The sequence below is a fragment of the Rhizobium sp. BK376 genome, from assembly GCF_004341625.1.
GTDB lineage: Bacteria > Pseudomonadota > Alphaproteobacteria > Rhizobiales > Rhizobiaceae > Rhizobium.
In genome coordinates, this window is sequence record NZ_SLZG01000009.1 from 1 (window position 1) to 115,343 (window position 115,343).

The 115,343-nt window shown below is 60.7% G+C and carries 105 protein-coding genes, 2 other RNA genes and 1 pseudogene (1 of these 108 running past the window's edge); 63 read left to right on the plus strand and 45 right to left on the minus strand.

The annotated features are described in order from the left end of the window. Positions 1–159: 159 nt before the first annotated feature. The 5 genes from EV561_RS20675 to EV561_RS20695 all read right to left on the minus strand — a co-directional run bounded on the left by EV561_RS20675 (position 160) and on the right by EV561_RS20695 (position 5,138). Positions 160–816: a hypothetical protein gene (locus tag EV561_RS20675; RefSeq protein WP_132524206.1), complete on the minus strand. Its 657-nt coding sequence runs from the start codon at positions 814–816 to the stop codon at positions 160–162. A 146-nt stretch (positions 817–962) separates the two neighbouring features. After that, positions 963–2,207, minus strand: a complete 1,245-nt coding sequence (locus EV561_RS20680; RefSeq protein ID WP_132524207.1) for a lytic murein transglycosylase — start codon at positions 2,205–2,207, stop codon at positions 963–965. 79 nt (positions 2,208–2,286) lie between these two features. Further along, on the minus strand, positions 2,287–3,081 hold the full coding sequence (locus EV561_RS20685; protein ID WP_132524382.1) for a GH25 family lysozyme: 795 nt from the start codon (positions 3,079–3,081) through the stop codon (positions 2,287–2,289). Positions 3,082–3,219: 138 nt separating this feature from the next. Further along, positions 3,220–3,867, minus strand: a complete 648-nt coding sequence (locus EV561_RS20690; protein ID WP_132524383.1) for a class I SAM-dependent methyltransferase — start codon at positions 3,865–3,867, stop codon at positions 3,220–3,222. A 23-nt stretch (positions 3,868–3,890) separates the two neighbouring features. Continuing rightward, entirely contained in the window at positions 3,891–5,138 is a 1,248-nt protein-coding gene (locus EV561_RS20695) for a DUF3419 family protein (protein ID WP_132524208.1), read from the minus strand. Positions 5,139–5,325: 187 nt separating this feature from the next. On the opposite strand from EV561_RS20695, the gene EV561_RS20700 reads away from it, so the two are divergent. Next, positions 5,326–6,705: a serine hydrolase gene (locus EV561_RS20700; protein WP_132524209.1), complete on the plus strand. Its 1,380-nt coding sequence runs from the start codon at positions 5,326–5,328 to the stop codon at positions 6,703–6,705. Positions 6,706–6,737: 32 nt separating this feature from the next. Here EV561_RS20700 and EV561_RS20705 read toward each other — a convergent pair whose 3' ends face one another. The 3 genes from EV561_RS20705 to EV561_RS20715 form a co-directional block, all read right to left on the minus strand. Continuing rightward, on the minus strand, positions 6,738–7,667 hold the full coding sequence (locus EV561_RS20705) for a lytic transglycosylase domain-containing protein (RefSeq protein ID WP_245512802.1): 930 nt from the start codon (positions 7,665–7,667) through the stop codon (positions 6,738–6,740). 458 nt (positions 7,668–8,125) lie between these two features. Next, positions 8,126–8,761, minus strand: coding sequence for a LysE family translocator (locus EV561_RS20710; RefSeq protein ID WP_132524211.1), 636 nt, complete (start codon positions 8,759–8,761; stop codon positions 8,126–8,128). A 58-nt stretch (positions 8,762–8,819) separates the two neighbouring features. Continuing rightward, positions 8,820–10,031: a pyrophosphate--fructose-6-phosphate 1-phosphotransferase gene (locus tag EV561_RS20715; RefSeq protein WP_132524212.1), complete on the minus strand. Its 1,212-nt coding sequence runs from the start codon at positions 10,029–10,031 to the stop codon at positions 8,820–8,822. A 311-nt stretch (positions 10,032–10,342) separates the two neighbouring features. Here EV561_RS20715 and EV561_RS20720 point away from each other — a divergent pair, with 311 nt between their 5' ends. The 17 genes from EV561_RS20720 (at position 10,343) to murB (ending at position 28,729) form a co-directional block, all read left to right on the plus strand. After that, positions 10,343–11,050, plus strand: coding sequence for a DnaJ family molecular chaperone (locus tag EV561_RS20720; RefSeq protein ID WP_132524213.1), 708 nt, complete (start codon positions 10,343–10,345; stop codon positions 11,048–11,050). Beyond that, positions 11,047–11,808: an N-acetylmuramoyl-L-alanine amidase gene (locus EV561_RS20725; protein WP_132524214.1), complete on the plus strand. Its 762-nt coding sequence runs from the start codon at positions 11,047–11,049 to the stop codon at positions 11,806–11,808. The genes EV561_RS20720 and EV561_RS20725 overlap by 4 nt, the downstream gene beginning before the upstream one ends. Before the next feature lie 277 nt (positions 11,809–12,085). Next, positions 12,086–12,643, plus strand: coding sequence for a transglycosylase SLT domain-containing protein (locus tag EV561_RS20730; RefSeq protein ID WP_132524215.1), 558 nt, complete (start codon positions 12,086–12,088; stop codon positions 12,641–12,643). Positions 12,644–12,736: 93 nt separating this feature from the next. Next, positions 12,737–13,930 carry an FAD-dependent oxidoreductase gene (locus EV561_RS20735; protein WP_132524216.1) on the plus strand — a complete coding sequence of 398 codons (1,194 nt, stop codon included), beginning with the start codon at positions 12,737–12,739 and terminating at the stop codon, positions 13,928–13,930. Positions 13,931–13,997: 67 nt separating this feature from the next. After that, positions 13,998–14,398: RNase P RNA component class A (rnpB, locus tag EV561_RS20740), an RNA gene on the plus strand. A gap of 417 nt (positions 14,399–14,815) precedes the next feature. Next, positions 14,816–15,256: a division/cell wall cluster transcriptional repressor MraZ gene (gene mraZ, locus EV561_RS20745; RefSeq protein ID WP_245512804.1), complete on the plus strand. Its 441-nt coding sequence runs from the start codon at positions 14,816–14,818 to the stop codon at positions 15,254–15,256. A gap of 14 nt (positions 15,257–15,270) precedes the next feature. Beyond that, positions 15,271–16,296, plus strand: a complete 1,026-nt coding sequence (gene rsmH, locus EV561_RS20750) for a 16S rRNA (cytosine(1402)-N(4))-methyltransferase RsmH (protein WP_132524218.1) — start codon at positions 15,271–15,273, stop codon at positions 16,294–16,296. A 1-nt stretch (position 16,297) separates the two neighbouring features. Then, the gene (locus EV561_RS20755; RefSeq protein ID WP_132524219.1) at positions 16,298–16,816 is read left to right on the plus strand and encodes a hypothetical protein; all 519 of its coding nucleotides are present in this window, start codon (positions 16,298–16,300) and stop codon (positions 16,814–16,816) included. Beyond that, positions 16,816–18,561, plus strand: coding sequence for a penicillin-binding protein 2 (locus EV561_RS20760; RefSeq protein ID WP_132524220.1), 1,746 nt, complete (start codon positions 16,816–16,818; stop codon positions 18,559–18,561). The genes EV561_RS20755 and EV561_RS20760 overlap by 1 nt, the downstream gene beginning before the upstream one ends. Positions 18,562–18,625: 64 nt before the next feature. After that, positions 18,626–20,089, plus strand: coding sequence for a UDP-N-acetylmuramoyl-L-alanyl-D-glutamate--2,6-diaminopimelate ligase (locus tag EV561_RS20765; RefSeq protein ID WP_132524221.1), 1,464 nt, complete (start codon positions 18,626–18,628; stop codon positions 20,087–20,089). Further along, positions 20,086–21,516: a UDP-N-acetylmuramoylalanyl-D-glutamyl-2,6-diaminopimelate--D-alanyl-D-alanine ligase gene (locus tag EV561_RS20770; RefSeq protein WP_132524222.1), complete on the plus strand. Its 1,431-nt coding sequence runs from the start codon at positions 20,086–20,088 to the stop codon at positions 21,514–21,516. Before EV561_RS20765 ends, EV561_RS20770 begins: the two co-directional genes overlap by 4 nt. A gap of 24 nt (positions 21,517–21,540) precedes the next feature. Further along, entirely contained in the window at positions 21,541–22,641 is a 1,101-nt protein-coding gene (gene mraY / locus EV561_RS20775) for a phospho-N-acetylmuramoyl-pentapeptide-transferase (protein WP_132524223.1), read from the plus strand. Between the two features lie 7 nt (positions 22,642–22,648). Beyond that, positions 22,649–24,061, plus strand: a complete 1,413-nt coding sequence (gene murD, locus EV561_RS20780; RefSeq protein WP_132524224.1) for a UDP-N-acetylmuramoyl-L-alanine--D-glutamate ligase — start codon at positions 22,649–22,651, stop codon at positions 24,059–24,061. A 1-nt stretch (position 24,062) separates the two neighbouring features. Next, positions 24,063–25,217, plus strand: coding sequence for a putative lipid II flippase FtsW (ftsW, locus tag EV561_RS20785; protein ID WP_132524225.1), 1,155 nt, complete (start codon positions 24,063–24,065; stop codon positions 25,215–25,217). 4 nt (positions 25,218–25,221) lie between these two features. Continuing rightward, positions 25,222–26,346, plus strand: coding sequence for an undecaprenyldiphospho-muramoylpentapeptide beta-N-acetylglucosaminyltransferase (gene murG, locus EV561_RS20790; RefSeq protein ID WP_132524226.1), 1,125 nt, complete (start codon positions 25,222–25,224; stop codon positions 26,344–26,346). Further along, a complete protein-coding gene (murC, locus tag EV561_RS20795; RefSeq protein WP_132524227.1) occupies positions 26,343–27,758 on the plus strand; it encodes a UDP-N-acetylmuramate--L-alanine ligase in 1,416 nt (471 codons plus the stop codon). The genes murG and murC overlap by 4 nt, the downstream gene beginning before the upstream one ends. Next, positions 27,755–28,729: a UDP-N-acetylmuramate dehydrogenase gene (gene murB / locus EV561_RS20800; protein WP_132524228.1), complete on the plus strand. Its 975-nt coding sequence runs from the start codon at positions 27,755–27,757 to the stop codon at positions 28,727–28,729. The genes murC and murB overlap by 4 nt, the downstream gene beginning before the upstream one ends. A gap of 93 nt (positions 28,730–28,822) precedes the next feature. On the opposite strand, the gene EV561_RS20805 is transcribed toward murB, so the two are convergent. Further along, on the minus strand, positions 28,823–30,133 hold the full coding sequence (locus EV561_RS20805) for an MFS transporter (protein WP_132524229.1): 1,311 nt from the start codon (positions 30,131–30,133) through the stop codon (positions 28,823–28,825). Positions 30,134–30,389: 256 nt separating this feature from the next. Here EV561_RS20805 and aqpZ point away from each other — a divergent pair. From aqpZ to recN, 8 genes and pseudogenes are all read left to right on the plus strand, one after another. After that, positions 30,390–31,067: pseudogene (aqpZ, locus tag EV561_RS20810) on the plus strand (aquaporin Z); the annotation flags it as partial. A 314-nt stretch (positions 31,068–31,381) separates the two neighbouring features. After that, positions 31,382–32,308, plus strand: coding sequence for a D-alanine--D-alanine ligase (locus EV561_RS20815; RefSeq protein ID WP_132524230.1), 927 nt, complete (start codon positions 31,382–31,384; stop codon positions 32,306–32,308). After that, positions 32,296–33,228, plus strand: coding sequence for a cell division protein FtsQ/DivIB (locus EV561_RS20820; RefSeq protein WP_132524231.1), 933 nt, complete (start codon positions 32,296–32,298; stop codon positions 33,226–33,228). Before EV561_RS20815 ends, EV561_RS20820 begins: the two co-directional genes overlap by 13 nt. Then, on the plus strand, positions 33,225–34,556 hold the full coding sequence (ftsA, locus tag EV561_RS20825; RefSeq protein ID WP_132524232.1) for a cell division protein FtsA: 1,332 nt from the start codon (positions 33,225–33,227) through the stop codon (positions 34,554–34,556). The genes EV561_RS20820 and ftsA overlap by 4 nt, the downstream gene beginning before the upstream one ends. A gap of 104 nt (positions 34,557–34,660) precedes the next feature. Further along, entirely contained in the window at positions 34,661–36,403 is a 1,743-nt protein-coding gene (gene ftsZ / locus EV561_RS20830) for a cell division protein FtsZ (RefSeq protein ID WP_132524233.1), read from the plus strand. 288 nt (positions 36,404–36,691) lie between these two features. Beyond that, the gene (lpxC, locus tag EV561_RS20835; RefSeq protein WP_132524234.1) at positions 36,692–37,645 is read left to right on the plus strand and encodes a UDP-3-O-acyl-N-acetylglucosamine deacetylase; all 954 of its coding nucleotides are present in this window, start codon (positions 36,692–36,694) and stop codon (positions 37,643–37,645) included. 274 nt (positions 37,646–37,919) lie between these two features. Beyond that, positions 37,920–38,789 (plus strand): outer membrane protein assembly factor BamD, encoded by an 870-nt coding sequence (locus tag EV561_RS20840; RefSeq protein ID WP_207910568.1) that lies wholly within the window; start codon positions 37,920–37,922, stop codon positions 38,787–38,789. A gap of 13 nt (positions 38,790–38,802) precedes the next feature. Then, positions 38,803–40,476: a DNA repair protein RecN gene (gene recN / locus EV561_RS20845; protein WP_132524236.1), complete on the plus strand. Its 1,674-nt coding sequence runs from the start codon at positions 38,803–38,805 to the stop codon at positions 40,474–40,476. 2 nt (positions 40,477–40,478) lie between these two features. Here the strand turns inward: recN and EV561_RS20850 are convergent, their stop codons facing one another. Further along, on the minus strand, positions 40,479–40,994 hold the full coding sequence (locus tag EV561_RS20850) for a GNAT family N-acetyltransferase (RefSeq protein WP_132524237.1): 516 nt from the start codon (positions 40,992–40,994) through the stop codon (positions 40,479–40,481). A 113-nt stretch (positions 40,995–41,107) separates the two neighbouring features. On the opposite strand from EV561_RS20850, the gene ligA reads away from it, so the two are divergent. From ligA to EV561_RS20865, 3 genes are all read left to right on the plus strand, one after another. Next, the gene (ligA, locus tag EV561_RS20855) at positions 41,108–43,258 is read left to right on the plus strand and encodes an NAD-dependent DNA ligase LigA (RefSeq protein WP_132524238.1); all 2,151 of its coding nucleotides are present in this window, start codon (positions 41,108–41,110) and stop codon (positions 43,256–43,258) included. A 9-nt stretch (positions 43,259–43,267) separates the two neighbouring features. Continuing rightward, positions 43,268–44,212: an ADP-ribosylglycohydrolase family protein gene (locus tag EV561_RS20860; protein ID WP_132524239.1), complete on the plus strand. Its 945-nt coding sequence runs from the start codon at positions 43,268–43,270 to the stop codon at positions 44,210–44,212. Positions 44,213–44,281: 69 nt separating this feature from the next. After that, on the plus strand, positions 44,282–44,770 hold the full coding sequence (locus EV561_RS20865; protein WP_132524240.1) for a CreA family protein: 489 nt from the start codon (positions 44,282–44,284) through the stop codon (positions 44,768–44,770). A gap of 288 nt (positions 44,771–45,058) precedes the next feature. Here EV561_RS20865 and EV561_RS20870 read toward each other — a convergent pair whose 3' ends face one another. Both EV561_RS20870 and EV561_RS20875 read right to left on the minus strand, forming a co-directional pair. Beyond that, a complete protein-coding gene (locus tag EV561_RS20870; protein WP_132524241.1) occupies positions 45,059–45,523 on the minus strand; it encodes a chemotaxis protein CheW in 465 nt (154 codons plus the stop codon). Positions 45,524–45,525: 2 nt separating this feature from the next. Next, positions 45,526–47,487, minus strand: coding sequence for a methyl-accepting chemotaxis protein (locus EV561_RS20875; RefSeq protein ID WP_132524242.1), 1,962 nt, complete (start codon positions 47,485–47,487; stop codon positions 45,526–45,528). Between the two features lie 315 nt (positions 47,488–47,802). Here EV561_RS20875 and EV561_RS20880 point away from each other — a divergent pair, with 315 nt between their 5' ends. Both EV561_RS20880 and EV561_RS20885 read left to right on the plus strand, forming a co-directional pair. After that, positions 47,803–48,408, plus strand: coding sequence for an SCO family protein (locus tag EV561_RS20880; RefSeq protein ID WP_132524243.1), 606 nt, complete (start codon positions 47,803–47,805; stop codon positions 48,406–48,408). A 75-nt stretch (positions 48,409–48,483) separates the two neighbouring features. After that, complete coding sequence (locus EV561_RS20885) at positions 48,484–49,362, plus strand: 50S ribosomal protein L11 methyltransferase (RefSeq protein ID WP_132524244.1); 879 nt, start codon at positions 48,484–48,486, stop codon at positions 49,360–49,362. A gap of 186 nt (positions 49,363–49,548) precedes the next feature. On the opposite strand, the gene EV561_RS37250 is transcribed toward EV561_RS20885, so the two are convergent. After that, positions 49,549–49,716, minus strand: coding sequence for a hypothetical protein (locus tag EV561_RS37250; RefSeq protein WP_165927869.1), 168 nt, complete (start codon positions 49,714–49,716; stop codon positions 49,549–49,551). Positions 49,717–49,993: 277 nt separating this feature from the next. Between EV561_RS37250 and EV561_RS20890 the strand changes: the two genes are divergently transcribed. Continuing rightward, positions 49,994–51,832 carry an aminopeptidase P family protein gene (locus tag EV561_RS20890; RefSeq protein ID WP_132524245.1) on the plus strand — a complete coding sequence of 613 codons (1,839 nt, stop codon included), beginning with the start codon at positions 49,994–49,996 and terminating at the stop codon, positions 51,830–51,832. A 10-nt stretch (positions 51,833–51,842) separates the two neighbouring features. Here the strand turns inward: EV561_RS20890 and EV561_RS20895 are convergent, their stop codons facing one another. Together EV561_RS20895 and EV561_RS20900 are read right to left on the minus strand one after the other, a co-directional pair. After that, positions 51,843–52,151 carry an AzlD family protein gene (locus EV561_RS20895; RefSeq protein ID WP_132524246.1) on the minus strand — a complete coding sequence of 103 codons (309 nt, stop codon included), beginning with the start codon at positions 52,149–52,151 and terminating at the stop codon, positions 51,843–51,845. 2 nt (positions 52,152–52,153) lie between these two features. Continuing rightward, the gene (locus EV561_RS20900; protein WP_132524247.1) at positions 52,154–52,876 is read right to left on the minus strand and encodes an AzlC family ABC transporter permease; all 723 of its coding nucleotides are present in this window, start codon (positions 52,874–52,876) and stop codon (positions 52,154–52,156) included. Positions 52,877–53,013: 137 nt separating this feature from the next. Between EV561_RS20900 and EV561_RS20905 the strand changes: the two genes are divergently transcribed. Then, on the plus strand, positions 53,014–53,268 hold the full coding sequence (locus EV561_RS20905; protein WP_132524248.1) for a DUF2164 domain-containing protein: 255 nt from the start codon (positions 53,014–53,016) through the stop codon (positions 53,266–53,268). 105 nt (positions 53,269–53,373) lie between these two features. Beyond that, positions 53,374–54,771 (plus strand): hypothetical protein, encoded by a 1,398-nt coding sequence (locus EV561_RS20910; RefSeq protein WP_132524249.1) that lies wholly within the window; start codon positions 53,374–53,376, stop codon positions 54,769–54,771. Between the two features lie 29 nt (positions 54,772–54,800). Here the strand turns inward: EV561_RS20910 and EV561_RS20915 are convergent, their stop codons facing one another. From EV561_RS20915 to fucP, 3 genes are all read right to left on the minus strand, one after another. After that, entirely contained in the window at positions 54,801–55,886 is a 1,086-nt protein-coding gene (locus tag EV561_RS20915) for a glycosyltransferase family 1 protein (RefSeq protein WP_132524250.1), read from the minus strand. A gap of 66 nt (positions 55,887–55,952) precedes the next feature. Further along, the gene (gene pncA, locus EV561_RS20920) at positions 55,953–56,582 is read right to left on the minus strand and encodes a bifunctional nicotinamidase/pyrazinamidase (RefSeq protein ID WP_132524251.1); all 630 of its coding nucleotides are present in this window, start codon (positions 56,580–56,582) and stop codon (positions 55,953–55,955) included. A 150-nt stretch (positions 56,583–56,732) separates the two neighbouring features. After that, entirely contained in the window at positions 56,733–58,013 is a 1,281-nt protein-coding gene (gene fucP / locus EV561_RS20925) for an L-fucose:H+ symporter permease (RefSeq protein WP_245512806.1), read from the minus strand. 1,078 nt (positions 58,014–59,091) lie between these two features. Here fucP and EV561_RS20930 point away from each other — a divergent pair. Further along, entirely contained in the window at positions 59,092–61,509 is a 2,418-nt protein-coding gene (locus EV561_RS20930; protein ID WP_132524384.1) for an arylsulfatase, read from the plus strand. A gap of 228 nt (positions 61,510–61,737) precedes the next feature. Here EV561_RS20930 and EV561_RS20935 read toward each other — a convergent pair whose 3' ends face one another. Beyond that, complete coding sequence (locus EV561_RS20935; protein WP_132524253.1) at positions 61,738–62,619, minus strand: aldo/keto reductase family oxidoreductase; 882 nt, start codon at positions 62,617–62,619, stop codon at positions 61,738–61,740. Positions 62,620–62,741: 122 nt separating this feature from the next. Further along, positions 62,742–63,707, minus strand: a complete 966-nt coding sequence (locus EV561_RS20940) for a helix-turn-helix domain-containing protein (RefSeq protein WP_132524254.1) — start codon at positions 63,705–63,707, stop codon at positions 62,742–62,744. A gap of 116 nt (positions 63,708–63,823) precedes the next feature. On the opposite strand from EV561_RS20940, the gene EV561_RS20945 reads away from it, so the two are divergent. From EV561_RS20945 to EV561_RS20955, 3 genes are all read left to right on the plus strand, one after another. Then, positions 63,824–64,117 (plus strand): hypothetical protein, encoded by a 294-nt coding sequence (locus EV561_RS20945; protein ID WP_132524255.1) that lies wholly within the window; start codon positions 63,824–63,826, stop codon positions 64,115–64,117. An 18-nt stretch (positions 64,118–64,135) separates the two neighbouring features. After that, the gene (locus tag EV561_RS20950; RefSeq protein WP_132524256.1) at positions 64,136–65,002 is read left to right on the plus strand and encodes an NmrA family NAD(P)-binding protein; all 867 of its coding nucleotides are present in this window, start codon (positions 64,136–64,138) and stop codon (positions 65,000–65,002) included. A 61-nt stretch (positions 65,003–65,063) separates the two neighbouring features. Next, on the plus strand, positions 65,064–65,804 hold the full coding sequence (locus EV561_RS20955) for a hypothetical protein (RefSeq protein ID WP_245512789.1): 741 nt from the start codon (positions 65,064–65,066) through the stop codon (positions 65,802–65,804). Between the two features lie 14 nt (positions 65,805–65,818). On the opposite strand, the gene EV561_RS20960 is transcribed toward EV561_RS20955, so the two are convergent. Next, the gene (locus EV561_RS20960; RefSeq protein WP_132524257.1) at positions 65,819–68,299 is read right to left on the minus strand and encodes a UvrD-helicase domain-containing protein; all 2,481 of its coding nucleotides are present in this window, start codon (positions 68,297–68,299) and stop codon (positions 65,819–65,821) included. Between the two features lie 343 nt (positions 68,300–68,642). Between EV561_RS20960 and EV561_RS20965 the strand changes: the two genes are divergently transcribed. Next, complete coding sequence (locus EV561_RS20965; protein WP_132524258.1) at positions 68,643–69,311, plus strand: OmpA family protein; 669 nt, start codon at positions 68,643–68,645, stop codon at positions 69,309–69,311. A 323-nt stretch (positions 69,312–69,634) separates the two neighbouring features. On the opposite strand, the gene EV561_RS20970 is transcribed toward EV561_RS20965, so the two are convergent. Then, positions 69,635–70,042, minus strand: a complete 408-nt coding sequence (locus EV561_RS20970) for a DUF2000 family protein (protein WP_132524259.1) — start codon at positions 70,040–70,042, stop codon at positions 69,635–69,637. A gap of 54 nt (positions 70,043–70,096) precedes the next feature. On the opposite strand from EV561_RS20970, the gene EV561_RS20975 reads away from it, so the two are divergent. Continuing rightward, on the plus strand, positions 70,097–70,966 hold the full coding sequence (locus EV561_RS20975) for an AraC family transcriptional regulator (RefSeq protein WP_245512808.1): 870 nt from the start codon (positions 70,097–70,099) through the stop codon (positions 70,964–70,966). A gap of 11 nt (positions 70,967–70,977) precedes the next feature. Here EV561_RS20975 and EV561_RS20980 read toward each other — a convergent pair whose 3' ends face one another. Further along, a complete protein-coding gene (locus tag EV561_RS20980) occupies positions 70,978–71,880 on the minus strand; it encodes a LysR family transcriptional regulator (protein WP_132524260.1) in 903 nt (300 codons plus the stop codon). Between the two features lie 94 nt (positions 71,881–71,974). On the opposite strand from EV561_RS20980, the gene EV561_RS20985 reads away from it, so the two are divergent. From EV561_RS20985 to EV561_RS20995, 3 genes are all read left to right on the plus strand, one after another. Next, on the plus strand, positions 71,975–73,009 hold the full coding sequence (locus EV561_RS20985) for an aldo/keto reductase (protein WP_132524261.1): 1,035 nt from the start codon (positions 71,975–71,977) through the stop codon (positions 73,007–73,009). Positions 73,010–73,179: 170 nt separating this feature from the next. Continuing rightward, a complete protein-coding gene (locus EV561_RS20990) occupies positions 73,180–74,592 on the plus strand; it encodes an FAD-linked oxidase C-terminal domain-containing protein (protein ID WP_132524262.1) in 1,413 nt (470 codons plus the stop codon). Between the two features lie 153 nt (positions 74,593–74,745). Beyond that, positions 74,746–78,471, plus strand: a complete 3,726-nt coding sequence (locus EV561_RS20995; RefSeq protein ID WP_132524263.1) for an AsmA family protein — start codon at positions 74,746–74,748, stop codon at positions 78,469–78,471. A gap of 66 nt (positions 78,472–78,537) precedes the next feature. On the opposite strand, the gene EV561_RS21000 is transcribed toward EV561_RS20995, so the two are convergent. The 4 genes from EV561_RS21000 to ssrA all read right to left on the minus strand — a co-directional run bounded on the left by EV561_RS21000 (position 78,538) and on the right by ssrA (position 80,096). Continuing rightward, complete coding sequence (locus tag EV561_RS21000) at positions 78,538–78,753, minus strand: ribbon-helix-helix domain-containing protein (protein WP_132524264.1); 216 nt, start codon at positions 78,751–78,753, stop codon at positions 78,538–78,540. A 104-nt stretch (positions 78,754–78,857) separates the two neighbouring features. Continuing rightward, positions 78,858–79,052, minus strand: a complete 195-nt coding sequence (locus EV561_RS21005) for a DUF4169 family protein (protein ID WP_132524265.1) — start codon at positions 79,050–79,052, stop codon at positions 78,858–78,860. Positions 79,053–79,104: 52 nt separating this feature from the next. Continuing rightward, on the minus strand, positions 79,105–79,611 hold the full coding sequence (locus EV561_RS21010; RefSeq protein ID WP_132524387.1) for an SspB family protein: 507 nt from the start codon (positions 79,609–79,611) through the stop codon (positions 79,105–79,107). Positions 79,612–79,735: 124 nt separating this feature from the next. Beyond that, positions 79,736–80,096, minus strand: a transfer-messenger RNA (tmRNA) gene (gene ssrA, locus EV561_RS21015). 136 nt (positions 80,097–80,232) lie between these two features. On the opposite strand from ssrA, the gene EV561_RS21020 reads away from it, so the two are divergent. The 6 genes from EV561_RS21020 to EV561_RS21045 all read left to right on the plus strand — a co-directional run bounded on the left by EV561_RS21020 (position 80,233) and on the right by EV561_RS21045 (position 86,362). Beyond that, on the plus strand, positions 80,233–81,027 hold the full coding sequence (locus tag EV561_RS21020) for a thymidylate synthase (protein ID WP_132524266.1): 795 nt from the start codon (positions 80,233–80,235) through the stop codon (positions 81,025–81,027). A 65-nt stretch (positions 81,028–81,092) separates the two neighbouring features. Next, positions 81,093–81,413, plus strand: coding sequence for a hypothetical protein (locus EV561_RS21025; protein ID WP_132524267.1), 321 nt, complete (start codon positions 81,093–81,095; stop codon positions 81,411–81,413). A 25-nt stretch (positions 81,414–81,438) separates the two neighbouring features. Beyond that, entirely contained in the window at positions 81,439–81,957 is a 519-nt protein-coding gene (locus EV561_RS21030; protein WP_132524268.1) for a dihydrofolate reductase, read from the plus strand. 151 nt (positions 81,958–82,108) lie between these two features. After that, a complete protein-coding gene (gene hflK, locus EV561_RS21035) occupies positions 82,109–83,215 on the plus strand; it encodes an FtsH protease activity modulator HflK (protein ID WP_132524269.1) in 1,107 nt (368 codons plus the stop codon). Further along, on the plus strand, positions 83,215–84,195 hold the full coding sequence (locus EV561_RS21040; RefSeq protein ID WP_132524270.1) for a protease modulator HflC: 981 nt from the start codon (positions 83,215–83,217) through the stop codon (positions 84,193–84,195). The genes hflK and EV561_RS21040 overlap by 1 nt, the downstream gene beginning before the upstream one ends. Before the next feature lie 262 nt (positions 84,196–84,457). Then, entirely contained in the window at positions 84,458–86,362 is a 1,905-nt protein-coding gene (locus tag EV561_RS21045; protein WP_245512792.1) for a Do family serine endopeptidase, read from the plus strand. Positions 86,363–86,371: 9 nt separating this feature from the next. Here the strand turns inward: EV561_RS21045 and EV561_RS21050 are convergent, their stop codons facing one another. The 3 genes from EV561_RS21050 to serB are packed head-to-tail and all read right to left on the minus strand — an operon-like array spanning position 86,372 to position 88,439. Next, positions 86,372–86,938 (minus strand): GNAT family N-acetyltransferase, encoded by a 567-nt coding sequence (locus EV561_RS21050; protein ID WP_132524271.1) that lies wholly within the window; start codon positions 86,936–86,938, stop codon positions 86,372–86,374. After that, complete coding sequence (locus EV561_RS21055; RefSeq protein ID WP_132524272.1) at positions 86,935–87,501, minus strand: GNAT family N-acetyltransferase; 567 nt, start codon at positions 87,499–87,501, stop codon at positions 86,935–86,937. Before EV561_RS21055 ends, EV561_RS21050 begins: the two co-directional genes overlap by 4 nt. A gap of 47 nt (positions 87,502–87,548) precedes the next feature. After that, positions 87,549–88,439, minus strand: a complete 891-nt coding sequence (gene serB / locus EV561_RS21060) for a phosphoserine phosphatase SerB (RefSeq protein WP_132524273.1) — start codon at positions 88,437–88,439, stop codon at positions 87,549–87,551. Positions 88,440–88,466: 27 nt separating this feature from the next. On the opposite strand from serB, the gene miaA reads away from it, so the two are divergent. Next, positions 88,467–89,348, plus strand: a complete 882-nt coding sequence (gene miaA, locus EV561_RS21065) for a tRNA (adenosine(37)-N6)-dimethylallyltransferase MiaA (RefSeq protein WP_132524274.1) — start codon at positions 88,467–88,469, stop codon at positions 89,346–89,348. A gap of 10 nt (positions 89,349–89,358) precedes the next feature. Here the strand turns inward: miaA and EV561_RS21070 are convergent, their stop codons facing one another. Next, entirely contained in the window at positions 89,359–91,422 is a 2,064-nt protein-coding gene (locus EV561_RS21070; protein WP_132524275.1) for an ATP-binding protein, read from the minus strand. Positions 91,423–91,760: 338 nt separating this feature from the next. Between EV561_RS21070 and EV561_RS21075 the strand changes: the two genes are divergently transcribed. Then, on the plus strand, positions 91,761–93,554 hold the full coding sequence (locus EV561_RS21075) for an acetolactate synthase 3 large subunit (RefSeq protein ID WP_132524276.1): 1,794 nt from the start codon (positions 91,761–91,763) through the stop codon (positions 93,552–93,554). 25 nt (positions 93,555–93,579) lie between these two features. Further along, a complete protein-coding gene (ilvN, locus tag EV561_RS21080) occupies positions 93,580–94,152 on the plus strand; it encodes an acetolactate synthase small subunit (protein ID WP_132524277.1) in 573 nt (190 codons plus the stop codon). A gap of 35 nt (positions 94,153–94,187) precedes the next feature. Here ilvN and EV561_RS21085 read toward each other — a convergent pair whose 3' ends face one another. Then, positions 94,188–95,033 (minus strand): aldo/keto reductase, encoded by an 846-nt coding sequence (locus EV561_RS21085; RefSeq protein WP_132524278.1) that lies wholly within the window; start codon positions 95,031–95,033, stop codon positions 94,188–94,190. A gap of 207 nt (positions 95,034–95,240) precedes the next feature. Between EV561_RS21085 and EV561_RS21090 the strand changes: the two genes are divergently transcribed. Beyond that, positions 95,241–95,804 (plus strand): hypothetical protein, encoded by a 564-nt coding sequence (locus EV561_RS21090; protein WP_132524279.1) that lies wholly within the window; start codon positions 95,241–95,243, stop codon positions 95,802–95,804. 145 nt (positions 95,805–95,949) lie between these two features. Further along, positions 95,950–96,546 carry a LysE family translocator gene (locus EV561_RS21095; RefSeq protein ID WP_132524280.1) on the plus strand — a complete coding sequence of 199 codons (597 nt, stop codon included), beginning with the start codon at positions 95,950–95,952 and terminating at the stop codon, positions 96,544–96,546. Here the strand turns inward: EV561_RS21095 and EV561_RS21100 are convergent. The 3 genes from EV561_RS21100 to EV561_RS21110 form a co-directional block, all read right to left on the minus strand. Then, positions 96,538–97,014 (minus strand): DUF2269 domain-containing protein, encoded by a 477-nt coding sequence (locus EV561_RS21100; protein WP_132524281.1) that lies wholly within the window; start codon positions 97,012–97,014, stop codon positions 96,538–96,540. The two genes, EV561_RS21095 and EV561_RS21100, sit on opposite strands and share 9 nt — an antisense overlap. Further along, complete coding sequence (locus tag EV561_RS21105) at positions 97,014–98,303, minus strand: SDR family oxidoreductase (protein WP_132524282.1); 1,290 nt, start codon at positions 98,301–98,303, stop codon at positions 97,014–97,016. Before EV561_RS21105 ends, EV561_RS21100 begins: the two co-directional genes overlap by 1 nt. 72 nt (positions 98,304–98,375) lie before the next feature. After that, positions 98,376–98,972 (minus strand): TetR family transcriptional regulator, encoded by a 597-nt coding sequence (locus EV561_RS21110; protein ID WP_132524283.1) that lies wholly within the window; start codon positions 98,970–98,972, stop codon positions 98,376–98,378. A 139-nt stretch (positions 98,973–99,111) separates the two neighbouring features. On the opposite strand from EV561_RS21110, the gene EV561_RS21115 reads away from it, so the two are divergent. The 4 genes from EV561_RS21115 (at position 99,112) to EV561_RS21130 (ending at position 101,896) form a co-directional block, all read left to right on the plus strand. Then, entirely contained in the window at positions 99,112–100,080 is a 969-nt protein-coding gene (locus tag EV561_RS21115; protein ID WP_132524284.1) for an SDR family NAD(P)-dependent oxidoreductase, read from the plus strand. Positions 100,081–100,237: 157 nt separating this feature from the next. Next, complete coding sequence (gene nthA, locus EV561_RS21120; RefSeq protein WP_207910569.1) at positions 100,238–100,882, plus strand: nitrile hydratase subunit alpha; 645 nt, start codon at positions 100,238–100,240, stop codon at positions 100,880–100,882. Further along, complete coding sequence (gene nthB / locus EV561_RS21125; RefSeq protein WP_132524285.1) at positions 100,879–101,538, plus strand: nitrile hydratase subunit beta; 660 nt, start codon at positions 100,879–100,881, stop codon at positions 101,536–101,538. Before nthA ends, nthB begins: the two co-directional genes overlap by 4 nt. Continuing rightward, positions 101,525–101,896, plus strand: a complete 372-nt coding sequence (locus EV561_RS21130; RefSeq protein WP_132524286.1) for a nitrile hydratase accessory protein — start codon at positions 101,525–101,527, stop codon at positions 101,894–101,896. Before nthB ends, EV561_RS21130 begins: the two co-directional genes overlap by 14 nt. Positions 101,897–101,958: 62 nt before the next feature. On the opposite strand, the gene EV561_RS21135 is transcribed toward EV561_RS21130, so the two are convergent. The 4 genes from EV561_RS21135 to EV561_RS21150 form a co-directional block, all read right to left on the minus strand. Beyond that, complete coding sequence (locus tag EV561_RS21135) at positions 101,959–102,750, minus strand: anti-sigma factor (protein ID WP_132524287.1); 792 nt, start codon at positions 102,748–102,750, stop codon at positions 101,959–101,961. Further along, positions 102,747–103,301: an RNA polymerase sigma factor gene (locus EV561_RS21140; protein ID WP_132524288.1), complete on the minus strand. Its 555-nt coding sequence runs from the start codon at positions 103,299–103,301 to the stop codon at positions 102,747–102,749. The genes EV561_RS21135 and EV561_RS21140 overlap by 4 nt, the downstream gene beginning before the upstream one ends. After that, positions 103,285–103,665 (minus strand): hypothetical protein, encoded by a 381-nt coding sequence (locus EV561_RS21145; RefSeq protein ID WP_132524289.1) that lies wholly within the window; start codon positions 103,663–103,665, stop codon positions 103,285–103,287. The genes EV561_RS21140 and EV561_RS21145 overlap by 17 nt, the downstream gene beginning before the upstream one ends. A gap of 115 nt (positions 103,666–103,780) precedes the next feature. Continuing rightward, positions 103,781–104,770, minus strand: a complete 990-nt coding sequence (locus EV561_RS21150; protein ID WP_132524290.1) for a LysR family transcriptional regulator — start codon at positions 104,768–104,770, stop codon at positions 103,781–103,783. Between the two features lie 116 nt (positions 104,771–104,886). Between EV561_RS21150 and EV561_RS21155 the strand changes: the two genes are divergently transcribed. Beyond that, positions 104,887–106,296, plus strand: a complete 1,410-nt coding sequence (locus EV561_RS21155; RefSeq protein ID WP_132524291.1) for an MFS transporter — start codon at positions 104,887–104,889, stop codon at positions 106,294–106,296. Positions 106,297–106,417: 121 nt separating this feature from the next. Next, positions 106,418–107,545 (plus strand): ATP-dependent RecD-like DNA helicase, encoded by a 1,128-nt coding sequence (locus EV561_RS21160; protein ID WP_132524292.1) that lies wholly within the window; start codon positions 106,418–106,420, stop codon positions 107,543–107,545. Between the two features lie 16 nt (positions 107,546–107,561). Here EV561_RS21160 and EV561_RS21165 read toward each other — a convergent pair whose 3' ends face one another. Then, positions 107,562–108,257 (minus strand): MerR family transcriptional regulator, encoded by a 696-nt coding sequence (locus EV561_RS21165; protein ID WP_132524293.1) that lies wholly within the window; start codon positions 108,255–108,257, stop codon positions 107,562–107,564. 444 nt (positions 108,258–108,701) lie between these two features. On the opposite strand from EV561_RS21165, the gene EV561_RS21170 reads away from it, so the two are divergent. Next, positions 108,702–109,454, plus strand: coding sequence for a pyridoxine 5'-phosphate synthase (locus EV561_RS21170; RefSeq protein WP_132524294.1), 753 nt, complete (start codon positions 108,702–108,704; stop codon positions 109,452–109,454). Between the two features lie 137 nt (positions 109,455–109,591). On the opposite strand, the gene EV561_RS21175 is transcribed toward EV561_RS21170, so the two are convergent. After that, positions 109,592–110,479, minus strand: coding sequence for an SDR family oxidoreductase (locus EV561_RS21175; protein WP_132524295.1), 888 nt, complete (start codon positions 110,477–110,479; stop codon positions 109,592–109,594). Positions 110,480–110,612: 133 nt separating this feature from the next. Here EV561_RS21175 and EV561_RS21180 point away from each other — a divergent pair, with 133 nt between their 5' ends. Continuing rightward, positions 110,613–111,029, plus strand: a complete 417-nt coding sequence (locus EV561_RS21180; protein WP_132524296.1) for a helix-turn-helix domain-containing protein — start codon at positions 110,613–110,615, stop codon at positions 111,027–111,029. A 39-nt stretch (positions 111,030–111,068) separates the two neighbouring features. Here the strand turns inward: EV561_RS21180 and EV561_RS21185 are convergent, their stop codons facing one another. Beyond that, a complete protein-coding gene (locus tag EV561_RS21185; RefSeq protein WP_132524297.1) occupies positions 111,069–112,289 on the minus strand; it encodes an MFS transporter in 1,221 nt (406 codons plus the stop codon). Positions 112,290–112,347: 58 nt separating this feature from the next. Further along, positions 112,348–112,962, minus strand: coding sequence for a TetR/AcrR family transcriptional regulator (locus EV561_RS21190; protein ID WP_132524298.1), 615 nt, complete (start codon positions 112,960–112,962; stop codon positions 112,348–112,350). A gap of 286 nt (positions 112,963–113,248) precedes the next feature. Here EV561_RS21190 and EV561_RS37255 point away from each other — a divergent pair, with 286 nt between their 5' ends. Beyond that, positions 113,249–113,419: a hypothetical protein gene (locus EV561_RS37255; protein ID WP_165927870.1), complete on the plus strand. Its 171-nt coding sequence runs from the start codon at positions 113,249–113,251 to the stop codon at positions 113,417–113,419. A gap of 104 nt (positions 113,420–113,523) precedes the next feature. Here the strand turns inward: EV561_RS37255 and EV561_RS21195 are convergent, their stop codons facing one another. Together EV561_RS21195 and EV561_RS21200 are read right to left on the minus strand one after the other, a co-directional pair. After that, positions 113,524–114,735 (minus strand): alpha/beta hydrolase, encoded by a 1,212-nt coding sequence (locus EV561_RS21195; RefSeq protein ID WP_132524299.1) that lies wholly within the window; start codon positions 114,733–114,735, stop codon positions 113,524–113,526. 116 nt (positions 114,736–114,851) lie between these two features. Further along, positions 114,852–115,343, minus strand: the 3' portion of a protein-coding gene (locus tag EV561_RS21200) for an aspartate/glutamate racemase family protein (RefSeq protein ID WP_132524300.1). 228 nt of this gene lie beyond the right edge of the window; only the last 492 of its 720 coding nucleotides appear in the window; its start codon lies off the right edge, out of view; it ends in the stop codon at positions 114,852–114,854.

Genomic DNA, 115,343 nt, shown 5'->3' on the forward strand with positions numbered 1-115,343 from the left:
AGTCTGCCCGCTGTGGCACGCTGACATCCCCTCCGACCCGACGTCGGAAAGCACGGCAATCAGCCGTCAGCTACACCACTCCAATGGACACGATCCGAAGCACCCAGGTAAAAACAAAAAGGGTGGCCGCTCGGCCCAGTCATCAAGTATCTGTCATCGTCAGAAATAGGCTCGGATGGGATGGCCGCGTTCACCCCAGAAAACAAACCAGCGCCCCGCGGCGCGTACGATGTCGAGCTGTTCAGACAGCGGCAAGGGCGCTGCCGACTTCCTAAGACCGATGCGCGACAGGAAGCCTCCGCGTACCTGCAGCGGGGTCTTTTCGGCCGCGTCCGCCGCCGTCAGAAGTGCTTTTCCGTAGTCAATTGCCGTCTCGGGAAGCTTGTGCTCCCAGGCTGCCTGCAACAATTCATGATCAATCACGCTGCGGCAAGTCTCGAGGAAAGCGCCACGGAAGCTGGTTTCATCAACCCCATCATACATGCCGCCGTTTGAATAGATCGGCACGCCATCGCATTTCAAAAGCCTCAGGACGTGATATCCGTCGAACTCTTTTAGGGTCTGCGCGATTTCCTCGGCTGTGCTCGCCTGCCTCGCTTCGAGGATCCATGCATCCGCGGCAGGATCACTGCCTACGCACGGAGCGCCAATGCGTTTGTAACCGGCAATGCTGATCTCGTTGAATCGAGCATTCTCTGCATCTGATAACGGGGGCGCCGGGTCCTTGCTTGTCGAAAAGGCTTTTTCAACAAGCCGCCGCCACTCCGATTCACACCCAGCCTTCGCGCAACCTTCCACAACAAGATCGAGCCCCACGAACCCCTCCGCAAATTAACCGCCGCAATCAGATGACTGCCTACAAGACAGTCATCTATCTAATTGGTGTCAGCGATGTAAATTTTACGTCGGCTGTAAGAGCGATCCACAGTTAGCGCGATTGTTTCATGGCGGCTATCTGCGCCTCAGAGCGCCTTCAGCAGCGATTGCGTCGCCCATCCGTCTGCGGGAAGGCCCAGGCGCTGCTGCTCTTTCTGGATGGCGACGCGGGTGCCGGAGCCGAGGATGCCGTCGATCTCGCCGACATCGTAGCCGCGCGCCTGCAGCTTGGTCTGCAGCGCCTTCATGTCGACATCGCTCAGACCCTGCTCGGGCGTGCCCTTGTCATAACCGGGTGCTCCGGAAAGACGCGTCGCAAAGTAGGCGGCCGATGTCGTGTAGATGAACGACTGGTTCCATGCCAGGTATGCGTTGAAGTTGGGATAGGTCAGGAAGGCAGGTCCCATGCGGCCCTGGGGCAGGATCAGAGCGGTCTGCAGGTTGCCGAAGGACGTATTGCCGTCGCGGGGCTTCACACCGAGATTGAACCAGTCCGCCGCTGTCATCGTACCGCCAATACCCGATTTCTCGTAGGGCAGGCTGGCGGGCAAGGTGACTTCCTGAAGCCAGGGTTGGCCGCGCTGGAAGCCGAGGCTCTGGATGAACTTGGCGGTCGTCAGGATGACGTCAGGAGCGCTTTCCTTGAGCTTGATGTGGCCATCGCCATCACCATCTTCGCCGTAAGTGAGGATAACCTTGGGCACGAGCTGCGTCTGGCCGATTTCGCCGGCCCATGCGCCTGTGGTCGTTGCCGGATCGACATCGCCGAGCTCAACTAGCTTCGTGAGCGCGATAAGCTGCGGACGGAAGAAATCAGGCCGGCGGCAATCGTGGGAAAGCGTCACAAGCGAATTGCGGATATTGAAATTGCCCTGGACGGCGCCGAAATCGGTTTCCAGTCCCCAGAAGGCGGTGATGACGCCGGCGGGCACGCCGTAATCCTTCTCGGCCTTGGCAAAGACATCAGCATATTGCTGCATTTTCTTGCGGCCGATATCGAGCCGCGCCTGGCTGACCGCCCGCTGGGAGAATTCGAGGAAAGTCTGCTTGAAGACGCCCTGGGCGCGGTCCATGGACAGGGTCTTCTGGTCGATCTGGACGCCTGCAAAGGTGCGGTCGACGGCCTCAGGGCTTGTGCCCGCAGTAACGGCTTCCGTCTTGACGCCGGCGAGGAAGGCGGAGAGATCACCGCCGCAGGGAGCCTTGGGCGCGTTCGCATCGGCGCCCGCCGGGGCTGCCGTTGAAGATGCGTCCTGAGCGACGGCTACACCCGATAATGCCGAGGCAAGCATGATCGCGAATGCGGTGCGTCGAATGGTTAAACGGTCCATGGACAATCCTCTTTGCTGACGGGATGGGGTCGCTTTTCCAGAAGATTGTGACCGAAGCAAGAAGTAATTCTCGATGAACTTAAGAATTTCCGCTCTTTGTCACAGCAGCCACCCAATTGTGCCAGTTTTTCTCCGAACCGGCGAAGACGTTGATGTCAGTCGGGCCCTTGATGCCGGGGATGACGCCTGTCGACGTATATTGCCAGAAGGCCCAGCGGCGGTCGGCATAGGTGACCGTCGGATGCTTGGCGACCGAGCGAACCCAGAAATGATAATCCTGGAAATAGCCGACGAGATTGTCGCGGTGGAAGTCCACGGACGTGTAGATGATCGGCCGCATGCCGTAATAGGCCTCGAGCCTGTCCATGAAGCGCTGGAGCTGAGCGCGGACGGTCAAAGGATCGGGCCGGAATCGGCAGGTTTTCGACTCGTTGTTCCATTCGACGTCGAGTACCGGCGGCAGCGTCATTGACGCCTTCGGCACGTTGCGGATGAACCAGTCGGCCTGTTCGTCGGCCGTGGAGCAGAAATAGTAGAAATGATAGGGCGCGCTGGGGATGCCGGCTGCGCGCGCTTCCTGCGAATATTCGAGGAAGCGCGGATCGATCATATCCTTGCCCTCGGTCGCCTTGATGAAGGCAAAGGCGACGCCTGAAGACCTTACGGTCGCCCAGTTGATATCACCCTGCCATTTGGAAATGTCGATGCCGTGGATCGGACGCTTCTCGGGATGATCGGGGCCGAAGTCCTGCGGCTTCGTATCGTGGAAGCGCGTCTTAGGCTTGATCGCTGCGGTCGGCATGAGGTCATAGGCCGATGTGCAGCTATTCAGGAGCATGACGAGCGGCAATAAGCAGAACAGAAGCCGGCGCATGAATATCCCGTACTGGCGCGAGTGATCTTGCTGCCCCACGTTGGCTTCCGTGACTTTGCGAATCCCCTAGTCGAGAAAACGAGGCAGTAACCTCGTTTTCACCATATCAATGTAAAAAATCGGTTATTTTCAAGCGAATTATGAGCGATTGGTAATAATAACCGCTCGCCAGGCATATCCGCCCCCGATTTCCTCGAATGTCAGCCTTGCGTTGTGCGCTTTTGCCGCCGCTCCGAGCACTGTGCGCAGGTCGGCGCGTGGCGTCACATGGAACTTGCGCAGCCAGGATTGCAGCATCGACCGGAACCAGCGCGGCAGGCGCTCCTGCTGGCCAAAATCGACGATATGGAGCTCGCCGCCGGGCGCGAGAGCCGCCAGAGCGGCGTCAACCGCGCGCTGCCATTCCGGGATCATCGAGAGCGCATAAGGGATCATGATACGGTCGAAGCCGTCGGTGCCGAAATCCTGCGCCGTGAAGGCGGTCGCATCGGCAACGCGGAAATCCGGCATCTGTTTCATGCCGCGAAAGGTGTTCCGGGCCGAGATCAGCATCTCCTGAGAGATATCGAGCCCGTAAAGCTTGGCCGACGGAAACTGGCGATGGGCAAAGAGGAGGTTGCGGCCCGTGCCGCAGCCGACTTCGAGAAGCGAGCCGCCGAACGGAACATTCAGATTCTGAATGGTGCGGTCGCGGCCGAACAGGTAGTATTTGCGGGTCACGTCATAGATGTGCCGCTGGTAGCGATACATGCCGTCCATAAGGCCAGCATGGTTGTCGCCATTCATCTTGGCACTTGTGTCCGCCTGGCTCACGCTTTTTTCCCGTAAATATGGAAGCCGCCGTAGATCGCCGAGCGATCGCGGATGTTGAGTTCCTGAGAGCGTTCTTCGAAATAGACCCACTGATCGCGGATAGCCGGCGACAGGCGGCCTTCGATAATGCTCTTTTCAGCAGCGGTTCGGAAAATCACACGAGCGCCTTCACGTGCCGTCCGGCTGATCTCGGCCCAGACGTCGTTGAGCTGCGCATCCGTCATCCAGTCCTGTGCATCCAGAAGGATGTAGCGGTCCATGGAGGCTGCAGGCTTTGCAGCCAGCATTTCCGTGAAGTTCAGATGATGGACGGTGACGCGTTCGGCATTGGCGCGGATCGCCGGATAGTGCTCCGGCTTCAGATAGGTCGGCAGCGGGCCTTCATGCTGGCTTGCGTAGCGACGCGCGAAGGCCTGCCAGGCGAAATAATTGTCGTTCATCGGGAAATGGCAGGCGAGCTTTTCTAGACGATATCTCAGCACAGCCGAAATCGAGTCGTCGCCGGCAAGGCTTGCGAGCTCGTCATACTGCTGCGGCGGAATGCCGAGACCGAAAAGCGAGCTCTTGCGGCCGAGCAGCCAGCGGACCATCGGGCGGTCGAAGATCGGCGCGATCTGATCGTCGAAGAACTGGCGCTGTTCGCGCATCGTGCGCGCCTGCGTCATGCCGGCAAGCTTGACGCCATGCAGGCGGGCCAGCACATGAGCGGCGCCGATGAAGCGACCGAGAAGGCCGGTCTTGTAGATGTTGCGGGTGAAGACCGTAACGCGGCGGCGGCCGTACATGTCGCGGCCGTTCCAGTAGCCCAGCGTTGCCTCATCGAGACCAGGGGCGACAAAGCGATCGAAGGCGGCCGTATTGGTCTTGACGCCAGGTGTCGCAAAGAAGCGCACCAGATCGGCATGATCTGGCATCAGGCGAAATGCGGCAAGCTTCAGCCGGTTCAGCGCGATGTGGTGTGGATTGAGGTCCACCACGTCGATCGAAGCGGGGCCTTTCGACAGATAAGCCAGCATGTTGCAGCCGCCGGAACCGATCGTCGCTATGCGGTGATGCGGCTGGAGCTCCATCGCTTCCATGTCGATATCCGGATCTTCCCAGATCTGCGGATAAACGAGACCAGAAAACAGCAGGCCAAACAGGCGCTCGGAGAGGCCGGCCTTGGAAAGCGCTTTGTGCTGGAGGAGGGCATCCTTCAGTTTCCGATTCTTGCGGAAACCGGCATCGGGGGCAAATTCTGTCATATGAGTCTGTCACCGTTTTGTCAGGTTCAGCGCGTGTAACCCGCCAATGCTACAGTCTGATGACGCGGCCTGTTGGTATCGGCTTATCTGATTGCGACATGGATGAGTTCGCGCGGTTTTGAACGAGTTTGCTCTTTAACATCCGTCGTTTTCCTGATTGTCTCTGGCCGTTCAGAGGAAATATGGCATGCGATGGATTTCGAAGGTTGTCCGCGGAGCGGTAATTATATTGCTGCTCGTTATTGTTGGTGCGGTGGCGTGGTTGGCGTTGGCCCCTCCGGCACTCCTGCGGATAGGTGACGGTTACGCCGCCAAGATCGTCTGTTCCAATGTTTTCATCGCGGGGCGTGACGCCGCAACCGTGCTTGCGCAGGATGTCCAGGCGCCGGGCAATCCGGCGCTGAAGCTCATTCGTGTTTCCGTCGACCGGGAGGAGGGGATCGTCACCGCGCGAATCCTGGGGCTCTTCGCGCCGAATTATGCAGTTTATCGTGGGGCGCTCGGCTGCGTCAGCGTGCCGGATGGCGATATCCGCGCGGCCCATAGCCCGCCCATGTTGGAAGAGACGTCCGTTGCTGAAAGTGATGAGCCCTGGCCGGATGGCGGGCATGTTGGCGTCGATGCCGACGATCCGGTTTCCAGCCTGTTGAAGAACAAGGATCTCGCGGGGCCGGCCATGCGCGCCGTCGTCGTGGTCAAGGACGGGCGAATCGTGGGCGAAGCCTATGGGGACGGATTCAGCGCCGAAACCCCGCTGATTGGCTGGTCGATGACGAAGACGGTCAACGCCGCGATCATCGGTCGCCTGATGCTGGCCGGCCGTATGTCCTTCGACGATCAGGATCTGCTGCCTCAATGGCATAATGATCAGCGCAACCGCATCCGGCTGAGCGATCTGCTCGGCATGGAAAGTGGTCTTGCCTTCAACGAGGACTACGGGTCGGTCACCGATGTTACCCGCATGCTGTTTCTCTCGCCGGATATGGCGTCGCTGCCGGCCGCTGCAAAGCAGACCTCGCCACCCGGCACACATTTCAATTACTCGACCGGGACGGCCGTTCTTCTGTCGCGAATATGGATGAACCGATTCGCCAACAAGACCGCTGCCATCGCCTTTCCGCACGACGCGCTGTTTGCGCCGCTCGGCATGACCAGCGCGGTGTTGGAGACGGATGAGGACGGCACCTTCGTCGGCGGCTCCTATCTCTATGCGACGGCGCGCGACTGGGCACGCTTTGGACAGTTCCTGCTGCAGGACGGGGTCTGGCACGGCCAGCGGCTGCTGCCGGAGGGTTTCGTCGGCGCCATGCGCACGCCGACGCCCACCTCGAACGGCATCTACACACAGGTCCAGGCCTGGCTTAGCGGCCCGGGCGGATCTAACCGTCAATTCGGGTTGCCGGAAGATACGTTCTGGATGACGGGTCACGACGGGCAGACGATCGCGATCGTGCCGTCGGCCAACGTCGTCGTCGTCAGGCTGGGTCTTACGCCGGGCCATCTGGGCTACCGGCCGCAATTGCTGGTGAAGAAGGTCCTGGATGTACTAGCGCCGGTCAAAACCTGAACCGGCGTTCAATCCAAAAGCGGCTGAGGGGATTAGTAATCGCCGTTTGCGATATCGCTCATGCCCTTGTTCTTGGCATCCATGTAGTAGCCACGAGCATATAGGGCAACGGCATTGTCAGGCTTGTTGTCCGAAACCATCCATGCGCCGCGAAGGTACTTGGCTGCATATTTGATGTTGGTTTCGGCGTCGAGGAGACCCTTTGGCGGGCCCTGGTAGCCCATCGACTTCGCGGTATTGTACTTGATCTGCATCAGGCCGAAATATCCGGCTTTGTTGTATGCCGATGGATTATAGCGGCTCTCGCGGTGCACGACGCGATGGATCAGCGATTCCGGTACTTCGTAGAGCTTGGCGTATTTCTGAATGAGCCGACCGATGAAGTTCTTCTCGGCCGGAGAGACCACCGCGTCATCGTCATTATACGATTCGCTGAGAACCGCTGGAACGACGGTCGGCCCGGACGTGTCGAAGTTGAAATCATAATGCGGGCGGCTGTCGACATAGCCGAGCTGAGGGGCAGGAGTCGCATAGGCGACTTCGGTGACCGGAATGGTGTTGCCCTGATCAGGCCGCGGAATGGGAATGACGGACTGGATCGCCACCATTTCCGGCGTAAGCGGGATCGGCGACTGATCTTCAGCACTATTCTGCGCCGCCAGAGCCTGCATGGAGGCTGTTTCCCCCGGGCGCGCTGGATTCGGGATGGGGATAGCGACTACGGACGGGATGACCGGCTCGTCCGATGCGGCATAGGCGGCAGAAGCGGAGGGCTGGGCGCCGGGCGTGCCCGTTACGGCTGCAATCGCCGCCTGGCCCTGGTTGGCTGACATCTGCTGCTGGGCTGTGGGCTGCTGGCCGAAGCGGTCCTGAGCGACCTGGGGCTGTCCCGGTTGCACCGGCTGGCCGGCTTGCGGTTGAAGCCTTCCGGTTTGCTGTACGGCAGTCGTTGCCTGCGGCAGGCGATCAGACTTCGACAAGACTGCGGATGAGGCCGGCTGTGCCGTGGCCACCGCCGGCTGCCCTGCGAGCGTTGCAGGCTGCGCTGCAAGTGTTGCCGGTTGGGCTGGGTTAGTGGGGGCGCCTGCGACAGCTGTACCTGTCGCAGCTGTGTTGGACACACCGGGGAGTGCGGTATTTCCGTCTACAGCCGAACCGGTAACCGGATGCGGCATGTTGGATTGTGCCGGCGAAAGTCCTGCCTGGGACGACTGCTGCTGGGTGCTTGCGCACCCGGCGAGCGCACCGCACAGGATCGCTGACATCGCGACGCTGCGCTTCAGGCTGGAAAATCCGATCGCTACCATTCTGTCACTTTCGAAAATCTCGCCCCCCGGCGATGCAATTCAGTCACAGGGACAATAAATTAATAAATCCCCCATTAACCTATTCGTGAACGGGCCGCAAGCAGGCAAGGCGTTCAGGCGGCCATTCTACGGTATCCGGCGGTGACGGCGCCGGCTGCGATCAGGAGCGTTCCGCCTGTCCGGTTGACGGCGCGCTGCACGCTGGCCTTGCGGATAACGCCCCGCGCCATGTCCGCCACAAAGACGTAAACCAGCGAATTCAGCGCCGCCAGGGTGAGGAAAGTTGCTTCCAAAGCAATGGTTTGCGGGATGAACGGCCTGTTGAGGTCGAGGAACTGCGGCACGAAGGCAATGAAGAAGACGATGCTCTTGGGATTGAGTGCCGTTACAATGTAAGCGTGCACCAAGATCTTGAGGGGTTTTTCCTCTGGAAGGTTGTCATTGTCGCCTATCGGCCCTGTAACAATTGGGGCCCTCCAAAGCTTAACGCCGAGGAAAACGAGGTAGGCAGCGCCGATCATCTTAAGAATCGTAAACAGCGACGCAGAGGCGGCAAGCAGCGCGCCGAGGCCCGCCAGCGAGGCCGTCATGGCGGTAAAATCGCCAAGCGTCACGCCGGTCACCGTCGCAAGAGCCGTCTTGCGGCCGTGACCGAGCGCGTAGGAGACCACGAGGAGAATGGTCGGGCCTGGAATGGCCAGCATGATGGCGGATGCGGCGGCGAAAGCGAGCCACGTTTCGATCGGCATGGAATCCTCCTAATTCCTATTCGCCGCCAGCAAAGACATCGTCTTTATGATCCGTCAATCATGCTTCCCGGTATTTTTGACCCACATGCGCCATCACATCGGCGAACCATTTGACGGATATGTCGAAATGCTTTCCGCCCTTGATGCGCGGGAATTCGATGGTGCGCAGCTTGCCGTTCTGGCCTTCGTCGTGGCCGGTAACGCCGGACACTTTATTAAGGGCGCTTTCGACTGCGAGATCGACCATCCCCTGGATGAGTCGCAAATCTTCGCCGTTCGCCGGCGCGGAGCGGGCGAAGTAGCCCGACTTCTGCACCATCGAGCGTTCGGCGCCGATCAGGCCGGCGAACTGCTTCTGGAACCAGTTGCCGACATTGATCGTGTCGATCTTCACATGGCCGAATGCGTCGCGCTTGATGGTTTCACCGGCGGCTTCACGCTCGGAAACGATGGCGTCGAGGGCTGCACCCTCAGAGACGAAGAGGGTAACATGGCCGGTCTTTTCCATGATCGCCTTCAGGCGGTCTGCTTCCTCTTCTATGTTGAAGGCCATTTCCGGCAGATAGATGCCGTCGATGTTCTTCAACTCGGCACTCATCATGAAGCCTTCGGCATATTCGTAGGAATTCGTCTTCTGGATATAGGCGCGGGCAGTTGCTGCTGTCAGCCAGCCGCAATGGCGGCCCATGACTTCATGAATCACCAGCGTGCGCGGCGCCGCCGTCTGCTCGTTGCTGACGTTGTCGAAGAAGTGAGCGCCGACTTCGGCCGCCGTCCAGGCGCCGAGCGACTGGCGGATCGGCACGACGTCGTTGTCGACCGTCTTCGGCAGGCCGACGACGGTCAGGTCGTAGCCGTTGGCGCCGAGATAGGCGGCAAGGTCGGCCGCCGTGGTGTTGGTGTCGTCGCCGCCGATCGTGTGGAGAATGGTGATGCCGTCGGAGGCGAGGCGCTCAGCGGCGACCCTCAGCGGGTTTTCCCCTTCCTTGACCATGCCGCGCTTGACGAGGTCGGCGGCGTTGGTGAGCTTCACGCGGCTGTTGCCGATGGGCGAGCCGCCGTAGCGGTGCAGCAGATGCGCTTTCTCGCGCATGGCCGGGGTGATCTTGATGCTGTCGCCGAGCAGGACGCCCTGGTAGCCGGAGCGATAGGCGACCATTTCGATATCCGGCGCCACGTCGCTGTAGCGCTCGATAAGGCCACCGACCGCGGAAGAGAGGCAGGGCGCCAGTCCGCCAGCGGTGAGCATTGCGACTTTCTGTTTGGCCATAGTCCCTCCTAGAGCAGCACGACTGCGTCATTTGACAGTGATGCCCGCATGGATGCGACAGGGATTGGTGGCTGTAAAGTAAAGAATTTAAGAAAGCGGCTCATCCGCTGCAAAGAAGCAGGCGAGCCTCTGAAGGCATTCCCTTGCTACCTTCTCACTCCACTGGGGAAGGGCTCTATAATATGGGCCAGCCAAGCCGCATCGTTACAAATTTGTGAAAAGTGTTTTCGGACTTGCGACCAATGGACTGCTTGCAATCGCAACCATTATTTGGTCAAGGTGTTCTTTATTAGGAGAGCGGTCGAAGCGCCATGTCTTTTTGGGAAAAATTGCTGAACGCCGTCAGCGAGACCGCCGGCAACGCATTGTCGTCGGTGGTAGAGGCTATACGCACGCTGTTCGAAGGTGATCCGGAGACCCGCCGAAAGGTGGCTTTCTCCGTCGCGATCATCGCGCTTTCGGCCAAGATGGCGAAGGCGGACGGCGTTGTCACCGAAAAAGAGGTCCAGGCGTTCCGCGATATCTTCGAATTCCCCCCTGATCAGGCCAAGAACGTCGCCCGCCTTTACAATCTGGCGCGCCAGGACGTTGCCGGCTACGAGGCCTATGCCGAGAAGCTTTCTTCGCTTTGCGTCACCTGCGCGAAGAATTGCCCGGTGCTCGAAGACGTGCTGGACGGGCTGTTCCACATTGCCAAGGCCGACGGCTCGATCCATGAGAAGGAACTGGCGTTCCTTGCGCATGTCGCCGAGATCTTCAAGATGAACGAGGGCCGGTTCGAGCAGATCATGGCTCGCCACGTTCATGTCGGCCGTGATCCCTATAAGGTGCTCGGCGTTTCACCGTCGGACGATTTCAAGACGATCCGGCGCCGTTATCACGGGTTGGTCTACGAACACCATCCCGACCGTCTCGTGTCGCGTGGCGTGCCGGAAGAGTTCCATGTCATCGCCAATGAGCGCATGGCGGCACTCAACGCAGCCTATGCCGAAATCGAGAAAGAACGCCGGGCCGCATGACTGGCTTCAAGGCCGACTATGCCAAGGCGACGGTTCAGCCGTCGCCGAACCACGGCGAGCGGGCGGCAGGTCGCAAGCCCGATATGATCCTTCTTCACTACACCGGCATGGGCAGCGCAGATGGTGCGCTCGATTGGCTGTGTCGCGAGGAAAGCCAGGTATCGAGCCATTACTTTGTCCACGAGGATGGCCGCGTCCTTCAGCTTGTGCCGGAAGAGCGTCGCGCATGGCACGGGGGCAAGGGGACCTGGCAGAACGAGGGCGACATCAATTCGATGTCGATCGGGATCGAGATCGCCAATGCCGGCCATCCCGGCGGGCTGCCCGATTTCCCCGCTGCGCAGATAGATTCGGTGATCGAATTGTGTCGCGACTGCGGCGATCGTTGGGCCATCGCGCCGGAGCGGGTGCTTGGTCACTCCGATATAGCACCCATTCGCAAGGTCGATCCGGGCGAAAAGTTTCCCTGGGGAAAACTGCATGCGGCAGGTGTCGGCCACTGGGTGGAACCGGCTCCGATCACCGGCGGTCGTTTTTTCCAGAAGGGCGACGTCGGCCAGCCGATCGAAGCCCTACAGTCCATGCTTTCGATTTATGGTTACGGGACGGAAATCAATGGCGAATTTTCCGACCGGCTTGAAGGCGAGCTGATCGCATTCCAGCAGCATTTCCGGCAGGAACGCGTCGATGGAATCGCCGATTTTTCGACGATCGATACGCTGCATCGATTGCTGTCTGCACTGCCGCGCTTTGCTTAGCGTAAGTTGCGCCTTCTCCCACAGGCGATACGGCAGCAAAAGATTGAGAAATCGCTAACGCCGTGATCCGCCACATCATTTCCCTATTATCTCCTCATTACGATGGTCTAACGACGCTCGCTTAACGGCGGCCACACAACCCAATTTTGTTGTCTGGGTGTGGCCGTAAATCGAATAACGGGGATCGTTGCGGCATGCCGGCTGCTCCCAAGCTGGCGTCCGAACAGGAGAAGTCGTGTGCTCTCCAGCTGTCCCACGCTCGGAGACTAAAGACTGCATGAAAAAACTGATTATTGCGGCTGCGGCATGCATTGGCATGCTGCTGACAGGGTACAATTGTGCGTTTGCAGGGCCTCGCCAGGAAAAGATCGAAACGAAATCCCTCAAGGTCGTCACCCGTAGCACGGGCTATGCTACTTCACCGGTGAATACGGCCGCTCTCAATCCCGGCGTCACGATCACGATGGACACCCCTTACTCGCAGCTGATCGGCCAATATGCCAAGCTCAACGGCGTGCCCGTCGAGCTCGCCACGGCGGTGGTTCATATCGAAAGCAACTTCAATCCCAAGAAGCGCGGCAGCGCGGGCGAAATCGGCCTGATGCAGATCAAGCCGGCGACGGCGAAGCTAATGGGCTATCGCGGCTCCGCCAAGGGGCTCTACGATCCGGAAACCAACATCAAGTACGGCATGCTCTACCTTGCCAAGGCGCAGCTGCTCGGCGGCGGTCCGACCTGCAACACCATCCTGAAATACAATGCTGGCCATGCGGCGACGCGCATGAATCCTGTTTCGCAGGCCTATTGCGGCAAGGTGCTGGCGCTTCTCGATTGAGGAGTCAAAGCAAGGCGCTGCGTGGTTGCTTTAAAGTGATGAATCCGATGGTTTGCCATGCTATCCCAATCGAAACATTGATGAGGGCGAAGCATGGCAGCGGATTTCAAATACATCATCGTCGGGCGCGGCATGATGGGGGCGGCAGCGGCACGGCATCTGGCAAAGCAGACGGATGGCGTCGCAGTCATCGGCCCGGATGAGCCGGAGGACCGCAAGAACCACACAGGTGTTTTTGCCAGCCATTACGATGAAGGCCGTATCACCCGTACGATCGATCAGGACGCTGATTGGGCAAGGCTCGCCAATCGCTCCATCGCGCGCTACGCAGAGATCGAGCGGGAAAGCGGTATCCAGTTCTACTCGGAGACCGGCTGCCTTCTGGTCGGGCCGAAGCGCGGCGGCAGCAATCCTTTCGTCGCCGACGTCGTTGACGCCTCGCAGCAGCTGCAGGCGCGGATCGACGTTCTCGACGATGGCGGGCTGAAGGCGAAGTTTCCCTATTTCGCATTCGACCAGGCAAGCGAAGGCGTCTACGAGCCCAGGAATGCCGGCCATATCAGCCCGCGCAGGCTGGTGAAGGCGCAGTCGCTACTGGCCGAGAAGGCCGGCGCCACTGTCATCAAGGATATCGTCAAGAGCATCCGCGACGAGGATGGACTGGTCGTGGTGACGACGGTCGAGGGAAAGACCTATCGGGCGGAGAAGGTGCTTTCGGCAGCGGGCGGATTCTCCATCACGCAGAATCTCTTGGCTGAGCCAGTTGAGATGAAGGTTCGGGGCCGCACGGTCGTCTATTTCGAGATCAGCGAAGAGGATGCGCAGGCATATGCCGGCATGCCGTCTGTCATCACGGAGGATGCCAATCCTGTCGACAGCATCTACCTGCTGCCGCCGATCCGCTATTCCGATGGCAAGCTCTATATCAAGATCGGTGGCGATCCTGATGATTTCGAGCTGGACAGCGATGAAGCGCTGCGCGCTTGGTTCCGCACCGACGGCCGTCCGCATGTGCGTGAGCATCTGACCCGGATCATTCGCGAGCTGATACCCGATCTCAAGCCGCTCTCCATATCGACCGCCTCCTGTGTGACCTCCTATTCGCGCAGCACCTATCCGATGATCGCCTATACGTCTTCGCCGCGCATTGCGGTCATGACGGGCTGTGCGGGGACGTCGGCGAAAAGCTCCGATGAGATCGGCAGGCTCGGTGCCGAGCTGCTGTTCGAGGGTCGAATCAAGGATCAGGGCTACAAAACGGATTTTGCAGCCTATTTCCGCGATTGATGGATGCCGGCGTGAAGCCGGCATATTTCGGTGGCAATTGCGGTTCGTCTCGGCTAATGAGCCCCTGCCAGTTGGCCGGGCAGCCGCGCTTCACCAATGCCGAAAGGCGGTGAGGGGAGGAAAGTCCGGGCTCCACGGAAACACGGTGCCGGATAACGTCCGGCGAGGGCGACCTCAGGGAAAGTGCCACAGAAAGCAAACCGCCCGGTCCATCGGATTGGGTAAGGGTGAAAGGGTGGGGTAAGAGCCCACCGCGTCTCTGGCAACAGCGACGGCACGGTAAACCCCACCGGGAGCAAAACCGAATAGGGATGACGTGGTGCGCGCAAGCGCTCCAGCCCGTTTCCGGGCCGGTCATCCGGGTGGGTTGCACGAGGCGGCGCGCAAGCGTCGTCCCAGATGAATGGCTGCCACGTTCCGGTTCGCACCGGAGCCATACAGAACCCGGCTTACAGGCCAACTGGCGAATTATCTCTTGCCCCCGTGGTTGTCACCAGACCTCCGGCGCAACTTCGGAAAGCCCGCTGAAATTCGCGGCCTTTCCCTTTGAATACAGGGCCTTGCGGTTCCAAAGCGAAGCTCATTTCGGAGCGATCGCCAAGCTGATCCTAACCTTTCGTTAAACTTAACGGCTTATGAATATTCATAGCTGCGACCGCTTCGGTGTGGTCGTGTCCCATTGACGCCCATATGGTCCCATGGTATCCCATAACAACACTGCACAGGGGCAATTCACTGCCCATTCATCGCAAAGCGGAAAGGGCTCCCGGGTCGGGAGTGCCGAGAGGGTATTCGCCCTTGCGGCTAGCGAAGCTGTGTCCGGTTTTGACGATGCTGAGGGGCGGATGGCTGCCCTGAAGTCATTGGGAACGGGTGTTTCGCGTGATGAACCGCTTCCTGTCGAGTGCGACCAACAGGATCGATGCCAAGGGGCGGGTTTCCGTGCCTTCGGTGTTCCGTTCCGTGCTGGCCGAGCGCAATATCCAGGAGCTTTACTGCTTTCAGGATTTCGTGTTTCCGGCGATCAGCATCGGCGGCCTGGACTTGCTGGATCGGTTCGAGCGTCAGATTGCGGCGGAGGATCCTTTTTCGCCGGAGGCAAATCAGATGTCGCTCCTCATTCATGGGGGCGGGGTCTTCATGAAGCTCGACGCCGAGGGTCGGTTGATGGTCACGGATTTTATCCGGGATTTCACCGGCATCACGAACGAGGTGACCTTCGTAGGTCGAGCGGATCATTTTCAGCTGTGGCGCCCGGAGGAATTCCAGGTGCGGCAGTCGCAGGCAAGAGAGGGGCGCAGGCCGGTGGGTGGGCGCTCGAACTGAGGTGGGGAATCGGAATGGTGGCGAATCCTGGCGGAGGTTCTACTGATGCCGGTGGCGGACCGGTTCGTCACATTCCGGTTCTTCTTTTCGAGGTGCTGCAGGCGCTGCAGCCTGCGCCCGGCAAGATCATCCTCGACGGTACCTTCGGTGCCGGCGGCTATACTTCGGCCATTCTGGCGGCAGGTGCCGATGTGATTGCGCTGGATCGTGATCCGACGGCGATCACGGCAGGCCAGGAAATGGTGGCTGCGCATGGCGGCCATCTTTCCCTCATTCATTCGCAGTTCTCCGATCTTGCAAGCCATGCACCCGAAGCCGGTCTCGACGGTGTCGTGCTCGATATCGGCGTCTCCTCGATGCAGATCGATGAGGCCGAGCGCGGATTTTCCTTCCAGAAGAACGGCCCTCTCGACATGCGCATGTCGGCATCGGGCGTATCGGCCGCTGACGTCGTCAACCGCGCCAAGGTCGCCGATCTCATTCGCATTTTTCATTTTCTCGGCGAGGAAAGCCAGGCGCCGCGCATTGCGCACGCAATCGAGAAGAAGCGCACGGAGAAGCCGTTCGAGACGACCCGCGATCTCGCAGGCCTCATCGAAATCGTCACGCCGCGCAAGATGAAGGACAAGATCCATCCGGCAACGCGCGTCTTCCAGGCGTTGCGTGTTTTTGTCAACGACGAGCTGGGAGAACTGGCGCAGGCACTCTTTGCGGCCGAGCGGTCGCTGAAGCCCGGCGGCCGGCTTGTCGTCGTCACCTTCCATTCGCTGGAGGACCGTATCGTCAAGAAGTTCTTCTCGGATCGTTCGGGGCGCGCTTCCGGCTCGCGCCATCTGCCCGTCGTTCACGAGCGTGCGGCGACCTTCGAGGCGATCGGAAAGCAGATGGTAAGCGCGAGCGAGGCGGAGGCCGAGGCCAATCCGCGCGCTCGGTCGGCCAAGCTGCGTGCCGGCCTGCGGACGCAGGCTGCGCCTGGTGCCGCCGATCTTTCGATTTTCGACCTGCCCAATCTCGCCAGTCTCGGAAAGCTCGGAGCCTAGGATGCTGAGAACCTTCGACATCGTGCTCATCGGCGTCATGACGGCAGCGGCGACTGTGACCTATACGATCAAGCATCGCGCCGAGCTAAAGCTCGAGGAGGTTCATCACCTCGAGTCCGAGATCAAGCTCGAGAAGGATACGATCGAGCTCCTGAAGGCGGACTGGGCGCTGGTGGTCCAGCCAAACCGGCTGGAGAAGCTCGTCAACATCTATAATGACGATCTGAAGCTGCAGCCGACTATTTCCACATCGCTGGCCCAGCCAAACGAATTGCCGATGCTGCGTTCGCAGCTTCCTCCGCCGCCTGTCGTGGCGGATACGAAGAATGTTGCGCCGGCTAAGCCGACTAAGGGAAGTCTCGCCGCCAAGAACGGCGATGCCACCGACGCGGAAATCCGCGCCGTGATCGCCGACGTCGCTTCGAAGCCGGCGCCGAAGCCGGTCGCCAAGGCGACGGGGCTGATCAAGCGCCCGGCAGGCAAGACGGACAATATTTCAACAGGATCGGTGAAGCGCTGATGGCTTTTCTCTCTCGCATTATGATCCTGAAGAGCAAGGCACATTTTTCGACCGGTGTAGATAATCGCCCAAGCGACGCATATGCGTCTGCCGTCGAGGGCTCTCGCAAGCGTAAAGCGAAACAGGCCAGGAGCCGCGTCGTCCTGCTGATCGCCAGTTTCGGCGTCATCTACTGCGTCATCGGTGGCCGTCTGGTCGAATTCGCGATGAGAGAGCCGGAGACGACATCGAGCATCCTGCCGCCTGATCGCCTGATGGCCTCGCGGCCTGACATCGTCGATCGAAACGGCGCGCTGCTGGCGACGGACATCCGCACGGTCTCCCTCTTTGCCGAACCTAACAAGATCGTCGATGCGGACGAGGCCGTCGAGAAACTGCAGACCGTCCTGCCCGACCTCGATGCCAGGGGCACCTACCGCAAGCTTTCCAACAAGTCGCATTTCCAGTGGCTGCGTCGCCAGCTGACGCCGAAGCAGCAGAGCCAGATTCTCGCGCTCGGCATTCCCGGCATCGGTTTTAGGCCGGAGAAGCGCCGCTTCTATCCGGGCGGTCCGACTGCCGCGCACATTCTCGGCTATGTCAACATCGACAATCGCGGCGTTGCCGGGATGGAGAGATATATCGACGACGAGGGGCTCGCCGATCTCGCCGCTGTCGGCATGACCAGCGACCAGCCGCTGGAGCCGGTCAAGCTCTCGATCGATCTGCGCGTCCAGGACATCGCTCGTGACGCCGTCGCCAATGCGGTCACCAATTTCCAGGCAAAGGGCGCCGGCGCGGTCGTGCTTGATGCCCGTACCGGCGAAGTGCTGGCCATGGCCTCGGCGCCCGATTTCGATCCGAACGATCCGACCGCCGGCGGCGAAGAGGGCTGGCTGAACCGCATGTCGAACGGCACGTTCGAAATGGGGTCGACCTTCAAGACCTTCACGATGGCGATGGCGCTCGATTCAGGCAGGGTGACCCTGCGCGATGCCTTCGACGCCACCAACCCGATCCGCATCGGCGGCTTTACCATCCATGACTTCCATGGCCAGCATCGGGTGCTGACCGTTCCGGAAATCTTCCAGTATTCGTCGAATATCGGCACGGCCAAGATCGCGGACTTGATGGGCATAGACGTCCACAAGGAGTTCCTGACGCGCATGGGCCTGCTAACCAAGCTGGACACGGAGCTTCCCGAGGTGAAGATGCCGAGCCAGCCGCATGTCTGGAAGAAGATCAACTCCATTACGATCTCCTTCGGCCACGGCGTCTCGACGACACCGCTGCAGACGGCGGTCGCAGGGGCCGCGCTCGTCAATGGCGGCCGGCTGATCCAGCCGACCTTCCTGCCGCGTTCGCGCGACGAGGCGGATCAGATTGCCAGGATGGTGGTGAAGAAGAGCACGAGCGACGACATTCGCTTCCTGCTGGATTTCAACGGCTCCAAGGGCTCGGGCAAGGCGGCGCGCGTTCCGGGCTTCGACGTCGGCAGCAAGACAGGGACGGCCGACAAGGTCGTCAACGGCCGCTATTCGCATACGCTGAACTTCAATACTTTCCTTGCGGCCTTCCCGATCGACGACCCGCAATATGTGGTCCTGACATTCTGCGACGAGCCGAAAACGGGCGAGCACGGCGGCACGATTTCGGCCTATACGGCAGCGCCCATTGCTCGTGATATCATTCAGCGCGCTGCTTCGATTCTCGGTGTACAGACGAAGTTCGGGGATGATAGCTCCGCCTTGCTGGTGTCTTATTGAGAATGAATGAATGAAACGGCCGATTCGCAGGGGGTGAAGCGGCCAGAAGAGAAAAGTACATTCGATGAAACTGCGCGATCTCACCGGAGAAGGTTTTCCGGATCTCAACGGCCAAGTGGGCGGGGCACTCGGCGATCTGGACGTCAAGGGTCTGTCCGCTGACAGCCGCAAGATCACGCCCGGAATGGCCTTCGTGGCCGTTGCTGGCAGCAAGGCGGATGGCGCGAGTTTCATTGCCGATGCAGCTTCCCGCGGCGCTGCCGTCATCTTTGCGGCCCATGCAGCAGAGGCCGGCAATGTTCCAGTTCTGACCGTTTCCGAGCCGCGCCGGCTGTTGGCCGTGGCCGCATCTCGCCTCTATGGCAAGCAACCTGAGACGATGGTCGCCGTGACCGGCACAGCCGGCAAGACTTCGGTTGCCTCCTTCACGCGCCAGATATGGGCGCATGCGGGGCATCCCGCCGCCATGATCGGCACAACAGGTGTCATTTCCCCAAGCCGCAACGACTATGGTTCCCTCACGACGCCCGATCCGGTTTCCCTGCATCAGTTGTTGGCGGAATTGGCTGATGAAGGCGTGACCCATGCGGCGATGGAGGCTTCCAGCCACGGTCTCGACCAGTTTCGCCTCGACGGCGTGAAGCTGTCTGCCGCAGCCTTCACCAATCTCGGCCGCGACCACATGGATTATCATCCGACCGTCGAGGACTACATGGCCGCGAAGATGCGGCTGTTCGAGGCGCTGCTGCCCAAGGGCTCGCCGGCAGTCATCTTCGCCGATGACGCCTGGTCGGATAAGGCGGTCGCCGTCGCTTCGGCCACGGGGCATGATGTGCGCACTGTCGGCCGCAGGGGTGGTTTCCTAACGCTGAAGCGCGTCGAGCATTTCCGCCACAAGCAGGTCGCCGAAGTTCACATCGGCGATGATATTTTCGAGGTCCATATTCCGCTGGCTGGTGATTTCCAGATCGCCAACGCGCTGGTCGCCGCCGGCCTCGCGATATCGACCGGCGTTCCGGCTTCGGTCGCCATGGCCGCACTCGAAAAATTGCAGGGCGCCTCCGGCCGGCTGGAGCTGGTCGGCCATACGAAAGACGGCGCGCTTGCCTATGTCGATTACGCCCACAAGCCGGACGCGCTTGAAAACGTGCTGACCTCGGTCAGGCCCTTCACAACGGGGCGCGTCATCGTCGTCTTCGGCTGCGGCGGGGATCGTGATCGCGGGAAACGACCGATCATGGGCGAGATCGCCTGCAGGCTGGCCGACACCGTCATCGTCACGGACGACAATCCGCGCTCGGAGGAGCCAGCGGCCATCCGCGCCGAGATCATGGCTGCTGCTGCTTGCGCCACCGAGATCGGCGACAGGGCGGCCGCGATCCGCGAGGCTGTTGGGATGCTGAAATCGGGCGATACGCTGATCGTCGCCGGCAAGGGACACGAGGAGGGGCAGACGATCGGAAGCGTCACCTTGCCTTTCTCCGACCATGCCGAAGTGCGCAAGGCGCTGGAGGAGCTTAAGTCGTGAGCTGGTTGTGGACATCCGAAGACATGGTCGCCGCCATGGCAGGTCGTCCCTTCGGGACACTGCCTGAGGGCATTACGGGTATTTCCATCGATAGCCGTTCGATCGCGCCGGGCGAGGCCTTCTTCGCTATCAAGGGCGATCGCGTCGACGGCCACGACTATGCCAGCATGGCGATGGCGAATGGTGCGGCACTGCTCGTGGTCAGCGAAGCGCGGCTTCCGGCCATGGGCCGGCTGACCATACCGATGATCGTCGTGGAAGACGTGCTCGATGCGCTGGCAAGACTTGGTGTTGCCGCCCGGCAGCGGACGGCCGCCAAGATCATCGCGGTCACGGGTTCCGTCGGCAAGACGACGACGAAGGAGATGCTGCGGCATGTTCTCAGCCCCTCTGGCAAGGTGCATGCGTCGGTCGCTTCCTTCAACAATCACTGGGGCGTGCCGCTGACGCTGGCGCGCATGCCGCGGGATACGGATTTCGGTGTCTTCGAAATCGGCATGAACCATCCCGGCGAGATTCGTCCGCTGGTGAAGATGGTGTTGCCGCATGTTGCGATCATTACGACGATCGCGCCGGCACATCTTGGCAATTTCAAGAGCATAAAGGAAATTGCTGCAGCAAAGGCTGAGATATTCGAGGGCCTCGTTCCCGGTGGTCATGTCATTCTCAATCGGGATAACGACCAGTTCAATTTCCTCGATCGCTCTGCCCAGGCCGTTGGTGTCGAGAACATTCATACTTTCGGCCAGCATGCCAAGGCGGATTTCCGCCTGGCTGAGTTCAACGGCTCGGAAGAGAATTCGGCGCTTTGGCTGACGCTCGGTGGCGAGACCGTCGAGATCGTGCTTGGGGCGCCCGGCCGCCACATAGCGGAAAATGCGCTTGCGGTGCTCGGCGCGGTGACGCTGGTTGGCGCCAACCTCGACGAGGCGATTGCAGCACTTGCGACGTTGAAGGCGGAAAAGGGCAGGGGCAAGCGGCACAAGCTTGCGATCGGCCACGGCCAGTTCACGCTGATCGATGAAAGCTACAACGCCAATCCCGCATCCATGCGGGCCGCCATTGCCTTGCTTGCCGCCGCCTCCGAGGGCAGAAGCCGACGGATCGCCGTTCTCGGCGACATGCTGGAGATGGGAGAATACGCGCAGAAGGTTCATGCCGATCTTGCAGGGCCCCTGCTGACTGCCGGGATCGAGCATGTCTGGCTCGCCGGTCCCGAGATGGCAGCGCTGAGGGATTCTCTGCCTGACAGCGTGCATGTGGAATATCGCGAGAAGACAGAGGATCTCGCGGCTTTTGTACTCAATTCGGTCGCTCCTGGCGACGTTTTGATGGTGAAATCGTCGCTGGGGACGGGTTTCGGGAAGATCGTGGCGGCTTTGCTTGACAAGTTTCCCGCATTCTCCGACACGGAGCCCTATTCGTAATCGGGGCTGCAGAAAGGGCTCTTAATGCTGATCTGGCTGGTCGAACTGTCGGACCATATAAAATTTTTCAACCTTTTCAGGTACATTACGTTCCGCACAGGGGCCGCACTGTTCACCTCGGCTGCGATCGTTTTCCTTTTCGGCCCGAGAATCATTGCTTCGCTGCGCGTTCGCCAGGGCAAGGGTCAGCCGATCCGTGCCGACGGCCCCCAGACCCACTTCAAGAAGGCCGGCACGCCGACCATGGGCGGGCTGATGATCATCGCCGGCATCGTGGGGTCCTGCCTGCTTTGGGCCGACCTTTCCAGCGTCTATGTCGTCGCGGTGCTGCTTGTGACGCTCGGTTTCGGCGCGATCGGCTTCTATGACGATTACCTCAAGGTCACCAAGCAGAGCGACAAGGGTTTTTCGGGCCGCGCTCGCCTTGGCATCGAGTTCCTGATTGCCGCGATTGCCGTCTATTTCATGATGCGGACGGCGCTTGCGTCCGGACCGGCGGGATCGACATTCGGCTCCTCGATCGCCTTTCCCTTCTTCAAGGACTTCATGATCAATCTCGGGATGTTCTTCGTCCTGTTCGGCGCCTTTGTGATCGTGTCTGCCGGCAATGCCGTCAACCTGACGGACGGTCTGGATGGTCTTGCCATCGTGCCTGTGATGATTGCTGCGGCGTCCTTCGGCGTTATCGCCTATCTCGCCGGTAACGTGGTTTTCGCCAACTACCTGCAGATCAATTTCGTTCCGGGCACGGGCGAACTGTCAGTGGTGCTCGGCGCTGTGATCGGGGCGGGTCTTGGTTTCCTGTGGTTCAATGCGCCGCCGGCCGCTATCTTCATGGGGGATACCGGCTCTCTCGCGCTCGGCGGCATGATCGGTACCGTGGCTGTTGCCACCAAGCATGAGATCGTCATGGCGATCATCGGCGGTCTCTTCGTGATGGAGACGCTTTCGGTCATCATCCAGGTCGGTTTCTTCAAGTTGACCAAGCGCCGCGTCTTCCTCATGGCGCCGATCCATCATCACTTCGAAAAGAAGGGTTGGACGGAAAGCCAGGTTGTCGTCCGCTTCTGGATCATTGCCGTGGTGCTTGCCATGGTCGGCCTCTCCACGCTGAAGCTGCGGTGAGGCAGAGATGATCCCGGTCACCACGCTCAGGGACAAGAAGGTCGCGCTCTTCGGATTGGGTGGCTCGGGTTTCGCCACGGCTCGCGCGCTGATGCTCGGCGGGGCCGACGTGACCGCCTGGGACGACAATCCCGATAGCGTGACGAAGGCGGCGGCCGAGGGCATCCATACCGCCGATCTCAGGACGATCGACTGGAGCGTTCTTTCGGTCTTCGTGCTCTCGCCCGGCGTGCCACTGACGCATCCGAAGCCGCACTGGACCGTCGATCTGGCCCGGGCTGCCGGCGTCGATATCATCGGCGATGTCGAGCTGTTCGTTCGCGAACGTCGCGCCCATGCGCCGGATTGCCCGTTCATTGCGATTACGGGCACCAACGGCAAGTCTACGACGACGGCATTGATTGCGCATATCCTGAAGGCAAGCGGTCGTGATACGCAGCTCGGCGGCAATATCGGTACGGCGATCCTGACGCTGGAGCCGCCCAAGGCCGAACGTTACTATGTGGTCGAGTGCTCGTCCTACCAGATCGACCTTGCCCCGACGCTCAACCCTACCGCCGGCATCCTGCTCAACCTGACGCCTGACCATCTCGACCGCCACGGCACGATGCAGCATTATGCCGACATCAAGGAACGACTGGTGGCCGGCAGCAATGTCGCGGTCGTGGGCGTTGATGACAGCTATTCGACGCTGATTGCAGATCGCGTGGAGCGGGCCGGGGTAAAAGTGATGCGTATCTCCCGCCGTCTTGTGCTGGCTGACGGGCTTTACGCGGACGGCAGCCGCATTGTTCAGGCTTCCAGCGGTGCGACATCCGATATCGCCGACCTGGAGGGTATCCAGACGCTGCGCGGCAGTCACAACGCACAGAATGCGGCAGCCGCGATTGCCGCGTGCCTTGCGGTCGGAGTTTCCGCTGACGACATCAGGGCCGGCCTAAAGTCATTTCCCGGCCTGAAGCATCGCATGCAGCCCGTTGGACGCCGCGGCGATGTCGTCTTCGTCAACGACAGCAAGGCGACCAATGCCGATGCCGCCGCACCGGCGCTTTCCAGCTACGACCGGATCTACTGGATCGCCGGCGGCCTTCCGAAAGAGGGTGGCATCACGACGCTGTCGCCACTGTTCCCGCGGATCGTGAAGGCCTATCTGATCGGCGAGGCGGCACCTGCTTTTGCAGCAACGCTTGGTGAAGCCGTTCCTTACGAGATATCAGGCACGCTTGAGCGCGCCGTGTCGCATGCGGCAGCCGACTCAGAGAAAGACGAGAACGGCCCATCCGCCGTCATGTTGTCTCCGGCTTGCGCAAGCTTCGACCAATATAAGAACTTTGAAGTTCGCGGTGATGCATTCGTCAGTCACGTGGCCGCGCTCGATAACGTCACCATGCTGATCGGTTCAGCGACAGGAGGCAAATGAGATGGTAAGCCGCGTGGAACGTGGGGCTCTGGCCGATTGGTTCTGGACGATCGACCGATTTTTCCTGGCGATATTCATCCTCTTGATGGGCATCGGCTTCATGCTCTCTTTTGCCGGTTCGCCGGCGGTGGCGCAGCGTATCGGCCTTGAGCCCTTCTTTTTCGTCAAGCGCCACGCGATATTCCTGGTGCCCGCCATCGGTGCGATGATCGGTCTCTCTTTCCTGACGACCCGGCAGGTACGCCGCGCTGCGGTGATCATTCTGGTCCTGTCGCTGGCGATGATGGTGTTCGCACTGTTCTTCGGTGTCGAGGTCAAGGGATCGCGGCGCTGGGTCAACATCGCGAGCCTGTCGATCCAGCCCTCCGAGTTTATGAAGCCGGCCTTCGTTGTCGTCTGCGCCTGGCTGTTTGCAGAGCACGCCCGCCAGCCGGAAATCCCCGGTAACCTCTTCGCCATCATTCTCTATGGTATTGTTGCGGCTCTGCTGGTTGCGCAGCCCGACCTTGGTCAGACCATTCTGACGACGGCGGTCTGGGCCGGCATGTTCTTCATGGCCGGCATGCCCTGGCTATGGATCGTGGTGTTTGGCGGCATGGGTGCCGGCGGTCTCGTCAGCGCGTACTATGTCTTCCCGCACGTGGCGCTTCGAATAAACAAGTTCCTCACGGGCGAGGGCGATACGTTCCAGGTCGATACGGCCCGTGAGGCGATCATCCGTGGTAACTGGTTCGGCGTCGGGCCGGGCGAGGGCATCGTCAAGCGCATCATCCCGGATGCGCATACCGACTTCATCTTCTCTGTCGCTGCCGAGGAATTCGGTATTATCTTCTGCATCACCCTGGTGCTGATCTTTGCGGTGCTGGTGCTACGCGGCCTTTCGCTTGCCTATCGTGAAAGGAACGACTTCAACCGCTTTGCGGTGGCCGGCCTCGTGCTGCAGATCGGTATCCAGTCGATCATCAATGTCGGCGTGAACCTGCAGCTGTTGCCGGCAAAGGGCATGACCCTGCCGCTGATTTCCTACGGCGGCTCCTCGATGACGGCGATCGGCGTCACGGCAGGTTTCATTCTGGCGCTCACACGGCATAGGCCGGAAAAGCGCGCGCAGGAGCGCAGCCTGTTCCGTGTAACGCACGGCCTGCCGGCGGAGTAAGCACATGAGCAAGGGTATCATTCTTCTCGCAGCCGGTGGCACGGGCGGTCATGTCTTCCCGGCTGAAGCGCTTGGCCACAAGTTGAAGGAACGCGGCTATTCGGTGCATCTGGTCACAGACAGCCGTGCCGAGCGCTATGCCGGCAAGTTTCCGGCGGACGAGATCCATGTCGTTCCATCGGCAACGATCGGCTCCAAGAACCCGATCAAGCTGGCGCGCTCGCTGCTGACGCTCTGGATCGGCATGCGTGCTGCGCGAAAGCTGCTGCGCAATATCCGGCCACTATGCGTCGTCGGCTTTGGCGGCTATCCGACCATTCCACCGTTGCTTGCCGCAACGCGCATGGGTTTGCCGTCGATGATTCATGAGCAGAACGCTGTCATGGGCCGCGCCAACAAGGCCTTAGCGCCGCGCGTTGCGGCAATCGCCGGCGGCTTTCTTCCTGAAACTGGCGGCGCCTTTCCCGAGAAGACCGTGACAACAGGCAATCCGGTGCGCCCCGCGGTCATCGAGGCTGCCAAGCGGCCCTACGTGCCCTCCGGCCCGAATGATCCATTCAATCTGGTCGTCTTCGGCGGTAGCCAGGGTGCGCAGTATTTTTCCAAGGTCGTGCCGACCGCCGTCAGCCTGTTGGACGACGATCTGCGCAAGCGGCTTCGGATCACCCAGCAGGTCCGGCCGGAGGATATGGAAACCGTCCAGAACTGCGCCGTCCGGTTGGAAATGGGCGTCGAGATTGCGCCGTTCTTCAACGACATGGCGGAGCGAATTGGTGCTGCCCATCTCGTCGTCTGCCGGTCGGGAGCATCCACCGTTTCGGAAATTTCGGTTATTGGACGTCCTGCCATTCTCGTGCCCTATCCCTATGCTCTGGATCATGACCAGGCGGCGAATGCGGCGGCACTGGCAGCGACGGGCGGAGCCAAGGTCATCGTCCAGTCAGAACTTTCGGCAGAAAAACTGTCTGCAATCCTACGTGGTGCCATGACCTCGCCTGAAAAGCTCGCGAAAATGGCGGCGGCGGCCAAGCTCGCCGGCAAGCCTGACGCGGCGAGCTTGCTTGCCAACATGGTCGAGGCTATTGCGGGCAAACGTTCAATTGCAGAATTCAAGGGGGCAGGCGCATGAAGCTGCCGAAGGCTATCGGCCTTGTACATTTCATCGGTATCGGCGGCATCGGCATGAGCGGCATCGCCGAGGTGCTGCACAATCTCGGCCATAGGGTCCAGGGCTCGGACCAGTCGGAAAGCGCAAACGTCCAGCGGTTGCGTGACAAGGGGATCGAGGTCCATATCGGCCACAAGGCCGAAAACCTGGGCGATGCGGAAGTCGTTGTCGTTTCCACCGCCATCAAGAAAAGCAATCCGGAACTGATTGCCGCGCGCGAAAAGCTGCTGCCGGTCGTCCGCCGCGCCGAGATGCTGGCCGAATTGATGCGCTTCCGCAATGCGATCGCCATTGGCGGCACGCATGGCAAGACGACGACGACCTCGCTGGTCGCAACGCTGCTTGAGGCCGGTGGGCTCGATCCGACGGTTATCAACGGCGGCATCATCAATGCTTACGGCACCAATGCGCGCATGGGCGAAGGCGAGTGGATGGTGGTCGAGGCCGACGAATCGGACGGGACCTTCCTGAAGCTGCCGGCCGACGTTGCCGTCATCACCAATATCGATCCGGAGCATCTGGATCACTACGGCAATTTCGATGCCGTCCGCGCCGCCTTCCGGCAATTCGTCGAGAATGTGCCGTTCTATGGTTTCGGCGTCCTGTGCCTCGATCATCCCGAGGTGCAAGCTCTCGTCGGTCGTATCGAGGATCGCAAGGTCGTCACCTACGGCGAGAACCCGCAGGCGGATGTCCGCTTCAAGAATGTACGCATCGATGGCACGCGTTCGCTCTTCGACGTCGAAATCCGCAGGCGGCGCACGGGCAGGGTGATCGAGCTGAACGATCTCGTCATGCCGATGCCGGGGCGGCACAATATCGCCAATGCGACGGCAGCCGTGGCGGTTGCCAATAGGCTCGGCATTTCGAACGAGAATATCGCCAAGGGCCTCGCTTCTTTCGGCGGGGTGAAGCGGCGGTTTACGCTGACGGGCGAGTGGAATGGCGTGAAGGTCTTCGACGACTACGGCCACCATCCGGTCGAGATCAAGGCTGTGCTGAAGGCGGCGCGCGAAGCCTGCGCCGGGCGCATCATCGCGGTCCATCAGCCGCATCGATATACGCGCCTGTCGAGCCTCTTCGAGGAATTTGCGGCCTGCTTCAACGATGCGGACAGCATCTTCCTCGCGCCGGTCTACTCCGCCGGCGAAGAGCCGATCGAAGGCGCGGACTCGGAGTCGCTCGTTTCCCGCATCAAGGCAGGCGGCCATCGTGATGCACGCTTCCTTCCGTCGCCCGATCGTCTGGCACCCATGGTTGCGGAGATTGCGCGTCCGGGTGATTTTGTGGTTTTGTTAGGGGCTGGCAGCATAACGTATTGGGCAGCAGCGTTGCCAAAGGAACTGGAAGGCCTCTCGGGTAAGTCCGTATGAAACAAGTGAATGGGGAAAAGCTTCTCGCCTCCCTGGGCGACGGCGTAAAAAATATCAGGGGTCGACTGACACCGGACTCTCCGATGGACCGTGTGACGTGGTTCCGCGCGGGTGGCTTGGCGGAGCTGATGTTCCAGCCACATGACGTGGACGACCTCGTCGCCTTTCTGAATATTCTGCCGGATGAGGTTCCGCTGACGGTTGTCGGCGTCGGGTCCAACATCCTGGTGCGCGATGGCGGGATCCCCGGTGTCGTTCTCAGGCTTTCCGCCAAGGGCTTCGGTTCGGTGGAGTTGGCCGGCGAAAACCGTATCATCGCCGGCGCGATCTGCCCGGACAAGCACGTCGCCGCCATGGCGATGGACAACGGTATCGGCGGCTTCCATTTCTACTACGGCATTCCCGGCGGCATCGGCGGTGCGGCACGGATGAATGCGGGGGCCAACGGCGTCGAGACCCGTGACCGTGTGGTCGAGGTTCATGCGGTAGACCGCAAGGGCAACAAACGGGTGCTGTCCAACGCAGAGATGGGATACACCTACCGGCATTCGTCCGCGCCGGACGATCTGATTTTCACCCACGTCGTTTTCGAAGGATATCCCGAGGACCGTGCGAAGATCCGGGCTGAAATGGACGAGGTGCGCAGTCACCGCGAGACCGTTCAGCCGGTGCGCGAGAAGACCGGCGGTTCCACCTTCAAGAACCCTGAAGGTCATTCCGCCTGGAAGCTGATCGACGAAGCGGGCTGCCGCGGTCTGGTCATTGGCGGCGCGCAGATGTCCTCGCTTCACTGCAATTTCATGATCAACATGGGTCAGGCGACCGGCTATGATCTCGAATATCTCGGCGAGCAAGTCCGCCGCGAGGTATTCGAAAAGTCGGGCATCAAGCTCGAGTGGGAGATCAAGCGGCTTGGCCTGTTCATGCCCGGTCGCGAGGTCCGCCCGTTCCAGGGCGTGACGAGCGAATAACGCTTTCAATACTGCCTAAAAGGAAAGGCCGCGGCGATCACTCGCCGCGGCCTTTCTGCATTCAGATCGGGAGGCTTGCGCCACCCGAGAAGCTTAGACTTCCTCGTTGCCCGACAGCAGGATGCCGATCAGCGAGAGGACGGCGGCGCCGGCCAGATAGTAGCCGACATAGCTCAGGCTGTAGTTGGTCGCGAGCCAGGTGGCGATGTAAGGCGCCAGCGACGCACCGACGATGCCGCCGAGGTTGAAGGTCATCGAAGCGCCGGTATAGCGTACCGCGGTCGGGAAGGGGGCTGCAAGCGCTGCGCCGATCGGACCGTAGGTGAAGCCCATCAGGGCGAGACCGATGATCGAGCAGGCAAAGGCGCCGCCGAGGCCAGCCGTCAGCAACGGTGCGTAGAACAGGCCGAAGATAAAAATGCCGATCGTCGTCAGGATCAGGATCAGGCGGCGCGAGTAGAGGTCGGAAAGCCAGCCCGAGAGCGGGATGGTCAGGCCGAAGAAGACGACGCCAACGAGCTGGACCACCAGGAACTGCTGCTGCGAGTAGCCAAGGCCCTTCGGGCTCGTACCCCAGCTCAACGTGAAGGCGGTCATCAGATAGAAGAGCACGAAGGTGGCGACAGCGATGATCGTGCCGAGGATGAGGCTGCGCAGATAAGTCGAGAAGATGACGGCGACCGGAACGGAAACGCGCTCTGCCTTCTCGATTGCCCGCTGGAATTCCGGAGTTTCAGTGATCTTCAGGCGGACGTACAGGCCGATCGCGACAAGCGCGATGCTGATGATGAACGGAATGCGCCAGCCATAGTTGTTGAAATCCTCGACAGTCATGCTCGTGCGCAGGATCAGGTACAGGCCGGCGGAAAGGATGAAGCCGATCGGCGCACCAAGCTGCGGGAACATCGCGTACCAGCTGCGCTTGCCTTCCGGAGCGTTTTCGGTCGCGAGCAGGACGGCACCGCCCCATTCGCCACCGAGGCCGAGGCCCTGGCCGAGACGGCAGGCAGCCAGCAACAGCGGCGCTGCAATGCCGATTGAGGCATAGCCCGGCAAAAGGCCGATGACGACGGTCGAAAGGCCCATGGTCATGAGCGCTGCAACCAGCGTCGCCTTGCGGCCGATCCGGTCGCCGAAATGGCCAAAAATCATGGCGCCGAGGGGACGGGCGAAGAAGGCGATCGAGAAGGTGGCGAAGGACTGCAGCGTTGCAGAGGTCGGATCGCTCGAGGGGAAGAACAGCGCCGGGAAGACAAGCACGGCCGCCGTCGCGTAAGCATAGAAGTCAAAAAATTCAATCGTTGTGCCGATCAAACTCGCGATCAGAACACGCGCCGGAGAATTCAAGACGACGTTGTTCGAAGACGAGGGGCTCGGCGACAAGGGTGTTATCGCATCAGTCATTATACTACCAATCCCGGATATTTCGTTTCCTTAACGGGCATTAACGCAATTTTCGGTCGGGGCAAACGTCAAAAGCGCAACAATGCTACGAAAATTGATGTAGCGTCGCAGCAAAGCGGCATCGGAGATCGGTAAGGTGCGGATGGTTGCTTTTCCGTGCGACACAGGCGAACTCCTCTCAAGTTCACTTGACGAGAATCGCCTTTGAGTTGAAATTCCTCGGCATTTCGGAATTGAACCCCAACGGGAGGGTAGTATGCAGCGGAAACTCATTGCTGAATTTCTAGGAACGTTCTGGCTTGTCTTCGGTGGCTGCGGTGCCGCGATTTTCGCAGCCGCATTCCCAACTCTCGGGATCGGCTTTTTGGGTGTGGCGCTGGCTTTCGGTCTGACCGTTCTGACCATGGCCTTTGCTGTCGGCGGTATCTCGGGCGGACATTTCAATCCTGCCGTCACTGTCGGCGTTGCGGTTGCGGGCAAGTTTCCCGCCTCGAATGTCATTCCCTATATCATCGTGCAGGTCATCGGCGCGATCGTTGCGGCCGCAGTCCTCTATCTGATCGCCAGCGGCAAGGCCGACTTCCAGCTCGGTGGATTTGCTGCAAACGGCTATGGCGAGCATTCGCCGGGCGGCTACGGCATGGTATCGGCGCTGGTGGCGGAAATCGTGCTGACGATGTTCTTCCTGATCGTCATCCTGGGTTCCACGAGCGGACGCGTGCCGGCAGGCTTTGCCCCTATCGCCATCGGATTGGCGCTGACCCTCATTCATCTTATCAGCATTCCGATTACCAATACGTCCGTCAATCCTGCCCGGTCGACAGGTCAGGCGCTGTTCGTCGGCGGCTGGGCGCTGCAGCAGCTGTGGCTGTTCTGGCTGGCGCCGCTGGTCGGCGGTGCGCTGGGCGGAATCGTCTGGAAGCTTCTGGACGAAGACGGCTCATCCGTTAACGCTCTTTGCCACATTTTCCTAAAGGCCCGCGGCGATGCCCGAGGGCCTTTTTGCTTTCGTAAACCTGTGGAAAATGCTTGCCTAAGTCTCAACTCTCTGATTCTAAGGGAGGAATTCCCCCGCCTGTTTGATTCCATGACGGATGTTCGGCTTGGGGACATCATCTGCAGGTTAACCAAAGTAAACACTTCATTAACCATAATGCAGTTCTAATAAGCGTATTGCAGCACAGTGAGATTCTCCGGAGCGGAGGGTGAAGGCGCTGCGTAGCTTGAGTGTGGTTATTGGGGGTATTTATGGGCGACAAGCATGTTGCTGTCCTTATGGGCGGATTTTCCTCGGAGAGGCCCGTCAGCCTGTCCTCGGGGACAGCGTGCGCAGAAGCGCTCGAAGGCGAGGGCTTCAAAGTTACGCGTCTGGATGTCGATCGCGATATCTCGGCTCGGCTGGCGGATCTGAAGCCTGATGTCGTTTTCAACGCCTTGCACGGCCCGTTCGGCGAGGATGGCACCATCCAAGGCATCCTCGAATATCTCGGCATTCCCTACACCCATTCCGGCATCCTTGCGTCCGCGCTTGCGATGGACAAGTCCCGCGCCAAAACCGTGGCTGCGGCGTCAGGCATCCCCGTTGCAGAATCGCTGGTGACAAGCCGATTTGCGATCAAGAACGTGCATCCCCTCAAGCCGCCATATGTCGTGAAGCCCGTAAAGGAAGGTTCCAGCTTCGGTGTCGTCATCGTGCAGGAGGATCAGTCTCACCCTCCGCAGGTGATCTCTTCTCCCGAATGGCGCTACGGCGATGAAGTGCTTGTGGAGCGCTACGTTCACGGTCGCGAACTGACCTGCGGCGTCATGGGCGATACTGTGCTTGGCGTAACGGAGATCGTGCCGCTGGGGCACAGCTTCTACGACTACGACGCCAAGTATGTGAAGGGTGGATCAAAACACGTCATCCCTGCAGAAATTTCACCGATTATTTACCAAAAAGTACAAGAATTGGCGTTAAGGGCGCATCAAGCAATCGGCTGCCGCGGCGTCAGTCGGTCTGACTTCCGTTTTGACGATCGCTTTTCCGACGAGGGTGAACTTATCTGGCTGGAGATCAATACTCAGCCCGGCATGACTCCCACCTCGCTGGTGCCTGAAATGGCCGCTCATGCCGGCTACTCGTTTGGCGAATTTCTCCGTTGGATGGTGGGGGACGCTTCTTGTTTGCGCTGACGGTCAAGGGGATGAGGCGATCCCGCCATCGGGTCGTAGCCTCCATGGATGAGGCGGAAGACCTCTTCGTGTTGCCGCGCCCTCTGCGCCGCACGGTTCGCTTCCTCGTGAGCCTCGGCTCCGGGCGCATCAACATTCCCGCGCACACGGGTACCGTTTCTGCTCTCGCATTCCTGGCGGCAACAGGCCTCTACGGCATGTCGCTCGGCGGTCATGCCCAGACCGTTGCGCAGGCGACGACGACCGCTGCCGGTTTTGCCATCGAAGACGTGAAAGTTTCCGGCAACGCGCAGACGTCGGAGATCGAAATCCTGCAGTTGCTCGGCCTTGACGGCACGACTTCGCTTGTTGCGCTCGACGTGGATGCCGCCCGGCAGAAGATTGCCAGCCTTCCCTGGGTGGAGAGCGTCGATGTTCGCAAGGTCTATCCGAAGACCATTGAGGTAAAACTTGTCGAGAAGACCGCTTACGGCATCTGGCAGCACGGCTCTGAGCTGTCGCTGATCGAAAAGAACGGCACCGTGATCGCGCCCCTGCGTGACAACAAGTTTGCCTCGCTGCCTCTCTTTGTCGGGCGCGATGCGGAAACGGCTGCGGCTTCGATCGAGGGTGAATTCGGCGACTGGCCTGACATTCGCAGCCACGTGAAGGCATTCGTGCGTGTCGCCGGGCGCCGCTGGGATCTCTATCTCGACAATGGCATCGTCATAAAGCTGCCGGAAGAAGGCGTTCCGCGCGCGCTGGCGCTGCTGACGAAGATGAACAAGGAAGACAATCTGTTGCAACGCGATATCGCGGCAGTCGATTTTCGTCTGGAAGACCGTACGGCCATTCAGCTGACCCCGGATGCGGCAGTTCGCCGTCAGGCTGCTGTCGACGCCAGAAACAAGGCTTTGAAGAAGGCGGGGCAGGATACATGAGCTTATTTGGTTCGTCCCATTTCGGTCTGCCGCGCCTGAAGCCGCTTTCATCGAAGCGGTCGCATATCGTCTCCGTGCTCGACATCGGCTCGACCAAGGTCGTGTGCATGATTGGCCGCCTGACACCCCGCGAGGAAAGCCAGGTTCTGCCGAATCGTACGCACAATATCGAGATCATCGGGATCGGCCATCAGCGGTCGCGCGGCATCAAGACCGGCGTAATCACCGACCTGGATGCGCTCGAAGGCGTTATCCGTCTTGCCGTCGATGCGGCCGAGCGAATGGCAGGGCTGACCGTCGAAAGCCTGATCGTCAACGTTTCGGCCGGCCGGCTGGGCAGCGACATCTATACCGCGACGATCGATCTCGGCGGCCAGGAAGTCGAAGGCAACGATCTGAAAAAGGTGCTTGCCGCAGCCTGTCAGCAATCGCTTCGCCAGGACCGTGCGATCCTGCATTCGCTTGCGACCGGCTATTCGCTCGACGGCGAGCGCGGTATTCGCGATCCGCTGGCGATGTTCGGCGATGCCCTCGGTGTCGACATGCATGTCGTGACCGCCGAGCGCGCAGCGCTCCGCAACATCGAGCTCAGCGTCAACCGTGCGCATCTGTCGGTCGAGGGCATGGTGGCGACGCCCTATGCCAGCGGACTTGCCGCTCTCGTCGACGATGAGGTCGAGCTTGGCTGCGCTGCAATCGATATGGGTGGCGGCACGACGACGATCTCCGTCTTTGCTGAGGGCAAGCTGGTGCACACGGATGCAGTGAGCATTGGCGGCCATCACATCACGACGGACCTTGCTCGCGGCCTTTCCACCCGCATCGAGGATGCGGAGCGGCTGAAGGTCGTGCATGCTTCGGCTCTGCCGAATTCATCTGATGAACGCGAGCTGATCTCGATCCCGCCGATCGGCGAGGACGATCGCGATCAGCCGACACAAGTTCCGCGCGGTTTGGTATCGCGCATCGTGCGGGCCCGTATCGAAGAGACGCTGGAGCTGATCCGCGACCGTATCCAGCGTTCGGGCTTCAGCCCGATCGTCGGCAAGCGCGTCGTCTTGACCGGCGGCGGCAGCCAGCTCACCGGCCTGCCGGAAGTGGCCCGTCAGATCCTGGCGCGCAACGTCCGCATCGGCCGCCCGATGGGTGTGTCCGGCCTGCCGACAGCGGCCAAGGGCCCGGCCTTTTCGACGGCCGTCGGGCTGATGATCTATCCGCAGGTCGCGGAGATGGAGACACATGCGTCGGGAAGCGGACTGCTTTCCTCGCTTGGGGGCAACAACAGCCGGATCGCCCGCGTCGGGCAATGGCTGAAAGAGAGTTTTTGAGTAAGTGGCACCGGAGCGTACGAGGCGCTTCCAGGTGTTCGAACAGGAACATTGAGTGATTGGCCGGCGTGGCGATGCGGCCATAAAGAGAAGGAATAGGTACCATGACTATTAAGCTGCAGAAGCCAGATATTACCGAGCTGAAGCCGCGCATCACCGTGTTCGGTGTCGGCGGTGGTGGCGGCAATGCCGTCAACAACATGATCACGGCCGGTCTCCAAGGTGTCGATTTCGTCGTCGCCAACACGGATGCGCAGGCTCTGACGATGACGAAGGCAGAGCGGATCATCCAGCTCGGCGCAAACGTCACCGAAGGTCTCGGTGCCGGTTCGCAGCCGGAAGTCGGTCGTGCCGCCGCAGAAGAATGCATCGACGAAATCGTCGATCATCTGAACGGCACGCATATGTGCTTCGTCACCGCCGGCATGGGCGGCGGCACCGGTACTGGTGCTGCTCCCGTCGTCGCACAGGCCGCCCGCAACAAGGGCATCCTGACGGTCGGCGTCGTCACCAAGCCGTTCCACTTCGAAGGCGGTCGCCGCATGCGCCTTGCCGAAGCGGGCATCCAGGAACTGCAGAAGTCGGTCGACACGCTGATCGTCATCCCGAACCAGAACCTCTTCCGTATCGCCAATGACAAGACGACGTTCGCCGACGCCTTCGCCATGGCCGACCAGGTTCTCTATTCGGGTGTCGCCTGCATCACCGACCTGATGGTCAAGGAAGGCCTCATCAACCTCGACTTCGCCGACGTTCGCTCCGTCATGCGCGAAATGGGCCGTGCGATGATGGGTACCGGCGAGGCTTCCGGTTCGGGCCGTGCGATGCAGGCTGCTGAAGCCGCGATCGCCAACCCGCTGCTCGACGAAACCTCGATGAAGGGCGCCCAGGGTCTGCTGATCTCCATCACCGGCGGTCGCGACCTTACCCTCTTCGAAGTCGACGAAGCAGCGACCCGCATCCGTGAAGAAGTCGATCCTGATGCCAACATCATTCTCGGCGCCACCTTCGACGAATCGCTGGAAGGCATCATCCGCGTTTCTGTCGTCGCAACCGGCATCGACCGGGCGGTGAACGCGGTTCCCGACCGGGAATTCCGTCCGGCTGCAAAGCCGGTTGTCCGTCCCGCCGCGGCTGTTGCTCCGGCAGCGGCCGCAGTCCAGCCTGCTTACGTAGCGCAGGCACCGAAGGCCGCCGATCCGATCGCCCAGACCATCCGCATGGCGGAAGTCGAAATGGAACGCGAGTTGGATGTTGCTCTTTCGCGCCAGGCAGCTCCGGTTCAGCAGCCGATCATGCAGCAGCCGCAGATCCAGGAAGAAACCTTCCGTCCGCAGAGCCGCATCTTCGCGGCAGCACCGGAAGCTCCGGTCGTCCGTCAGGCTCCGGTCGCTCCGCAGCCTGCTCCGGTCATGCAGCAGCCGGTAGCGGTCCACCAGCCGGCTCCGATGCAGCAGCCCATTCGCCAGGAGCCGATCATTCGTCAGGCGCCTGAACAGGTCCGCATGCCGAAGGTCGAGGACTTCCCGCCGGTCGTCAAGGCCGAGATGGATCACCGTTCGCAGCCGGCAGCCAGCCATGCTGCGGAAGAGCGTGGCCCGATGGGCCTTCTGAAGCGTATCACCAATTCGCTCGGACGCCGTGAAGAGGAAAACGTCTCTGCCGACATGACGGCAGCACCGGCCGCCGCCTCGCAGCAGCGTCGCCCGCTGTCGCCGGAAGCAAGCCTGTACGCACCGCGCCGTGGTCAGCTTGACGACCAGGGCCGCGCAGTACCGCAGGCACGCATGACGAATGAAGATGACCAGCTCGAGATCCCGGCGTTCCTGCGCCGTCAGTCGAACTGATCGGAACTTGCGGAAATGCCATATCCGGCGCTCACGGCCCCGGATATGGCTCTTTCAATTTCAGCCTTTAATTCTGTGATTACCTAGCAAATTCAGTCACCTGATTCCGTTACAAAGCGAAAGAAACAGTGATTTGGAATGCCGAGTTCCCGCGAGTATGTAGATACTCAGCGCAGTGGAATCGCATTCATTCAAAGTTTGCTTCCGTTGCAAGGTAAGAAGCCGGAACAGCTCGGGGAGCGCCAATGGCGTGCTGGGTCGGTACAGGACGATAAAGGCAGAATTTGAATGGCAATTAGATTGCTCGGTTTTCAGACGACGATTGCAAGCCCCGTTACGCTCTCGGGCACTGGTGTCCATTCGGGCTACAATGTATCGATTACCTTCCTCCCGGCCGAAGCCGATACCGGCGTCGTTTTCCAGCGTATCCACGATAATGGTGATGTAACGGAGCTGCGTGCGGTTTCTTCGCAGGTCGGCAATACCGATCTTTGCACGGTACTCGGCTTCTCCCAGGCTCGCTCCATCGCGACTGTCGAGCATGTCATGGCCGCCGTTTATGCCATCGGCCTCGACAATGTCGTCATCGAAGTGCAGGGCGCCGAGATGCCGATCATGGATGGCAGCTCCCATCCCTTCATCGAAGCCTTCGAGCAGACCGGACTTGTGTCGCTTGGCGTCAAGCGTCGCTATATCCGCATCGTCAAGCCGGTCCGTATCGAGGCTGGCGGTTCATGGTGTGAATTCCGTCCCCATGACGGCACGCGCTTCGAAGTCGAAATCGACTTTACGTCGCCGGTTATCGGTCGCCAGAAGTGGGAAGGCGAGCTGACCGCCGAGAGCTTCAAGAAGGAGCTTTCGCGGGCTCGTACGTTTGGCTTCATGCGTGATGTCGAGCGCCTGTGGGCATCCGGCCATGCGCTCGGTTCGTCGCTCGAGAACTCCGTCGTCATTTCCGATGACGATACCGTCATCAATGTCGAAGGCCTGCGCTACGCCAAGGACGAGTTCGTGCGTCACAAGACGCTGGATGCCGTTGGCGACCTGGCTCTTGCCGGCTGCCAGTTCATCGGCTGCTATCGCTCCTATCGTGGCGGTCACAAGATGAACGCCAATGCGCTGAAGGCTTTGCTCAGCGATCCGACCGCTTACGAAATCGTCGAGACTTCTGCGCCGCGCCGCACCGGCGCGCGGAGCTTCGTTACGGTGAATGCTCCGGAATTTGCTCCCTGGTCGGCATGACCTCCAGAATTTAAGGACCAGGGTCCTGCCGCCCCCGAAAGGGGGCGGCTTCTTTCTTTATGGGCTGAGAATCACTATTGCAGTCATTTGCTCAAGATTGAGCGCTCCAGACGAAATCTCCTGTCAATACAGAGGCTAAAGCTGGGAAACTTTCGGGTACTGCCACAAAAATGCGTTAATGCATCATCATTGCGTTGCCCTAGTGATGCTTTTGTGGCTAGAAACGCCAGCGAGAAGCGGCCGCTTAACCATGGCGGCGATTGGGATTTGTCCGATGGGTTTTGCAGGATCTGATAGCATGAAGATTACAGCACGGGCGCTGCTCGTAACGCTTCTCTTGGCGAGCACGGGCATAGCTGTTTCCAGCTGCCAGGCGGACAGGGATATCGATATTACGAAGCTCGGCGTCGAAACCGATCCGCCGGAAACGCTTTACAATCAAGGCCTGGCCAATATCAAGGCCGGCAACATGACCGAAGCCGGCAAGAAGTTCGACGCGATCAACCAGCAGGAGCCGTTCTCCGAGTGGGCGCGCAAAGCCTTGGTCATGAGCACTTTCGTGAAGTTCCGCCAGGGCCGCTACGATGACGCTGTAACTACCGGCAATACCTACCTGAAGCAATATCCGCAGTCCGAAGATGCCGCCTATGTGCAGTATCTGGTCGGCAATTCCTACTCCAAGCAGATTGTCGACGTAACGCAGGATCAGCGCGCTGCCCAGCAGACGATCGAAGCGATGCAGAAGGTCGTCACGAACTATCCGACATCGGAATATGTCAACGACGCCCAGGCCAAGATCCGTTTTGCCAAGGACCAGCTGGCTGGCAAAGAGATGCAGGTCGGTCGCTACTATCTCGAGCGCAAGGATTATCTTGCCGCGATTTCACGCTTCCGCATCGTCGTCGAGCAGTATCCGACGACGAACCAGATCGAAGAAGCGCTGGCGCGACTCGTCGAAGCCTATTATGCCATGGGCATCGTTCAGGAAGCCCAGACGGCAGCTGCCGTTCTCGGGCACAATTACCCTGATAGCAAATGGTACGATGACTCCTATAAACTCCTGAAGAGCGGCGGCGCCGAGCCACGTGAGAATTCTGGTTCCTGGATCTCGCGCGCCGGCAAGAAGCTGCTTCTTGGCACGTGAGATCTAAGCGCAGATGCTGATCCAGCTTTCGATCCGCGATATCGTTCTGATCGAGCGGCTGGATCTTGCCTTCGAGACTGGGCTCTCCGTCCTGACGGGCGAGACGGGCGCCGGCAAATCCATCCTGCTTGACAGCCTGTCGCTGGCGCTCGGTGGGCGCGGAGACGGCGGTCTCGTGCGCCACGGCGAAGACAAGGGGCAGGTGACTGCCGTCTTTGATGTCGGCGCGGACCATGCGGCCCGCAAGCTGTTGCGCGATAACGGCATAGACGACGATGGCGATCTGATTTTTCGCCGCAGCCAATCTGCAGATGGCCGCACCAAGGCCTATGTCAACGACCAGCCGCTGAGTGTTCAGCTCATGCGGCAGGCCGGCCAGTTGCTGGTCGAAATCCATGGTCAGCATGACGACCGCGCACTCGTCGACACCAATGCCCACCGCATGTTGCTCGACGCCTTTGCCGGCCTTGGCGAGGATGTTCAGAACGTTTCGCGGCTCTACAAAATCTGGCGCGACACCGAGCGGACGCTGAAAAAGCATCGCGAGAAGGTCGAGAACGCCGCACGCGAGGCGGACTATCTTCGTGCCTCCGTCGAAGAATTGGAGGCGCTGTCGCCGCACGACGGCGAAGAGGAGCAGCTTGCCGAGCGCCGCTCGCGCATGATGAAGGCAGAGCGGATCGCCGGCGACATTTCCGAGGCATCCGAATTCCTGAACGGCAATGCCTCTCCGGTGCCCCATATCGCCTCGCTGGTGCGCAGGCTGGAGCGCAAGAGCCACGAGGCGCCTGGGCTGCTCGAAGAGACTGTAGCGCTGCTGGACGCGGCGCTGGACCAGCTTTCCAACGCGCAGATGGAAGTCGAGGCGGCGCTGCGCAAGACCGAATACGATCCCAAGGAGTTGGAGCGTGTCGAGGAGCGGCTGTTTTCCCTTCGTGGTGCGTCCCGCAAATATTCCGTGCCTGTCACCGGTCTGCCGGCGCTCGCCGAACGGATGATCGCCGATCTCGCCGACGTCGATGCCGGCGAGGAACGGCTGACCAAGCTCGAAGCGGAGCTCGCTGTCGCCAGATCCGATTTCGATGAGGCGGCGCGGTCGCTCTCCGACAAGCGCCATCATGCCGGCGAGGCGCTTGCCGCCGCCGTTATGAGCGAACTGCCGGCATTGAGGCTGGAGCGGGCGCGCTTCATGGTCGAGATCTCGAGCGATCCGCAAGAGGCTGTCGCCGAGGGGATCGACGTTGTGGAATTCCATGTTCAGACCAATCCGGGGACCCGGCCGGGACCCATCATGAAAGTGGCATCGGGTGGTGAGCTCTCGCGATTCCTGCTGGCGCTCAAGGTGGCGCTCGCCGATCGCGGCTCGGCACCGACGCTCGTTTTCGACGAAATCGATACCGGTGTCGGCGGTGCCGTGGCCGACGCCATCGGCCAGCGGTTGAAGCGCCTTTCGGAGCGCGTGCAGGTTCTGTCCGTCACGCATGCGCCGCAGGTTGCGGCCCGCGCGGAAACGCATCTGTTGATCTCCAAGGGACCGGCGGCCGAGGGCTCCGAAAAGATCTCGACCCGCGTCGCCACAATGGAGCCCAGGGATCGCACCGAGGAAATCGCCCGTATGCTTGCCGGCGCTTCGGTCACCGAAGAGGCGAGAGCGGCTGCCAAGCGGCTGCTGGCCGGGAACGGCTGAACTTATTTCCCAACGACGGGATGGGGGTGTCTATACACCAGGTCCGCCGGATCAGGACGCGGTGCCTGCGCATCGAGTTCGCCACCCAGTCGCTCCGCGAGCTTGCGGGAACGGATATTCCCGGGCGCGATGTAGCTGACGATGGTTTGCAGCCCACGCACATTGAACGCCCAGTCGCGTAGCGCGCTTGCTGCTTCGTAGCCGTAGCCTTTTCCTTCCGCGTGTGCGTAGACGAACCAGCCGAGTTCATGTTCGGGAAAGAGCGGTCCCGAATTGATGCCGACCTGCCCGAGGCAGCGCCCGGTATCGAGCTCCTGAAGCATCAGGGCGCCTTGGCCCGTTAACGTCCACAGAGCCGCGTCGTGGCAGAACATTCCCCAAGCGGCTGTGGTCGCATGCGGGCCGCCCATATAGATTGCCCGCGGCGAGGACATGAGCTCGGCATATTCGGGCCAGTCATCCATCGTTAGCGGACGCAGAATGAGCCTCTCTGTTTCGATCGTCGGAACCTCGGTCATCTGCTCTCTCCCCTGTCCGCAGGCAATAATCTCCCATGCCGGAAATACGGTGTCTCTTTTAATCCGGAAATTTTGCTCTAAAAAACAAACCAGATTCTCCGGAGTGATCAAAGATGTCCACCGAAGTCGATAGCCTGACGATCGAAGAGGCCGCTGCCGAACTGGAGCGCCTGGCAAAGGAGATAGCCCGCAACGACGCGCTCTATCACGGCAAGGACGCGCCGGTGATTTCCGATGCCGAATACGACGCGCTGAAGCGCCGCAATGATGCGATCGAGGCGCGGTTTCCCGAGCTTATCCGTGAAGACAGCCCGTCGCGCCACGTTGGGGCTGCGCCGTCAGCAACCTTCTCTGCCGTCGTTCACGCCCGGCCGATGCTGTCGCTGGACAATACCTTCTCGCAGGAGGACGTTCAGGATTTCGTCGCCAGCGTCTATCGCTTCCTCGGGCGCCTGCCGGATCAATCTATTGCCTTTACGGCGGAGCCCAAGATCGACGGGCTTTCGATGTCGATCCGCTACGAGAACCGCAAGCTCGTCACGGCGGCGACCCGAGGTGACGGTACGACGGGCGAAAACGTGACGGCCAATATCCGCACCATCAAGGAAATCCCGCAGACGCTGCCGGCAGGCGCGCCTGATATCGTCGAGGTGCGTGGCGAGGTCTATATGGCCAAGAGCGACTTCCTGGCGCTGAATGCGCAGATGGAGGCCGAGGGCAAGCAGATCTATGTCAACCCACGCAACACTGCAGCCGGCTCGCTGCGGCAGCTTGACGCCAAGGTGACGGCAAGCCGCAAGCTCAAATTTTTCGCTTATGCCTGGGGCGAAATATCGGACATGCCGTCGGATACGCAGTTCGGGATGGTGGAAAAATTCCAGGATTGGGGCTTCCCGGTCAATCCGTTGATGAAGCGGCTGAATTCGGTTGCCGACATCCTTGCGCATTATGACGATATCGGCCTGAAGCGCCCGGATCTAGACTATGATATCGACGGCGTCGTCTACAAGGTCGACAGCCTGGAACTGCAGGCCCGCCTCGGCTTCCGTTCCCGTTCTCCGCGTTGGGCGACGGCGCACAAGTTCCCGGCAGAGCAGGCTTTCACCAAAGTGACTGCCATCGATATCCAGGTCGGGCGCACCGGCGCGCTGACGCCGGTGGCGCGTCTTGAACCGATCACCGTCGGCGGCGTCGTCGTCACCAATGCGACGCTCCACAACGCCGACTATATCGAGGGCATCGGCAATTCCGGCGAGCGCATCCGCGAGGAGGGTCACGACATTCGGATCGGTGATACGGTCATCGTGCAGCGCGCCGGCGACGTCATACCGCAGGTGCTTGATGTCGTCATGGAACGTCGGCCCGAAGGGACGGAGCGATACAAGTTTCCGACGAAGTGCCCGGTCTGCGGCAGCCATGCGGTCCGGGAGAAGAACGAGAAGACCGGCAAGCTCGATTCGGTGACCCGCTGCACCGGCGGATTTATCTGCCGCGCGCAGGCGACCGAGCATCTGAAGCATTTCGTCTCCCGCAATGCTTTCGATATCGAGGGACTCGGAACAAAGCAGGTGGATTTCTTCTTCGAGAGCGAGGACCCGGCGCTGCAGATCCGAACTGCGCCTGATATCTTCACGCTTAAAGCGCGGCAGGAAGCGTCTCCGCTGACCAAGCTCGAAAACATCGAGGGCTTCGGCAAGGTCAGTGTTCGCAAACTCTTCGATGCCATCGACGAACGGCGCCAGATTGCGCTCCACCGCTTCATCTATGCTCTCGGCATTCGTCATGTCGGCGAGACGACGGCCAAGCTCCTCGCACGTTCCTATGGCACATACGAGGCCTTCGAAGCTGCCATGAAGGAGGCGGCACCGCTCTCCGGTGATGCCTGGAACGATCTCAACGATATCGAGGGTATCGGCGAAATCGTGGCGCGCGCCATCGTCGAATTCTACAAGGAGCCGCGCAATGTCGAGGTGATTTCGCGCCTGCTCGCCGAAGTGAAGCCGCAGGAGGCCGAACAGCCTGTCACATCGGGCAGCCCCGTTGTCGGCAAGACCGTGGTCTTCACCGGCTCGCTCGAAAAGTTCACGCGCGACGAAGCCAAGGCCCGTGCGGAAAGCCTCGGCGCCAAGGTTGCCGGCTCCGTCTCTAAGAAGACCGACATCCTCGTCGCAGGCCCGGGCGCCGGCTCCAAGCTCGACAAGGCGAGGGAACTCGGTGTGCAGACCATGGACGAGGATGAGTGGCTGGCGTTGATCGGGGGATGAGACAATTTCATGGATAGGCTGACGCTTGCACGGGCGCAGGGATGTCTCGCTGGCCAATTGGCCGGTGATGCGCTGGGCAGTCTCGTTGAATTCCGCTCTGCTGACAGCATTCGGCGAGAATATCCTGAAGGTGTGCGCCTGCTGGCGGATGGCGGGACATGGAATACCATCGCCGGACAGCCGACCGACGATTCGGAAATGGCGCTGATGCTCGCAAGGTCGTTGGTAAAACATCGCGACTACGCAAGCTACGAGGTCTGGGATGCATATCGATCCTGGATTGGATCCGATCCCTTTGATTGCGGTTCGACCGTGGCTGCCGGTCTGAATGGTTTTCCCAACCCGGAAAGCCAGGCAAATGGTGCCTTGATGCGGATCAGCCCGCTTGGCATCTTCGGTTCCTCCCGTCCGGATGAAATCCTGGAGGAATGGGCGAAATGGGATGCGCGCATGACCCATCCACATCCCATCTGCGTGGAAGCCAATGTCCTTTTCGCGCAGGCGATTGCTTTGGCCGTGCGCAATGGAATGTCAGGCCCAGATCTGTATGAGGAGATCCTTCGAAGGGCGATCCTGCGACAAGTGCCGGCGCCCTTGCTTGCTGCGACAGGGGCGAGTCGCCAAAGTCCGCCCGATGATTTCCTGACACAACAAGGATGGGTATTGATCGCGTGGCAGAATGCGCTCTGGCACCTGCTGCATACGGAGAGCCTTGAAGAGGCGGTTGTAGCAACGGTTATGTCGGGCGGCGATACCGATACCAATGCCGCGATCTGCGGAGCTTTGCTCGGCAGTGTTTATGGCATCGATGCCTTGCCTCAGCAGTGGGTTGATAGACTGAGCCAGTGCCGGCCAGAGCGGGGAAGGTTGGGCGTTCACAGGCCACGGCCCGAATGTTTCTGGCCACACGATTTCATGTCGCTGGCTGAAGGGCTGTTGGCTGTCACGGCCTGAGCGCTTTCTTGCAAAGCACTGGTCCACTCTTATCTAGAGTTCGGGATCATCCAGGGAGATTTCAGGCCCATGCAGCGTTTTCAGAGCCTTGCCGTTGCTTCTCTTCTCACTCTCATTGCCGGAACCGCCTCGGCCGACGTGGTCGGCAAGGTCGGTGTGGATTGGACGGGCAACGACATCATCGTCGATGCCGTGGCTGATCCGGAAGTATCCGGGGTTACCTGCCACGTCACCTATTTCGATCGCAGCGTTATCGACAGGCTGAAGAACGGCAACTGGTTCGAGGATCCTTCGAACAATTCGATTGCGTGCCGCCAGACCGGACCGATTTCCATCGGCGACATCAGCCTGTCGCAGAGCGGAGAAGAGGTGTTCCGTGCCGGCATGTCGCTGATCTGGAAAAAGCTCGTGGTCAACCGGATCTATGACAAGAAGAACGATACGCTGATCTATCTGGCGCATTCGCGCGAACTGACGGATGGTTCGGCGAAAATGTCGATCTCCACCATTCCGCTCTTCGGCCAGAACGTCAGCTGGAAAAACGGAAAACCGAACTAACGTCGGCCTCGTCCGTGACAAGAAGATGATACCAAAAAAGGTCAGATGGTTTGGCTGTTAAAATGGTTTTTGTCGCCGCGCTGGGCTTTTGATCGTTACGGTTTTGATGCAGGTTGCTAACTGAACGTGGAGGTGGAGTCGGACCAAGCCGACCTTGCTTTCAGCTGTTCATGCTACGCCCCAGCAGGCATTTGGACACCACCCCGTCCCTTTGCTTGTTGTCTAATACACAACGCCCTGGAGTTTTCAGCTCCAGGGCGTTTTTCATTCGTAACGATAAGATTGCTATCAGGCGGCCTGGGCCAGCTCGTCGGCAATGACGGTGTCGAGGTTGAGGAAGCAGACCATGGTCTTTTCAAGCGCGACGATGCCGCGGCAGAAGGCGCGCTGTGCTTCGGGAATGATTTCCGGCGCCGGCTGCAGGTCTTCGCTCTTGATGGTCATCATGTCGGAAACCTGCTCGACCAGCAGGCCGACGAGCTTGCCGGCGATGTCCGTTACGATGATGGCGGAGCGCTCGGACGGCTCGGTCATTTTCATGCCGAGGCGGCAGGCCATGTCGATAACAGGGATCACGGCGCCACGCAGGTTGATGAGGCCCAGCACGTAGGGCGGGGTATGCGGCATCGGCGTCACGGGCGCCCAGCCGCGGATTTCACGGATGGCCATGATGTCGATGCAGAATTCCTGATCGCCAAGATGGAACGACACGATTTCGAGATAGGCGCCCGACTGTTTGATGGCATTGGTCATGATCAGAACTCTTCCCAGTTGCCGCCGGCCGCCGAGGCCACTGCCTTCGGGGCGACGCTGTTGTTGAATGCTCCCGCAACTTTGCTCATCAAGCTCCGTGCGGGGGAGGGTTTTGGTTGCGAAGCAGCGTTGGCTGCCTGCGGTGTCTTGCGGGCGTTCATGCCCTCCTGAATTCGGAACTGGCTCACCAGCTGAGTCAGATTTTCAGCATCCGTTGCTAGCGCGTGGCTGGAAGCGTTGGTCTCTTCCACCATGGCCGCATTCTTCTGCGTCACCTGGTCCATCTGGCTTATGGCAGAGTTGATCTCGCCAAGGCCTGTAGATTGTTCGCGCGCCGAGGTTACGATCGACTTAACGTGCTCGTTTATCTTCAGCACATCTTCGCCAATTTCTCGCAAAGCGTTGCCTGTTGCCGTTACCAGCTCGCCGCCGGTCTGCACTTCATGGCTGGATTTGCCGATAAGAGCCTTGATGTCCTTCGCAGCACCGGCTGCGCGGCCGGCCAATTCCCGCACTTCCTGGGCGACGACCGCGAATCCCTTGCCGGCCTCGCCGGCGCGGGCGGCTTCGACACCTGCATTCAGCGCCAGGAGATTCGTCTGGAAGGCGATCTCGTCGATGACGTTGATGATCATTCCGATCTCGCGTGAGGCGGCCTCAATCCGCTCCATGGCAGCCATTGCTTCGCCGACGACGCGATCCGATTTCTCGGTGTTCTGGCGCGTGTGCTCGACCATGTGGCCCGCTTCCTCGGCCCGTTGAGCCGCGCTGCGGACGGTGGCAGTGATCTGGTCGAGCGCGGCCGACGTCTGCTCGAGGGAGGCGGCCTGCTGCTCCGTTCTCTTCGAGAGATCGTCGGCGGCAGCGCGCATCTGGCGGCTGTTGGCTTCGATCGAGCCGGTGTTGGCGGCAATATCCAGCATCGCGCGCTGCAGCCGCTGGGACGTCTGATTGAAATCGGCCCGCAGTCGTTCGAGATCCTGACGGAAGGGCTGGTCGAGCGTCGCCGTGAGGTCGCCTTCGGCGAGACGGTTCAGGCCATGGGCGAGTTGGTCGACGGCCGAGGAGACCGCCTTTTCGTCCGCCATGCGGACGGCGTCCCGCTGCTGCCGTTCCTCGTCGCTGCGCAGGCGATCCTCGTTACTGCGGGTCTCCAGGGATTGCTTTTCGATGGCGGCATGGCGGAAAAGCTCGGCAGCGCGCGCCATGTCGCCGATCTCGTCGCCGCGGGCAGTGCCGTCGACTTCGGTTCTGAAATCGCCCGCAACGATCCGCTGCATGCTGAGGCGCACGGCATTGATGCCGCGGCGGATCGAACCGCCATGAATGTATTGCAGAACGCAGATGATCACCAAGGCCACGAGACCAGCGAAGATCTGGTAGTAGAGAGAATTGGTAGCGATCGCATCGGCCACGTTCACCCGCGATTCGGCAAGATTGCTGCCGTCGGTCCCCAGCTTTTCGAACAGCGATGTGAGCTTGTCACCTTCACCGTCGATCATATCGTCGATCTTGGCGAAATCGTCATCGCTGCCCTTATTTTCCACGAGGCTCTTCAGGTCGCCAAGCGTGGATTTCCGTATGGCTGCAACGTCGGCGTCGTAGGTCGTGACAAGATTGCCGTCGTTTAGCTCGGTGGCCAGATGGCGCATCGAATCGACGTTTTTCGTCAGCACGTCGAGCGATTTGCGCATGATGCCGAGGCGTTCCGGATCGACCTTGCCGTCGGCGCGATCGACGATCGTGTCCATGGCGGCAAGGGAGAGGTCGACGGCCGCAAGACGCATGGCGGTGACGTCATCGACGCTGTCCTGAGTGTGATTGGCAACGCGCAGTGCGGCGTCCACCTCGGCGTTTTCGTACCAACCGACAGCGACCATCGCTGCGATGCCGACAAATGCGGCGGCCCCCAGGGTCCAGAGCCGGTGGCTCACCGAGAAGCTTCTTCTTACCTGCGCTGACATGAAATCTACCCTTTCCGCGTCTTCGTGCCTTTCGCTCATGCCTATGCGGAAAAGCCGAATATTCATTCGGGTGACATCATGTCTGGCTGGCGTCCGCGCCATTAAGTCATGCTAAAATTAGCAATGACAATTTAAACTTTTGCTAACGCTATTTCCGGGTCAGAGCAGCATGCCGTTGTCTGTCCCAGGGACATATGATCGCGGGCTCGCGGGAAACGGCTTGTTGAATTGCGCGGAAGACGTTGCCGCGCTATCACGCGCCTTCCCGCACGCACGTATGATTGCGGTGGTCGATCGGATTGAGGAAACGAGCGCATGAACAAAGCACGCATTGCCGTCTGGGTGGCCGTCTTCATCCTCGCAGGCATTTTGGGCGCGTGGACGTTTCACATCACCAATACGCCGCAAGCGCTTGTTGCGGATGGCCCTTATGGCGTGCCTTTCAGCCTCGTGTCGCAGAAGGGGCAACCGATCACCGAGCAAGCCTTCCGCGGCAAGCCGGCAGCGCTGTTTTTCGGCTATACCCATTGCCCCGACGTCTGCCCGACCACGCTTTTCGAACTGAACGGCTGGATGCAGAAGGCCGACCCTGACGGTAACAAGCTCAACGCCTATTTCATCACCATCGATCCGGCTCGCGATACGCCCGAGATCATGGACCAGTACGTGTCCAACGTTTCGCAGCGAATCACCGGCATTTCCGGCCCGCCGGACAAGGTCGAGGAGATGGCGAAGGGCTTCCGGGTCTATTTCAAGAAAGTGCCGACGGATGAGAAGGATCCGAACGGCGACTATACGATGGATCACACCGCTTCGGTCTTCCTGCTTGATTCCTCCGGCCGCTTCGCAGGCACGATCGCCTACCAGGAAGACCCTGACATAGCCGTCAAGAAGCTCGAGAATTTGATCAAGCGCGGATAGGCTGATAACGATGCCGCCCTGCAAGGTCGCGCTTCGCGCGGCCGTCGATCGATTTGCCTATGAAAGAACGAAGCGTTGAGTGAAATCCGCCTTTATGTGACGACCACCGAAAAGAAGGCCGAGGAGATATTGGATCTCCTGACGCCCGTTTTCGAGGATGAAGATTTCCCCATCGCGACGACCGAAGTCGACGAGAAAAAGGATATCTGGGAAGCCTCGGTCTATCTGATGGCTGACGAGGAAGACGAGATTCGCGCCCGGTTCGCCGAGGTTCTGAAAGACGGCTTTTCCGATCTCTTCATCGAAAAGGAAGTCATTCCGGATATCGACTGGATCGCAAAGTCGCTCGAAGGCCTGAAGCCCGTACGGGCAGGGCGGTTCCTCGTCCACGGCTCGCATGATCGCGGCAAAGTGCGCTCCAGCGATATCGCCATCGAGATCGATGCCGGCCAGGCTTTCGGCACCGGCCATCACGGGACGACGGCGGGCTGCCTGGAAACGATCGAGAATGTGCTGAAGAGCCGGCAGGTGCGCAACGCACTCGATCTCGGCACCGGCAGCGGCGTATTGGCGATCGGCGTGCGTAAGCTTAAGGATATTCCGGTCCTTGCGACCGACATCGACCCCGTGGCCGTCCGCGTGGCCCGGGAGAACGTTCGACGCAACGGCATTGCATCGGGCATCACGATGGAAACGGCGCCGGGCTTTCACTCGACCTCCTTCTCCCGGCACGGCCCCTTCGACCTGATCATCGCCAATATCCTTGCACGACCGCTGATCAAGATGGCGCCGCAGCTCGTCGCGCATCTGGCGCCGAGCGGCTCGGTCATTCTGTCGGGCATCCTCGCCAGCCAGCGCTGGAAGGTGCTGTCGGCCTACAATGGCGCGAAGCTGCGGCATGTCCGCACGATCTGGCGCAACGGCTGGGTGACGATCCATCTCGATCGTCCCTGAGACGCTGATTTTCACTTACCTGAATGCAGAAGCCCCAAAATGCAAAAGGCGGTGCCATTGGCACCGCCTTGCAGATCAGTCTTTGCTGATCTAACCCGCGAGCTAGGAGGAGGAGCGCTCAAGCGGGTTCTAGCGTTCAGATCGTTGGGCCGGCGAGGGAGGAGGAGAGCCAGACCTTCGACTTTATTAGAACGCGTAGCTGTTTACGCCCTTGTGGCGAATATCACCGCGGCTTACGCCGATCATTCTCGACGTTTCAGCTTCGAGATGACGAAGCGCGCCGATTACATGGCGCACAGTCCGGCGTTCGCCAGCCTGCGCAGGGCTGCTATATGCGAACCGAGAGTTGGCCATTTTCATTTCCTTTCGAGCGGGCTTTGTTCAGCCCCGTTTGATGTGCTCGATATAGTCATTCTTTTTGCAGTGCGGCAGAGGGTCTGCATCATGGGAGGCATGCGGCAGACGCATAGTGGATTTCACCATTGCGTCATAATTGACGAGCGATGCACACGAAATAGGCGTTTTCGTTAATGCGGATTTTCTCCGATCTTCTCTCCCGCTGGCGTCAAATTCGGATAACATGGGCGGGCAGCTTGCTGCGCAAATTCCAGTTCAGCCATTCGGATAAGCCATGTTCCAGTCTTTTGACGTCACTTCCACCCCGCAATTCGGCCCTGAACGCGTCGCCGGCCTCAGGGCCGCTTTTGCTGCGCTCGGCATAGATGCCTTTCTGGTGCCTCGCGCTGATGAATTTCAGGGCGAATATGTGCCGGCCTGTTCGGAGCGTCTTGCCTGGCTCACAGGCTTCACAGGGTCGGCCGGTGTTGCTTTGGTGACACAGTCGCAGGCTGTGGTTTTTGTCGATGGACGGTACACGACGCAGCTCGTCGAGCAAGTCGACCAGACGGTGTTCACCGGCGGCGATCTCGTCAACGAACCTCCGCATGTGTGGCTCACCAACCATGCGCCGACGGAACTGAAGCTCGGCATCGATCCGTGGCTGCATACGGGCGCCGAAGTGCGCCGCCTTGAAAAAGCGCTGGGCGAGATCGGTGGCTCGCTGGTATTCCTTCCGCACAACCCTCTCGACCGGCTTTGGAAGGATCGGCCGGCCGAGCCGTTGGGCGACGTCATCATCCAGAACGTGGCGCAGGCAGGCATCCTTGCCACCGACAAGCTGACCGTCATCGCGCAGCAGTTGGAGAAGAAGAACCTCGCGGCCGTATTGGTCACGGATCCATCTTCGGTTGCCTGGATCTTCAACATTCGCGGCAATGACGTGCCGCATACGCCGCATCCGCTGGCACGGGCGATCGTCTATGCGACAGGCAAGGCCGATCTCTTCCTCGACAAGCGCAAGACGCGGATCGAGGCCGAGGCCTATCTCGGGCAGATTTGCGCCCAGCTTGAGCCTTCCGAGCTTTCCGCGCGGCTGTCGGCGATCTCTGCCGGGGGCGGGCGCATTCTCGTCGATCCCGATCTCTGCGCCTATGCGGTTACCGACCTGATCCGTCGCGAGGGCGGCGAGGTCGTCGAAGGAACGGATCCGGCCAAGCTGCCGCGTGCACGCAAGAACGCCGCAGAACTTAACGGCTCGGCTGCGGCGCATTTGCAGGACGGCGCGGCCATGGTCGAATTCCTCTATTGGCTCGAGACCAGCAAGCCGGGCACGGTGAGCGAGATCGCTGCCGCCCAGAAGCTGGAGGCAGTCCGCGCCAAGGTCGGCAGGGACATGCAGAACCCGCTCAAGGACATCTCCTTCGACACGATTTCAGGTGCCGGAGATCATGGTGCCATCATCCACTACCGCGTCACGACCGCGACGGACCGGCCGCTCAATCCGGGCGAGCTCTATCTGGTCGATTCCGGTGCGCAATATATCAACGGCACGACCGACATCACCCGCACGGTCGGGATCGGCAGTTCGGTACCGGAAGAGCAGCGGCAGTTCTTCACGCTGGTGTTGAAGGGCATGATCGCTATCAGCACCGCGCGCTTCCCGAAGGGCACGCGGGGTTGCGATCTTGATCCGCTGGCGCGCATCGCGCTCTGGAAATCCGGTGCCGACTATGCCCATGGCACTGGCCACGGCGTCGGGTCCTATCTCTCGGTGCATGAGGGGCCGCAGCGTATTTCGCGGTTGTCGACGCAGGAACTGCTGCCCGGCATGATCCTCTCCAACGAGCCCGGCTACTACCGTCCCGGCAGCTTCGGCATCCGTATCGAGAACCTGATCTATGTTCGCGACGCCGAGGAGATCGAAGGCGGCGACATGGCCATGCTCGGCTTCGAGACGCTGACCTATTGCCCGATCGACCGCAGCCTCGTCATTCCGGAACTGCTGACGCATGAGGAGCTGCATTGGCTCAATGATTACCATGCCCGCACCCGCGAAGCGCTTATGCCATTGATCCATGATCATGACATCCGCGCGTGGCTTGAGAATGCCACCCTGCCGCTCAGTTTCTGAGCGGCAAATCTTAACCGGCCAGATATCGCCACGCCATGACGACGATCCATCCGGCGATCAGCATCGGCGTGGAGGAGAAGCGCAGCCCGACCAATAGGGCGACGAGCAGCGAGACCTTGACATCCCAGCCGCCGATGAAAAAGGCCGGCGCCACAAGCGTGGTCAGCACGGCGGCGGGAACGGCGTTCAGGGCCGCTTCGATGCGCGGCGGAATGCGGGTCATGCGGGTGATGAGGATAAAGCCGCCGATGCGGGTCAGGTAGGTGACCACGGCGGCGGCGAAAATCAGCAGGACCATGTGCGGATCGAATTGCGTCATCGTCAGACCTCGTGGTTTTCGTGAACGAGATCGGGCTTGCGGTTGGCCTTCACGGGCGGCAGCAGCGCCGCGAGCAGGACGCCGGCCAGTGCGCCGAGGCTGACATGCCAGGGCGAGCCGACATAGCGAAAGGCAATGGCGGAGCCGATGGCGCTGGCTGCGACGACCGGCAAAAAATTGTCTCTGCTGCGGAAGCCGATGACGATGCCGAGAAAATAGATCGGCAAAAGGATGTCCAGGCCGATCGATCTCGGATCACCGATCAGGCTGCCAAGCAATCCGCCGATGAGGCTTGCGATCACCCAGGGTACATAGATCACGAGGGCAAAGCCGAGATACCAGATGAAGGTGACGCGCTTGCCTTCCTCGCCGCGCTTGACGGCTGCCGCAAATTGCGGGTCGACCAGCAGGAAGAAGGTGAAGAATTTTTCGACGGGCGAGAAATGCCGGATGTAGCGAGCGATCGCAGCGGAATAGAGCACATGGCGAAAGTTCACCGCCAGGATCGAGAGTACGATCAGCCAAGCCTGGACATTGTGGCCGAACAAATCAAGGCCGACCATCTGGCTTGCGCCGGCATAGACCGTGCCGCTCATCAGCGTGAGTTCGCCGAGCGACATGCCCTGATCACGGGCCAAAGCACCGAAGAGCGCACCGAACGGCGCTGACGCAAGCCCGACCGGAATGCCGTCGCGCAGGCCGTCGATAAAGTCTGTCCTCTTCATATGTGGCTTCCATCCCCGCCGAACGTGAGGCTGTGTAAGGTGCGCACTCTCCGATGGCAATTGAATTTCATGAATTGTCCTATTGATTTCGCTGAACGATTCCTGAAGTTTTCTGGGGGCGTGGAGGGGAGGAACCTATGAAGAAGATCGAGTTTTCCAGGGAAGACAAGGCCGAGATCGTTTCTAAAATCCAACGATATTTCGGCGACGAACTCGATCAGAAAATCGGTATCCTGCCGGCCGAATTCCTGCTGGATTTCTTCGCGACGACGATCGGCGCGCATTACTACAATCAGGGCCTTCGCGATGCGCAGGCGGCCTTCCTGAAGAAGATGGAGGATGCCAGCGAGGCCATCTATCTGCTGGAGCGACTGCCCGACGACAAGGGCTGAATTCGGCACGCGTCCTTCGCCGGCAGCCGTGCCAAATCGGCCGTCAAACGGCATTTGTGCATCCGATTTAGCATTTTCCTCAGCTTTTTGCGCATAATGGCGGCCATGGCAAAGATCGTGGCATTGACGGCATATTTCTATCAGGCAGCGGTGGCCTTCGGGCTGCTGATCGCCGTCGCGCATCTGCTGTCGCCGTCCGATTATGCCGGCTATTCCCTGTTCATCTCCATCAGCCAGTTTGCGGCCATCTTCTGTTTCGAGTGGATCCGCTTTGCTTGCAGCCGTTTCTATCCCGGCCAGAGGGAAGGCAGCGAGGCTTCGGAGCGCAAGGCGCTGACGGTCGAATTTTTCGCCTGTGCCGTTCTCTGCATCCTGGCTGGTGTCGCTTCTATCCTCTTCGGCGTGCCGCCGGAAGTCGCCTTGCTCGGCGGTCTCGTGGCCGTTCTCCAGGGTGCGAGCGATCTGCATCTCACGATGCTGCGCTTTCGCCAGCAGTTCCGCGCCTTTTCCCGGCTGCAGGGTTCGCGCGCGACGATCCTCGCGGCAGGCACGCTTGTCGGCGCTGCGGTCTCGCCGACATTCACCTTCACGGTTGCCGGTCTGCTCGCGGGCTATGTCGGCTACAGCCTGCTTGCCTTTCTCCTGACGCGCGGCGTGCTGCAGGAAAGCGCGTCTTTTGACAAAGCACTGGTGCGCAAGCATTTCGTCTACGGCAGTGTTGCCGCGGGCGCCTCCGTCGTCGGCATATTGGCGCCGCTCGGGCTCAAGTCGATCCTGACTGCAAGTCTCGGCGCAGAGGGGGCGGCCGGCGCGCTGCTGGCGCTCGATCTGCTGCAGCGGCCATTCATCCTTATCGTGTCGGCGCTCCAGGCGATCCAGTATCCCGATGTGGTTGCCCATTACGACCGAGACGGCGAGACGCCGGCCCTGCGGCACCGTCTCGGCGAATATTATTCGCTCCTGACCGGCTTCACGCTGATGACCGCTGCCGGCATTTTTGCGCTGCTGCAGCCGGTCGGATATTTCGTCGTTTCCGCCGGCCTGCGGGATGGGTTTCTCGCGGCTGCTCCCTTCGTCACTGGCCTTGCCGTCTTTAGGGCAATCACGCTCAATATGCTGCCGACGCCGGCGCATCTGCGACACCGTCTGCTGTCGATCTTCCTGTTGTCGGTGGCCGACTGCCTGCTGCTGAACGGCGGCACGCTTGCTGCCGGGCACCTGATCTCCGCCAGCAGCGGCGCGTTGATGGCGGGCGGCATGGTCGGGGCGTTCATCGCAATGCTGATCGGCATCCGCGTGCTCCTGTCGCTGCCCTTCGATTTCATCTGGCAGCCCGTCGTGCTCTCTGCGGCCGGGCTTGCCGTTCCTGTTCTGGCGACCGCAGGCTTCGACTACAGTCTCTGGATTTCCGTCGGGGCGGGCATTGTCGGGGGCGCGGTCTTCTGCATGCTGGGGCTGCATAGCTATTTTACCCGCATGTTCCGTCTGCAGGCAGCATCATAGATCGATCCGAAGCGGCGGGGATGTGAGCGCTAGAGTTTTTCGAGCAGCGTAAGCACCCGGTCAGCACTGGCATCCCAGGAGAAGCGGGCGACATTTCGCCGGCCTTCTGCACGCAGTTCATCCCGCAGGTCCTGATCGGCAGTGATTCGCTTCATCGCGCTGACCAGCTCATGTTCCTTCACCGGATCGAAATAGAGTGCTGCTTTACCGGAAGCCTCGCGAATAGACGGGATGTCGGCAGCAAGCACCGGGCAGGCCTGTGTCATGGCTTCTAGCGGCGGAATGCCGAACCCTTCGTAGAGGCTCGGGAAGATGAAGGCCGTGGCATGGCGCTCCAATGCGGCGATTTCCGCATCGGTCAGGCGACCGGCATAGATGATCTTTCCCGTCGAGGCTGTACCCTTGGCCCGGAAAACTGTTGGCGCGGTGCCGCCAACCACCACCAGCTTTTGCCCTGTTTGACCCAAGGCCTCGAAGGCGCGGATGGCAAAATCGAGATTTTTGTTCGGTTTCATCGTACCGACGAGCAGGAAGAATCCGCCTGTTTCCAAACCCAGCCGTCCGATGATGCTTTCGTCCGGGACGATGGTCGCGAAATGATCAACCGCGTTGTAGATGACGTCGATACCTGACGCCGGTACACGGAAAACTGATGCCAGTTCCCGGCGGGAGAACTCCGAGACCGTACCGATCTTGGCGGTCCGGGTCAGGGCAAAGCCGAGTGCGCCATGCAGAAGCCGATAGCTGCGCCTGAAGGACTGCGGATGGCGGAAAATGGTGACGTCGTGGATGACCACCAGCTGGCGGCGTCCGAACAACGGGCCGCTGCCGCCGAACCCGATGAGGCGGCCGCCGCGCGAACGCCGGTAGAGCGCCGTCTGCTCCCATAGATGACCGGGGCCGGAGCCGAAGGAATCCACTGTTATCGCCTTGAGATCGATATCGGCAGGCGCGTCGCCTGGGACCGCGAGACGCCAGCTTGCGCCCTTCAATGCATCAGGAACTGTCCCGGCTGCGATCTTCCGGTCAAGCGCTAGCGTCAGTTCCCGGGCAAAGCGCTGCACGCCGGAGAGCGGCTGTCCCAGAAAGCGGCCGTTGATCGTGATCGTCTGCAAGCGCAAAGCCCCGTATCATTTTTCGGGGCAGCTTCCGCTATTTTCGTGAATTAAGGCTTAGCAACGCTACCATCCAGCCAAGATTGCTCTACTGGAGGTTATATCGATGCCGCGAGACACCATTTCTTCCATGGCGGCCGTGACGCCGACGGGATCGATGCCGCGGCTGGCGTCCTCGATGAAGCGCACCTTGACGCCGGGCAGCATATCGACCGCATCGAGAGCGGAGAACTTCACGCAATAATCGGTCGCAAGGCCGCAGATGTCGAGCTCGGTGACGCCTTGCGAACGAAGGTAGTCTGCAAGGCCGGTATGGGCCTCCTGATCGTTGTCGCGGAAGGCGGAGTAGCTGTCGATGTGCTGCTTTTGGCCCTTTTGCTGGATGAGGTGGATGCCGTCGATATTGAGGTCCGGATGCAGTTCCGCATCGTCGGTTCCCTGGACGCAGTGGTCGGGCCATAGCATTTGCGGCTTGCCCGAAAGCACGCCCATATCGAAGGGGTTCTTGTCGGCATGGGTGGAGGCGAAGCTGCCGTGATCCTCCGGATGCCAGTCCTGCGAGGCGACGACGAGGGCGTATTTGCCGCTATCGATCAGTGCGTTGGCGACCGGCACTACCTGATCGCCCTCGGGCACGGCGAGGTTACCGCCGGGGCAGAAGCCGTTCTGGATGTCGATGAGCAGCAGGGCTTTCATGGATGACGTCCTTCCTTACCTTCATTGCGTTGGCACGATGCCAAGGGCAGGGGCAGGGATCAAGTGCTGTTCTCACTCAAACAGGCGTCGTCCTGAAGCAGAGCCCCGCCGTGGGAACGGCGGGGCTCGGTATGACCGGCTTGCCGGGTCTCAATTGGCCGGCTTGTGGCCCTTGAGACCGTAATAGGCGATGTAGATGTAGCAGATGACGGGCATCAGGAAGGCGAGGTGGATGCCGATCGTGTCGGCGAGGAAGCCCTGAATGACGGGCAGGACCGCGCCGCCAACGATGCCGAGAACCAGAATGCCCGACCCCTGGCTGGTGTAGCGGCCAAGGCCATGTACACCCAGCGAGAAGATCGTCGGGAACATGATCGAGTTGAACAGGCCGACAGCCAGCACCGACCACATGGCGACATGGCCGGTCGAAAGCACGGTGATGAGAAGCAGAATGATCGCGATGGCAGCATTGAAGGCGAGCGCCTTGCCGTCATCAACAAAGCGCATCAGGAAAGCGCCGACGAAACGGCCGATCATGGCGCCGCCCCAGAAATAGGAGACATAGTGGGCCGCATCGGCCTCCGACAGGCCGCCGATGTCGGGCTGGCTCAGGAAGTTGACGAGGAACGAGCCGACGCTGACTTCGGCGCCGACATAAAGGAATATCCCGATCGTGCCGAGCACGAGGTGCCTGAATTGCCATGCCGAGCCGGTGTCGCGCATCGGCTTGATCTCGTCTTCGTTTTCGACTTCCGGCAGCTTCAGGATGGCGAAGATGATGGTCAGGACGAGGAACGCGGCGGCAAGCAACAGGTAGGGGAACTTGACGGCGGCGGCTTCGCTGGCGTGCATCGCATCCAGCTGTTCGGGTGTCGCGTTGGTGGCGGCAACGGTGGCCGCGCCGAGGATGAGCATGGCGCCGAAAATCGGTGCGATGGTGGTGCCGAGCGAGTTGAAGGCCTGGGTCAGGTTCAGGCGGGATGCGGCCGTATCAGGCGCGCCGAGCACTGTCACATAGGGATTGGCGGCCACCTGCAGGATGGTAACGCCGGTGGCAAGCACGAAGAGCGCGCCGAGGAAGAGGGCGTAGACGCGGTAGCTGGCAGCCGGAATGAAGAGCACGCAACCGACGGCGCAAATTGCCAGGCCGACGACGATGCCCCATTTATAGCTGATGCGCTTGACGAGCGCGCCGGCCGGCAGGGAAATGATGAAATAGGCGCCGAAGAAGCAGAGCTGGATCAGCATCGACTGCGCGTAGTTCAGCTGGAAGACATTCTTGAGGTGCGGCACCAGAATGTCGTTCAGGCAGGTGATGAAGCCCCACATGAAAAAGAGCGAGGTCAGCGCGATGAGCGCGAATTGGTAGTTGCTCTGGCCTTGTTGCGCGGATGTGCCGGCGCGGGCGGTGGCAGAGCTGCTTGTTGTTATTCCAGCCACTTTCTTGATCCTCAAAATATTGGTCCTGCCAGCGGTAAACCCCTCCGCTCCTGCGGGACAGCAGGCTGGCAGCGGCTTGGCGGGAAAACGCGGAAAGCGCGAAATGCTGAAAGCCGCTGGATGGATATATGCCATTGGCCGATTATTGGTAGCGTCTAAGCAGCGTTTATTCCGCAATGCAGCAATGAATAAATGACCTGTCTTCTTCCGCAGTTATGCGATTTGCGCATTTCTAAATGGACTCCGCCCTTGGTGATCTCGATTGTCAAAGTTCGGACGGGCGCTGAAAGCTGCCTCGTAGTGAAATATAATAGGTGACACCTTTCAGCGCCCCGTTCGGCGGTTTATGCCCGCAACTCCGGTCCCTCTGCGACTTCCGGTGAACCCGAGTGCCAATTCGGACGGAAACCATGTGTGCCGCACAGGCACGCCCGGAGCGAAACCCGAAGAGTTTCCCCTTCGCCGTCTCGGGAGGGAGACCATTTTCTGCGGACCCGGAGCATGAGGCTTTGCGTCTTCCCCTCACGACCCGCGCCGGTCCCGCCTCACTGCCACGCCTGGCAGCGTATCCGAGGGCGGAACGGGAGGATTGTAGGCGCGGGTGAGGGGACGGGGAAAACGTGCGGTGGCATCTTGTGTAACTTGCTGTTTTCGCTGCGCTTGTGCGAACGTTTTGTCATCATGGTTCGCTCACACTACCCCTTCCGCCATTCTGGTGGTCCGGTTAAATCTGGAATTCGGTAGCACATGCCACCAACGGTGACGTTTATGGCAGCTTTGCGCCAAAAGCCGCCATGGCCCGTCGCCACAGCAACACGACGGCCCTCGACCAGAATCTTGTGGGGCTGACGCTGAAATCGATTACGTCGACGAGCCCTGCAATCGCTGGCGTTTCGCATTGCGACCGGGACGGGGTTAATCCGATCTTACTGGCCGAACCGCTCGACCATTGTGCTATACTCGCATGTTGGGCCTCAATGGTCAGACGTCGCCTACCGCAAGTGAATGAACCGTATGGAATGAAAGGAAATTCGATCATCACTTAGTTGGAGAAACCGTCATGAAACCTATGAGATTGATTTCATTGGCCTCGACCGCCGCGGCTTTGGCCTTGTCGGTCGGCGCGGCATACGCTCAGCAGGTCACCGGCACGCAGGGCTCGCCCGATGCAACGACGACGATTGATGGGAGATACTTGCCCCCACAACCAACACCGTTCGGCGGCGAAATCAACCTTCAGGCCAGTCAGTCGAAACCGTATTGGCCGCCCCAAGTGGTGCCGCCCAAGGGTGCTCCTAACATCCTCCTCATCATGACCGATGATCAGGGCTACGGCGTTTCAGGCACGTTCGGCGGCGTAATCCCGACGCCGACAATGGATCGAATAGCGCAAATGGGGCTGCGTTATACTCAGTTCCATTCGACTGCACTTTGCTCACCGACGCGGGCCGCGTTGATCACCGGACGGAACCACCACTCGGTCGGCTTCGGCATCATTTCCGAGCAATCCACCGGCTATCCCGGCTACGACAGCGTCATGGGCGTCGACAATGCCACCATCGGCACGATCCTGAAGCAAAGTGGCTACGCGACATCCTGGTTCGGCAAGAACCACAACACCCCGAGCTACCAGTACAGTGCGGCCGGGCCATTCGACCAATGGCCTGTCGGCATGGGGTTCGATTATTTTTACGGCTTCATGGGCGGCGAGACCGACCAATGGACGCCCTACCTCTATCAGAACATGACGCAGATTTTCCCCTGGGTCGGGAAGCCAGACTACAACCTGACCACCGATCTGGCGGACGAAGCGATCCGCCATTTGCGGCAGCTCAACTCAGCCGCGCCCGACAAGCCGTTCTTCCTCTACTATGTCCCAGGTGGCACCCATTCTCCGCACCAGCCAACCAAGGAGTGGATCGACAAGTTCAAGGGTAAGTTCGACATGGGTTGGAACGCCCTGCGCGACCAGATCTTCGCCAACCAGAAGCGGCTTGGCGTGATCCCCGCGAACACCGAACTGACGCCCTGGCCGGATGATCTGAAAAAATGGGACACGTTAACTGCCGACGAAAAGCGACTGTTCGCGCATCAGGCGGAAGTGTTCGGCGCTTATGCCGCCTACACCGACCATGAGATTGGCCGGGTAATCCAGGAGGTCGAGGACGAGGGGAAGCTCGACAACACTCTGATCATCTATATCAGCGGCGACAACGGCACCAGCGCGGAAGGCACCACTGTCGGCACGCCAAACCAAATGACCGCCTACAACGGCATTCTCGATCTTCCGATCGCGGATCAGTTGAAGGCCTATGATGCCTGGGGACTCCCTCCAACCTATCCACATATGTCCGTCGCTTGGTCATGGGCGTTTGACACACCGTTCAAATGGACCAAGCAAGTGGCGTCGCATTTCGGCGGCACCCGACAGGGTATGGTGATCGCATGGCCCGGCCATATCAACGATGCGGGCGGGATCCGCACGCAGTTTCACCACATGATCGACATCGTGCCGACCATCCTGGAGGTGACCGGCATCCCAGCGCCTCTGGTTGTTAACGGCATTGCGCAAAAGCCGATCGAGGGGGTGAGCATGGCCTACACCTTCGACAAGGCCAACGCCAACGCTCCCTCGAAACGCACCACGCAATATTTCGAGATGTTCGCGAACCGCGCGATCTATCACGATGGTTGGATCGCGGCGACGACACCGCCGGCCCCACCCTGGCTCCTCGGCACCGCCAAGCTCCCCGAGGATGTCATCAACGGCTATAAATGGGAGCTCTACAACCTCACCGACGACTATTCGGAGAACAACGACCTCGCGGCCAAAATGCCCGACAAGCTGCGCGAACTGCAGCAGCTTTTCCTGGTGGAGGCGGAGAAGTACAATGTATTTCCTCTCGACAATTCCGTCCTGCCACGCATCATAGCGCCGCGGCCGAGCGCGACTGCAGGGCGAAGCCTCTTCACCTACCAGGGCGAGGTGTCCGGCATACCGGTTAGTGACGCACCAAGTATCCTGGACAAGTCTTACACCATAACCGCCGAAGTAGATGTTCCCCAAAGCGGAGCAGAGGGAATGATCGCGACCTTGGGTGGCCGCTTCGGTGGCTATGGCCTTTATCTGCTCAAGGGCAAGCCGGTGTTCCTCTACAACCTCGTTGACCTTGAACGCTTTCGCTGGGAAGGGCAGGACGCTCTGGCACCGGGCAAGCACACTATCGTTTTCGACTTCACTTACGATGGCCCCGGCTTCGGAAAGGGGGGCACCGGCGTGCTAAAGGTGGACGGCAAGGAAGTCGCCAACCAGAAAGTCCCGCACACCGTGCCCTTCATCATGTCAATCGATGAAACCTTCGACGTGGGTGTCGATACCAGAACTCCCGTCGATGACGGTGACTACAGCGTGCCTTTCCCGTTCACCGGAAAGCTCGACCAGGTTGCCTTCAAGCTAGGCCCGACACAGCTAGGAGCAAATGAATAAGCAATTGCCCGTGGTAAGCTCGCCAAAGCGAACAACTACGCACTATAGGCATAAGGCTCCATCAGGTTCCTCCGGCTACATGCTGTCCAACGTCCGCTATGGGCCGAAAGTAGTCATTGGTTGCATTTGCTGCATAACACCAGTTACCCCCGGGTGCAGGGTGCGCTATCTGCGCACCCTTGGTGTGACCGATCAGCCTGCTGCAAGCGGGCGCGACGCGGTCGATGCTCATCGGGCATGGTCGAGCTTTGCCACCGAATCCAGTTCCCTGATGACGTCGTCCGACAGCTTGAGATCGGCTACGGCAAGGTTTTCCCTGAGGTGCCCGACAGAGGAAGTGCCGGGGATCAGGAGAATATTGGGCGCGCGATGCAGCAGCCAGGCCAGCGCCACCTGCATGGGGGTAGCGCCAAGGCGCGTCGCGACATCCGACAGGGTCGATGACTGCAGCGGGCTGAAGCCGCCGAGCGGGAAGAAGGGCACGTAGGCGATGCCGTCACGGGCGAGGGCGTCGATCAGGGCATCGTCGCTGCGATGCGCCAGATTATACTGGTTCTGCACGCAGACGATCTCGGTGATCTTTCGTCCTTCCGCGATCTGGGCAGCCGTAACGTTGCTCAGCCCGACACGACGGACGAGGCCTTTTTGCTGGAGTTCGGCAAGGACGGTCAGCGGCGCTTCGATCGAGCCTTCCGCAGGACCATGAGTGTCGAACATGATCCTGAGGTTGACGACATCGAGTGCGTCCAGCCCGAGATTGCGCAGGTTGTCGTGCACCGCCTTCGCCAGTTCCTCCGGTGCGAAGGCCGGGAGCCATGCTCCCTTGTCGTCGCGCCTGGCGCCGATCTTGGTGACGATGACGAGGTCGTCGGCATAGGGGTGAAGGGCTTCGCGGATCAATTGATTGGTGACATGCGGGCCATAGAAGTCCGAGGTGTCGATGTGATCGACGCCTGACGCCACGGCTTCGCGCAGCACGGCAAGCGCTGCGTCATGATCTCTGGGCGGGCCGAATACGCCGGGGCCTGCGAGCTGCATGGCGCCGTAGCCGAGCCGCTTTACTGGTCGGTCGCCGAGGGTGAACGTGCCTGACTGATCGATGCTGGTCATGTCCTATCTCCTTTTCAAGATGAGACAGAAATAGACGATATGGCCTTGCACGATAACCGGGTGCAATCGGTACGGTCTGTGCGGAATGGCGAACAATGGTCGCCGATCCCGACTGGTGGGGGTCACCGCAGGTCGGCGCGAAGGTCGCGGACTCCCCGTCCCAGGCGCTGGCGCAGGAGTGTGCGCAGCGTTGCTCCGTCGACATAGCCGACCTCCGCCGCAATGGCGTCGATATCGAGGCCGCTGCCGTGCAGAAGGGATTGCGCCCGCTCGACGCGGAGGTCCTGAAAATAATCGAGCGGGGACTTGCCGAGCACTGCCTGGCAACGGCGTTGCAAAGAGCGTGCGCTCGTTGCCAGCGCGCCGGCGGCTTCCTGCAGAGAGAATCCGCCCTTGAGATGCTCGCGCGCCCAGCGTTCGAAACGCAGGACGAGGGGATCCGCCTGAGCCAGATGATTGGGGATGATGTAGGAGGCCTGCGAGGACCTGATGTCGGCGAGCAGGTAGCGCGAGACGACGGCCGCCAACTCAGGACTGGCCTTGCGGATCAGCCAAAGGGCGAGATCGAGATGCCCCATCGCAGCACCTGCCGTGACGCCGATATCGGTCGGGATGAGCATCCGGGACTCGTCGAGGCGAACATTCGGGTAGCGTTGCCGGAAGAGCGGGGCGAGCCACCAGGTCGTCGTCGCCTCCCTGCCGTCGAGCAGCCCGGCCTCGGCCAGATAGAAGGTCCCTATGCAGGAGGCGGCGATCTGCGCGCCCTCGGCATGCCAGTTCAGCAGGTGCTTCTTCGCCTGTTTCATATCCGCTCGCTCCAGGGCGGGGATAAGTTGCTCCGGTGTTCCCGTCGCCAGCGCCGGAATGATCACCCAATCCGGCTTCAGCTCATCAGTCACGGACTTCACGGGTATCGTGAATCCAAGGCCCGAGCGGACTTTCCGGCGGACGCCGACGAGCGTCATGTCGAAATGGGGCGTGCCTCCCATCATTCGGGATGAAAATTTGTTGGCGAGCGCGAAGGCGTCGAGCGTCACGGTCAGTCCGGTATCGAAGACGTCGTCCAAAGCAAGCACGGAAATCCGCATGGCGTAAATGACCTCAAAGTTGGCATTTACGACAATATCGGCTTTGCGGCGCTGCGGCTAGGTTCCCCCTCGCCAATATCTCACAGGCACAATTTCACAGACACAGGAGAACACCCATGAAGGTATTCGCTATCGGCGCCATCACCACTCCGCCCACGCCCGAGCAACAGCAGCAGGTCATGCCGAAAGAGGTTCCGCACACGCTTCAGCTCTACCTCGACGGCAAGATCGAACAGTTCTGGTTCCGCCAGGATCGGCTTGGCGTGGTCTTTCTCATGAACGTCGATTCGGTCGAAGACGCCAAGGCGGCGGTGGACACGCTTCCGCTGACCGAGGGCGGCTTCATGACCTTCGATCTGATCCCCGTCGGCCCGCTCGCGCCGCTTGCGCGCTTGCTGCAGACCACTTAAGCGCTGGAGGCGCCGCCAATGAATATTCCTATCCTCATCGGCGGCGCCACAGGCGCTACCGGCAGCGTCGCGACGAAGCTCCTTTTGCAAAAGGGCTTTCCTGTCCGCGCCTTCGTTCACAAAATCGACGATCGCGCTCGTCAGCTCGAATCCCACGGGGCCGAAATCGTCGTCGGCGACGTGCTCGACTTTCGCGCCGTCCAACAGGCTTTTGACGGCATGAAGCGCGCCTATTTCGTCTATCCGATGCGCCCCGGCCTGGTGCAGGCGACCACAAATTTTGCTCAGGCCGCTCGCGAGGCGAGGGCAGAATTCATCGTCAACATGTCGCAGAAGACGGCTAGGTCGGACGCCAGGAGCGACTCGGCGCTCCAACATTGGCTCGCCGAACAGGTCTTCGATTGGGCCGGCACGCCGGTCACGCATCTGCATCCGACAGCCTTCAACGAATGGCTTTTCTACATGCGCAACATGATCCGCGAGGGCCGCTATGCGGTTGCCTTCGAGCCGACGGGCCGCTTTGCGCCGATCTCCGCCGAGGACCAGGGGGCTGTCATTGCCGCGATCCTTGCCGACCCGGCGCAGCATGCCGGCAAGACGTACCCTCTCTACGGTCCCGTCGAGCTGACGCCGCCGGAGATTGCCGAGATCGTTGCCGCGACCTTGGGAAAGCCGGTGCGCTACGAGAGGATCACCGGCGAGCAATGGGTCCGCGAAGTTGCCGGTCAGGACATCCCGTTCCTTTCCCAGCACATCCAGGCCATCGCCGAGATGCATCGAGAGGGGCTTATGGCGGGGACGAACAACGTGGTCGAGACGATCACCGGCCGTCGCCCGATGACGGTTGCCGAATTCGTCGAGAAGCATCGGGCGGTCTGGCAGTAGATCGCGACGGGCAGACGGCAAAAGGGCGTGTTCCCAGTGCGGGGACACGCCGATCACGACAATGAAGGCTCCACTTATGCTCGAACTCATCAAGTCATCGATTGACGCGCATGGCGGCCTGGAACGCTGGGAACAGGTCCGGCGGATTTCCGCCACACTGACCCCTGGCGGTCTTGCCTTGCAGTTGCGAGGCCAGGAGGCTTTCGCGAAGAACTCGCTGCGAGTCACCATCGACACGCGGAAACAGCGAACGGTGTTCGATCCGTTCCTGGCCCGAGGGCACATCGGCATTTTCGAGCCCTATCGAACGGCTGTCGAGACATCAGAGGGCGCGGTCCTTGATGAGCTGCAAAATCCGCGAGACTCGTTCGTGCCCGAAGCTCCATGGAGCGCTCCGCAATTGGCCTATTTCGTAGGCTATGCGATGTGGACGTATCTCACGCTACCGTTCTCGTTGGTGCGGGACGGTATCCACCGTGAGGAGATCGGGTTTCACAATGAAGGCGGGGAAAGCTGGCGGGCAGTGAAGGTCATCTTCCCCAGATCCTACGTCACTCATTCCTCCGAGCAGGTTCTTTATTTTGACGACAAGGGATTGATCCGTCGGCAGGACTATTCCGTCGATGTTGCCGCAGGCTCCGTGGCCGCCCATTACCTTTACGATCATCAGGAATTCGATGGGATCATCTTTCCCACGCGTCGCCGCATCTATCCGCGCGGACCGGATCAGCTGCCGAACAGGGACGTGGTGATCATGTCGGCGGATCTTACAGGGTTCGAGCTATCAGGCGTGGCCCTCTGAGCCCGCCTTCCGCCTCAGACCCTTTCTACAAACCCGTCCAGCACACGCTTTTCGCCGGCGCGGTCGAATTCGATCGTCAGCTTGTTGCCTTCGATGCCTGATATGTTGCCGTTGCCGAACTTGATGTGGAAGACGCGGTCACCAACGGCGAATTTCGACGGTTCCGTCGAGGTGGACTTTGCGACAAGTTCGCCATCGATGGTGCGACCCTTGGGGCCGCTTTCGCCGTAGCCGATGCGCTCGACGGCGTGGCCAGAGCGCGTGCCCCAGTTGTCGCGGGTGGCATCCGAGCGGTTCTGCTGCGCGCGTTTCCAGCCGGGAGTGGAATAGTTGTTGGCGAAGGGATCGGCCTTGTCGAAGCGTGAGGCGCCATATCCACCACCGCGACCATATCCGCCGTAGGATTGCTCGGTTTCCGCCACTGTGACGTGATTAATCGGCAGTTCGTCGAGGAAGCGCGAGGGCATGGTGGATTGCCAGAGGCCGTGGATGCGTCGGTTCGAGACGAACCAGATGTGGCAGCGGCGTTTCGCGCGGGTGATGCCGACATAGGCGAGGCGGCGTTCCTCCTCCAGACCGGCGCGGCCGCTTTCGTCGAGCGAGCGCTGGTGCGGGAAAAGGCCTTCCTCCCAGCCCGGCAGGAAGACGGTGTCGAATTCCAGGCCCTTGGCCGAATGCAGCGTCATGATCGAGACGGCGTCGAGGTTCTCGTTGGTCTCGGCATCCATGACAAGTGCTACGTGCTCCAGGAAGCCGCGCATGGACTCGAAGCTGTCCATCGAGCGGATCAGTTCTTTCAGGTTTTCCAGTCGGCCCGGCGCTTCGGCCGACTTGTCGTTCTTCCACATGTCCGTATAGCCGGACTCGTCGAGGATGGTCTCGGCCAGTTCGGTATGCGGTGTATTCTCAAGAAGGCCCTGCCAGCGGCGGAAGGACATGACGACGTCGAAAAGCGCCTTGCGCGGCTTCGGCTTCATCTCGTCGGTCTCGACCATCTCGGCGGCAGCCGCCAGCATCGGGATGTCGCGGGCGCGGGCATAGTCGTGCAGCGAGCGGACGGCGGTGTCGCCGAGGCCGCGCTTCGGCGTGTTGATGATGCGCTCGAAAGCCAGATCGTCGGCCGGCTGGCAGACGAGCCGGAAATAGGCCATCGCATCGCGGATTTCGAGCCGCTCATAGAAGCGCGGGCCGCCGATGACGCGGTAGTTCAGGCCAAGCGTGACGAAGCGGTCTTCGAATTCGCGCATCTGGAAGGAAGCGCGCACAAGGATCGCCATGTCGTTGAGATTGTGCTTCTTGCCGGATGAATCGCCGCGCTGCAGCGCCTCGATCTCTTCGCCGATAGCGCGGGCTTCTTCCTCTGAATCCCAGGAGGCATGCACCTGAACCTTGGTGTCGTCTGGATCGCTGCGGTCGGTGAAGAGCGTCTTTCCGAGGCGTCCTTCGTTATGGGCGATCAGATGGGCGGCCGCTCCGAGGATATGCTCGGTCGAGCGGTAGTTGCGCTCCAGCTTGATCACCTTGGCGCCGGGGAAATCCTTCTCGAAGCGCAGGATGTTGTCGACTTCGGCGCCGCGCCAGCCATAGATCGACTGGTCGTCATCGCCGACGCAGCAGACGTTCTGCGGCTCGCCCTTCGGCCGCTGGGCGAGCAGCCGCAGCCACATGTACTGCGCCGTGTTGGTGTCCTGATACTCGTCGACGAGGATATAGCGGAAACGCTGATGATAGTCCTTCAGGATATCCGGGTTCTGGCGGAACATCGCGATCGGGTGCAGCAGCAGATCGCCGAAATCGCAGGCGTTCAGCGTCTTCAGCCGGTTCTGATAGGCCGCATAGAGTTCGCGGCCGCGGCCGTTTGCAAAGGCGCGGGCGTCGCCCTCCGGAATGTCTGCCGGCAGCAGGCCCTTGTTCTTCCAGGTGTCGATCATGCCGGCGAACTGCTTGGCCGGCCAGCGCTTGTCGTCCAGACCCTCGGCCTGGATGATCTGCTTGATCAGCCGTACGACGTCGTCGGTATCGAGAATGGTGAAGCTGGAGGAGAGGCCGACCAGCTCTCCGTGCCGGCGCAGAAGCTTGACGCCGATCGAGTGGAAGGTGCCGAGCCACGGCATGCCCTCGACCGCGCCGCCGACGAGAAGCGCAATGCGCTCCTTCATCTCGCGCGCCGCCTTGTTGGTGAAGGTGACGGCGAGGATCTGGCTGGGGAAGGCGCGGTTGGTCGAGAGAATATGGGCGATGCGCGTGGTCAGCACGCGGGTCTTGCCGGTGCCGGCGCCGGCGAGCACGAGAACCGGGCCTTCCAGCGTCTCGACGGCTTCCGTCTGTTCGGGATTGAGGCCGGCGAGATAGTCCGGCCTGCGCCCGCTATCACGCGCGGCCATCGCCCGGGCGGCGATGCCGCCGACAAAAGGCGGAGCGCCCGCCGCTGCAGGCGGTTTGCGCGGGGCGGGCTCTTCATCGAAGAAGGGAATATCGTCGTATCCGGTCGTCATGCGGCTCAATGTAGTGATTCGGCCCCGAAAGGCAAAAGGAACGGCTGATAATAAGAACAAAAAGGGCACATTTATGTGAGGGAGATGCTGGATTGCGCGCATCGCAGTGTCATTGCGCCGATTTTCAGCGGGCGCGCGCATTGAGCCGTGGCGTTAATATCCGGGGCGAGCGAGGGGATGGGGCTCGGTGTGTATGGCAACGAAATCGGTGCCGTTTGTGTCTTTAAGGAAGCGGTCGCCAAGAATTGCGTCTTGAGCCAAGTGCTTGAAAACGCCTCATCATCATATTGCCTTATTCCTTAATATTGGTCTCGACATCAAATTCGGGGAGACCAGCGATTCCATGATCAAGAAACTTGTCCTTGTAGCCATTTGCGCCACCTATCTGAGCGCCTGCACGACGACCGATCCCTATACGGGGCAGCAGAAGGTCTCCAATACGGCAGGCGGCGCTGCGATCGGTGCCGGCCTGGGTGCCCTTGCTGGTCTCGCGGTCGGCGGGTCGCCGGTCGGACGGCGCAATGCAGCCCTGATCGGCGCCGGCATCGGTGCGCTGGCAGGCGGCTCGATCGGCAGCTACATGGACCAGCAGGAAGCCGAGCTGCGCCAGCAACTGCAGGGTACGGGCGTCTCCGTCACCCGCGTCGGCGACCGCATCATCCTCAACATGCCGTCGGCGATCACCTTCGATACCGACCAGGATGCGGTGAAGCCGGAATTCTATCCGACGCTGAACTCGGTCGCGATCGTGCTGCGCAAGTTCAACAAGTCGCTGATCGACGTCAACGGCCACACGGATTCGACCGGCAGCCTGCAGCATAACCAGGACCTGTCGCAGCGTCGCGCCATCTCGGTCGCCGGCTATCTCGGCAGCCAGGGCATCGACCAGCGTCGCGTCTCGGCCGTCGGCTTCGGCCCGTCGCAGCCTGTTGCCACCAATGCGACCGAAGCCGGCCGCGCCCAGAACCGCCGTGTCGAGATCCAGATCTCGCCGCTCACGCAGAATGGGTGAGGCGCGGTCCGGCGTAGCCGGAGCAATCGATCCAGTGAATCGATTGCAGCGCCGAACGCCCGAAGCGTAAGCGCAGGGCCGGTTGGTTCGGCGCGACGAGGGGCTTCTTGCTTGCGTGGGAACCCCTCATCCCCCTGCCGGGACCTTCTCTCCTCGGGGAGAAGATACAAGCGCCGACACTTCGCAGATCTCAGCGGTCGAAATAGGAGTGATTTGGGTGCAGCGGCATCCGTCTTCTCCGCTTGGGGAGAAGGTGCCCGAAGGGCGGATGAGGGGCTCCCATCCGTCATATACAGCGGGATGCGCGGCATAGACCTCACCCCTCACTCATGCATCTTCGCCCCCTTGACGATCTTGTCCACGATCTTCTTGTCCGCCCGCAACGCAATGCCGACGACCCTGGCGTCCTCCGGCGCGAATTCCGAAAAGACCGCGCGGTTTGCCGCATCATGGCCCGTCGCAAACATTTCCTCGATGAAGACGGAGGCTGCCACTTCGCGTTCAAGGGACCGCCGATGGACCGCTGCGATCGTCTCTTCATCGGCGGACAGCACGATGATCGGCTGGACCGATAGCGCATTGTAGATATTGCCCGCCCGGTCGCGATAGGGCTCGCCGATGATATCGGGATATTGCCCGACGATACCTGATGTCAGGAAGGCGGTGACGTTCAGCTTTTGCCATGACGCAAGATTGTTTCGCAGAACGATCGCGATTTTGGTATCAAACATGGATGGTCTCTTTCATGCGGTGCCAAGGGGGCGGATTCGGGAGATAGAAGAGTGATCGATGTATCCGGGCAGATACTTAGAGGTCTTGAACGTTCGTGCGTGCCGGCCGAGCGCGATCGGATCGTCGCGGCGCCCACCAATCCCGGTATCGAGCGCATCCAGGCGCAGTTCAGGGGTAATGCCTTCGGGCTGCACCGCCACGACACCTATGGCCTTGGGGTTACGATGCGCGGCGTCCAGACCTTCGCCTATAGGGGCGAGCGGCGCTACAGCGTGCCAGGCCGGGTTATCGTGCTGCATCCGGGCGAGCTGCATGACGGCGGCGCGGCTACGGATGACGGCCTGCTGTACCGCATGCTCTACATGGAGCCGCAGCGGCTGCTTGAGGGGCTGGAGCAGGCGGGCGCCAGCTTGCCTTTTGTCGACGATCCCATCATCGAGGACGGGCCGCTGGCGTCGCTCCTGATGAGCGCGCTTACGGATCTCGAACAGACGCTAGACGAACTCTTCCTCGACGATTTCATCGCTAGGCTAGGATCGGGGCTCGCGGTCCACGCCAAGCAGCTGCAAAAGCCGCTCGGCACTGTCGCCTGGAATCAGGCGCGGGCAGCGCGGGACTATCTTGAAGCCCATGTGCTGCGCGGAGTCGGCTCGAAGGAGCTGGAAGAGGTCACCGGCCTTGACCGTTTTGCGCTCTCGCGTCATTTCCGCGCTGCTTTCGCCACAAGCCCACACCGCTTCCTGCTGATGCGCCGCCTGCAGTGGGCAAAGGCGATGATTGCCGATGGCGAGCCGCTGGCGGAGGTTGCCGCTGCCACGGGCTTTGCCGACCAAAGCCATCTGACGCGGCATTTCAAGAAGACCTTCGGGATTGCGCCCGGCGCTTGGGGTGCCATGGTCGGGGCAGGGCGGGCGTCTGCCTGATCTTCGGGGCCTTAAAGCCGCACGCTCTCGCCCAAGAAATCAAGCAGCGCGCGGATGCGGGCCGGCAGCGGACCGCCCTGGCCGAGATAGACCGCATGGAATTCCTCGAGATCACCGGGATTGGAATCCTCCAACAGCGGCACCAGGCGGCCGCTCGCAATGTCGTTGCGGATCGTGAAGCTCGCAAGGCGGGCTATACCGACGCCCGAGAGCGTCAGGTGGCGGATTGCCTCGCCATCACCGGCGAGGACAGTGTTCCTGAGTGGAAGGACGATGCGCTCGCCACCCATGCGCAGCGGCCAGCCTTCAACAGCACGCTGATAGGATAAGCCGATCGTCCTGTGATGCGCTAACTCGTCTGGCGAGACGGGCAGACCGTTGGCCTTGATATAGGCAGGGGAGGTCGCGATGATCATCCGTGTCGCGCCGAGCTTGCGGGCGACGAGTTGCGAACTCTTCATCGGCCCGGCGCGGATTGCCACATCGGCACGCTCTTCCATCAGGTCGACGACGCGGTCGGTGTGGCTGATATCGAGCGTGACGGCCGGATGGAGGGAGAGGAAGGCGGGGACGAGGGGTGCCAGAATGTGGTTGCCGAAGGAAGCGCTGGTGTTGATGCGGATTGTGCCGACGGGCTGCTCGCCGGCAGAGGCGTGGCGCTCGGCCTCCGCCATGTCGGCAAGGATTCGGATGCTGCGTTCATAGAATGTGCAGCCTTCCGGCGTCAGCTGCAGCTTGCGTGTCGAGCGGTTGACGAGGCGGGCGCCGAGCCGCGCCTCCAGTCGTGAGAGAAGTTTGCTGACGGCCGAAGGTGTCATGCGACAGGCGCGGGCGGCCGCGGAAAAGCCGCCGAGATCGACGACGCGCACGAAGACTTCCATCTCGCCGGAGCGGTTCACATCCTGCCTGCTCATGATGAATTCAACTCACAAATCCTGTTCTTTCCGGAAGTCTAGTTCATCGCAGAAAGCGGGTCTACCTCTTGGAAAACAACAGGAGATCGCGATCATGGACTATAGATATCTCGGCAAATCCGGCCTCAGGGTGCCAGCCTTGAGTTTTGGCGCCGGCACATTCGGCGGCAGCGGGCCGCTGTTTGGCGCATGGGGCACGACGGATGCAATGGAGGCCCGGCGATTGGTGGACATCTGCCTAGAAGCCGGCGTCATTCTCTTCGACACCGCTGATGTCTATTCCGCCGGTGCCTCGGAAGAGGTTTTGGGGCAGGCGATCAAGGGGCGGCGCGGCGAGGTGCTGATCTCGACGAAGATGGGCCTGCCTATCGGCGATGGTCCCAACGATGCCGGCACGTCGCGCTCGCGGCTGATCGGGGCTGTCGAGGATGCACTACGGCGTCTCGGCACGGACTATATCGATCTGCTGCAGCTCCACGCCTTTGATGCCCATGTGCCTGTCGAGGAAGTGCTCTCGACACTCGATGGGTTGGTGAGCGCCGGCAAGGTCCGCTATGTCGGCGCATCCAATTTCGCCGGCTGGGAGCTGATGAACTCGCTCGCGACGGCCGATCGCCACGGATATTCCCGCTACGTCGCCCATCAGGTCTATTATTCGCTGGTCGGGCGGGACTACGAGTGGGAACTAATGCCCCTCGGCGCGAACCAGGGCGTCGGCGGGCTGGTCTGGAGCCCGCTCGGCTGGGGCCGGTTGACCGGAAAGATCCGCCGTGGCCAGCCGTTGCCGGAAGGCAGCCGGCTGCATCAGACGGCTGAATTCGGACCGCCGGTAGATAATGAAAGGCTGTTCGACATCGTCGATGTGCTGGACCGGATATCGGACGAGACGGGCAAAACAGTGCCGCAGATTGCCATCAACTGGCTGCTTTCCCGCCCGACGGTATCGAGCGTCATCATCGGTGCGCGTAACGAAGAGCAGTTGAGGCAGAATCTCGGCGCCGTTGGCTGGAACCTGACGGCGGAGCAGATCGGGCGGCTCGATGCGGCAAGCGCTGTCACTGCACCCTATCCCTATTTTCCGTACCGGCGGCAGGAGGGATTTGCCCGGCTCAATCCGCCGCTGGTATAGGGCTGCCCGGTTCCCCGGCAGCGTGGCGCAGGCCGGGGACTGTTTCGGCTCGAACGGCGAGGCGAACAACCTGTTTCAACGACATCTTTGACTGGACAGAGCGGCCTCCTTGTCCCATAGAACTCTCAAATATGGACTGCCGAATGGTGTGACGAAAAGGGTATGCTCCGATGGCGCTCAGGGATGCGAAGGCGGGTAGACGCAACGAGGTGGGGATTGCGGCAGCTGTCGGCATTCTGAAGCAGGTTTTCGGCGAGCGTTTTCAGACCGGCGAAGCCTTTCGCGCGCAGCATGCCCACACCACGACCTACATTCCTGCACAGCTTCCGGACGGCGTGCTCTTTGCCGAGAGCAACGAAGACGTGAAGATGGCGGTGAAGGTCTGCAGCGAACACAAGGTGCCGGTCGTGCCCTTCGGGACGGGGTCGTCGCTTGAAGGTCAGGTCAATGCGCCGAATGGCGGAATCTCCATCGATTTCAGCCGGATGAATCGGGTTCTTGAAGTCAATGCCGAGGACCTGGACTGCACGGTCGAGCCGGGCATCACGCGTGAAGAACTGAACGTCTATCTGCGCGATACCGGCCTGTTCTTCCCGATCGATCCCGGCGCCAACGCCTCGATCGGCGGCATGGCCTCGACACGCGCGTCGGGAACGAATGCCGTCCGCTACGGCACCATGAAGGACAATGTGCTCGCGGTAAGCGCTGTGACGGCGAGCGGCGAGGAAATCCGGACCGCACGGCGCGCCCGCAAATCTTCCGCCGGTTACGATCTGACCCGGCTTTTCGTCGGCGCCGAGGGTACGCTTGGCGTTCTCACGTCGATCACGCTCCGGTTGCAAGGTATTCCGCAGAAGATCGCCGGCGGGGTCTGCGCCTTTCCCTCGGTCAAGGCTGCCTGCGATGCCGTCATCATGACGATCCAGATGGGCATTCCGGTCGCCCGCATCGAGCTTCTCGATGCGGTTCAATTACGCGCCTGCAATCTCTATTCGAACCTGTCCTATGACGAACAGCCGACGCTGTTCCTGGAATTCCATGGCACGGATGAAACCGTGCCGCTGCAATCGGCCCAGTTTGCGGAAATCGCGGCGGAATGCGGCGGCGGCGAGTTTCACTGGACGGCCAATCTCGAAGAGCGCAACAAGCTCTGGAAGGCCCGGCACGACGCCTATTGGGCCTCGCGGGCCCTGGCTCCGCAGCTTGGCGCGCTGTCGACCGACGTCTGCGTGCCGATCTCGCGACTTGCCGATTGCGTCACGGAAACGCAGGCCGACATCGAGGAGCATGGATTGCTTGCGCCGATCGTGGGGCACGCTGGCGACGGCAATTTCCATGTTCTCCTGCTCTTCGACGACAAGACGCCTCAAGGGATCGCGGTGGCTGAGAATTTCGTTGCGCGCCTGAATGCGCGGGCGCTGGCGATGGACGGCACTTGCACCGGCGAGCACGGGGTCGGGCAGGGCAAGATGTCCTTTCTTGAACAGGAACTCGGGGGTGCCGTCGATGTTATGCGCGGTATCAAGCAGGCGCTCGATCCGGACAGCATCTTCAATCCTGGCAAGATATTCCACGCGCGATGAAAATTCGGAAATCACCCTCATCGCGACTTGCCCCTGACACGATTGGCGCTAGGCTAGCACATGCGCAGATTCAAGGCGTTATCGCTGCCATCGTGGGAGGGCGGGCGAATTGCCTTGGGATGATGACGGAATGCGGAATGGAGATGGTTGGCATTGTTAGGTAAGTTTCTGGTCTTCCTGGGTGGATTGCTCGTGGTGGTGCTTTTCGTGGCGCTGCTCGCTCCGCTCTTCATAGACTGGACCGACTTCCGCAAGAATTTCGAGGACCAGGCGAGCCGGATCATCGGCAAGAAGGTGACCGTCCACGGCTCCGTCGACGCCCGCCTGTTGCCGTTTCCTTCCGTGACTTTGCATGACGTGCGGGTCGGGCAGGGGGCGGACGGCAAGCCGCTGGTTCAGATTGCGCAATTCTCCATGGACGCCGAGCTTGCGCCGTTTCTCTCGGGCGAGGCACTGATCTTCGACATGCGTGTCTCGCAGCCCAAGGTGCAACTGCGGTTGCTGAAGGACGGCACGCTTGACTGGATGCACGGCAGCCAGCCGGAAATTCCGGCAAAGACTGTCGTGCTCGAGAACGTGCATGTCGATGGCGGCGAGGTGGAATTCGTCGACGAGCAATCCGGTCGCACGCGCAAGGTGACTGATCTCAACGCCGAAATGTCCGCCAAGTCGCTCGCGGGACCGTGGCATATCGAAGGCGATGCGGCGCTCGACGGCGAACACGGCAGTTTCACCATTGCGAGCAGCCAGCCTGATGACAGCGGCGTCCTGCGCATGCGCACCCATCTTCAGCCTGATACCCATCCTGTCAGCATCGATCTCGACGGCGAGCTGAAGTTGGTGAACAGCAAGCCGGATTATATCGGTGCCTTCACCGCTGGCCTGGAAACGAAGGAAGCGCGCAGCAAATCCGCAGACCAGGCGCCACCGCCACGGGTCAAGGGCAAGTTCGAGCTGACCAACGAGCGTATTCGCGTTCCCGAATACCGGCTCGAAATCGGCGCCCTCGACGACCCCTACGTCATTACCGGCGAGGCGACTCTCGATACCGGCAACCAGCCCGAATTTCTGCTGACGGCAGACGGCCAGCAGATCGACGTCAACCGCCTCGGCAATCAGGGCGCAACCGGCAAGACGACCCGCGATCCGGCCGTTTCCGCGCGCCAGCGGCTCAACAATCTGATCGCCATCGCAGGCGCCATTCCCATACCTCAGGTGCCGGGCAAAGCCACCGTCCGGCTGCCGGCAATCGTTGCCGGCGATACGACGATCCGCGACGTGCAGCTCGACCTTCAACCGGCCGGAACCGGCTGGAAGATCGACAATGCGGTCGGCACGCTGCCGGGGCGAACGCAGGTCGAGGCCAAGGGCAGTCTGACGCTGAAGGGCGAACCGAGTTTTTCGGGCAATCTCGTCGTGGCCTCCAACCAGCCTTCCGGTCTGGCATCCTGGCTTGCCGGCTCCGTCGATCCGGCGATACGGCAGCTCAAGGCAGCCGGCTTTTCGGCCGATGTTAGCCTCACGCATAACGAACAGCGGTTCGAAAATCTTGAAGTGGCAATCGGCCCTGCAACTCTGAAGGGTCGGCTGGACCGGCAGGCGCCCGCCAACCAGGCGCCGAAACTTGCGGTCGATCTTGCCGGCGATACGCTCGATCTCGATGCACTGAAGGCCCTGACCGGCCTGTTCACCGGACAGGATGCGGGCGAGGCGGTGCTGGACCACCACATCACCGCGCATCTGAAGGCCGACAAATTCTCTGCGTTCGGCGTGCAGGCAGACAATGTCGAGACGTCCTTCGGGATTGCCGACGGCGCGCTGACGATGGACAAGCTCTTCGTTCGCAACGTTGCCGGCGCGGAAGTGACCGCAACGGGCAAGGCGGAAGGTTCGCTGCTCGACTACAAGGGATCGGGCGAGATCACCTTCAAGGCCGCGGATCCCGGGCCGTTCTTCGAGATGATGAGCAAGCATCTGCCGCATCATCCGGTCATGGATCGGCTGGTGCGCAATGCGGCGTGGTATGGCAACACGGCGCTGCGTGGCGCGCTGACGCTCGGCGGAGACCAGGGCGACGGGCTTGCGCTGACGCTTGCGGGCGTCTCCAACGGCAGCCGCGTCAATCTCGACTACCGCATGTCGGACCTGCTCGCGCTGACCGGCAAGGGAACGACGACGCTCGAGGCGACGCTCGAGAATTCCGTGACCTCCATCCTCTTCGGCCAGGCGGGGCTCGATCCGTTGCCTGTCGAAGCCGATGCCAATGGTCGCCTGACGCTGAAGGTGACCGCAGACGGCACTGACCCCGCCGATGCCGCGCTGACATTTGCCACCGACAAGACGTCGTTTACCGCCAATGGCAAGGTCGACGTGCGGCCAGCCACTTTCCTCAACGGCAATATCGCGCTGTCGCTGGAGAGCGCCGATCTCGATCCCTATTTCGTCATGAACGGTATCGGCCTGCCGCAGATGGGGACGGGGTTGCCGGTGAAGTTTCAGGCGAATGCCGGCATCGATGCCGACAAGATCGTCTTTGCCAACATGAAGGGCCAGCTTGCCGACAATGCTCTCTCGGGCGAGCTGACTTTTGACCGAAAGGCGCCCGATGTGAAGGCCAGCGGCCAGATCGCGCTCGACAAGGCCGATCTGGATTGGTTGGGCGAGGCAATCTACGGGCCGATGACGGATGCAACGAGCGGCAAGTTCAGCAAGGGCAAGCTTGGCTTGCCGATGTTTACCGGCCTCGATCTCAACCTGAAGCTCTCGGCCAAGCAGCTCTGGCCCGGCGTTTTCGGGCCGATATCCAATTTCACCACCAATGCCGTCTACAAGGGCGAGGAACTGCAGCTGAACGATATCGCCGGCGCCTGGAGCGGCGGCAATCTCAGCGGCAACGTGGTCTTCACGAACTCAGGCGGAACCGGGCTGATGCAGAGCAAGCTTGCGCTTGCGAACGGTGACCTGGCCGCTGTCGCCTGGCAACGGGACGGCGCGCCGGTCGCAGGCGGCCGTTTCGGCCTGTCGCTGGTCATGCAGTCCAGCGGCAAGAGCATGGCCGATCTAGCCGCTTCCGCTAGCGGTTCCGGCGAAATCAAGCTTGGCGACAGCCGCATTCGTGGGCTCAATCTCGGGATACTGCCGCCGCTTCTGTCCGCCACGGACCAGATCCAGGGCGACATTACCGCCGACAAGGTGATGCCGATCGTCCAGACGCTCGTCAACAATGGCGAAGCTGCGCTCGGGCCGATCAGCATTCCGTTCAATATCTCTGGCGGCGTTGTCCGCGCCGAGAATGTCACGGTCGCGAACGATCTTGCCAAGCTCTCGGGCGACGTCGAGCTCGACCTGCCGAACCAGCGCATGCGAGGTTCTATCGGCGTCGATCTGAATGCCGGCGACGAAGCGCAGACCGGCGCCGATCCGGCTCTGCGTCTCGATTTCAACGGGCCGCTTGCGACACCGCGCCGAACGATCGACGTTGCCGACATTACCGGTTTTCTCTCGCTAAGGGCATTTGAGCGCGAACGCCGCCGGGTCGAGCGCCTCCAGGCAAATGTACTGGAGAAGCAGCGGCTGCGGCGCGAGGTGGCTCTCTACAAGTTCGATGCCGCTCAACGCGAAATCCAGCGGCAGCACGATGCCCTGGTCGAGCAGCAGCGAAGCGCTGAAGAGAAGCGCCTGCGCGTGCTGGCGCAGCAGGCCGAGGAAGAGCGCCAGGCGGAGGCTGAAGCGAGGGCAAAGGCCGAGGCCGATGCGAAGGCAAGAGCGGATGCGGAAGCGAAGGCGAGGGCGGATGCCCAGCGGCAGATCCAGGGCGGCCTGCCGTCTACGACGCCGGGAACTCTCAATTTCAACGGATTGCCGGGCGTCGCGCGGTAGCCGCAGCCGACGCGAATGGTCGTCAGCGGCTTCGACCATTCTTTCGGGATTGTTTTCCCGGAGGGCTCAGGTGCGGTGTTCCTTCAGCCATTTCAGGACGCAGAGGCGTAGCGCGGACGACAGATTGCTGTCCGGCTCGCGTTCGTCGTCCACTTCGGAAATCAGGGCGGCAAGCGATATTTCGCGCGCGGCGGCAATTGCCTTCAGTTCGTCCCAGAAGGCGTCTTCCAGGGAAAAACTCGTTCGGTGGCCGTGAAGTGTCGCGGAATGCTTGCGGATCATCGTCGATCCTTATGAAATATTGGAAGGTGTTCGGAATTAAAAAATTGATTCAGCAGTGTCGCGCAAGCGTTTGATTTCAGAATAGTTCGGCAAAAGAGCGGCTGTCAATCTTCCGATTTCGGCGGCTCCAGGCGGCCCTGATCGTGGGATCTTTCGGCCTTGTCGTTCAGGGCCTTGGTCAGGTTCTTTTCGGTCTTGGTCCGGCCGAAGCTGATGCGGTTCTGTTCAGCCTGCTTGTCTTTTTCGGAGCGAGCCTGCTTCTTGCGAAACTGGCGCAGATTGACGATTTCAGCACTCATCGGCTTCATCCTCGCAATATCAAAAGGGAGGCTATTGCCTCCCTCAAAGTGATCACTGCTTCTTGCGGAACGCGTCCAGCGAGACGACGGAGCCGGGTTTCTTTTCATCCCCGTCCTTCGGAGCGGCAGTTTCTTCCCCACCGTCAGCGGCAACGGGATAGGCCGTGATCTCTGCTGCGGGCAGTTCTTCCTCGTCGGCGAGCGGCACATCGAACTCGAGTTCGAAATTCACCGACGGGTCATAGAAGCCCCGGATGGCGTTGAAGGGGATCACCAGCTTTTCCGGCACGTCGGAAAAGGAAAGACCGATCTCGAAATGGGTTTCGGTGATCTTCAGTTCCCAGAACTGGTGCTGGATGACGATGGTCATCTGTTCCGGATATTTCGATTTCAGGAGCTGCGAGATGCGCACGCCCGGTGCGCCGGTCAGGAAAGTGATGAAGAAATGATGATCGCCGGGCAGGCGGCCCGTCGTGCCGACTTCAGTCAAAACCTTGCGAATAACCCCGCGCAGCGCGTCCTGTGCCAGAATGTCGTAGCGGATATGGTCCTGACCCATGCTTTCCTGTCTTTCGTTGGCCGTCGTCTTAACAAGGCTATATGGCACGGCATGCGGCATCGGGAAACCCCCGGGGCACGAGTCATGCGTCACCAACCATACATGATTTCTAAAAGGGGGAGAAGGTGAAGGCTTCTGTTGCCAGGTGCCTTCGGACCCCGCCTTAAGGTGCGAACCTTCAGGACTTGATTTGAAGTGTCACACTGCGATTAAGCAGCGAGACGAGCTTCCGCATAGTTGTCGTTTGCAACTACAATTTTAGCCCGATAACGGCGGAACAATGCCGAGCAAAAAGTCGATCTTTACACCCTTGTCGATCCTATTTCGCCCCCATCAAAAGCCGGTCTCGATCGGCCGGTTTTTGGTGGAGGCGCCGGGTACCGCCCCCGGGTCCAATAGGCTTATTCCATCGCTCATTTATCGCCATAGCCGGCCCGAAGACCGGCATGGGTGATATAGTGTTTTCCGAAGCCCAAGGAAAGGGCAATCGTCATAAATGGTTCGTCAATCCGACAGGTTAGCCGTTAAAAGCGGGGAAAAGGCCCGCGGTCCTGCGGCGGCAATTGGTTTTGCGATCCGTTATGCTTAAATGCGAATGGATAGAATCGGCGGCGGAACGCAATGAAACAGTATCTCGATCTTTTGAGCCATGTGATGGAAACCGGCACCGACCGCGGCGACCGCACCGGCACCGGCACACGCTCGGTCTTCGGCTATCAGATGCGCTTCGATCTTGCCGACGGCTTTCCTGTCACGACCACGAAGAAGCTGCATCTGCGGTCGATCATCCATGAACTGCTCTGGTTCCTGAAGGGCGATACGAACATCGCCTATCTCAAGGAAAACGGCGTCTCCATCTGGGATGAATGGGCCGACGAGAACGGTGATCTCGGCCCGGTCTACGGTGCTCAGTGGCGCTCCTGGCCGACGCCTGACGGAGGTCATATCGACCAGATCGAGCGGCTGATCGAGGGTATCAAGACCAATCCGAATTCGCGCCGCCATATCGTTTCCGCCTGGAACCCGGCCGAGGTCGACAATATGGCGCTGCCGCCGTGCCACTGCCTTTTCCAGTTCTATGTCTCCGACGGCAAGCTTTCCTGCCAGCTCTATCAGCGTTCGGGGGACATCTTCCTTGGGATTCCCTTCAACATCGCATCCTACGCGCTGCTGACGATGATGGTAGCGCAGGTGACCGGGCTCAAGCTGGGCGATTTCGTCCATACGCTTGGCGATGCCCATATCTACAAGAACCATTTCGAGCAGGCGAAGCTGCAGCTGAGCCGGACTCCGAAGGCGCTGCCGACCATGCGGATCAATCCGGCTGTCCGGGATATTTTTTCGTTTAAATACGAGGACTTCGAGCTGGTCGGCTACGAAGCTGATTCAAATATCAAGGCGCCGATTGCAGTCTGAGGCGGCGGGTTTGCAGCTCGCCTAGGATGCCTCGTTTCACACATCTATTTGTCTTGAGGGATAGAATGAAATTCATTTCGACCGCACTCGCCGCCACTTTGGCCGCGGCAGCGCTTTCCGGCTGTGTCGATCAGGCCAATACGCCGATCCTCGTCCCGGTCTCCTCGGCCGAACAGGTTGCTCCGGCTGTCCATGCAATGTGCGTCGGTGACGCCAATGCGGCCTATAACAGGCAGGTCGAGGAATTCAACAAGCGGGCGCAGATGAGCGGACAGTACACCCTCACATCCCAGATGAGCTACGATCAGCTCCTGCAGGCAAAGGGCGCTGCCCGGCGGAAATATCTGTCCTGCGTGGCGAGTGAGGGCTACAAGCCGATCTATTGATGCCTTGGTCTGGGAGGAAGCCCTGATGTCCCATGTTACGAAAACCATTGTGGTTGCGGTTTCCCGAAACGGCATCATCGGACGCGAGGGCGGGTTGCCATGGCGGCTGTCGACCGACCTGAAGCGCTTCAAGGCTTCTACACTGGGCAAGCCCGTTGTCGCCGGGCGCAAGACATTCGAATCCTTCGGTAAACCGCTGCCCGGCCGCCCGAACATCGTCATCACCCGCGATCGCGACTACAGCCCGGCCGATGTGCATGTCGTCCACTCGCTCGTCGAAGCTTATCGGCTCGCCGAGCAAGTGGCGGGCGAAATGGGGGCGGAAGAGATCTGCATCATCGGTGGTGGCGATATCTATCGGCAGGCGATGGACGACGCCGATAAACTGCTGATCACCCATGTCGAGACCGAGGTCGACGGCGACACGTCCTTTCCTCCGGTCGATCCGGCCATATGGCAATCAATCGAGGAGATCGCCGTCCCGGCCGGTGAAAAGGACAATTATCCGACCCGCTTCGTCACCTATGTCCGGCGACAAGCCTAGGCAAAATCAACTATTTTTCCAATAAATCAGCCGAAGTTCCTCAAGTCTCGTTGAAAGCCTATGCGCCGATACCTATAACGGTGACAATCGCTGCTGCCTGCCGGTTTCCGCAGGCGAATGCGTGGGGCGTATTATCAACGAAGAGGTCTTGATGCCTTGGAGCAATCAGAATGGCGGCGGCCCATGGGGCGGCGGCGGGGGGAACAATCAGGGTGGACCTTGGGGGCAAGGACCGAACCGACCGCGCGGAAGCGGCGGGCCTCCAGATCTGGAAGACATCATCAGGCGTGGCCAGGATCGTCTGAAGCGCTTTCTGCCCGGTGGATTCAACGGTGGCGTCTTCGTGATCATACTCGGCGTTATAGTCGTCTTCTGGCTTATCCAGTGCATCTATACCGTTCAGCCTGACGAGCGTGGCGTCGAGTCCCGCTTCGGAAGGCCGCGCGAAGAAATCTCCATGCCCGGCCTGCATTTCCATTTTTGGCCAATGGATAGCGTCGAGATCGTCAAGATCACCGAGCAGCAGCAGAATATCGGCGGCCGCGCAACATCGAGCTCCACTGCCGGCCTGATGCTGACGGGCGACCAGAACATCGTCAATGTTCAGTTCTCGGTTCTCTATACGATCAGCGATCCCAAGGCCTATCTCTTCAACCTCGAGAGCCCGGCCGAGACGCTTCAGCAGGTCGCCGAAAGTGCGATGCGCGAGATTGTCGGCCGTCGTCCGGCGCAGGATATTTTCCGCGACAACCGCCAGCAGATCGCCGTTGAAGTGAAGAACATCATCCAGGATACGATGGACCGCTACCAGTCGGGCATTTCCATCAACGCCGTGCCGATCGAGGATGCTGCTCCGCCACGCGAAGTGGCCGATGCCTTCGACGAAGTACAGCGCGCGGAGCAGGACGAGGACCGTTTCGTGGAAGAGGCGAACCAATACGCCAACCAGAAACTCGGCCAGGCCCGCGGTCAGGCGGCCCAGATTCGCGAAGAGGCTGCTGCCTACAAGAATCGCGTGGTCAAGGAAGCCGACGGTGAAGCCCAGCGCTTCGTTTCCATCTACGATCAGTATGCAAAGGCACCTGACGTGACCCGTCAGCGCATGTTCCTTGAAACCATGGAATCCGTGTTGAAGAACTCCAACAAGGTCATCCTCGACAACAAGCAGGGTGTCGTGCCCTATCTTCCGTTGAACGAAATCAACAAGCCGCTCAATCCGGCTCCGTTGTCGCAATCGCAAGCGCAGGAGGTGAAGTGATGTCCTCCAGCCGTTTGCCAGCCATCTTCATCGGTATCGTCATCATCCTTGTGATTGCCTACTCGTCGGTCTTCGTCGTCAATCCCCGCGAACAGGCAATCGTCCTGCGCTTCGGTCAGATCCGTGACGTGAAGACGGAACCGGGCCTCTACTTCAAGCTGCCCTTCGCCTTCATGGATGCTGACCGCGTGCAGTATATCCAGGACCAGGAACTGCGCTTCGATCTGGACAATATCCGTGTCCAGGTCTCGGGCGGCAAGTTCTACGAGGTCGATGCTTTCGTGGTCTATAGGATCACCGACGCACGGAAATTCCGTGAGACGGTGTCCGGTGACCGCGACGCGGCGGAATCGCGCTTGCGCACCCGCCTCGATGCGTCGCTGCGCCGGGTCTACGGTCTGCGTGGCTTCGAAGCTGCTCTTTCCAACGAGCGCGCATCGATGATGACGGAAGTGCGCGACGACCTGCACCGCGATGCAGAAACGCTCGGCCTCAACATCGAGGACGTTCGCATCCGCCGGACCGACCTGACGCAGGAAGTCTCGCAGCAGACCTATGACCGCATGAAGGCGGAACGTCTTGCCGAAGCAGAACTCCTGCGTGCTCGTGGTAACGAGGAAAGCCAGCGCCGCAAGGCGGTAGCCGACCGCCAGGTGGTCGAGATCGTTGCGGATGCGCAGAAGGATTCGGAAGTCCTGCGCGGTGAGGGCGATGCCGAACGCAACCGCATCTTCGCCGACGCCTTCTCCAGGGATCCTAGCTTCTTCCAGTTCTACCGCTCGATGACGGCTTATCAAAACGCGCTCGGCTCCAGTGGCACGACGCTCGTGCTGCAGCCGAATTCGGATTTCTTCCGTTACTTCGAGAACCCGAACGGCACGCCTCCGGCACCGCAGCCCGGCGCTCCGGCGCTCGCTGCACCGTCATCCACGGCGCCGGCTGCTGCTCCGTCCGTTCCGGCGGCTCCTGCAGCGAACTGATTTGCTGATAGCCTGATGCGATGTTTTTGCGGGGCCGTCCGAAAGGATGGCCCCGCAATATATTCGGGCTTTTCTGCTCGCTCAGACGCGGCAATTGCGTCGGTTCCACGGAAACTATATTGAAGTCCGAAAAGAGCTTGGACGGTCGTCTTAAGGCTGGCTATATGCAGTACGAAATCGCTAAAAGGTGATTTCGTGCTTCATTATTCCGCCTTATGTTGATGTTCATATCCGCGACTTCCCTGTTCCATGAGGATGCTTGATGGCTGCCACCATTCGCTTGTCCGTTAGACGCTCGTTCGCCTTGATGGCCAGCGTGGCATTCATTGCCGGTTCTACCTTGGGCAGCGCCCAGCAAGCGCTTGCGCAGAGTGCGGAGGTCGCGCCAAGCGGCACCACCGCGCCTGCAACACCAACTCCGCCGGCAGCGCCAACTGCGCCGGACGTGCAAGCCGCACCCTCGACGCCACCAGCTGCGCCTCAGCCAGCGGCTCCGGCGGCACCTGCACCCGCTCAGGCAGCCAATCCCGCGCCTGTCGCCCCTGCAGCACCTCCCGTTGCCGCAAGCCCAACCGCTCCGCAGCCAGCGGCTCCGGCGCCCGAAGCACCCGCACCAGCTCAGGCAGTCAATCCTGCGCCCGTTGCTCCGCCAGCGCCTCCCGTCGTCGCGAGCCCGGCTGTGGCCAACGGTCCGGCTTCGGTGGCCGATCTGGCGCAGGGCCTGCTCGGCGCCGTCGTCAACATCTCGACGTCGCAGAAGGTCAAGGACGAGGGCGTCGGTCCGTCGCCGAAGGTGCCCGAGGGTTCTCCCTTCCAGGATTTCTTCAACGATTTCTTCAAGAACAGGAACGGGCAGAGCAATAATCACAAGGTGAGCTCGCTCGGTTCCGGCTTCGTGATCGATCCCAAGGGATACATCGTCACCAACAACCACGTCATCGAAGGCGCGGACGATATCGAGGTGACGTTCCCGAGCGGCAACAAGCTGAAGGCGCGGCTGATCGGCACGGATACGAAGACCGACCTTTCCGTGCTGAAGGTCGAGCCGAAGCAGCCGCTGACATCAGTGCATTTCGGCGATTCCTCCACCATGCGCATCGGCGACTGGGTGATGGCGATCGGCAATCCCTTCGGTCTCGGCGGCTCGGTTACGGTCGGCATCGTGTCGGCACGCGGACGCAACATCAATGCCGGGCCCTACGACAACTTCATCCAGACGGATGCTGCGATCAACAAGGGCAATTCCGGCGGGCCGCTCTTCAACATGAAGGGTGAGGTCATAGGCATCAACACTGCGATCATTTCGCCGAGCGGTGGTTCGATCGGCATCGGCTTCGCCGTGCCTTCCGAGCTTGCTTCGGGCGTCGTGGCGCAGCTGATGGATTTCGGCGAGACGCGCCGTGGCTGGCTCGGCGTACGTATCCAGCCGGTTACCGATGATGTCGCCCAGAGCCTCGGCCTTGATGCGGCCAAGGGCGCGCTTGTCGCCGGCGTGATCAAGGGTGGTCCAGTCGACAACGGTTCGATCAAGGCAGGCGACGTCATTCTCAAGTTTGACGGCAAGGTGGTCAACGAAATGCGCGACCTGCCGCGGGTCGTCGCCGAGAGCCCGGTCGGCAAGGAAGTCGATGTCGAGATCATGCGCGATGGCAAGCAGCAGACCGTCAAGGTCACGCTTGGCCGGTTGGAAGACAGCAACGACAAGGCTGCCGCGGCCGATACGGACAATTCGGCACCGGGTCTTGCACCCGACGACAACGGCAATGACGACGGCAATGGGGTCATCAATCCCGATCAGGGCGATGAGGGCGACGATTCGGACGGCCAGGATCAGGGCGATCAGCAGCAGAATCCGGCACCGCAGGCAGTCCAGAACGTGCTGGGCATGAAGCTTCAGGCGCTCAATGCCGACAACCGCAAGTCCTTCGGCATCGCCGACAGCGTCGACGGCGTGGTGATCATGGAAATCGCACCCGGATCGGCCGCAGGCGAAAAGGGGCTGAAGGCCGGTGACGTGATCGTCGAAGTGGCCCAGGAGTTTATGCAGAGCCCAGGCGCCGTTCTGGCAAAGGTCAATACGCTGAAGAAGGAAGGCCGTCGCAACGCGCAGATGATGATCGCTTCGGCCAATGGCGACCTGCGCTTCATCGCCGTGCCGCTGGAATAGCCTGATCTCTCAACCGGTCTGCCGGCGGCGCCACTGCTTAGCCGTCAGCCGATAGAGGATGTGGCGCCTCAGCTGCGGATGGCTATCGGGTATATCGGGATGGTCGAAATCGCCTGATGGGTCGCGCTGCATGCCGATCCGGCGCATCACGGCTTCGGAGCGGTCGTTGCCTTCCACCGAGAAGGATATGATCTCGTCGAGCGTCAGCGTTTTGAAGCCATATGCCAGTATGGCTGTTCCCGCCTCGGTGGCAAATCCATGACCCCAATGCCGGGCCGAAAGCCGCCAGCCGATCTCGACGGCCTCGGCGGGCAGGAGCGGCGCAAGATTGGGCTTCGACAGGCCTGAAAAGCCGATGGGCTCTGCCGTTTCCCTGATTTCCAGCACCAGAAAATCCAGACCGTCTTTTGCCGGCATGTTCAGCAGCATGTCGAAGATCGCGTCGGCATCGGTCCGCGTTCGCTGAAAGGGGTGGAAGACCAGCACGCGGGGATCGGAATTGACTTCGAAGAACAACTCGCGATCACGCTCCTCGCAATTGCGCAGGATGAGCCGGTCCGTCTCGATGCGTATCATTGCTCGGCTCGCCATTCCTCGGCGGTGATGCGGTAGAGTACGTGCGGTTTGAGGTAGAGGTGGGTGTCCGGAACACGCGGATGAATGAAGCTGCTCGGGATATCCTGGCGCATCCCGATGCGTTTCATGACAGCGGTCGAGCGTTCGTTGTTGTAGACGGCGAAGGAGACGATTTCGTCAAGGCCATGCGTCTCGAAGCCATGGGCGAGGGCGGCTTTTGCCCCCTCGCTGGCGAGGCCCTTGCCCCAATATCGGGCTGCAAGCCGCCAGCCGATCTCGACGGTTCCCAACGGAATATACGGCTCTATATCCGTACGAACCAGCCCGATGAAGCCGATCAACTCGCCGGTCGACTTGAGTTCGGCCGCATAGAAGCCGAGGCCAGTCTCTGCGATCATCTCCTGCATTCGCGCAAAAACGGCATCGGTCTCGGCGCGAGTTCGGCGAAAGGGGAAGAATTCCATGACCCGGTCGTCGGAATTGATTTCGAAGAACAGCTCGCGATCGCCGTCACTGTCGTCCCAGTTGCGGAGGATCAGCCGCTCGGTTTCAAAAATGTGCATGGCATGGCTCTGCTTATGGCTGTATTATCAATCGAAGCGGTTGTATTTCAGGCTTTGACAAAATCCGTCTTGCGGTAGCCCTGGATGTAGAGAAGGGCGGTCAGGTCAGCGTTGTCGATGCGCATTCTGGCTTCGGCGGCTACCGCCGGCTTGGCATGCAGGGCGACGCCGGAGCCGGCGAGTTGGAGCATGCCGAGATCGTTGGCGCCGTCGCCGACGGCCATTGCCTCGTCGGGTGAAATGCCGAGTGTTCCGGCGATCTCGTTGAGTGCATCGACCTTGGCCTGCTTACCGAGGATCGGCTCGGCGACGAAGCCGGTGAGCACGCCGTTTTCCTCGAGCAGGATGTTGGCGCGGTTTTCGTCGAAGCCGAGGGTTGCGGCGATACGGCTGGTGAAGACCGTGAAGCCGCCGGAGACGAGGGCGGTGTAAAAGCCCTTCGCCTTCATCGTGGCGATCAGTTCCGGGCCGCCCGGCGTCAGCGTGATGCGCTTGGCGATGACGTCGTCGACGACTGACAGGGGCAGGCCTTTCAGCAGGGCGACGCGTTCGCGCAGCGCCGGCTCGAAGGCGATCTCGCCGTTCATGGCGCGGGCGGTGATCGCGGCGACCTTTTCCTTCAGGCCGACTTCGGCGGCAAGCTCGTCGATGCATTCCTGGCCGATCATGGTGGAATCCATGTCTGCGATCAGCAGCTTCTTGCGCCGCGTATCCGCATTCTGGACCACGAGATCGATCGGCGCGTTGCCGATGACCGCCAGAATATCGGCTTCCATCGCGCGGATGTCGCTTCCGTCCCTGAGCGCTATATCGCAGGCGATGCCATCCGCGAGCCAGTAGAGGCCTGATGCGTTGACGGCTTTTGCAGCCTCTTCGGCGAGGGCGGGTGTCAGAACGGGGTTTGACGGATTGGCAATAAGCGTGGCAACGAAAGCCATGATCAGAAACCTTGTGAGCGACAAGTCTTGAGCGAGATCGATGCGATCCTGATAACCGGGCCGACCGCCAGCGGCAAGTCCGCGCTTGCCGTCGAACTGGCGAAAGAGCATGGCGGCGTGGTCGTGAACGCCGACAGTATGCAGGTCTACGACACGCTGCGGATCCTGACGGCCCGGCCTTCGGATGAGGATATGGAGGGCGTTCCACATTACCTCTACGGCCATGTTCCCGCCGCCCAACCCTATTCGACGGGTGCCTGGCTGCGGGAGGCCTCGGCGTTGATCGGCGACCTGAAGGTTCAGGGCCGGCTGCCGGTTTTCGTTGGCGGCACGGGGCTTTATTTCAAGGCGCTCACCGGCGGTCTTTCCGATATGCCCGAAATTCCCGACGATATTCGCAGTCGGTTGCGGCAGCGCCTGCTTGATGAAGGACCGGAAGGATTGCATGGCGAACTCGAAGGTCTCGATCCCTCGATGGCGGAAAGTCTCAATCCACAGGACGGTCAACGCATCGTTCGGGCGCTGGAAGTGCTTGAAGCCACTGGCCAATCGATTTCGGCATTTCAGGACCGCCGCGGCCCTGTCATCGTCGACCCGGATCGTGCCCGCAAGATCGTCGTCTTGCCGGATCGAGCCTTGCTACATCAGCGCATCGACAGCCGCTTTGAGAAGATGCTGGCAATGGGGGCGGAAGAGGAAGTGAGAGCGCTGCTCGCGCTCGATCTGCCGCCCGAAATGCCGGTCATGAAGGCAATCGGTGTTTCGCAGATCGCGGCGATGATCCGAGGTGAGATGACTCTTGCGGATGTGTTGCGGACGGGAGCCGCGGCGACCCGCCAATATGCCAAACGGCAGATGACCTGGTTCCGCAACCAGATGGATGAAAGCTGGGAGCGGATCGCGCCTTAGGCGGGCTTGCTCAGTCCTTGTTGTAGAGGCTGCTGAGCGGCTTCTTCAGAATGCTGTCGCGGAGCGATAGGCCGGGTTCGCGGCGCGGCGGCGGCTCGCCGTCCCGAGCGGCCGCAGGGCGGAAACGGTCCGGCGCAACTTCATCATTGCGGATCTCGCGACGAAGCTCGGCCAGGCGACTGTCGATCGATGTCTGTGGGGCGGCAAAGCCTGTGGTGGCGTCGGATCCGCGCGGCAGCATCTCCGGACGATAGGGTTCGACTGCCGGTGCGGAGGGGCGGGGAAGCGGCGGTGCCGACGTCCGCACAGGTTCGGGAACGAAATCCTGTGCCGTAAAATCGGTGTCCGGCTCTTCGTCTCTCACAACATTGACGGCGGAGGCATAATTCTGCTGGAAGGCGGAAATGTCGGGGCCGGCGATCGAACGCATGCGACTGATGATGGAGCGCAGGTCGACGTTGTCGGGCGAGTGCTCGAATTCCCTCTCCGCGGTCGCAGCGGCTTTTGGTATGCGGTTCTCCGCCACGCGGGAAAAGCGCATGCGCATCGGCACCGCCACCGCTTCACCGAAGGCGATTGCCTCGCCATTGCCGATCGAGGACAAGAAGCTGGTGGTCGAGATCGACGAGTTTGGGATGGCGGAACGGATGATGTCTTGGTCGCGGTCGTTGGCCAGGCGCATGGCAAACAGCGTCGAGCACTGCGAAAGAATGGTCTGATCGAGTTCGCCGGGGCGCTGCGTGATGATGCCCAACGAAACGCCATACTTACGGCCTTCCTTGGCGATTCGGGCGATCGCCTGTCGCGTGGGCACGAAGCCGAGGCTCGGATCGGCTGGGATATAGCGATGCGCTTCCTCGCAGACGACGAGCATGTGGATTGCGCCCTCGCTCCACAGCGCCAGTTCGAAAGCCATGCGGCAGAGCACCGATGCAACGGAATTGACGACCTCCGAGGGGATGCCGGCCAGCTGGAAGGTGCAAATCGGCTTACCATCGCCGGGAATGCGGAATATCTGCGCGATGGTCTCCATGATCGTGTCGCTGATCGTGTTGTTGGAGAACATGAAGTGATAGCGCGGATCGTTGATCGCAGAGACGATGCGAATTTTCAGCGAGCGAAGATGCGGCTTTTCCTGGCGTCCTTCGAGCCTGCCGATGCGCTCGTCGATAAGCGCCAAGAGATCGGCCATGCGGTAGGGAACCGGCGTATCCGCGGTGATCGAGCTTTTTTCCGACTGACGGCGCATCAGCGCCGAGTCGCCGCCACGGAAAGCGCGCTTGGCCTCCGGAATGATGTCGCGCAGCATGTCCAGTTCTTCGGGAACGGGCGGACGACCGCGGAAGACGACTTCGGCAAATTCCTCAAGCCGCATCAGCCAGAAGGGCAGATCGAGCGTGTCGGTATCGATTCCGACGGCATGATCGGGAAAAGCGGCGGCGAATTCGTTGTGAGGATCGAGGATCAGGACACGCAGCTTCGGGTCGGAGGCGATCGCCTTGTGCAGAAGGAGAGAGACAGCGGTCGACTTGCCGACGCCGGTCGAGCCGACGACCGCAAAATGCTTCGATAGCATCGACGGAATATGGATCGCAGCATCGATGGTTTCGTCCTGGGTCAGCTTGCCGATGGCGCAGCTGGTGTCCTTGCCGGAATCGTAGATGCGCATCAGGTCGCTTGCGCGAATACGGTGGGCGATCGCGCCGAGATAGGGATAGCGCGAGATGCCGCCGGAGAATTCCTCGCGGCCATCCTCGTTGACCCGGACTTCTCCTAAGAGCTCCACTTCGATGCGGAAGAGGTTGTCCTGTCCTTCGCCCCAGGCGTCGTTGCCCGTGTGCATGGAATAGACGAGGGCGGCAACGCGGTTGCTGCCGACGCTGATGGAAATCAGCCGACCGACGGACCAAAGTTCGGTCAGGTCGGTGCCGCCTGCTTCTGCCACTGCTGCGATGGTTGCTCGGGATCCGCTGCACGCGACGACGCGACCGAGGAAACGGTTCCCCGGTGTGAGAGCATCGCGGCGGTCATGCTCGCCAGCTTTGCCAGACGTCTGCAAGTCACTGTTCAGCAACGGGCCACTCCCTGCTTTCGCACGAAGATAGGACACTCGCCTTAACAAAATCCTTTCAGTTTCGCCTCATTTTGAAGCGACGGCGTCCGGAATGCCTTTCAAGCCGACGATTTTTTATTGCGGAATGCGTTGACGCTATGAAATTTTCTGTCTATCAATTCGCCCCATGAAAATCTCGATGGCTCTTATCGTGGTGGGAAGGCGCATGGGCAGGATGGTGTAACCATCCGGCGATAGCCACCCATGCGCTAGACGACAGGCTCCCCAAGGAGCCTTTTTTTATGCCCAAAATCGGGCTCAAGCTTTCCAGAACAATCAGCGGATATCGGATCAAAGGCATGACGGGCACAGACAAGCAGGCGAGCAGCAATCAAATGACCGGGGCGGAGATCGTCCTGCGGGCGCTCAAGGACAATGGCGTCGAACATATTTTCGGCTATCCGGGCGGCGCCGTGCTGCCGATCTATGACGAGATATTCCAGCAGGAAGAGATCCAGCACATCCTCGTGCGCCATGAACAGGGCGCCGGCCATGCGGCTGAAGGCTATGCCCGCTCGACAGGCAAGGTCGGTGTCATGCTTGTCACCTCCGGCCCCGGCGCGACCAATGCCGTCACGCCGCTGCAGGATGCCTTGATGGACTCCATCCCGCTCGTCTGCATCTCCGGCCAGGTTCCGACATCGCTCATCGGCTCCGACGCATTCCAGGAGGCCGATACGGTCGGCATCACGCGCCCCTGCACCAAGCACAACTGGCTGGTCAAGGACGTCAATCAGCTTGCCAGCATCATTCATGAAGCGTTCCGGATCGCGCAGAGCGGCCGTCCCGGTCCCGTTGTCGTCGATATTCCGAAGGACATCCAGTTCGCGACCGGCACCTATACGCCGCCGGAAATGCATGCCGTCCAGAAGAGCTATCAGCCGAAGCTGGAAGGCGATTTGAACAAGATCAAGGAGGCGATCGAGCTGATGGCCAGTGCCCGCCGGCCGATCATCTATTCCGGCGGCGGCGTCGTCAATTCCGGCCCGGAAGCCTCCAGGCTGTTGCGCGAGCTGGTCGAAATCACCGATTTCCCGATCACCTCGACGCTGATGGGTCTGGGCGCCTATCCGGCTTCGGGCAAGAACTGGATGAAGATGCTCGGCATGCACGGCTCCTACGAGGCGAACATGGCCATGCATGATTGCGACGTCATGGTCTGCATCGGCGCGCGCTTCGACGACCGCATTACCGGCCGTCTCAATGCTTTCTCGCCGAATTCCAAGAAGATCCACATCGACATCGACCCCTCGTCGATCAACAAGAACGTCCAGGCCGATGTCGGCATTCGCGGCGATGTCGGCAGCGTTCTCGAAGACATGGTTCGTCTGTGGCGCGCGTTGCCGAACAAGCCGGAAGCAAAGCGTCTCGAAGACTGGTGGGCTGAGATCAATCGCTGGCGGGCTCGCAACTCCTTCGCCTACACCATGAACAACGACGTCATCATGCCGCAATATGCGCTGGAGCGTCTATACGCGCTGACGAAGGACCGTGACACCTACATCACGACTGAGGTCGGTCAGCACCAGATGTGGGCTGCGCAGTTCTACGGCTTCGAGCAGCCGAACCGCTGGATGACCTCGGGCGGCCTCGGCACGATGGGTTACGGCCTGCCGGCGGCGCTCGGCGTCCAGATCGCGCATCCCGACGCGCTGGTCATCGATATTGCCGGCGATGCCTCGATCCAGATGTGCATCCAGGAAATGTCGGCGGCGATCCAGCACGATGCGCCGATCAAGATTTTCATCATGAACAACCAGTATATGGGCATGGTGCGCCAGTGGCAGCAGCTGCTGCATGGCAACCGCCTGTCTCATTCCTATACCGAAGCGATGCCTGATTTCGTCAAGCTCGCGGAAGCCTATGGGGCGGTCGGCCTGCGCTGCGAAAAGCCGAGCGAACTGGATGCGACCATCCAGGAGATGATCGACGTCAAGAAGCCGGTCATCTTCGATTGCCGTGTCGCCAACCTTGCCAATTGCTTCCCGATGATTCCCTCGGGCAAGGCGCACAACGAAATGCTGTTGCCCGACGAGGCGACGGATGAGGCGGTCGCCAACGCGATCGATGCCAAGGGCCGTCAGCTCGTTTAATCCCAGGGAATAGGAAACACCGACAATGAACGCACACCTTCAACCCACCGGTTCCGCCTACTTCATCTCGCCGGAGACGGCTGCAGCCGAAAACCACACGCTTTCGGTCCTCGTCGATAACGAGCCGGGCGTCCTTGCCCGCGTCATCGGCCTGTTTTCCGGCCGCGGCTACAACATCGAAAGCCTGACGGTTTCAGAAACCGAGCACCAGGCGCACCTCTCGCGCATCACCATCGTGACGCGCGGCACGCCGCAGGTGCTGGAGCAGATCAAGGCGCAGCTCGAGCGCATCGTTCCCGTCCACCGCGTCGTCGACCTGACCGTGCGCGCTCGCGAGCTTCGCCAGGAGCGGCCGATCGAACGCGAAGTAGCGCTGATCAAGGTGATCGGTAGCGGCGAGACCCGTGCCGAGACGCTGCGACTGGCCGATGCCTTCCACGCGAAGGTGGTCGACGCGACAGTCGAGCACTTCATTCTTGAGATCACGGGCAAGTCGTCAAAGATCGACCAGTTCGTGGCGATCATGAAGCCGCTCGGCCTGATCGAAGTGTGCCGCACGGGTATCGCTGCGATGAACCGCGGGCCGCAGGGAATGTAAGCTTATTCCTTAAGAGACAATCGAGAAGCTGCTGGTCAAATCATCTCCAGCGGCTTTTTTCTTCTCGGTGGCGGGAAGGCCGCATCAAGGGCGGCACGGTCGGCTTCCGTAAGCTCAATCGATACCGCCTCCCTGTTTTCGCGGACGCGCTCGGGCTTGGCAGTCTTCGGTATGGCGATCACGCCTTTTTGCCCCAGAACATAGGCGAGCGCGATCTGGGCTGGTGTCGCCTGGTAGGCCTTGGCGAGATGGATCAGATCCGGATGATGGGCAAGGCGGCCCTGCTCGATCGGGGAATAGGCCATGACCGGGATGTTGTGTTCCTGGCACCAGGGGAGAAGGTCGAATTCAATGCCGCGGCGGCCGAGATTATAGAGCACCTGGTTGGCGGCGACATTCTTTCCGCCGGGAACAGCCAGTAGTTCTTCCATGTCGTCAGCGTCGAAATTCGAAACGCCCCAGGCGCCGATCTTGCCGGCGGCTTTCAAGCCTTCGAAGACCTCGACCGTTTCGGCGAGCGGGTGGTTGCCGCGCCAATGCAGGAGATAGAGATCGATGCGATCGGTCTTCATGCGCTTCAGGCTGCGCTCGCAGGCGTCGACCGTGCCTTGGCGGCTGGCATTCCAGGGATAGACCTTGCTGACCAGAAAGACCTCGGCGCGTCGTCCTTCGACCGCACGCCCAACGATTTCCTCGGCGCCGCCTTCGGCATACATCTCGGCGGTGTCGATCAGCGTCATGCCGAGATCGATGCCAGCCTTCAGGCTTTCGATCTCCTCGCGGGCGCGGGCAGGGTTCTCACCGATGTTCCAGGTGCCCTGGCCGAGGGAGGGGACGCTAGCGCCGGAAGGGAAGGCGATGGTGGGGATGGAAGACGGCATCGCTGGATCTCGATTTTGTTGGCTAGCGGTCGCTAAAGGGGTGCCGGAACGCCAAGGATACAACTTTCAGGAATGTTTACTTTATCAATTTTTAACCAGATTTTTCCACAATCCTGAATTGATAATGGTCTTTCAGCTACAGCATGATGCCGTATCGAACCAAGCCGCTGCTCCATGAAGGTCGACCAGCGGAGATTGGAGATTACGATGACATCGGTTTTTTCAGCAAGCAAAGTAGCCCTGCAAGTTCTTCAGCAGCCAGTCGTTTTGTCCGGGCCGGCGAAGAAGACGTCTGTGGCGGATGCCATCGTGTCGATTGCCAATGGCAACCCCGCCAATAAATCTTCCGACGCGCAGGTCGGTTCCCAGCCGACGAAGGCGCAATCGAAGGTTTCCGACGATATTTTCAGCGTCAACAGTGTCGATATCACCAAGATCAAGCTCAATCTTTATAAGCGCCTGGGGCAAGAGATTGGCATCAATGAAGACGATTATGACACGCTGCCTGAGTATGGCGAAGCGATCGCTCGCCAGCTGGAACATGTAAGCCCAGCGGCCCTCCAGGAAGTCGCTCACAAGCTTGGCTTGGACAAGATGGGCGTGTCCATCCAAACCCTCGTCCAATCCATGGTTGACCCGAACGGCAAAGCGAACGAAACTTTGACCAAGGCGCTTGAGGCCTATTACAACAAGGACAGCGACGGCAAGGACAAGCAGCTTCTGGTTAAGCCGGACGATACCGGGATCTATACGATCAACAGAACCGAGTGATTTGCCTTGGTGCTTGTGGCGCTGCCAACGTTCAATCCTGTCACCATGACAACTGCGTGGCTGGATCGTCTCCGATAGGTCAGCTATACTGACATAATAAGAAGCCGCCCGGCTTGATCGGAGCGGAACTCCTCGGGAGGATCTCATGCCGCTGGATACGTTTCTGGCCCTGTTGCTGTTTGCTTTCACCACCTCGATCACGCCAGGGCCGAACAATATGATGCTGTTTGCGTCGGGCGTGAATTTCGGGTTTCGCCGGACGATTCCGCATATGCTCGGCGTCGCCATCGGCTTCCTGGTGCTGCTGCTCGCTGTCGGCCTTGGTCTCGGCGCGGTGCTGCATGAGGTGCCGGTCCTCTATACGGCGATGAAATTTGCCGGCGGGGCCTATCTCGTTTGGATTGCCTGGAAGATCGGTACGTCGCGCAGCCTCGCCGAGAAGAGTGAGGATGACGTTGCGCCGATGTCCTTCCTGTCGGCAGCGGCTTTCCAATGGGTCAACCCGAAGGCCTGGGTCATGGCGGTCACGGCGATGGCCACCTATACGATCCCCCAGATCTATCTCGTCAGTGTGTTGATCGTCGGGCTTGCCTTTGCCGCGGTCAATTTCCCGAGTGTCTCGACCTGGGCCGGCTTCGGCTCGGCGCTGCGCAACTGGCTGTCCGATCCTGTTCGCCTGAAATGGTTCAACATCAGCATGGCGGTTCTGCTCGTGCTCAGTCTTTGGCCGATGCTAAAATAGCGCGATCGAAGGCTTGTTCAGCATCAGCCAGAGAATGCCGATCACCGCGAAGAAGGCCGGAAAACCGCAGGCGAACCAGATGCGGTAGAGGCTGAAATAGGCCGGCGGCAGCGGCAGGCCTTTCGCCGCCGAGGCGCGGGCGAGGTTGCGCAGGCGGATCTGGATCCAGACCACAGGCAGCCAGAAGACGCCGGTCACGACGTAGAGCAGCAGCGACAGCGCGATCCATCCTTCCTCCAGCGACCAACCGATATTTTGGGCGAGCAGATAGCCTGTCACCGGCTGGAGAATGGCTGCCGTCGCCGTGAAGACCGTATCGGCGATCACGACGGTTTCGGCCACATGGGCAATCAGCTTCGGGTCGCGGGTGCGATGCGCCATGACCATGAAGAAGGCGATGCCGGCGCCGGTGCCGAAGAGCACGGTCGCGCCGATGACATGCAGCAGCAGAAGAAACCCCACCGGCATCAACGCTCCTCCAGGATCGCAAGCGTCATCAAAGTCAAAAGCAGCGAGGGGATTACCTTAACCAGCGGCCCCAGCGGATCGAGCCAGAGGGAGGGCTCAAGCAGGGCGCCGCCGGCGAGATAGGCGAGCGTCGTTGCGATCATTCCGTAGAGCGCGAGGCGCGAAAAGGGTTTGACGAGAACACCCGCGCCGAGTGCGATATCGAGCAGGCAGGTCACGACGGTCAGCAAAATGGCTGAAGTCTTCGGCATGAAGGCGAGGAAATGTGCGGCTGCAGCCATCGGCGAAAGCAGAGGGATCAGCCCGGACAGCAGCCAGAACAGCGACAGGCCGCCAATGGCAAGTGGCTTGAGCAGGTAAAGCCGCGCAAACCACAGATCCTGGACGGCGGATGGATTGGCATCAAGCGTTTTGGCTGCCGTCTTAAGCTTCAGGTCGAAAACGGGTTGGGCAGTCGGTCGGCTGACGACGCCTTCGGACATGATGGCCATCGCCGTCGATCGCAACGGCGAGCGCCAACCGAGCCGACCGGCCATATCGGCAAGCCAGGTGATCGGCCGCGCCAGACTTCCGGAAATGGGGATCACATGGGCGGGCGGCAGGCCGAGCCAGCGGCGATGGAGCAGGACGAGATCGGCAAGCTTGGACACTTCGCCACTCGCAAGGTCGATGTCCATACCCTGTTGCAACCGACCGTCGACAGCGCTGCTGACCACGGCTGCGACATCATCCACCGCGACCGTCTCAATGGGGCTTGATGCATGAACCAGCGGAAGGATGAGGGGCAGGGCGGCAAGCGAGCGCAACAGGGCGGTTCCGCCATGCGCATTGCGGCCGATGACCAGTGCCGGGCGCAGGATCACATGCGGCAATCCAGATGCAGCAAGGGCGCGATCGGCGTTGCGCTTTGTTGCGAGGAATGGACGATCGCTGCCGGCGCCATCCGTGCGGGCTGAAATCTGGACGACCAGTCTTATGCCTGCGTTCCTTGCTTCGGCGTAGAGCGCAAGCATCGCTTTTTCCTGCGCGGCAAAGAGATCGTCCGACAATCCGTCCTGCAGCGCGCCGGCGCTGTTTACGACGGCATCGCAGCCTTGCAATGTCTGCCGCCAGTCCGAAGGCTCTGTCATTGCCGCGAGATCGGCCTTGATCCAGGAAATTGACGGTTGCTTGATCCCGGCACGGCCGGGGCTACGCGAAAGCCCCATCACATCATGCCCGTCGCCGAGCAGTCGCGCGGCGATCGTCGAGCCGATGAAGCCTGTGGCACCGAGAATCAGGATTTTCATGGAGGGCAAGCTAGCGAAGAATGCGTTACCATGTGGCAAATGCCGCCGATGGCGGCAGCGCATTCGAAGGCATCAAGGCGCTTCCTTGGCCGTGGTCTTGAGCCCTGCGATCATGATGTCGACGAGACGGCTTGCCGCCGCCTTCCAGTTGGAATCCGGCGCGACGTTTGCGACTCCAGCCACCGCACGCAGAAGGTCGAGAGGATCCATGTCGAGCTTGATCTCGCCACTTGCGATGGCGCGGGCAGTCAGCATTTCGATCCCCTGCCTAATCTGGGTGCCTGAAGCGGCGTAGAGATCCGAGGTGCCGCCGACAAGCGAATTGAGCGCCGCGAACATTCCATGCTTCGTGGCGATATAGTCGATGAACACAAGCAGCCATTCCCGCAGCGCCTCGGTGGGCGGATGCGTGGCCGCCAGCCTCTCGGCGGCGCGGGCGAGCTGCTCGGTTTCATTGCGATAGACAGCTGAGATCAACGCGTCGCGGTTCGGGAAGTGGCGATAGAGCGTGCCGATCCCGACCCCTGCGGATTGCGCGATCTCCTCGAGGCTCGCGTCAGCGCCTTTCTCCGCAAAGGCGGTCTTTGCGGTCTCGAGCAGGCGCAGTCGGTTGCGTTCGGCATCTGCACGCGGCTTGCGGGGGACGGGTTGCTCGATTTTTTTCGTCACACTACACGATGACCCATTGATAAACGGAGGGTGCCTCCGTATTTAATCGGAGGCACCCTCCTCTTATTCCATTCGGGGGCGAGGGACAATGGTCCACCGCGATGGGTGCCGACTACGTCCACATGTGAAGGAGATTTTCATGACGGGACTTTTTGGAGCCACTTCCACGACTGACGATGTACTTGCCGGTGTCGACCTCAGCGGCAAACGCGTGCTGGTGACAGGCGTTTCGGCCGGCCTCGGCGTCGAGACGGCGCGGGCGCTGGTCGCGCACGGTGCGCAGGTTGTCGGTGCAGCCCGCGATCTTGCCAAGGCAGAGGCTGCGACGGCAGCGGTTCGCGCGCTGACCGCCAATGGCGGCAGCCTCGAACTGATAGAACTCGACCTTGCCTCTCTGACGAGCGTTCGTGCCTCTTCCCACGCACTGCTGGCGGACAAGCGGCAGTTCGATATCGTCATTGCCAATGCCGGCGTCATGGCAGCGCCGTTCGGCCACACGGCCGATGGCTTCGAGACGCAATTCGGAACCAACCACCTTGGCCATTTCACCTTCGTCAACCGTATTGCGCCTTTGATCAAAGAAGGTGGCCGGCTGGTCAATCTTTCTTCGTCGGGCCATCGCTTCGCCGATGTCGATCTCGACGATCCGAACTTCGAGCACGCGGCCTATGATCCCTGGCTCGCCTATGGCCGGTCGAAGACTGCCAACATCCTGTTTGCCGTCGAATTCGACCGCCGGCACAAGGAGCGCGGCATTCGCGCGACTGCCGTGCATCCCGGCGGCATCCGCACGGAGCTTGCGCGCCACCTCGAACCGGGCACGCTGGAGGCCATGGTCAGCAAGATCAATTCCGATCTCGCGGCCGAGGGCAAGCCGAATTATGAGCTGAAGTCGGTCCCGCAGGGTGCGGCCACATCCGTCTGGGCCGGCATCGTCGCTCCCGCCAACGAAGTGGGCGGCAAATATTGCGAAAATTGCCATGTCGCCACCATCGCGGAAGGCCAAATCGGCCCTACGGTCGAAGGCGTTTATGCGTATGCGCTCGACGGCGACCGCGCCAAGGCGCTCTGGGCGAAGAGCGAAGAAATGGTCGGCGAGCGTTTCTGATAGCCCTTACGATCATTCTGAGCTGCGGTATCCGTGAGGGTACCGCAGTCGACTTGTGGTGACTTAGGGAGTTCTTGCGAGCGCTATCCCGCAAGAACCCGCTTGGCGGAGATGGAGCGAGCGCTTAGGATGGCGCTCTGTTTCGGGGAGGGCGGCCTTGCACCACGACGACGACCACGACGCTCATGATCATCACCATCATGACCATGACAACAGCTATTCCGACATGCAGGCCCGTGTCCGGGCACTTGAGACGCTGCTCACGGAAAAGGGACTGATCGACCCTGGTGCCATCGACGCGATTGTCGAGACCTATGAAACGAAGATCGGGCCGCGAAACGGCGCGCAGGTGGTCGCGAAGGCCTGGAGCGATCCTGATTTCGCCGAATGGCTGAAGCGGGATGCGACGGCGGCAATCGCAAGCCTCGGTTACACCGGTCGGCAGGGCGAACACATGCGCGCCGTTTTCAATACGCCCGAAACCCATAACCTTGTCGTCTGCACGCTTTGCTCCTGTTACCCGTGGTCGGTGCTCGGCTTGCCGCCGGTCTGGTACAAGGCGCCGGCCTATCGCTCCCGTGCCGTCATCGATCCGCGTGGCGTGCTGGCCGAATTCGGGCTGACGCTAGCGCCGGACAAGAAGATACGTGTCTGGGACTCGACGGCCGAGCTGCGCTACCTCGTCATTCCCGAGCGGCCGGATGGAACCGATGGTTTCAGTGAAGAGCAGCTGGCGGGTCTGGTCAGCCGCGACGCGATGATCGGTACTGATATCGCCGGGCGTCAGGAGGCGGGCGCATGAACGGGCCGCATGATCTTGGTGGGCAGATGGGCTTCGGTCCCGTTGCGCTCGAACGAAACGAACCTTACTTTCATGCGGATTGGGAAAAGCGGGCGCTCGGCATCACGCTATCCTGTGGCGCCTTCGGTGCCTGGAACATCGATGAAAGCCGGCATGCGCGCGAAAGCATTCCGCCCGCCGATTATCTTTCGGCCAGCTACTACGAAATCTGGATTCGCGGCATCGACATGCTGCTGGAGCGTCATGGTTTCGCGACGCCCGAGGAATTGGCCGAGGGGCGCGATCTGCTGCCCGGCACCGCTCCAAAACGGGTGCTGAAGGCCGAGATGGTGCCGGGCGTTCTTGCCAAGGGCGGCCCTTGCGACCGGCCGGTCGAAACCGCGCCGGCTTTCGCCGTCGGCGACCGCGTGCGCACCAAGAATTTCAACCCCACCACTCATACCCGCCTGCCGCGTTATGCGCGTGCAAAGACAGGGGTGGTCGAGGCTGTGCCGGGCTCTTTCGTGTTCCCCGATGACAATGCCCATGGCAAGGGCGAGAACCCGCAATGGGTCTATACCGTCGTCTTCGACGCACCGGAAATATGGGGCGAGGGAGCCGATCCGTCCCTGACGGTATCGATCGATGCCTGGGAGAGCTATCTTGAGCGTGTGTGAGACCGCGTCACCGCTCAGGGACTCGCCGCAGCTGCCGCGATCGACCGACGGAGAGCCGGTGTTTCCAGAACCCTGGGCCGCCGAAGCTTTCGCGATGACCGTGCATCTTCACGAGCGCGGTCTCTTCAGCTGGCCGGAATGGGCGGAGCGTCTGTCAGCGGAATTGCACAAGCCCGATAGAGCGGAGGATGGCAGCGATTATTTCGACTGCTGGGTCGCCGCCCTTTCCAGCCTTCTGGTCGATCGCGGCGTGACGGATGGGCAAACCATTCGGGCGCTGCAGGAAAGCTGGCAGCGCGCGGCGGAGGCAACACCGCACGGCAAGCCGATCCTTTTGGAGAACGATCCGCAGCGCTGATTTCTGTTTGGTTTCTCGCAATTCCGGACGCAAAAGCGCTGCACGCTTTTGCTGGAATTGCTTCACGAAGACGGAAACTGCTTGTAGCATTCCTCCGCCACCTGCCTAAGCATGTCGCGCGAGATCTCGCCCGTAACCGCATAGCCGATATCGCCGTCGATCCAGTAGAAGGTATCGAGCGTGCCTGCATTGGCGAAGCGGAAGCTCGTCGTCGTGTTCAGCTTGTTGCGGCCGACGAGAACGGTGATGCGCTTGCCGGACGCGTCCTCATACATGAAGAGCGCGCCGGGCGTGCCGTTGACAGGCAGCAGCCTGCCGCCGACGAGCTGGAAGCCGAGCGTCTTTAGGCTCGGGACCTTGAGATCGGCGATGTTCAGCCGCTTGCCGAGCCAGGTCGCAAGATGCGGTTCCTGGTCAGCGCCGACCTCGACGGGATGGCGGACTTCGCTCGCGTAGACGAGGAAGGCCGATTGCGCCTGGCGCGGCAGCGCCTCGATGCTTGCAAGCTGGATCTCTGGGCGGCCCAGCAATTGCGGACCGTAATGGCCAGCAGCCGCACCCGCCAGGAAGACTACGACAGTGGCCGCGGCTACAGACAGACGCCGGCTCAGCCTGCTGCGATCCTCGCGTCTCTGGCTGGTGACAAGGAGGCGGTCGCTGTCCTTCGTTCGGGCATAGGGTGCAAACAGCATCTTGATTTCGGCATTCTGGGCCTTCCAGCCGGCGACCTTGGCGGCCTCTTCCGGATTGTCCGAGAGCCAGGCTTCCAGTCGTGCGTTTTCGCCGGGCGGCAAAAGCCCGTCTGCAAAGGCATGCAGGTCCGCTTCGGTCACGGTTGGGTTTCGTTCGTTCATTTCGGTCTCCGAAGCGTCACGACATTGTCGGAATTCATCAGGTCGCTCAGCCGCTTGCGCGCGCGCGACAGGCGCGACATCACGGTACCGATCGGTATGTCGAGCATGGTGGCGACGTCTTGGTAGCTGTAGCCCTCGACGACGATGAGCATCAGCACTGCGCGATTCTCCTCCGGCAGCGTGTTCAGTGCGATCTCAAGCCGCGAGCGTTCCAGCGGATCGGCATCGATCTCGGGCGAGGGCAGGTCGGTGCTGTCGTCCAGATCGACAAAGGTTCGCCCACCCCGCTGGCGCAGGCCGTTGCGATAGAGATTTGTCATGATGGTCAGCACCCAGCCGCGCAGGTTCAATCCGCGCCATTGGCCGCGCCGCATCAATACTTTCTCGACGCAATCCTGCAGCAGGTCTTCGCCATCGATATCCGATCGCGTCAGGCTGCGGGAATAGCGCCGCAGCGAGGGCAGGAGCGCAAGCACCTGCGTCTCGAAAGCATCGGGCGCGGGGGAAGTGCCCCCCGCAGCCCTGTCGGTCCAATCAGGGCCGTGCGACATCCCATACGCCCTTGAAGCCGTCGCCGGCAACGTCGCCGGCCTTGGTGTCCTTGACGAAGAAATAGAGCGGCATGCCGCCCTTGGCCCACTGCATGGAGCCGTCCTTGCGCTTGATGATCGAGTAACCGTTGCCGGCCTTGGCCTTGGCGTCCGCCATCAGCGGCGGCCAGGCCTTGGCGCAATCATCGTTGCAATTGGACACGTCCTTCTTGTCGTTCTTGAAGGTGTAGAGGGTCATGCCATTCTCGCCGGCAAGAACCTTGCCCTTGGAGGTTTCGACGGTCTTAACCGGTTCGGCGGCGAGGGCTGCGGTTGCGGCAGCGGATGCCAGTATCAGGATCGGCAGAAATTTTACGGCTTTCATGGGGGCTGTCTCCTCGGTTGCAAAGGGCTCGCAATGTGCGGCGCCGGACATGAGACACGGTTTGCTGCGATTTTATTCCCGGCCATTCCAGAGTTTTTGGTGATCGTCTGACCCTTTAAACCCTCGCTGCTACGGGTTCCACTTTGCCGCAGGTTTCCGGGAAAATGCCGACGGCGCAACCGCAATCCATCAGGGCTTCGTCTGCGACCTCGATGAACAGCCGCCTGAACCATTGCGCGCGCGGATCCGTCTCGTCTATGCGCCGATAGAGCATCGTCACCGGAATGGCCGGCAGGTCGAAGGGCGGTGCGGCGACGGCGAATCCGTGCAATTGCGCCATGCAGCGGGCGATCGATTCCGGAATGGTTGCGATGACAGGCAGGCGGCTGAGCGTCATCGGCAGGGCCGAAAAGCGCGGTACTGCAGCGACAACGCGGCGGCAGCAGCCAACTGCCCGGGCAACAAGGTCGATATCCGCCGTTGTGCCCTCGAAAGAGACGGCCACATGCGAGGCTTTGGTGAATTCCTCCAGGGTGAGCGGCGTCTTCAGCTGGAGTTGTTTCGGATCGTAGATGCAGAGCGATTTCTGGTCGAAGAGCGGCGCGCGGACATGCCAGGAGGCCGGCTCGTCATGGACGGCCACGCTGAAATCATAGAGCCCATCGTCGAGCATTCGCCCGCCGTCGCGCTTTTCCGACGCGAGACCGACCAGCCTGGCGTTCGGCGCCAGCTTGCTCAGCCTTGCCGCGAGCGGGCCGAAGAAGGCGGATTCGAGATTGTCGCACATGCCGATGCGGAACTCGCCTTCCCAGGTCGAGGGGTCGAAATCGAGCGGCGGGCGGATCGCGCGCTCGATGCCGGACAGCGCATCCTCGATGGCAGGGGCGATGGAAAGCGCGCGTGGCGTCGGCTGCAGGCTGCGACCGACCCTCACGAAAAGCTCGTCATCGAGCGTCTCGCGCAGACGGCGCAAGGCAGCCGAAAGGCCCGGCTGGCCGAGGAGCAATCGCTCGGCAGCGCGACTGACATTGCGCTCCTGCATCAGCACCGAAAATGCGAGCAGGAGGTTGAGGTCGACTTTGCGGAGGGCGGCGTCATTCATCATTGTGAGTAATACCTGACATGGATACTATCAATTTGCAATAGGGAAGGAAGATGTACATTTTCTCGTTCCCTGCCGTTTTCACCTCCCAGGCGGCAGCATCAAAAGGAACGATTTCGATGACCCTTTCCAAATCCCAAGGTGGGGCAGGGCTGGCATTGCTGCTGCTCTGCGCCGCCAACTTCCTTGACGCCATGGACGTCTCGACCATCGGCGTTGCTCTTCCCGCGATCCAATCCGAACTTGGTATGCCGGCGACCTCACTGCAATGGGCCGTCAGCGCCTATGTGCTCGGCTATGGCGGCTTCCTGCTGCTTGGCGGGCGCGTGGCCGATCTTTTCGGCCACCGCCGCGTCTTCCTCTGGTCGCTCGGTGTCTTTGCGGCCGCAAGCATTGCTGGCGGTTTCGTCGATAGCGGCACGACGCTGATTGCTGCGCGCCTGATCAAGGGCATTGCAGCGGCCTTCACCGCGCCAGCCGCGCTCGCGCTGCTGCTCTCCGTGTTCGGCGAGGGCGAAAAGCGGGCGAAGGCGCTCGGCGTCTTTGCCTCGACGGGCGCGGCCGGCTTTGTTCTCGGCATGGTGCTCGGCGGCGCCGCCACGCTGATCAGTTGGCGTGCGACCCTGGTCATGGGCGCGCCGGTGGCGATCCTCGCGCTTGTCGTCGCTCCCTTTGTCCTTCCGAAAGATCATGCCCGGACTGGACACCGACCGCGCTTCGACTGGGCCGGCGCGATCACGATCACGCCCGGACTGCTTCTCTTCGTCTTCGGCATCACCAATGCCGCCGCTGCCGGCTGGGCAACATTCCCGACATGGGGTTCGTTGCTGGCGGCGCTGGTGCTGATCCTGCTCTTCCTCAGGGTCGAGTCACGTCATGCCGATCCCATGGTGCCGCTTGCGATATTCCGGCGGGCAAAGCTCAGCCATGCCAATGCGCTCGCAGCCCTTTTCCAGGGCGTCTATGTCGGCTTCCAGTTCATCGCGACGCTCTATTACCAAAACGTCTTCGGATGGTCGGCATTTACAACAGGCTTCTGCTTTGCCATCGGCGGAGCCTGCGTGATGTTCCTCGCTCCGCGTTTTGCGCTGATCGCGCAGAGCCGCGGCGCCACGGGGCTGATGACATCAGGCGTCGGCTTGCAGGCGATCAGCTATATCTTCTGGGTCGGCGCTTTCGGGCAGATCAACCCGATCGTTCTCGTCGGCGTGTCGCAGCTGTTGCTCGGCGTCGGCTATGCCATGACCTATCCCTCGGTGCAGGTGGCAGCACTGTCTGATGCCGACGACGAGCAGTCCGGGCTCGCTTCGGGGCTGCTCTTTGCCTCCTTCCAGATCGGCGGCGGCATTGTGCTTGCGGCGGCTTCGGCGATTTTCGCCGCAGCTCCTGATTTCGGCTGGAACGCCTATGTTGCCGGGACGGCCTTCGTCGCTGCGCTCTCCGTTGCCGTGACGTTGCTCGCCGCGCTCGGACCGCGGACATCGGCTGCAGCCACCTTGCAAGACGACATTCGCCAGGCTGCAGAGTAACGACGACATGCCCGCATCTCTGGATGCGGGCATCCTTGCTTGATTGCAAAGGTTTCGGATCGAGGCCGGTTCGAAGGATTTCTTCCTTGCCTCCGTCGCCCGAATCCTGCCAAGTCGCAGGATGCAATTTGCCCCTCAACAGGATGAAGCCCTCAAGGCCGTTTCGAAATGGCTGAAGGAAGGGCGCTCGCCGCTGTTTCGCCTTTTCGGCTATGCCGGAACGGGCAAGACGACGCTTGCCAAGCATTTTGCCGAGCATGTCGACGGCGAGGTGCTGTTTGCAGCTTTCACCGGCAAGGCAGCGCAGGTGCTACGCTCACGCGGCGCAAGCAACGCCAAGACCATTCATTCGCTGATCTACCGGCCGCGCGGCGAAGAGGCTGTCGAGGACGAGGAAACCGGCAAGACCTCGATCGCGCCGATGTTCACCATCAACCGGCAGAGCCCGGTCGCCAAGGCCGCGCTGATCATCATCGACGAATGCTCGATGGTGGACGAGGCGCTCGGCAAGGACCTGATGAGCTTCGGCACGCCGATCCTGGTGCTTGGCGATCCCGGACAGCTGCCGCCGGTCTCGGGGGGAGGGTTCTTCACGAATGAGGAGCCGGACTACCTGTTGACGGATATCCATCGCCAGGCCCGCGACAACCCGATCATTAAGCTTGCCATGCAGGTGCGCGAAGGCAACGAGATCGTGTATGGCGACTACGGCACCGCGCAGGTCATCTCCAAGAACGAGGTGACACAGCCGCTCGTCATGGACGCGGATCAGGTGCTGGTCGGTACGAACAAGACGCGGCGGCGCTACAATCAGCGTTTGCGCGAATTGAAGGGCTTCACGACCGACTATCCGCAATCCGGCGACAAGCTGGTCTGCCTGCGCAACGATCCGGCAAAGGGCCTTCTCAACGGCTCGCTCTGGCAGGTAATGACGTCGTCGCGGGAGACGACGAAGCCCGGCATCAACCTGCTGATCAAGCCTGAAGACGACGACATGGATCGGGGCGCTGCCAAGATCAAATTGCTGAAGCAGGCATTCGAGGATGTGGACGGCGAAATCCCCTGGTCCACGCGCAAGCGTTACGACGAGTTCGACTATGGCTATGCGCTGACCGTGCACAAGGCGCAGGGTTCGCAATGGAACAATGTCGTGCTGTTCGATGAAAGCTGGGCATTCCGCGATACCCGTGAACGCTGGCTTTATACCGCAATTACCCGGGCGGCCGAGACGCTGACGATCGTGCGCTGACACATTGACGGGATGGCTATTCCGTCTTGACGATGCCGAGCAATACGGCCTTGGCAACGGTCTGGAAGCGATTGCTCGATCCGAACTTTTTGATGACGGATGCTTCTAGGGCCTGGGCTTCCTCGGTCTTGATATCCAGCGCCTTTGCAATTCTGGCGGGCGTCAGACCTTCCACCATCTTTTCTAGACAGCGACGCTCCTGATCGGTCAAAGCCGAGGGGTCGCGATTGTCATTCAGCCGCTCCGTTTCGGCGACGCTGTTGTAGTCGAGGAGGTCGTTTACTTTCTGCATCTGCCGCTGGATTGTCGTGGCCTCGCCGCCGAGTTCGCGCTTGCGCGCGTAGAGCGCGGTGTGGAACACCTCTTCTGCGTCTTCCTGTGTTTCTGCCCGATGCAGCTCTTCCATCAATTCCTGGATGACGGCGATGGGCATTCCTGTTTCGCGGCAGACGTTGATGACGGCCATACGCAGCACGTCTTCGATGCCGTAGACGCGCATCAACCCGATGCGATCGGCCGAAATCAGGCCCTTCTCTTGGTAGAAGTGCAATGTCCTGTGGGTGACGCCAAAGGCGTTTGCCATATCGGCAATGGCAATCGGCCCATTAGGGAGCTCCGGCGGCAGCGCTGCGGCGGGCAAGAACCTGTACCTCGCCCGGGCTTCCGAGGCGAGTTTGGCGGCAGCAAACAGACGTTTGGAACCGTCAGGCATATACCCCTCCTTAGGATATTGTCTTCTTCACCTCATGTCCTTTCCCCTGCCGGCCCGACTGCCTTGTCCAAGGCAAACGAACATCCTCGGCGCTCCCAAGGGAAGGCCGATGCGGCATAGGCTTTCGATTCATCATCGCGCAGAGCTGGGTTCAGCTCCCCCGAGAACGCTGAAAACGCTTACCCTGAAACGGGATAGCCTTCGTCGCAGACCTTCGCTCCTACCATCGGCGGTCTGCAAATAACCGATCATCGACATAGGAGGCTATCTGCTTTTGCCTGGATTAGGAATCGCCCGAAGGAGGTAGCATCGCGCTGAACCCCCAGAGAATGCGGGTGACATCATCAATCTTTTGCATGAGTTGATATCGGAAACTCGTTGGCCTCGGGGCCTCTCTTGGCATAAAAGCGAGGTACCTTCCGTTTATGCAATATGGACGTCGCTATGCCAGCCAAGCTCTCCGTCAATGTTAATGCCATCGCCATGCTGCGGAACCGGCGCGATCTGCCCTGGCCGAGCATCGAGGGCCTCGGCCGTATCGCGCTCGATGCCGGCGCAAGCGGCCTGACGGTGCATCCGAGGCCCGACCAGCGCCACGTTCGTTTCTCCGATCTGCCGGTCATTCGCGCGCTGATCGACGATGAATTTCCCGATGCGGAATTCAACATCGAAGGTTACCCAACCGACGAATTTTTCGACCTTTGCGCCGGTGTCGAGCCGGAGCAGGTAACGCTTGTGCCCGACGATCCCTCGCAGGCGACTTCGGATCACGGCTGGGATTTCCGCAAGCACCGCGATTTCCTCAGCCGCGTGACCGAGAAGTACAAGAAGATCGGGTGCCGCGTTTCCCTCTTTGCGGATGGCGACGGCGACGCGGAGGCAGTGGCGATCGCCAAGGAGATTGGCGCGGACCGTATCGAGCTCTACACCGGCCCCTATGGCGGCTGCTTCGATGCGCCGGAGCGCGCTGCTGTCATCCTGGAAGCGCTTGGAAAGACTGCGGATGCGGCAACCGCAAACGGACTGGCCGTCAATGCCGGGCACGACCTGACGGTCGCAAACCTGCCGGCGCTGCTCAAGCGCGTTCCGCAAATCGCGGAAGCTTCGATCGGTCATGGACTGACGGCCGATGCGTTGGAATATGGCATGGCGGAAACAGTGCGCCGCTTCCGCCGGGCCTGCGGGCAGAAGGTTTGATCGGCCCGAACGGCCGATGGCTTTTCGTCATGCTCGGGCCTGTCCCGAGCATGTGCCACGTTCCATTTTGTTGATATGCTGCAGATCCTCGGCACGAGGCCGAGGATCACAAAAAACGTTGGCTCAGCGGCGTACAATCAGCCAGCCAGGACGGCCTTGCGCTCCTCGAGGAAGCTCTTCAGCGTCTGCGGCTCCCTGCCGGTCAAAGTCTTGAAATCGCCGCTGACCACATCGAAGTTGCCGGCGCGGATATTGGCATCGGCGGAGACCAGCATGTCGACGACGAATTTCGGCAGGCCGGCACCGGTCAGGCCGGCGGCGAGCTGTTCGTCGGTGACATTGATCACCTGCGGCGGCTTGCCGACGATTTCGGCGACGGTGGCGGCAATGTCCTCGATCGACAGCGACCTGGCGCCTGTCAGCGTGTAGGTGGCGTTGCCGGTTGATGAGGAGGCGAGTGCGGCGGCGATTGCCAGAGCGCAGTCTTCACGCGAAATGTAGGGAGCGCGGCCGCCATGGGCCGCCGTATACCAGCTGCCGACCTGCAGATTGTGCGGCAGCGACAACATGAAATTGTCCATGTACCAGGCATCGCGCAGGATCGTATAGGTGATGCCGCTCGCCTGGATGGCCTGTTCGGTGCCGAGATGGTCCGGGGCGAAAGTGACGAGCGAATTGTCCGGGCTCGGCATGGAAGTGTAAAGGATATGCTTCACGCCGGCCTTTTTCGCTGCCTCGATCGCTGCCTTGTGCTGGGCAAGACGCTTGCCTGGCGTGTCGAGGCTGTCGGTGCTGATGATCAACAGGCGATCAATGCCGGCGAAGGCGTCGGCGAGCGTGACGGCATCGTCGAAATCCGCCTTGCGGGTAACGACGCCCTTGGCCGCGAGATCGGAAAGCTTTTCCGGACTGCGGGTGGCCGCGACAATGTCCGCTGGCGCGACCTTGTAGGTTTCCAGGAGATGATGGATCACGCGCTGGCCGAGCTGACCGGCTGCGCCGGTAACGAGAAGTTTGTTGCTCATGGGGCTTTCCTTTATCTACGGCCGATTGGCCGCTGTTTCTGGTCTCAAAAAGAGACTAGCACTAGAATAGGAATTGACGTCTTGCTGTAAAGAAGGCAGTTTTTGCGCTCTACGTTACCAAAAGGGAACCTACATGGCCGCCTCTGTCGTCAATCTGCGTAACAAGGCTGAAACGCCGGTGCGAACGGTTGAGTTCAGCAAGCTCGATTTCACCAATTGCCCGGTTCGTGATCTCATTGCGCAGATCGGAGGCAAGTGGTCGACCCTGCTTTTGGAGGCGCTGGCGCAGAAGCCCTATCGTTTCGGGGAATTGCGGCGCATGGTGCCCGATATTTCGCAGCGCATGCTGACGCAGACGCTGAGGGACCTACAGCGGGACGGCTATGTCGAGCGGGAAGTCTTTCCGACGAAGCCGCCGAGTGTCGAGTATCGCATGACCGATCTCGGTCGGTCGCTCTATGGGCCGCTGGCGCAGCTTCTGAACTGGGCCGAGGCCAATCACGATGCCGTTCGCGCGGCCCGCAAGAAATTTGACGAAACCGAGAAGTGAGAGGCGCCGCCGAAGTCCTGCGCCTCTCTGATCACATTGTTACCTGCGGCGAAGTTCCGTTGCGAAGAACAGCAGGGCGACTGTCGGGAAGCAGAAGCCGATCCAAGCCGTGAGCGTCCAGCCGCCGGTCGCAAAGGCCCAGCCGCCGATGGCCGAACCGAAAGCGCCGCCGGCAAAGAAGGTGGCCATGAACAGGCCGTTGAGGCGGCTGCGATGTTCCGGGCTCAGCCCATAGATCGCACGCTGGCCACAGACGAGATTGGTCGTCACGCCGAAATCGAGCAGGATGGCTGCCGCGGTCAGCAAAAGCAGGGCTGAAAGCGAGCCGCTGGTGGCGAAATGACTGAGCAGGAACGATCCCATTCCGAGCAGCATGGCAAGGGTGGTGGCGATCTGCGTCAGACCACGGTCGGCAAGCCGTCCGGCAATCGGCGAGGCGATGGCGCCGGCAGCGCCCGCCAGTGCGAAAAGGGCGATGCCGTTCTGCGAGAGGCCGAAGGCCGGGCTTGCCAAGAGCAGCGGCGAGGTCGTCCAGAAGAGGCTGAAGGCGCCGAACAGGCAGGCCTGATAGAGCGCCCGGCGCTGGAGCACCCGGCTGTGTATGGCCAGGTGTCCCATCGAGGCGAGGAGCTGGCCATAGTGCAGCTTTGCCTGCGGAACACGCGTCGGCAGCACGGCGCGCAGGATGACGGCCAGCACGATCATGACCACGGCCGAGACGATGTAGACGGTCTGCCAGGAGGAGGCTTCGGCAACAAAGCTTGCAAACGGGCGGGCGAGCATGATGCCGCAGAGCAGGCCACTCATGACATTGCCGACCACGCGGCCACGCGACGCATCAGGCGCCATATTGGCGGCAAAGGGAACAAGCACCTGAACTGCGACCGACGACAGGCCGATGCAGAGCGACGCAAGCAGGAAGATACCGGGCGTGGTCGAAACCGATGCGCCGATCAGCGCGATTGCCGAGACGACGGTCAGGACGAGCACCAGCCGGCGGTTTTCAAGCAGATCGCCGAGCGGCACGATCAGCAGCAGCCCGAGACCGTAACCGATCTGCGTTAGCGTCACGATAAGGCCGGTCGCAGCCGGCGAAAAGCCGAGTTCGCGGCTAATAGGGCCGGCGAGCGGCTGGCCATAATAGAGATTTGCGGCCACGAGCCCGCAGGCTGCGGCGAACATGAAAGTGAGCCACGGCGATATGGTCGGCTCCGAGACGGGTGCGGCCGTCTCCCGCGCTTGTGCGGCAGTTGCGGTCATAAGATGCTCCTTGGCGATAGAAGTGGAGCCCAAGGGGCTCCAAAATTATTTTCGAAAATCAGTTCAGTAATTTCATTGCGGTTTCGGCCACAGCCTTCATTTCCGCGTGACTGCGATCGGTCTTGCCGACGATGCGCATGCCTTTCATGAGGCAAAGCAAAGTGCGGGAGACCGCTTCTGCGTCGACATCTGCACGGATGGAACCGTCGCTCTGGCCAAGCTTGATCAAGTCGACCATGACGCGCTCGTCGGTTTCAAAGGCAGCCGCGACACGCCTTGCGGCTTCCTCATCGAAGAGGACCATATCCGTGGCGCTGTTGACAACGAGGCAGCCGCGCCGGCCCTCGACCCCGTGCGATGCGTTTGCATAGACCTGGAGCATGGCGAACAGGCCATCGCGTCCCGTCTCTGCCTTGCTCACATCATTGCGCAGGACGCCGAGGCGCACCGAGCGATATCGATCAAAGGCGGCCAGGAACACTCCACGCTTGTCCTTGAAAGCCTTGTAGACGCTGCCTGATGTCAACCCCATGGCCTCGGTCAGCTCGCTGATCGAGGTTGCATGATATCCACGCTCGGAAAACACACGGAGCGCCTGGTCGAGCGCTGCGTCCATGTCGAACTCACGGGGGCGTCCCCGAAGCTTTCCGGTGCTGGAGAGAGTTGTCGTCATGACTGAATGATTAGGGAATGATCGTTTCCAAATCAACCGAAATTTTGCGATGCAGCAAAATATTCACAAGCGGCGAGTGGTGTCGCGGGTCAGAGACCCAGTCCTGCGGTTGAGTTCGGCACTCTGTTTTTAAGCCGGAATCAGCCTTGAGTTGTGCAAATTCGTCCGAAGCAAAAGGGAATGCGATGCGGTAACAGGCGGCAATAGAATGTGACGGCGTCGGCGCCGCAGACGAGGAACTTTTCCGAATCCGGGATCGTTTCAGGTTCGCAGCACGGAGATTAACATGGCAAAATATCTCGCGGCATCTGAAGAGACCGGCCCCGTTGAAATAGTGGCTCCTTCCACCGAACCTCTCTTCAGGAGACGCAGGTTTCTCAGGGTATTCTGGACGATGATCTCGATCGTGTGGGTGGTCGCCGTCGCGGGCCTCATTGCGAGCTCGATGCTTTCCTGAAGATGAAGGCCGACCGACCTTATCAGGCGCAATCGTCGTTGCGCGTTCCTGCTATCGTGTTCAGCAATTCCCAACCTGTAAAGCCGGCGTCAGGCGCGCAAATTCTACTGCGTCAGCAACTTGGACTGAGGATCGTTCTGCAAGCTATCGCCGACGTCGGTTGCCTTTTTCTGGGTGATCGGGTGTTCGACGGCGTTCAGGGGAGCCGCAATCGTGGTGGCCGTCACGGCGCCAACGGTCCGGGCCGTTCCGCCGATGACCGCGGCCACGCCTTCGCCGAGCGAGATGTTGGAATCCGTCAGCTTTTGTCCGACCATCAGCCGCTGGCCGATCAGCTGGACGATCTCGGGGCTCTCGGCGAACTTGCCATGGTTCAGCCTGTCGCCGGTCCTGACCTTGGTGAGGTCGATCGCGGTGATGCCGGCTTCCTCAAGCTTCGTGCGGTAAGGCTCTTCGGCGGGATTGATGCCGCCGAGACGCGCGACGCGACCGGTGATGAAGCTCGATGCCGCGAGCGCCTTGTCGTCCTGGGACACGAAGATCGTGAATTTCGGCCGCGGCGTTCCCATCTCGACATACTGCTTGGCAAAGACCTGGATGTCGATGTCAGGAGAGGCGAGGATGACGTCGCGGATCTTCGAATTCACATGGCCGTCGCGGATGCCCATCTGCCGCAACGCTTCCATCGCCAGCCACGTCCCCATCGAATGGGCCAGAATGGTGATGTCCTTGACATCCTTGTCCTCCGAGAGGACGCGCAGCGCCTGCTCAAGCGCGCTACGGGAATAATTGGTGCTTTCCTTGTCATATTCATAGGCAAAGAGGCTGGCGCGCGACGGCCAGGTGAAGAGGACAGGCGTCGCGTGCATGCCTGAATCGTGGACGATCTGTGCGAGGCGGAAGACCGAATCCTCGTACTTGTTGTTGAAGCCATGGATGAAGACCAGCGCGTGGCCGCCCTCCAAGTGCTGCCTGAACCAGGCGCGGCCTTCGGCACGCGTATCGAGCTGCTTGACGCGGGTGACGGCGAAATCGGTTGCCGGATTGGGCGGAAGGCGCCTCGGCCACTGGACGGTGCCGGCCTCGCGCTTCGGCGGGATCGAAACCTCGATATCCGTCAGAAAGGGCTTGGGACTGCGCTCGCCGTTGAAGAGCGTCGCCGGATTACCGCTGGGCTGCCGGTTGGTCGCAACCAGCATCTCGACCTGCGACGTCTTCGGCGTGGCCGCCGTCAGCGCGACGGGCGTCATCACGCCGCTTGGATGACCGCATCCGGACAGGACGAACAAGGCGGCTAGAACGAGCTTCTTCGGCATAGGCGCTCCGACGGTCGTGGTCGGCACAACCTAGAGGACAAGGCCGAAGATACAAGTGCGTTACGGCAACACCTGTAAACTCTCTTTGTCTAATATAGCTCGTTCTGGTGCCGCGACTATGCGGCGTTGGTTGCCCTCATGGGTTCGTCCTCAAGGGCAAAGGCAACAGCCGCCTGCGCGTGGATCGTTGTCGTGTCAAAGCCGGGTAGGGGCAGCGCTTTCGGATCCAGGATCAGGCAGATCTCCGTGCAACCGAGGATAACGCTGTCGGCGCCTACCGCCTTGGCGCGTTCGATAATCGCCATCAGCTTTTCGCGCGAACTGTCGAGGATAGTGCCTGCGCAGAGTTCGTTGAAGATGATGTCATGAACGATGGTGCGATCATCGGACTGCGGCACAATGACGGAAATGCCGTGACGGTCCATGCGCTCGGTATAGAAGCCGTGCTCCATCGTATAGCGGGTCGCAAGCAGCAGCGGACGGGTCTTACCTGAAGCCTTCAAGGCGGCGGCGGTCTCGTCGATGATGTTGATGACCGGCACGGAGATGTGGGAAGCCACGTCATCGGCGATCAGGTGCATGGTGTTGGTGCAGATCAATACGCAATC

Coding starts and splice junctions, on each gene's coding strand:
- EV561_RS20865 (WP_132524240.1), top strand. CDS start 44,282: ATGCAGCGTTTTCAGAGCCTTGCCGTTGCTTCTCTTCTCACTCTCATT.
- EV561_RS21180 (WP_132524296.1), top strand. CDS start 110,613: ATGGCCGCCTCTGTCGTCAATCTGCGTAACAAGGCTGAAACGCCGGTG.
- EV561_RS20760 (WP_132524220.1), top strand. CDS start 16,816: ATGGCTTTTCTCTCTCGCATTATGATCCTGAAGAGCAAGGCACATTTT.
- EV561_RS21135 (WP_132524287.1), bottom strand. CDS start 102,750: ATGAACGAACGAAACCCAACCGTGACCGAAGCGGACCTGCATGCCTTT.
- EV561_RS20900 (WP_132524247.1), bottom strand. CDS start 52,876: ATGAAGAGGACAGACTTTATCGACGGCCTGCGCGACGGCATTCCGGTC.
- EV561_RS21170 (WP_132524294.1), top strand. CDS start 108,702: ATGCCAGCCAAGCTCTCCGTCAATGTTAATGCCATCGCCATGCTGCGG.
- EV561_RS20720 (WP_132524213.1), top strand. CDS start 10,343: ATGTCTTTTTGGGAAAAATTGCTGAACGCCGTCAGCGAGACCGCCGGC.
- EV561_RS37250 (WP_165927869.1), bottom strand. CDS start 49,716: ATGGCCAACTCTCGGTTCGCATATAGCAGCCCTGCGCAGGCTGGCGAA.
- EV561_RS21140 (WP_132524288.1), bottom strand. CDS start 103,301: ATGTCGCACGGCCCTGATTGGACCGACAGGGCTGCGGGGGGCACTTCC.
- EV561_RS21190 (WP_132524298.1), bottom strand. CDS start 112,962: ATGACGACAACTCTCTCCAGCACCGGAAAGCTTCGGGGACGCCCCCGT.
- EV561_RS21055 (WP_132524272.1), bottom strand. CDS start 87,501: ATGCACATTTTTGAAACCGAGCGGCTGATCCTCCGCAACTGGGACGAC.
- EV561_RS20685 (WP_132524382.1), bottom strand. CDS start 3,081: ATGCGCCGGCTTCTGTTCTGCTTATTGCCGCTCGTCATGCTCCTGAAT.
- EV561_RS21165 (WP_132524293.1), bottom strand. CDS start 108,257: ATGCCTGACGGTTCCAAACGTCTGTTTGCTGCCGCCAAACTCGCCTCG.
- EV561_RS21185 (WP_132524297.1), bottom strand. CDS start 112,289: ATGACCGCAACTGCCGCACAAGCGCGGGAGACGGCCGCACCCGTCTCG.
- EV561_RS21030 (WP_132524268.1), top strand. CDS start 81,439: ATGTCCCATGTTACGAAAACCATTGTGGTTGCGGTTTCCCGAAACGGC.
- EV561_RS20935 (WP_132524253.1), bottom strand. CDS start 62,619: ATGACCAGCATCGATCAGTCAGGCACGTTCACCCTCGGCGACCGACCA.
- EV561_RS20755 (WP_132524219.1), top strand. CDS start 16,298: ATGCTGAGAACCTTCGACATCGTGCTCATCGGCGTCATGACGGCAGCG.
- EV561_RS21150 (WP_132524290.1), bottom strand. CDS start 104,770: ATGATGAATGACGCCGCCCTCCGCAAAGTCGACCTCAACCTCCTGCTC.
- EV561_RS20880 (WP_132524243.1), top strand. CDS start 47,803: ATGAACAAAGCACGCATTGCCGTCTGGGTGGCCGTCTTCATCCTCGCA.
- EV561_RS21160 (WP_132524292.1), top strand. CDS start 106,418: ATGCAATTTGCCCCTCAACAGGATGAAGCCCTCAAGGCCGTTTCGAAA.
- EV561_RS20960 (WP_132524257.1), bottom strand. CDS start 68,299: ATGACGACCGGATACGACGATATTCCCTTCTTCGATGAAGAGCCCGCC.
- pncA (WP_132524251.1), bottom strand. CDS start 56,582: ATGAAAGCCCTGCTGCTCATCGACATCCAGAACGGCTTCTGCCCCGGC.
- recN (WP_132524236.1), top strand. CDS start 38,803: ATGCTGATCCAGCTTTCGATCCGCGATATCGTTCTGATCGAGCGGCTG.
- mraY (WP_132524223.1), top strand. CDS start 21,541: ATGCTGATCTGGCTGGTCGAACTGTCGGACCATATAAAATTTTTCAAC.
- ftsW (WP_132524225.1), top strand. CDS start 24,063: ATGGTAAGCCGCGTGGAACGTGGGGCTCTGGCCGATTGGTTCTGGACG.
- EV561_RS20890 (WP_132524245.1), top strand. CDS start 49,994: ATGTTCCAGTCTTTTGACGTCACTTCCACCCCGCAATTCGGCCCTGAA.
- rsmH (WP_132524218.1), top strand. CDS start 15,271: ATGGTGGCGAATCCTGGCGGAGGTTCTACTGATGCCGGTGGCGGACCG.
- EV561_RS21095 (WP_132524280.1), top strand. CDS start 95,950: ATGCCGCTGGATACGTTTCTGGCCCTGTTGCTGTTTGCTTTCACCACC.
- EV561_RS20910 (WP_132524249.1), top strand. CDS start 53,374: ATGGCAAAGATCGTGGCATTGACGGCATATTTCTATCAGGCAGCGGTG.
- EV561_RS21045 (WP_245512792.1), top strand. CDS start 84,458: ATGGCTGCCACCATTCGCTTGTCCGTTAGACGCTCGTTCGCCTTGATG.
- lpxC (WP_132524234.1), top strand. CDS start 36,692: ATGGCAATTAGATTGCTCGGTTTTCAGACGACGATTGCAAGCCCCGTT.
- ligA (WP_132524238.1), top strand. CDS start 41,108: ATGTCCACCGAAGTCGATAGCCTGACGATCGAAGAGGCCGCTGCCGAA.
- EV561_RS20850 (WP_132524237.1), bottom strand. CDS start 40,994: ATGACCGAGGTTCCGACGATCGAAACAGAGAGGCTCATTCTGCGTCCG.
- EV561_RS20875 (WP_132524242.1), bottom strand. CDS start 47,487: ATGTCAGCGCAGGTAAGAAGAAGCTTCTCGGTGAGCCACCGGCTCTGG.
- EV561_RS20965 (WP_132524258.1), top strand. CDS start 68,643: ATGATCAAGAAACTTGTCCTTGTAGCCATTTGCGCCACCTATCTGAGC.
- EV561_RS21155 (WP_132524291.1), top strand. CDS start 104,887: ATGACCCTTTCCAAATCCCAAGGTGGGGCAGGGCTGGCATTGCTGCTG.
- murG (WP_132524226.1), top strand. CDS start 25,222: ATGAGCAAGGGTATCATTCTTCTCGCAGCCGGTGGCACGGGCGGTCAT.
- EV561_RS20950 (WP_132524256.1), top strand. CDS start 64,136: ATGAATATTCCTATCCTCATCGGCGGCGCCACAGGCGCTACCGGCAGC.
- EV561_RS20840 (WP_207910568.1), top strand. CDS start 37,920: ATGGGTTTTGCAGGATCTGATAGCATGAAGATTACAGCACGGGCGCTG.
- EV561_RS37255 (WP_165927870.1), top strand. CDS start 113,249: ATGGCAAAATATCTCGCGGCATCTGAAGAGACCGGCCCCGTTGAAATA.
- EV561_RS20715 (WP_132524212.1), bottom strand. CDS start 10,031: ATGGCCAAACAGAAAGTCGCAATGCTCACCGCTGGCGGACTGGCGCCC.
- EV561_RS21195 (WP_132524299.1), bottom strand. CDS start 114,735: ATGCCGAAGAAGCTCGTTCTAGCCGCCTTGTTCGTCCTGTCCGGATGC.
- murC (WP_132524227.1), top strand. CDS start 26,343: ATGAAGCTGCCGAAGGCTATCGGCCTTGTACATTTCATCGGTATCGGC.
- EV561_RS20735 (WP_132524216.1), top strand. CDS start 12,737: ATGGCAGCGGATTTCAAATACATCATCGTCGGGCGCGGCATGATGGGG.
- ftsA (WP_132524232.1), top strand. CDS start 33,225: ATGAGCTTATTTGGTTCGTCCCATTTCGGTCTGCCGCGCCTGAAGCCG.
- EV561_RS21020 (WP_132524266.1), top strand. CDS start 80,233: ATGAAACAGTATCTCGATCTTTTGAGCCATGTGATGGAAACCGGCACC.
- ilvN (WP_132524277.1), top strand. CDS start 93,580: ATGAACGCACACCTTCAACCCACCGGTTCCGCCTACTTCATCTCGCCG.
- EV561_RS20980 (WP_132524260.1), bottom strand. CDS start 71,880: ATGAGCAGGCAGGATGTGAACCGCTCCGGCGAGATGGAAGTCTTCGTG.
- EV561_RS20805 (WP_132524229.1), bottom strand. CDS start 30,133: ATGACTGATGCGATAACACCCTTGTCGCCGAGCCCCTCGTCTTCGAAC.
- EV561_RS20695 (WP_132524208.1), bottom strand. CDS start 5,138: ATGACAGAATTTGCCCCCGATGCCGGTTTCCGCAAGAATCGGAAACTG.
- mraZ (WP_245512804.1), top strand. CDS start 14,816: ATGAACCGCTTCCTGTCGAGTGCGACCAACAGGATCGATGCCAAGGGG.
- EV561_RS21010 (WP_132524387.1), bottom strand. CDS start 79,611: ATGGGTCAGGACCATATCCGCTACGACATTCTGGCACAGGACGCGCTG.
- murB (WP_132524228.1), top strand. CDS start 27,755: ATGAAACAAGTGAATGGGGAAAAGCTTCTCGCCTCCCTGGGCGACGGC.
- EV561_RS20680 (WP_132524207.1), bottom strand. CDS start 2,207: ATGGACCGTTTAACCATTCGACGCACCGCATTCGCGATCATGCTTGCC.
- EV561_RS20725 (WP_132524214.1), top strand. CDS start 11,047: ATGACTGGCTTCAAGGCCGACTATGCCAAGGCGACGGTTCAGCCGTCG.
- EV561_RS20690 (WP_132524383.1), bottom strand. CDS start 3,867: ATGAATGGCGACAACCATGCTGGCCTTATGGACGGCATGTATCGCTAC.
- EV561_RS21025 (WP_132524267.1), top strand. CDS start 81,093: ATGAAATTCATTTCGACCGCACTCGCCGCCACTTTGGCCGCGGCAGCG.
- EV561_RS21100 (WP_132524281.1), bottom strand. CDS start 97,014: ATGCCGGTGGGGTTTCTTCTGCTGCTGCATGTCATCGGCGCGACCGTG.
- EV561_RS21040 (WP_132524270.1), top strand. CDS start 83,215: ATGTCCTCCAGCCGTTTGCCAGCCATCTTCATCGGTATCGTCATCATC.
- EV561_RS21105 (WP_132524282.1), bottom strand. CDS start 98,303: ATGAAAATCCTGATTCTCGGTGCCACAGGCTTCATCGGCTCGACGATC.
- EV561_RS20870 (WP_132524241.1), bottom strand. CDS start 45,523: ATGACCAATGCCATCAAACAGTCGGGCGCCTATCTCGAAATCGTGTCG.
- EV561_RS21000 (WP_132524264.1), bottom strand. CDS start 78,753: ATGATCCGCAAGCATTCCGCGACACTTCACGGCCACCGAACGAGTTTT.
- EV561_RS21090 (WP_132524279.1), top strand. CDS start 95,241: ATGACATCGGTTTTTTCAGCAAGCAAAGTAGCCCTGCAAGTTCTTCAG.
- EV561_RS20930 (WP_132524384.1), top strand. CDS start 59,092: ATGAGATTGATTTCATTGGCCTCGACCGCCGCGGCTTTGGCCTTGTCG.
- hflK (WP_132524269.1), top strand. CDS start 82,109: ATGCCTTGGAGCAATCAGAATGGCGGCGGCCCATGGGGCGGCGGCGGG.
- murD (WP_132524224.1), top strand. CDS start 22,649: ATGATCCCGGTCACCACGCTCAGGGACAAGAAGGTCGCGCTCTTCGGA.
- EV561_RS21115 (WP_132524284.1), top strand. CDS start 99,112: ATGACGGGACTTTTTGGAGCCACTTCCACGACTGACGATGTACTTGCC.
- ftsZ (WP_132524233.1), top strand. CDS start 34,661: ATGACTATTAAGCTGCAGAAGCCAGATATTACCGAGCTGAAGCCGCGC.
- EV561_RS20985 (WP_132524261.1), top strand. CDS start 71,975: ATGGACTATAGATATCTCGGCAAATCCGGCCTCAGGGTGCCAGCCTTG.
- EV561_RS20955 (WP_245512789.1), top strand. CDS start 65,064: ATGAAGGCTCCACTTATGCTCGAACTCATCAAGTCATCGATTGACGCG.
- EV561_RS20945 (WP_132524255.1), top strand. CDS start 63,824: ATGAAGGTATTCGCTATCGGCGCCATCACCACTCCGCCCACGCCCGAG.
- EV561_RS21145 (WP_132524289.1), bottom strand. CDS start 103,665: ATGAAAGCCGTAAAATTTCTGCCGATCCTGATACTGGCATCCGCTGCC.
- EV561_RS21175 (WP_132524295.1), bottom strand. CDS start 110,479: ATGAGCAACAAACTTCTCGTTACCGGCGCAGCCGGTCAGCTCGGCCAG.
- EV561_RS21085 (WP_132524278.1), bottom strand. CDS start 95,033: ATGCCGTCTTCCATCCCCACCATCGCCTTCCCTTCCGGCGCTAGCGTC.
- EV561_RS20765 (WP_132524221.1), top strand. CDS start 18,626: ATGAAACTGCGCGATCTCACCGGAGAAGGTTTTCCGGATCTCAACGGC.
- EV561_RS21075 (WP_132524276.1), top strand. CDS start 91,761: ATGACGGGCACAGACAAGCAGGCGAGCAGCAATCAAATGACCGGGGCG.
- EV561_RS20905 (WP_132524248.1), top strand. CDS start 53,014: ATGAAGAAGATCGAGTTTTCCAGGGAAGACAAGGCCGAGATCGTTTCT.
- EV561_RS20730 (WP_132524215.1), top strand. CDS start 12,086: ATGAAAAAACTGATTATTGCGGCTGCGGCATGCATTGGCATGCTGCTG.
- EV561_RS20940 (WP_132524254.1), bottom strand. CDS start 63,707: ATGCGGATTTCCGTGCTTGCTTTGGACGACGTCTTCGATACCGGACTG.
- EV561_RS20815 (WP_132524230.1), top strand. CDS start 31,382: ATGGGCGACAAGCATGTTGCTGTCCTTATGGGCGGATTTTCCTCGGAG.
- EV561_RS20700 (WP_132524209.1), top strand. CDS start 5,326: ATGCGATGGATTTCGAAGGTTGTCCGCGGAGCGGTAATTATATTGCTG.
- EV561_RS20860 (WP_132524239.1), top strand. CDS start 43,268: ATGGATAGGCTGACGCTTGCACGGGCGCAGGGATGTCTCGCTGGCCAA.
- EV561_RS20895 (WP_132524246.1), bottom strand. CDS start 52,151: ATGACGCAATTCGATCCGCACATGGTCCTGCTGATTTTCGCCGCCGCC.
- EV561_RS20970 (WP_132524259.1), bottom strand. CDS start 70,042: ATGTTTGATACCAAAATCGCGATCGTTCTGCGAAACAATCTTGCGTCA.
- EV561_RS21050 (WP_132524271.1), bottom strand. CDS start 86,938: ATGATACGCATCGAGACGGACCGGCTCATCCTGCGCAATTGCGAGGAG.
- EV561_RS21005 (WP_132524265.1), bottom strand. CDS start 79,052: ATGAGTGCTGAAATCGTCAATCTGCGCCAGTTTCGCAAGAAGCAGGCT.
- nthB (WP_132524285.1), top strand. CDS start 100,879: ATGAACGGGCCGCATGATCTTGGTGGGCAGATGGGCTTCGGTCCCGTT.
- serB (WP_132524273.1), bottom strand. CDS start 88,439: ATGGCTTTCGTTGCCACGCTTATTGCCAATCCGTCAAACCCCGTTCTG.
- EV561_RS20990 (WP_132524262.1), top strand. CDS start 73,180: ATGGCGCTCAGGGATGCGAAGGCGGGTAGACGCAACGAGGTGGGGATT.
- EV561_RS20710 (WP_132524211.1), bottom strand. CDS start 8,761: ATGCCGATCGAAACGTGGCTCGCTTTCGCCGCCGCATCCGCCATCATG.